Genomic DNA, 111,150 nt, shown 5'->3' with positions numbered 1-111,150 from the left:
AGCCACCGCATCAAGAAATGCGCTTGGAATGACGACTACCTCATCCAGGCAATCACTCATATGCGATAGCCCTGCCCACGAGCCGGGGAGCAGGAACCGGACACATCCATAGACCGCGTCGGTCGGCGAATTGCGAGCCGTCGCTTGGAATAGTTTAGGCACACGGTCAGTATACGGGCCATGAAGGCGAACTTCGACGTCATTCCGCACTTGGAGGATCTGTGGCGCTACAGCAGGGTGCTCACGAAAAACGACGCGGACGCCGATGACCTCGTTCAGGAGGCGCTTGCCCGGGCCCTCGCTCTGGCTCGCACCTATGATTCCTCGCGCCCACTCATGCCCTGGCTGGTCACTATCGTGCGGAACACATTTCTGACCAGTGCCGTGCGCGCGGATGCGGAGCGGCGCCGCCTGGCTGCCTATGCTGAACAATGCGACCCATTGCTGATGCCCTCGCAGGAATACAGCGCCGAGCTTTCCAATGTCCGGAAGGCCATGGCGGAATTACCTTCCGAACAGGCCGAAGTGCTGCATCTGGTCGCCGTCCTGGGCTTTACCTATTCCGATGCCGCAGCCGTGCTGGGCGTGCCGGTGGGAACTGTTATGTCTCGCCTGAGCCGTGCCCGGTTCGCCCTGAAACACAATATGGAAAAAATGAACGACGTCGCACCAGCTCAATTGAAAATAGTGGGAGGCCGTGATGTTGCCAAGTGACCGCGTTTCCGAAGAGGAGATCAACCGGTTCCTTGACGGCGAACTGTTGCCGTCCCAGAGATCAGACCTACAGGCCCGCCTCGCCCGCGAGCCGGAACTGGCCGCTGAGGTGTTTGCACAGGCCCAGCGCATGGAAGCTTTGCGCGATATACAGCCCCAGCGGCTGTTTCCACCCCGAGCGAGCCTGGACAGGGCAAAGCAACTCGAGGGCGTGTTTCGACGCCGAAAGGTGTTTGCCGCGCTTAAATTGCAATTGGCCGCGGCCTTTCTGGTCTTCCTGGGTTGGTCGGCCAACTCCTTGACCGTGCCGCTTCGCCAGGGCGGTCAAAAGGCGGATGAAACTTTCATTCTCGCCGCGCGGGACGCTTTGCGCGTCGCTCAGCTCAATGCCGGTCCGGAAAAGGGAAGCGAGCCGAAGCAGGACAAGATCGAACGACTGATTGGCGCTGTCGACATAAGCATGCCTACCTTGCCGGCGGTGTGGTCGGTGAAAGATGTTCAGGTCCAGCCCTGGAACGGAAAGCAGAGCCTGGTGGTAACGGCGGATACGCCGAGCGTTGGCCGTATCACGCTGGTGGCAGCGCCGATGACCGGCGAGGACGCCGTACCCCCGACCACGGCCACGGACGGACGCGTGCCGACTGTCTACTGGCAGTCCGGCGGCACGGCCTATGCCCTGATGGGTTCAGCCGCGCCCGACCGGCTTGAGAAGGAAGCGAAGGAAATAGAGGTCGCAACGCGCAGGAACGTCGCGCCCAAGATAAGGGGTTGACTGATACGCGTCTCCCCGCGGCGGTTCCTTGCCCGTCTGGGTGACGACGATGCACGACCGATTTCGTCTGCTGGAAAGCGGGAGGCTCGACTGATGAATCATTTGTCGTTTGACTTGAGAAAAAGGTACTATCCGTCGGTTTGTCCGGTTTGCTCCGGAGATGCGCTTGAAGTCGACGTCACGCCTCGGAAGGCCGAATTCCAGTGCCCCGGTTGCGGCGCATACGAGATCACCCTGGCCGCCCGGTCAGCGATCAAGGGAATGTCACAGAAGCATCGTGCGCTATGGCTTTTGCAAGCTCGGAAACACGTTTCCAGCTGACCACGATTTGCGCTCGTGGCTTGCGCTGGTGAACCGCGGCTGCGAGGCAACCGATCGAGGAAGTGCGCACGCGCGAGCACTTCCTTGCGGTCCGGCATTTCATGGGGTGATGCCGGACCGCCCCTCATCGCATCCCAACAGGCATCGCTGCGGCGGTTAGGTTCACGGTTCAGCCTCACGGGTGAGCGCGCCAGGAAAAATGAACCTCCGGCGGGAATAATTTCCGGCCGGCCCCGGTACATAGGGCAGGAATGACATTTCGACGTGGCCGGCAGCCGTCGGATGGTGGGAGCGCCGGTGCGGGTAATTGACGACCAGCAACGTCGTCAAAGCTTGCGCGGGAGGAGCGCGCTCCCTTCAGGCCCAGCGGTTACTCCCCTGTCCGTAACCGCTGGGCCAATCCATCCTGTCAGCTTCCCATCCAGCCTCGACGATGCTTCAACCCGCGCCACACCAATGGCGCATGGGCAGACCGCAGCTGCCGGCGCCTTTGGCTGGCCACCCCTTATCCGGAATTCTCCGCATATCGTAGGGGCACACTTGGCGCGGAACCTATACGCGTTAAGTGGAGTCTGTGTCCTACGGCGGCGTCTCTAAATCAAAGGGATAGAGCATGATTTCATCCGAAAACCGCTTCACACTTTCCGGCATCATGCTCTAGCGAGACAGGATCGATGCCCAAAACAGAGCTCGGAAAAAGCGCAAGGCAGAGCGGCCAGGAAAGCGAGACCGCTCTCCCGGAGCACGCGGCGCGGTCGTCGCATGGTCAGGAAAAGGCGCGACAGACCCCGCAGGCGAAACGGGAGCGGAAACGACGCGTCCTCACCCAAGGTCATTCGGCAATCGTCCGCAGCATCGCCGACGCCGTTACCACAAAGAACGTCAATCTGTACTATGTCGTGGCTCCGGATGCGCAGATACCGCTGAACGACGAGCATGGGTTTGGACTTTATTTTCATGATTGCCGTTTCCTCGGCGGCTATGAAATGGAGCTTGATGGTGTCGCCCCCCTCGTGCTGGCCTCGACCGCGGACAAAGGCGACATGGCGCTTTTCGAACTCACCAATCCGGACCTGCACACCGAGGAAGGGAAACTGATCCCCAAGGAGGAGCTCGGCATCCGCTGGGAGCGGGTTCTCGACGCCGATCAAACCCAGGTGCGGGAGACCATCTCATTCCGGAATTTTGGGCGCGAGGCGCATTCCTTCTCGCTCACCCTGCGCTTTCACGCTGGTTTCGAAGATATATTCAACGTGCGCGGTTTGGTGCGCGAAACCCGTGGCAGCCCTGAGCCGCCAGGCTGGCGCAGCGGCGATCTCCGTTGCGTGTATTACGGTGCCGATCGTTTGCGAAGAACGACAACGATCGCCTTTTCGCCACCGCCACACGACAGACTTCATACCGCGGCGCGGTTCCGCATCCGTGTCTCTCCAAACGACACGCAGACCATTTCGATTGCCATCAAGCTGACGGAGGATGCCGAGGAAAAAGATCCCGTTCAGGCATCAATGGCAACGATCCAAAAGCCCGATGACAATCTCCCGAATGGCTCGGAGCAAAGGCTGGGCCAAGACACTAAGTTCAGCAGTGACAGCCTGCTCCTGAACAACATCATCGAGCGCTCGCTGCGCGATCTCGGGATCCTGCGATCGCGTCTGGGTAACAACGACTACTTTGCCGCCGGAGTGCCGTGGTTCGTAGCCTTGTTTGGCCGCGACAGCCTGATCGTGGCCCTTGAAATGCTCGCCTTCCAGCCGCGTATCGCCGCCCAGACATTGCGCCTCCTTGCCAGCTATCAAGGGCAGTGCGTGGACGACTGGCGCGATGAGCAGCCCGGCAAGATCCTCCACGAACTCCGTGTCGGCGAATTGGCCCGGGCGGGTGACATCCCGCACGCCCGCTTCTATGGAACGGTAGACGCGACCCCGCTCTTCCTCCTGCTGCTGGGCCGGTATGCGGCATGGACAGGTGACCTGGAATTGTTCCGGGAACTGCGGCAGCCCGTGGAGCACGCGTTGGCCTGGATCGCCGCGGCGTCGGATGGCAACGGTTATCTGGCGTATCAGAGCACCTCGGAGAAAGGCCTCGTGAACCAGGGCTGGAAGGATTCGGGCGATGCAATCGTCAGGGCCGACGGCAGCATTGCCGACCCGCCGATAGCGCTGGTCGAGGTGCAGGGCTACGTCTTTGCCGCAAAACGCGCGATAGCCGATCTTTACGAGCGTGAAGGCGAGATCGATCGCGCAAATCATCTTCGGCAGGAAGCCGAAACGTTGCGGACCGACTTCAACCGCGACTACTGGCGCGAGGATCTTGGCATCTTCGTGCTCGCGCTTGAGAAAGGAGGGGATCAAGTTGCGGTGGTGTCCTCGAACCCCGGACATGCGCTGTGGACCGGCATCGCGGACCAGGACAAGGCCCGGAGATCGGTCGCACGACTGATGCAGGACGATATGTTCGGCGGCTGGGGCGTACGCACCCTCTCAACCGCGGAACTGCGCTACAATCCGGTCGGGTATCATCTCGGAACCGTTTGGCCGCACGACAATGCCTTGCTGGCGGCCGGATGCCGGCAGTATGGCGAGGACACGGCGGCACTGCGGGTCCTTACCGCCATTGCGGAGGCGGCCATGCATTTTCGGCATCAGAGGCTCCCGGAAGCGATTGCGGGCTTTGGACGGGAGGATTTTCAGGTGCCCGTTCACTATCCGGTCGCCTGCCATCCTCAGGCCTGGGCGGCGGGAGCTCTGCCGTTCCTGGTGACCACGTGTCTTGGACTGGAGCCCGACGCCTTCTCCCGCAGGCTGCGGATCGTGCGGCCGCGCCTTCCTGACTTCGTGAACCGGATCGAGCTTCGTGGGCTGCGCGTCGGTGGAGAAAGCGTCGACCTGGAGTTCACGAGGGCCGCTGACACGGTTACGGCAAAAGTCCTCCAGGCAAGTGGTCACCTGGCGGTGGAAGTCGAAGAATAGAGCTGTGGAACCGCCCGGCTGGTGACGGGTATATCCATCCGCCACCCTGGCTCGCTGCCGGCACCGGCCCGACAGTTCGAGGAGCTTTCCGCTAAGGTCGAAGCGCGCTGACAGCCAGTTGTCAGCTTCGGCATGGCATATTGCGCTTGAAACAGCCTGCAGCGGCTTCACGCTCGCGGGCTTCAACGCGGAAATGCAGACACTGATGAAAAAGATTGCCTTATCGCTTTTCGTGGTCGCGGCCTCGGGCGCCTATGTCTGGGATCAGGCCGGCAAGGCCCCAAGCATCGACGCCCCAAGCCTTGACGCCATCGACACGGCGGGTCCCGCCAATGCCGCCAAGGAAAGCCCGCAACAGCCGGTCGGACCGGCGCAGCCCCCGGCCCCTGTCATCGCGGCGCCTGTCATCGCATCACCTGGTACGCACCCCTTAGCGGCGATCGGACAGGTGGAGCCTCCGGCGACCCCTCCGGCCAGGGTTAGCATCGAAACGACGGCTGCGATCGCCGCGCCCAGTTCGACGCAGCCGACCGTCGCAAAACCGACAGGAGCCGAAAAGTCTCCTCCGCCTGAAGCCGTCCAGCCGCAGGTTTCCGAGGCGCCTGCCCAACCGGCGAAACAGGCACCGGTTGAACTCGCCGCTGATGCCGCGCCGCTGACGGCGGTGTTCCCGGCCACCCCCGCGATCTACATCCCCATTCCCCAGCCGAGGCCGGATTATCCGCAAGCGAAAGTCCGCGTCATCAAGGCCGGCATGAAGCTGTCCTCGAATTCAGGCATGAAGAAGGTCGGCCACGGCTTTGCCGACGGCACCTATGCTGGCCCTGTCACCGACGCCTATTATGGACTCCTCCAGATCCAGGCCTCGATTCAGGGCGGCCGCCTCACATCGCTGAAAGTGCTGAAATACCCCAATGACCGCCGCACGTCGGTCAACATCAACCGGCAGGCTTTGCCCATGCTGCGTGACGAAGCAATCAGCGCGCAGAGCGCCGATGTCGACATCATTTCGGGCGCAACCTTGACCAGCAGGGCCTTCAGGCAGTCGCTCGCCGGCGCGTTGAAGCAAGCATCGTCCTCCTAGGTCCATGCGCGACACCAAACTATTGATGGGCATGCCCATCACGGTCGATATCGCCGGTGCGTCGGGCGCCGAGTTGGTCGACGCGGTCTTCGACTATTTCGGGCAAGTCGACCGCCGGTTCAGCACCTACAGGACCGACAGCGAGATTTCGGCCATCAACCGTGGCGACCTTCCGGTCCGCGATTGGAGCGGCGAGATGATGGAAGTAATGGCTCTCGCCGAACGCACCAGAAGCCAGACGGACGGATTTTTCGACATCCGCAAGCCAGACGGTTCGCTGGACCCGTCGGGCATCGTCAAGGGCTGGGCCATCCGCAATGCGGCGGGGATTGTCGGCAGGGCAGGCGTTGCCGATTTCTTCATCGAGGCGGGCGGCGACATCCAGTCCTGCGGCAGGAATGCTTCGGGCCTCGACTGGAGCGTTGGCATCCGCAATCCCTTCAACGCCGACGAAATCATCAAGGTCGTCTATCCACGCGGGCACGGTGTCGCGACGTCAGGCACCTATGTCCGCGGACAACACATCTACAATCCGCGTGGGCTTGACGGGCCGATCACCGAGATCGTCAGCCTGACGGTCATCGGATCCGACGTGTTCGAGGCCGACCGCTTCGCCACCGCCGCCTTCGCCATGGGCCGGGATGGCATTCTTTTTCTCGAACAGACGCCGGGCCTCGAGGGCTACGTCGTGGCGGACAACGGCCGTGCCACGCCGACAACCGGCTTCGGAGCCTTTTGCCAATCATGATCAAGGCCATCGACCGGTTTCTCGACCACCAGACCATGTACCGGCTGGTTCTCTACTATCTGATCGCCTTGCTGGGCACGGCCTTTGTGCTCGGCATATTCAAGCTCGTGCCGCACGATCCGGTCGCGCTGGCCTTCACGACAGGACTGATGCTGGCCGCCTGCTGGATCACCAACCGTGTTTTCGCGGCTGTCTTCCAGGTTCCGGCCAACAACGAGTCTGTCTACATAACCGCCCTCATCCTGGCGCTTATCCTCGATCCGGTGGCAGCCACCGACGTCAACGGGATCGGCGCGGTTGTGTTCGCCTGCATCTGGGCGATCTCATCCAAGTTCATTCTCGCCATCGGCAGGAAGCACCTGTTCAATCCGGCAGCACTGGGCGTCGCGCTGACCGCGTTGCTTCTTGACCACCCGGCAACCTGGTGGGTCGGAGGCAATTTGCCCTTGCTTCCCGTGGTTCTTTGCGGCGGCCTGCTTATCGTGCGCAAGCTGCGCCGGGTCGATATCGTCGTCACCTTCATCGCCGTGACGCTGGCAACGATCCTCTCGACGACCGAGCCGTCGCAATATGCGACAGCACTGACGGAGACGCTTGGCTCGTCGCCCCTGCTGTTCTTTGCCTTCGTGATGCTGACCGAGCCGCTGACGGCGCCGACGATGCGCCTGCCACGGATCGCCTTCGCCGCGATCGTCGGCTTCCTGTTCGCGCCCAACATCCATGTCGGTTCGTTCTACTTTACGCCGGAGTTGGCGCTTCTGACGGGCAATCTCTTTGCCTACGCCGTAAGCCCCAAGGGACGCCTGGTGCTGACGCTCGAACGCATCGAACGATCGGCGGTCGACAGCTACGACTTCATCTTCAACTCACCGAGGAAGCTCGCCTTCGAAGCAGGCCAGTATCTTGAATGGACACTTGGCCTCGACCGTTCGGACAGTCGCGGCAACCGTCGCTATTTCACGGTCGCATCGGCGCCCACGGAGCGAACTGTCCGACTTGGCGTCAAGTTCTATCCGCGGTCGAGCGCCTTCAAGCAGGCGTTGGGCGCGATGAAGCCGGGCAGCACGATCCACGCCTCTCAGCTTGGCGGCGACTTCACCTTGCCGGCCGATCCGGAAACCAAGATCGCCTTCCTGGCCGGCGGCATCGGCATCACGCCGTTCCGCTCGATGCTGCGGTATCTCATCGACCGCGACGAAAAGCGCCCGATCGTCATCCTCTACGGAGCCGAGACCCAGCAGGACATCGCCTATCGCGACGTCCTCGACACGGCAAAGAGAGAACTGGGCGTAAAGACGGTGCTCGCCATCGCCAATGGCGCCGAGCGCGGCCAATATCCCGGCTACATCGACGCGCGCCTCGTGCGCCTCGCCATTCCCGACTATCTGGAGCGGATATTCTACATTTCCGGCCCGCAAGGCATGGTCAAGGCACTGCGCAAGAAGCTGCTGGCCATGGGCGTTCGTCGCTCCAGGATAAAGGTAGATTACTTCCCTGGCTTCGCCTGAGCGCTGGCCGAATTAGAGCAATCCAGGAAAAGTGCGTAGCGGTTTTCCGTCCGGAATTGCGTGAAAAAAACACTCTAGCCGTGCCGGGGCAAGGCGACGGTAACGACCAGACCGGGATCGGCATTGGTCATTGTCAGGCTTCCGCCATAGGCTTCGACAATATCTGAAACGATGGAGAGGCCGAGGCCGCTGCTGCCGCCCTTGCTGTCCAGTTGCACGCCGCGCGACAACGCGGCTTGCCGGTCCGCATCGGGAATGCCCGGACCATCATCGGCAACGGCGATGGACACCTCGCCATCGGTTGCCCATGCATTGACCCGAACCGAGGATCTTGCGAAGCGCGCGGCGTTCTCCACCAGATTGCCCAGGATCTCCGACAGATCGCCTTCATCGACCGGCGCCATGAGTTCTTCCGCGACGTCGATCAGGAAAGCGAGCTGCTTGCCGGCCGGGGTGCGCTTGACGACGGCGACGACGCCAGCTGCGGCCTCCCGGATTAGGCACGATGCCTTGCTGGATACCCCGGGAGCCAGACGCGCCCGGGCCAGTTCGCGTTCGACATGGCGGCGGATAGCCCCCGCGCTCTTCTCGATGTCGTCGGCGAGTTGGGTCTCGCCCTTCTTGCGCAAGGCCCTGATGTCGGCAGACAGCACCTGCAGCGGCGTCTTCAGTCCGTGAGCCAGGTCGGTGGCTCGGCCCCGGGCTCGTGCGAGAGCCTTCTCCTGTGCATCGAGCAGGCGGTTGATTTCGTCGGCGAGCGGCTGCACCTCGCTCGGGGCCGCCACGTCAAGCCGTGCCGTGCGCTGCGCGATCACGTTTCGAACGGCGACCCTGAGGTTTTCCAGCGGCGCAAGGCCGACGGTGATCTGGATGAAGAATGCCGCCATCAGGCCCGCTGCGAGCACGATGAGCGCGGGCACGAGATCGCGGACATATCCATCCACCGACACTTCGACGCTGTGGTGGTCTTCCGCCACGGTGGCGCGAAAGGATCGACCGTCGGCATCGGTGATGGTTCGCTCGACGGCAATGGTGAGTTCGCCGCCCGGACCTTTCAGCTCCTGGATCTTTCTCAGTTCGCCATTATCGACCAGTTCAGGCAATATCAGCGTTGCGTCCCATAACGAACGCGAACGGGTCAGACTGTGACTGGCCAGATCTTCCACCTGCCAATAATGGCCGGACAGCGGGTTGGCGAAGCGCGGGTCGGTCAGGTCCGATGTGACCGAGAGCCGGCCGTCGGCCGCGAAGCTGGTCGAGCCGATCAGTTCGTTGAGATCGACGGTCAGCTCACTGACAACGCGCCGTTCCACATTCAGTTCGAACAGATATCGCAGGCCGAGCCCCGCGACGGCAAGGGCGATGAGGATCGAGATGGTTGCCGCCGACCAGAGCCTGAAGCGGATCGAGTTGCCCATCAGGCCTGCTCGTCGGGCATGAAGTATCCGAACCCGCGCCGTGTCTCGATGACATCGTTGCCGAGCTTGCGGCGCAGGCGCCCGACGATGACCTCGACTGCATTGGGATCGCGATCGTTGCCGGAGTCGTACAGATGTTCGGCGAGTTCCGTCGTTGCCACCACGCGCCCGGCATGGTGCATCAGGAATGCCATCAGCCGGTATTCGAGCGGCGACAAGGCGACAGGAGCGCCGCGCAGCGAAATTCGCATCTGGCGGGTATCCAGCAGCAATGGTCCGGATTTCAAGACCGGTGCCGCCTGGCCGGCCGAGCGACGCAGGATCGCGCGCAACCGCGCCAGCAGCTCTTCCATTTCAAACGGCTTGGGCAAGTAGTCGTCGGCGCCGGCGTTGATGCCCTCGACGCGCTCGGTCCACAGCCCCCTCGCCGTCAGGATCAGCACGGGAAAGCGGCGTGCATTGGCCCGCCAGCGCTTCAGCACAACCAGGCCATCGAGTTTTGGCAAGCCGAGATCCAGGATCGCCGCGTCATAATTCTCGACGTCACCCGCGAACCAGGCAGCCTCCCCATCGCGCACGATGTCGACGGCCATTCCAGCAGCCTTGAGGGCAGCCGCGATATCGCCGGCGATACGCGGTTCATCCTCGGCGAGCAGGATCTTCATCGGTCGCCACCTTCGCCGCGCATGAGGACCCCGGCGCCGGCATCCACATCGACGATCCTGCGGTGACCGTCGGCGCCAACGACCTGGAACCGGTAGACCCACCTGTCAGCGATATGGATGAAATCCACGGCTACAATGTCGCCGGGGACGGCGGCGTGAACCACGCCCAGGATGGTCGACAGGCCCTCTATTTCGCCACGTTCGTAGAGATCGCGCGCCCGATCATGATCGCCGTCATCGTCGACATCCGCGCGTGCGGTGGACGGACAGGCAAGCAGGAGCCCGCACAGACCCGCCATCGCCATGAATTTCAGTGAGGACTTCATCCTGGAACCATGTGTCCCAGTACACAACCATTGCAAGCGGCAAGGCGCCGCCTGCATCCGGCCGGAGTGGTCCGGATTTCGGTCAGGCGCCACTTTTCCCCGGCAGCATTCGGTTGAGCACATCGTCCTTCCAGACATAATGATGCCAAAGCGCGGCAACGGCATGCAATCCAGCGAGAATAAGGATCAGATTGGCGCAAAGGCTGTGCAGTTCTTTGATGAAACCGGCCGTGGCGCGGTCCGCGGAAACCGGAGCCGGGATCGTAAAGAGACCGAAGAAACTCAAGGCATCGCCCCGGTACCAGGTCAGCAGGATGCCGAGAACGGGTATGGCGACAAGCAGCGCGTAGAGCAGAACATGCGCGATCTTGGCCAGCAACCGTTCCAGATGTGACATTTCCAGCGGCAGACCCGGCGTTCCAAGCGCCAGCCGCAAGCCGACGCGCAGGACAACCAGCATGAAAAGCAGCAGCCCGAATGAAATATGAAGCCACCAGACGACGGCGCGGCCGGGATCACCGCGCGGGAAGACATCGGCGACGTAAGTCAGGCCGTAAAGGCCAATGACGAGCAGAAAGACGGCCCAGTGAATGGCCTTCTGGGAGTTGGCATAGGCAGGATTCATGCGAGGGTTCCAGTTTGAGTTTTTCAGCAGCGATCCGGTCGAAGCTGTGTTGAGCTGACGGGCATCTGTCAGAATCATGCCTGCAAGACGACATCATGTCAGCGGCATGGAAAAATTCCCGTCACTCCGGCAGCGCCAGTTTTCACGTGATGGCGGACATTGGTTCATCGAACCTGTCAGGACGCTGACAGTTGTGCCCCCTACGCTGCCCTGGAATCGGCCGGAGGCGAACGCGATTGCAATCAGCCGATCCACGCAGGGACTTTGCGCCAGCGCAAAGAGCTGACGGTCAACCGGCACTATTTTCCGCGCCAACATTCTTCCAGCGATGCGATCAAGGCAAATGGAGATCTGTCATGGCAGGCCCTCTCAAAAGGGAAACCATCGAGGCCTGGCGGTTCGCGATTTCCTTTCTGGTGGACCGCGACCGCAGCAAGGCGGCGAGAAAAGCATTCTGGGCGCAAGGCCTGGATCGATGCGCAAGGATTTTGAACGACATCGGTCTGTCGCGAAGCGAGTTCGATGACGGTGTGCGGCTGCCCTACGCGTCGGAGGACCTGCTCACCTCCGCCATGCGATCGACAGGCATCGATCCGGACACCTTTCGGTCGCTGCAGGCGGCGCGCGGCGGCATGTCACGCATCTGCATCACCTGCTCGCATCGGCGGCAATGTCGTGGTCATCTGGACGCCTTCGATTTCGAAGATCACTATCAGGATTTCTGTCCCAACAGCCTGAGTTTTGCAAAGCTACTCGAAGACGCACGTCCCTAGCTCGGCCGACTGGACGAGATGCGTGGAAGGGCTGCCCCAGACCGGATCCGAAATTGCCGGTGATCTTTCGCCGCCCATTCCCGTTCATCGCCGTGTTGAGGCAGTGCCGACACCGCGACGCACCTCGATCGTTGCTTCCTCTTTGTGCCATCGCAACGAACGGACGCAAGACAAGCGCAGTATATCCGCCTGAAAGCGCGGACAAGAAGCATGAAACGCAAATTCAGCGACGATGCGACGATGGACGAAATCATGAGGATGTCGCCGGCGGCGATCCGGATCGTGCTCCAGCACGGCATGCTTTGCGTCGGTTGTCCGATTGCATCGTTCCACACGATTGCCGACGCGGCACGCGAGCACCATCTCGACGAGGAACAACTAAGCTGCGATTTGCAGGCCGCGGCCGGCAGTTCGGACTAGCTCTTCTGTGCCCTGCCTTCCGCGATCAAAAGGAGTTGGTGAGGCGCGACCACGGTCACTTTCTGGCGGCCACCTTTGACCAGGTCAAGGTCCTCCCAAGCCGACAAGAGCCGGCTTACCGTGAAAAGCGTCGTTCCCGTCATCTCGGCTATGTTCTGACGGGTAATTGGAAAGTCGATCAGAATTCCCTCGTCTGTCTTTCTGCCTGCCTGCTTGACCAGTTTGAGCAATGCATGGGCGACACGCTGCTCGACCTGTTCGGTGGCCATCTCGATGACGCGCGTGTGGGCGTCCTGCAGTCTGCTGCCGACGGCCTTGTAAGTGCTGGCCCCAAAACTGGGATAATCGGAGGCGAAAGCCGTCCACAATCGACTTGGCCAGGCGAGAGCCACGCAATCGACGGCAGCGATAGCATTTGCCGGATAGGTGGCGCGGCCCAACGCGTGGGCGATGCCCATCAATTCACCAGGACTTATATACCGCACGGTCACCTCCTGACCGTCCGGGGTCGATTTCACGACGCGGACATGTCCGTCGAGCAACAGGAAAAACGAATGGGCTTCCTGCTCCTGCTCAAACACCGGCTGATCCTTGGCGATCCGGAGCGACCTCGCCTGGCCGACGATGCGTTCGAGATCCATGGCTGCCAAGCCCTCAAAAACAGCAAGCCCGGAAATCAACGAGGGATCGAGCCTACCCAAGTGCTCCTCCTTTCGACCCAAATGGCATTCAAAGCATCAATCGCCATCTGATCGACAACTGTCTCATGGGGAGCCGACGAGCGGCAAGAGGCGCGTACATTCGCTTGCAGGTGCGTCGGCCCGAGAACGCCGCCTGAAAGGGCGGCCGTCAACGTCTGCCCTGCTGCCTCTCGTTTCCGGTAGCCAGAGTCTTCGCCGACCAATTTGCGCCAGCGCAAATCGCACAATCATGACGCGGTGTAAAAAGGAGCCGACGGTCGATGCCGTGAACCCATGAAAGGATTTCGAAATGAAACTATCCCTGATCGCTGCAGCGGTCGCGCTTCTCTCCCTTGCCGGTGCGGCAAATGCCGAAGAGCACGTCGTGCAGATGCTGAACAAAGGAGAAAAAGGTTCGATGGTCTTCCAGCCCGCCTTTGTTCGCGCGGCTCCTGGCGACACGATCAAGTTTGTGCCGACCGACAAGACCCACAACGCCGAGACCATCAAGGACATGATCCCGGACGGCGCCGAACCCTTCAAAGGAAAGCCGAGCGAAGAGATCACCGTGACCCTCACCAAGGAGGGCTTCTATGGCGTCAAGTGCGCTCCCCACTACGGCATGGGCATGGTCGCGCTGATCCTGGTCGGCAAGCCCGCCAACCTGGAAGCGGCGCAAGCGGTCAAGCAGATCGGCAAGGCAAAGCCGGTGTTCGCCGAACTGTTCGCTGAAGCGAGCAAGGCGGCTTCCAACTGAACCTCTGTTCATAGATACCCCTCCGTTTCGGCGATGTCCGGAGGGGGAAGGCCGGGCGGACCAGTGAGAGGCCCAAGCCCGGCCTGATGTATTTCAGGGCTCGGCAAATGCCGATAGGCTTCATACCAAGCAAGTATTCCAAGAAGAAAAGCCTCCACCAACCACGTCAAGTTTGCGTTAGCGCAAAGAAAATATCCCGCGATGTGACTAGACAGTAGGCATCAACCGGTCGAACCTAAGGAGATTGAGATGCTTACCAGACGTGAAGCTTTGTTGGGCTCTGTTCTTACGGTCGCTGCCGTAGCCACCATAAGCGCAATGCCGGCAGCCAGTGCGAAGGACGTCTCCAGCCTGCCACGCGAAAAGGTCACGCTGGTGGCGCCGCCTTTCGTCCATGCCCATGACCAGGTCGCCAAAAGCGGCCCGAAGGTCGTCGAATTCACGATGAAGATCGAAGAAAAGCCGATCGTCATCGACGCCGACGGCACGCAGTTGAATGCGATGACCTACAATGGATCAATTCCAGGACCACTGATGGTCGTGCATGAAGGCGACTATCTCGAGCTCACGCTCGTCAATCCGGATACGAACACGCTTGCCCACAACATCGATTTTCACGCGGCAACCGGTGCGCTCGGCGGCGGTGGGCTGACCCTCATCAATCCTGGCGAGCAGGTGACGCTGCGCTTCAAGGCCACCCGGGCCGGCACGTTCGTATACCATTGCGCGCCCGGCGGCGCGATGATCCCGTGGCATGTCGTGTCCGGCATGAGTGGAGCGGTCATGGTACTCCCGCGCGACGGCCTGAAAGACGACAAAGGCAAGCCGATCCATTACGACCGCATCTACTATGTCGGCGAAAACGACTTCTACATCCCGCGCGACGAACAAGGAAAGTTCAAGAAGTATGACTCGGCCGGCGACAATTACGACGACACCGTGAAGGTGATGCGCGGGTTGATCCCCACCCATGTCGTGTTCAACGGCAAGGCGGGATCGCTGACCGGCGAGCACGCGATGAAGGCCAAGGTCGGGGACACGGTCCTGATCGTACATTCCCAGGCCAATCGCGACACACGGCCCCACCTGATCGGTGGTCACGGCGACTTCGTCTGGGAACAGGGCAAATTTGCCAATCCGCCGGCCAAGGACCTTGAAACCTGGTTCATCCGCGGCGGGTCGGCTGGCGCCGCGCTCTACACGTTCCTGCAGCCGGGCATCTACGCCTATGTGAACCACAATCTGATCGAAGCGGTTGAACTCGGAGCGACCGCGCACTTTACGGTCGACGGCGGCAGCTGGAACGACGACCTGATGACCCAGGTCGCGGCACCCAAAGCAATCGCTTCCTAGGTAGGACAGAAGGGAGTGCAGCCCAACAGTCCCGCAGGGTTGCACCCAAGACCGGATAGCGCCATGTCCTTTGATCCCGTCTTTACGTTCGGCGCCATCGCCGCTGCGGCATTGATAGGCCTGGGCGTAGCCAATCAGGTCGTCGGCAGTCCCACTTCGAGGGTAGCCTCGCCGCTATCCACAATCTTGCGGCCTGGGTCATTTGACCACTCCAGGCCCGGAGAATTCCTTCGGGACAATCATCCTGTCGCGGCACCCATCGTTCGAGAGACCATCGATGCACCACTGGAAATCATGAAATACCAGGTCAGTGTATCGGACTATGCACGCTGCGTTGCCGATGGCGCCTGCAAGCCGGCCGAATTGCGAAAGGTGGGCGACGTGCCGGTCACTGGGGTAAGTCACATTGACGCCGAAGCCTATGCAAAGTGGCTGTCACAACGGACCGGCGAAACATGGCGACTGCCAACAGACGTCGAGTGGGCCTTTGCCGCTGGCGAACGCTTTCGGGGCGACGTAGAGGGAAGTGAAAGCGACCCGGACAACCCGGCGCGCCGTTGGCTCGACCAGTATCGCACCGAGACGTCGCTCGGACGCGCGCCCGATCCAGAGCCTAGGACGCAAGGGGCCTTTGGGATCAACGAGAAGGGATTGGCCGACATTGCCGGCAATGTCTGGGAATGGACGTCCACCTGCTACGTCCATACGACAATCTCGGGCGATGGAACAGAAACGGCGAGCTCGATTGAAAACTGCGGCGTGCACGCTGTGGAAGGTTTCCATCGTACGTACATGTCGAACTTCATCCGAGACGGCAAGAGCGGTGGCTGTGCGGTCGGCACGCCACCCGATAATCTCGGCTTTCGCCTCGTCCGCGACCCGTCAGGCGTCCTACGTTCCGCCCTTCGCGAACTGGGCATCTCGTAACAGCAGAGAGTATGAATGACTTTTAGATCAGCACCAATCGAGAGGGCGGCTCCTGCCGCGGAACGGCCGCTCGATCACCCCGGTGTTGACCGGCAATCGATAGCCAAGCTGGTTCGCAAATTCTATGCCAGGGTCAGGAAGGACAAGCGCCTCGGGCCAATATTCGCGCGCGAGATCAGCGGCGATTGGGAGCTTCACCTCGAAAAGATGACGGACTTCTGGTGTTCCGTCATCCTAAAGACCGGCGTCTATCGTGGACGGCCTGTGCCGGCGCATACGAGGCTGCAGGATGTCACGGAAGCCGATTTCGAGATCTGGCAAGCCTTGTTTGCCAAGACGGCTGCGGAGTTGTTCGCTCCCGAGACTGCAGCTGTGTTTGTCGCGCGGGCCAAGCGCATAGCCATGAGCTTGAGGTTGGCGATGTTCTTTCGCCTCGGGTCCCCACCATCGGCAATGCTACCCAAGAGATGACGCATGGTGAGATTAACTGACCTTGCGATCACCGAATGAGCCACCACGCCTCAAAGGCTCTGGATCGCCCTGGACAGCGCCACACGAACATCCATCGCGGAGGGATTCCTGGGCTCGCTTCTGGCTCCTCAATTGGCCAGTGGCGGCGCCAGGCTGGTCGAGCACCGGATTGATCTCGCACAAGGCGAGCTGCCGTTACTACGCTATGGTCGACGCATGTTCTCAAACCTGCTTGTCGGCACTGTCGCCATCAGCCTGACGGTTCTTGTCCACACGTTTGGCCTTATCGCCGTCACCCACGCGATGACCCATATGGTGGCCCGTTTCCGCATGCATGGCCGCCGCAGCCGCATCGTCGCGATGATCAGCGTCGTGATGGGCCTTTTTGCCGTCATGACCGTCGAAGTTTGGTTGTGGGCGGGCTTGTATCGTCTTCTCGGAATCCTGCCGGATTTCGAGACCGCTCTATACTTTTCGACGACCACTTTCTCCACCGTCGGCTATGGCGACATCGTGCCCGCCCATGACTGGCGTGTCCTGGCGGCCCTGGAAGGCGTGAACGGCTTCCTGCTGATCGGCTGGTCCACCGCCTATCTGATTGCGGCCGGGACCCGCATTGGCCCGTTCAGAATTGGCGAACATTTCTAGAGCCGGATGATTTCAGGTCGAGTCGACCTGAAATCTGAATCCGTCTCTAAATCAAAGAGATAGAGCATGATGTCATCCGAAAGCCGCTTCACACTTTTCGGCATCATGCTCTAGGCGGTGGCAACGGCGGCGTGCTCAGACAGCCCGTGAGTGCTTGCCCGCGCCGCTCTGCAAATACCTGTCGAACTTCGATGCCACGATCCTGACGAGCGGGCGGTCGTCGACGGGCACGAGGAAATGATCGCCTTGAAGCTGAAGCAACGCCTCGGCGCCGTTGGCGAGCCCGCTCGCGATGAGCAGCAGTTTCTGGCCTGCGTCGCCGAAGCGTTCGACCAGGTCGATCGCCGAGAACGAAAATTCGCACATCAGGCGCTCTATCATCCAGCCTCTGGCCAGATCGTCGCGGCTGAACGCGATGCCGCGCGCTGTCGCCAGCCGGCCCGAATTGACGACCTTCTCGTATTCGCCTGTCGCAACGATGTTCTGGGCATAACCCTGGCGAAACCGGCTGATCGAGGAAGGACCAAGTCCGATCAGGGTTTCACACTGGTCCTCGGTGTAGCCCTGAAAATTACGCCGGATCTTGCCGGCGCTGGCCGCGATGGCAAGCGTGTCGTCCGGCTTGGCGAAATGATCGAACCCGACTGCCTGATAGCCGCAATCCACGATCAGCTTGGCAGCGAGTTGCGATTGCGCCAGGCGTGCGGCGGAGTCGGGCAGCCACGCCTCGTCGATCATGGTCTGGTGTTTCTTGAACCAGGGAACATGCGCATAGCCGAACAGCGCTATCCGGTCGGGCTGCAAGATCAAGGCCTGGGCGACGGTCGCCGCCAGGCTGTCGAGCGTCTGGTGTGGCAGACCGTAGAGCAGATCGAGGTTCACGGAGTTTACGCCTCGCTCGCGCACCGCATCGACCACACCCCTGGTAGCCTCAAAACTCTGATCGCGGTTGATGGCTTTCTGCACCTTGGCGTCGAAGTCCTGGACCCCAAGGCTTGCCCTTGTCATGCCGATCCTGGCGAAGGCGTCAAGGCGGCCTTCATCCATGTCGTTGGGATCGATTTCGACGCAGAGACTGGCGTCATCGAGAAAATCGAACCGACGCCGCAGGGCCTTTCCAAGTGCCACGATGTCGTCCGGCTTCAGCATGGTCGGCGAGCCGCCGCCCAGGTGCACGGCCCGCACCCTGCCCTTGCCGCGCACGATGTCGCCCACGGTCTCGATTTCCCTGTGCAGGGCGTGCAGGAAGGTCGCCACCGGCGCATAGTGCCGTGTCTGTTTGGTGTGACAGGCACAGAACCAGCATAGCCTGTCGCAGTAGGGAATATGCAGATAGAGCGAGATCTCGTCTTCGCCGCCGAGCGCGTTCACCCAGCCGCGCACCGCCGCGGCGTCGATGCCCGGATGAAAGTGCGGGGCGGTTGGATAGCTCGTGTAGCGTGGCACGTTCTCGGCCAGGCTGGCGATCGGAATCGGGGATGTTTCCTTGACGGTCGTTGATTGCATGGCCGGCTATATGCCCGTGGCGCAAAGGGCAAACCTTGATCTTGGTCAAGGCGCTCCAAGGCACGGACAAACTGCCGCAACAATGCCTCGGGGCGAAGGTGATATCGTTCAACACCTTTAAAGCCAGGCGACGACATGACCATCAGGCAGGACGTTCACAGTTCCGACATCCCGGTGCTTTGCCAGTCCTGCGAAGCGCGGCATCGCGGCGTCTGCGGCGCGCTCGATCCCGACCAGCTTGTCGGGCTTGCCAGGACTTCGTCAAAACAGCGGGTCGGGGCTGGGGTTGAACTGGTCGGCGATGCCGAGATCGTCGGCAGCTATTCGAATGTGCTTTCCGGCGTGGTGAAACTGACGAAGAGCCTCTCGGACGGACGCCAGCAGATTGTTGGCCTGCAGTTCGCGCCTGACTTCCTTGGCAGGCCGTTCAAGACGGAAAGCGAGATCAATGTGGAGACGGCGACAGCCGTTGCGCTTTGTTCATTTCCCAAAACCGTCATTGAACGCATGATCAAGGAGTCGCCCGAGCTTGAGCATCGGCTGCTCAGGCAAGCGCTGAACGAACTCGATGAAGCGCGCGAATGGATGGTGATGCTGGGCCGCAAGACGGCGGCGGAGAAAGTGGCGAGCTTTCTGGTCATGATCGCCAGGAATATCGATCCATGCGCGGATTCCATGGCCTCGTCTGCGAGCTTCGACTTGCCGCTGACGCGTTCCGACATCGGCGATTTTCTCGGACTTACGATCGAGACAGTGAGTCGCCAGCTGACCCGATTGCGAGCCGAGGGCGTGATCAGGATCGAAAACAGCCGGCATATCATCGTGGACGATATGAAGCGGCTGGAGCTGCGCTGCGGCGACTGAAACGCACGACCAAGATCGTTGTCACGGTTCAAGAATGCGCGTCAACAATCGAAATGATCCGGGGCAGGACATGCTCCCTCTCGAACGCGATATGCCGCCGCAAGCTCTCGAAGAATCCGCGCAGCATGAAACCCAGCGCTTCCGCATTCCCGATCGGGCGACCGTGGCCGATCCCTAGCAGCTGCTCGGTAACCTCATCGGCGAAGCATTCGTCCTCTATGTGTTCGGCCCTGAGGCGACTGATGGACTGGAATGAGGCTTCCGCCCCGGTCAACGCAGCCTCATAGACCGGGAAAATCACGGCCTCCTCAAACAGGTGAATGTCGCGCAGCAGCGGAACAATCCTGTTTGCCGTGCCAAGGCAACTGAAGCGATCGACGTTGGGCAATGTGTCGGCAATGCTCTCCAGTGCTTCGCACAGGCGCAGTTTTTCATCGTGCAGTCGCATCATCGCGGCGGCCGACGCCGCCGGGATGCTGACCCCGCTCACCTTTCTTGTTCGTGCGCGACGGGAGCGGAGCGATGGCACGCGCTGCAGTTTCCTCTTCAATCGCTTGCTCCTGATTGGACCGCACGAGACGCTGCCCAAACCAAATCCGCCCGGCTTTGACATGGATCAAGGCGGGCCAAGAGCACCTGCGGAATTCATGCAGCGCGGATTTGAGGTCCGCCGGGATTCGAGATCGGGGACTTGCGATGAAGTTTGGCACAGAGATCGTCTTTCTAAGCCTGTTCGCATTCGCGGCGCTCGTGGCTGCGGGCTTCGGCGTCGACGAACCGTTCCGCCAGCACATGTGGGTGCTGTTCCTGGTGCTGGCCGGCTTCACGATCGTCTTGCTACGCAAGTCGGATTTCAAGCCGGCGGCGCCGATTGATCCTGCGGCGTATATGGATGGGCCGATCCGGTATGGCACGATCGCCACAGTGTTCTGGGGCGTCGTCGGGATGCTGGTTGGGGTGGTCATCGCGCTGCAGCTTGCCTATCCGCAGCTCAACGTCCAGCCATGGTTCAATTTCGGCCGCCTGCGCCCGGTCCACACGTCCGGGGTGGTTTTCGCCTTTGGCGGCAACGCGCTGCTTTGCACATCGCTCTATGTGGTGCAGCGAACCTGCCGCGCGCGCCTTTTCGGCGGCAATCTGGCCTGGTTTGTATTCTGGGGCTACCAGCTCTTCATCGTCATGGCCGCGACCGGCTACCTGCTCGGCATCACCGAAAGCCGTGAGTACGCCGAGCCCGAATGGTATGTCGACATCTGGCTGACCATCGTCTGGGTCGCCTATCTCATCCTGTTCCTCGGCACGATCCTGAAGCGCAAGGAGCCGCATATCTATGTCGCCAACTGGTTCTACCTGTCCTTCATCGTGACCATCGCGATGCTGCATGTGGTCAACAACCTGTCGATGCCGCCCTCCTTCCTCGGTTCCAAAAGCTATTCCGCCTTCTCCGGGGTCCAGGACGCCCTGACGCAATGGTGGTACGGCCACAACGCCGTTGGCTTCTTCCTGACGGCTGGCTTCCTTGGCATGATGTACTACTTCGTGCCCAAGCAGGCCAACCGGCCGATCTATTCCTACCGGCTGTCGATCATCCACTTCTGGGCTCTGATCTTCCTCTACATCTGGGCCGGTCCGCACCACCTCCACTACACCGCCCTGCCCGACTGGGCGCAGACATTGGGCATGGTGTTTTCGATCATGCTCTGGATGCCCTCCTGGGGCGGCATGATCAACGGCCTGATGACGCTCTCGGGCGCCTGGGACAAAATCCGCACCGATCCGATCATCCGCATGATGGTCGCGGCCATCGCCTTCTACGGCATGTCGACATTCGAAGGCCCGATGATGTCGATCAAGACGGTCAATTCGTTGTCGCACTATACGGACTGGACGATCGGCCATGTCCATTCGGGCGCGCTCGGTTGGGTTGGCATGATTTCGTTCGGCGCGATCTACTACATGGTGCCGAAACTGTGGAACCGTGAGCGGCTCTATTCGCTACGCCTGGTCACCTGGCACTTCTGGCTGGCGACCCTCGGAATCGTCGTCTACGCCGCGGTCATGTGGGTGTCGGGCATCATGCAGGGCCTGATGTGGCGCGAGTACGACGAGCAGGGCTTCCTCGTCTATTCCTTCGCGGAAACCGTCGCCGCTATGCACCCCTACTACATCATGCGTGCCGTCGGAGGTGCGATGTATCTCACCGGGACCCTGCTGATGGCGTGGAACGTCACCATGACCATTCGTGGCCGCCAGCGCCAGGAACAGCCGCTGCCAGGTTCCGCGCCCGCCCTCCAGCCTGCCGAATAAGGAGCCAGACATGGGCTTGATTGACAGACATGCGATTATTGAGAAGAACGCCACACTGCTTCTCGTCGGCTCGCTGCTGGTCGTGACGGTTGGCGGCATCGTCGAGATCGCGCCGCTCTTCTATCTCGACAACACGATCGAGAAGGTCGACGGCATGCGGCCCTACTCGCCGCTCGAACTCGCCGGCCGCAACATCTACGTGCGCGAAGGTTGCTATCTCTGCCACAGCCAGATGATCAGGCCGTTCCGCGACGAGGTCGAGCGCTACGGTCATTACAGCCTGGCGGCCGAGTCGATGTACGATCATCCCTTCCAGTGGGGATCCAAGCGCACCGGCCCCGATCTGGCCCGCGTCGGCGACCGTTACTCCAACACGTGGCACGTCCAGCATCTGACCGACCCCCGCTCGGTGGTGCCGGAGTCGATCATGCCGAGCTATGCGTTCCTGAAGGAGACGCCCATCGAGGTGAAGGATTTTTCGACCCACCTCGTCGCCAACAGGCATGTCGGCGTGCCCTATTCCGACGACATGATTGCGCATGCCAATGCCGATCTCATGGCGCAAGCCGATCCCAATGCCGATACCACCGCACTGCTGGCGCGGTATCCGAAGGCCAAGGTTGGTGATCTGGACGGCAATCCGCAGCAAGTCACCGAAATGGATGCTCTCGTCGCCTACCTGCAGATGCTCGGCACGCTTGTCGACTTCAAGAACTACGACGAAGCAGCCGGCTACCGTTGAGGGGACAGATGATGGCTTACAATTTGATGCGGGAATTCGCCGACAGCTGGGGCCTTCTTGCCATGGCGCTGTTCTTCGTCGGCTGCATTGGCTTCGCTCTCCGTCCAGGCGGCAAGAAGCAGGCCGACGAGGCAGCCCAGATACCGCTCAAGGACGACTGATCATGAGCAACGAACATATCGACGAAGTCTCCGGCATCTCGACGACCGGTCATGAGTGGGACGGAATCAGGGAGCTCAACAATCCCTTGCCGCGATGGTGGGTGATAACCTTCTACGTCACCATCGCATGGGCGGCCGCTTACACCATCGCCTATCCGGCCTGGCCGATGTTGAGCGGCGCAACGAAAGGGGTGCTCGGCTATTCCTCCCGCAACGAGGTCAAGCATGAGTTGGCTGCCGCGGAAGCAGCAAAAGTCAAATTTGTCACCGCGATCCAGGACAAGACTGTAGCCGAGATTTCAGCGGACGACGCGTTGCGTGAATTCGCGGTCGCGGCCGGCGCGGCGACGTTCAAGGTCAATTGCGTCCAGTGTCATGGCTCGGGCGCCCAGGGGTCAAAGGGCTTTCCCAACCTCAACGACGACGACTGGCTTTGGGGAGGCAAGGCCGACGAAATCCGGCAGACGATCACGCACGGCATCCGCTTCACATCCGATTCGGACACCAGGCAATCGGAAATGCCTGCCTTCGCCGATGTCATTACGCCCGAACAGATCGCACAGGTGAGCGCCTATGTCGCCAGCCTCTCGGGCAAAGTCAATGATGGGAGCCTGGTCGGCCCCGGCGCCAAGGTCTTCGCGGACAATTGCGCGGCCTGCCATGGCGCCGACGCCAAGGGAAACAGGGAATTCGGCGCGCCCAACCTGACCGATGCGATCTGGCTTTATGGACCCGGCGAAACAGCCATCGCCGAGCAGGTCCGCTCGCCCAAGCATGGCGTCATGCCGGCTTGGCTCGGGCGCCTTGGAGATACCAAGGTCAAGGAACTCGCGGTCTATGTCCATTCGCTTGGAGGTGGAGAATAGGAAGGGGGCCCATTCTCAAGCCCTCGGCCATCCAAGCGACGAGGCCCGGCCATGCCGGGCCTCGATTTGTTTTGCCGCTCCTCGACTTGACCTGCATCAACGCGGCGCGCCGTGACTTTCGGCAAGACCGACGACGAGGCGTTGTCATTGCCGGCATTGGAGAAGGCACGTGTTGGATCAGACGCAGGTGGAACGGCTCGACGCCGAGGCGGTCAACTCCGCCAGGACGCGGCAGCCCCTCTATGCGGCGCGCAAGAAGATTTTCCCGAAGCGAGCCTCCGGTCGCTTCCGCCAGTTCAAATGGCTGGTGATGGCGGTTACGCTCGGCATCTACTATCTGACCCCCTGGCTACGATGGAACCGCGGGCCATTTGCCCCTGACCAGGCTGTGCTGCTCGACCTCGCGAACCGCCGTTTCTATTTCTTCTTCGTCGAGATCTGGCCGCAGGAATTCTATTACGTCGCCGGCCTCCTGATGATGGCAGGCATCGGTCTTTTCCTTGTAACATCCACGGTGGGGCGCGCCTGGTGCGGCTACGCCTGTCCACAGACCGTCTGGGTCGACCTGTTCCTGGTCGTCGAGCGCGCCGTCGAAGGCGATCGCAATGCCCGTATCAAGCTCGAAGCCGCTCCGTGGAACGCCCGCAAGCTCGTGCTGCGCATATCGAAGCACGCCATCTGGCTGCTGATAGCGGTCGCAACCGGCGGCGCCTGGATATTCTATTTCGCCGATGCGCCAACGCTTGCCGCGAACGTGGCAAGCGGCACCGCGGCGCCGGTCGCCTATCTCACGATCCTGGTGCTGACGGCGACCACGTACACGTTTGGCGGCCTCATGCGCGAACAGGTGTGCACCTATATGTGCCCGTGGCCGCGCATTCAGGCGGCGATGCTGGACGAGAGCTCGCTGACGGTGACGTACAACGACTGGCGCGGTGAGCCAAGGTCGCGCCATGCCAAGAAAGCCGTTGCCGCGGGCCAGCTCGCCGGCGACTGCGTCGACTGCAATGCCTGTGTGGCGGTTTGTCCGATGGGGATCGATATCCGCGACGGGCAGCAGCTGGAGTGCATTACCTGCGCGCTTTGCATCGACGCCTGCGATGGCGTCATGGACAAGCTCGGCCGGGAGCGCGGGCTGATCGCCTATGCAACGCTGTCAGACTACAACGCCAACATGTCGCTGGCGACCGCGGGCGGCGCCACACCCGTAAACCCAGCACTGATCAGGACGGCCGAAGGATCGTTCGCCGACGGCCTGGCACACTTCCATCCGCGCAATATCTTCCGGCCGCGCACCTTCATCTATCTCGGGGCGTGGTCGGCGATCGGGCTGGCACTGCTCTATTCGCTGCTGACGCGCGAACGTCTCGAGTTGAACGTCCTGCATGACCGCAACCCGCAATTCGTCACCTTGTCGGATGGCTCGATACGCAACGGCTATACCGTAAAGCTGCTCAACATGATCCCCGAGCCAAGGACGATCGAGGTCAGCCTGCAAGGCTTGCCTGGGGCCGAGATGAATGCGGTCGGTGTCGATCTGCCCCCTTCACGGTCTTTCACGACGGTGGCCGACCCTGACCGGCTGAAGATGCTCAAGGTCTTTGTGCGCCAGCCGCCCGGCCAGATCACGGGTATCGCGCAGACTTTCAAGTTCCGGATCAAGGACCAGGGCGGCGTCGAGTCGGCCGAATACACCGCAACGTTCAACGCACCGGAGATCGCCAAGTGAGCACCCAACCGCAAAAGGCCCGCGAGTTTACCGGCAAGCACATGCTGCTCACCATCGTTGGCTTCTTCGGCGTCGTCATCGGCGTCAACCTCACCATGGCGACGCTTGCAAACACGAGCTGGACCGGCCTTGTTGTTGAGAACACCTATGTCGCCAGCCAGCAATTCAATCAGAAGGCCAAGCAAGGGCGTGCGCAGGCGGCACTCGGCTGGACAGGCAAGTTGACGATCTCGGACGGGCTTGTCGGCTACGCGTTGGCAGATGCGACCGGCAAACCGGTAAGCTTGCGCGCGGTAAAGGTGCTGTTCCGCCATCCGGCCTTTGAAGCCGAGGACAAGGTTGTCGCTCTGGCGGCGGGCACGGGGCAGGCATTCAGTGCCCAGCATACTCCAAAGGACGGTGTCTGGATTGTTGAGATCGACGCCGACGCCGGCCTGACCGAGCCGTATCGCGATGTTCGCCGGATCAGGATTTCCAAGGGGGCAATCCTGTGAGTTGCTGTGCGCCTGGCGCTGAAATGGCGTTGGATCTCACCGCCGCCGTCACGCCCTCGAGCGCCGAGATCAGACTGGCCAGCCGCTCGCTCGGCGGCGACCTCCACCAGACCGACCTGTCAGTGCCATCGGTTCATTGCGCTGCATGCATCCACACCATCGAAACAACGCTCGGCAAGCTCGAGCACGTGGAGAGCGCGCGCGTGAACCTGTCGACAAAGCGGGTATCGGTGCGCTGGCACGGGTACGAAGCGCCACCCTTGTTCGCAACCCTTGACCGTTCGGGGTATCGGGCAAACCTCTTCGAACCCGAAACGTTCGGGAAAGACGACACACTTTCCGGATTGATCCGCGCCGTCGCTGTCGCCGGGTTTGCTGCGGCAAACATCATGCTGCTGTCGGTTTCGGTCTGGTCCGGCGCACAGGGTGCCACGCGGGACCTGTTTCACTGGGTCTCGGCGCTCATTGCGGTCCCTGCGCTCTTCTTTGCCGGCGGAATCTATTTCCGTTCGGCAGCGAACGCCCTGCGCCATGGCCGCATGAACATGGACGTGCCCATCGCGGTCGGTGTTTCCCTCGCTTACGCGATGAGCCTCTACGAGACGATCAACCACGGTGAGCATGCCTACTTCGACGCATCCGTGTCGCTGCTGTTTTTCCTCCTGATCGGTCGCACGCTGGACCATGTCATGCGCGAGCGCGCGCGGACCGCCGTCAACGGCCTCTCGCGGCTGGCGGCGCGGGGAGCGGTTGTTTTGCGCGATGACAGTGCCCGCGACTACCTGCCGATCGGCGAGATCGCTCCGGGAATGCGGCTTCTGATCGCGGCTGGAGAACGGATCCCGGTCGACGGCACGATCCTCAGCGGCGACTCGGATCTCGACTGCTCCCTGGTCTCAGGTGAGAGCACCCCCAGAAGCGTGGGTTTGGGGGCACACATTCAGGCCGGCATGCTCAATCTTACCGGTCCGCTGACGATGGAGGCGACAGCCGCCGCGAAGGATTCCTTCCTGGCCGAAATGGTTCGATTGATGGAAGCCGCCGAGGGCGGCCGCTCGACCTACCGCAGGATCGCCGACCGGGTCTCGGCGTTCTATGCGCCGGTGGTCCATCTTGCCGCCTTGCTGACATTTCTCGGCTGGATGGCCGCGACGGGCGACTGGCACCGGGCCATGACGATAGCGATCGCGGTTCTCATCATCACCTGTCCATGCGCGCTCGGCCTTGCCGTGCCGATCGTTCAGGTGGTGGCGGCGCGGCGCCTGTTTGAAGCCGGTATCATGGTCAAGGATGGTTCGGCCATGGAGCGGCTCGCCATGATCGACACGGCGCTGTTTGACAAGACCGGAACACTCACCCTCGGGCAGCCGAGGCTGATCAACGCCTCGTCCATAGACCCGACCATGCTTGCGATCGCGGCCGACATGGCCGCGCATTCGCATCATCCATTTTCGAAGGCCATAGCCGGTTTTGGCGGTTTCTCCGGCCAACCGAAGCTCGATTCCGTCAGCGAGCACCCAGGCTTCGGCATGGAGGCCCTTACCGAGGGCAACACCTGGCGGCTCGGGCGCCGCGGTTGGGCCGGCTGGAAGGCCAGGACCGGCGGCGAGGGCAAACATGGCGGTTATGGCGGAACGGTCCTGACGAAGAATGGGACGATCGCCGCCACTTTCGCATTCGAGGACGCCGTGCGCGCCGATGCCAGGCTCGCCTTGGCAAAACTGAGACACAGCGGCGTCTCGATCGAGATGCTGTCGGGCGATACCGCCAAGGCCTGCGCGGAGGTCGCGGGGGCTTTGGGCATCGAGCGCTACGTTCCGTCGCTGCTTCCCTCCGGCAAGGTCGAATGGGTCGAGGCGCTGACCCGGGCGGGCCACAAGGTTTTGATGGTGGGCGACGGGCTCAATGACACGCCGGCGCTGGCCGCCGCCCACGTCTCGATGGCGCCGGCTACAGCTGCCGATGTCGGCCGCAACCTCGCTGACTTCGTCTTTCTGCGCGAAAGCCTTCTGGCCGTGCCGCTCGCTCTCGACATTTCGCGCAAGGCCGGGCGGCTGATCCGCCAGAACCTCGCGATCGCCGTTGTCTACAACGCCGTCGCCGTTCCGATCGCCATAGCCGGCCATGTGACGCCGCTCATTGCGGCGATCGCGATGTCCGCCTCCTCGCTGCTGGTGATTGGGAACGCCATGCGGCTTCAACGCTTCGCAAGGGCTCTGTCGCTCGAAAGCGCGTCGCAAGGTGGACCCGCGAGCACCGGCGTGCTGGCCCAATCCTGATGGCCGGCCTCCTTTACCTCATCCCGGCAGCACTGCTTCTTGGCGCGATCGGTCTGGCGGGCTTCCTCTGGGCGTTGCGCAGCGGCCAGTACGAGGATCTCGATGGCGCGGCGGAGCGCATTCTCATCGACAGCGATGACAGCGCGGAGAATGCCCCTCGCAGCAAGTGACGCAGATCAAAGCGTTGCCGATCCGGATGTCCCATTGTCGTCTGAATCAGGAGGTGGGGATGCAAGCCGAAACCATAATGACGAAGCCCGTCATCACGATTGATGCGAGCGCCACGCTGGCCGAAGCAGTCAACCTTATGCTTTCGAGAAAAGTCAGTTGCCTGCCGGTAACGCACAGCGACGGCACCTTGGCCGGTATCGTCAGCGAAGGCGACTTCCTGCGCCGGGAAGAACTTGGCACACAGCGCGTTCGTCCGCGCTGGCTGCAGTTTCTGCTAGGCCCCGGCAAGATCGCCGACGACTACGTGCGCGCCAACGGGCGGTTCATCCACGAGGTGATGACCATGGACGTCGTTTCGGCGTCTCCAGGCGCCACGCTGGCAGAGATTGTCGATCTGATGGTGCAACATGACATCAAGAACGTGCCGATCGTTGATCGTGACAGAATCGTCGGCATCATCACGCGAACGGATTTGCTGCGCGCCCTGATGCGCACCATGAAACCTGCCGCCACGCCACCCGATGACGAGCAGATCCGCAAGGAAATCCTCGCCGAACTTCAGGGCCAGTCATGGAGCGGCGGCGAGCTGATTGGCGTGAGCGTCGACGAGGGCGTCGTCGAGCTGACAGGCGCGATCGTCGACGAGCGGCAACGGCAGGCGGCAATCGTCGCGGCGGAGAACGTTGCAGGCGTCAGGCAAGTCAAGGACAGCCTTTTCTGTGCGGAGCCCTTCTCCGTCATCCTGGTTTCCTAGAGCCGGATAATTTCGGTCGAGCGGACCTGAAATCTGTATCCGTCCCTGAAATCAAAGAGACAGCGCATGATGTCGTCCGAAAACCGCTTCACCATTTTCGGCACCATGCCCTAGCAGCGAGAACGCCGCCGGAGATCCGAGCCATTGGGTCTTGCTTCCACCCAAACGCGCCCCGATCAGCCACCCGCCCGCGACGTCTTTCAAGCCTTCGGGCGGCGGGTACCGGCGCGGCTACCCCTGCCAAACAGCCAGCGCTTGGTGAACTCGGAAGCGACGACATAGAGAGCTGTGATCGCAACCAGCCCTGCCAGCACAGGCAGCGGCAGCGGCACGAACCCGAACCATGGAGCGACTGGGGTATAGGCAAGGGTGACGGCGACGAGGCCAATTCCGAGCGTCAACCCGGCAAGCAGCAGGCTCGGGCGACTTACCCAGAACGCCTTCTGTGTCCGTATGACGAGCAGGATGGAAAGCTCGGTCAACAGGGATTCGACAAACCAGCCGGTCTGGAATGTGGTCACGGTCGCATGCATGACAAACAGAAGAAAGGCGAAGGTCGCGAAGTCGAACAGCGAGCTGACGAGGCCAAAGCCGATCATGAATCTGCGGACGAAATGGATATCCCAGTGGCGCGGACGCCGCAGCTGATCCGCATCGACATTGTCGCTGGCAATGGCGAGGGCCGGAATGTCGGAAAGGAAATTGTTGAGCAGTATCTGTTTTGCCAAAAGCGGCAGGAAGGGCAGGAACAGGGAGGCAGCGGCCATGCTGATCATGTTGCCGAAATTGGCGCTGGTCGTGATCGAGATGTATTTCATCGTGTTGGCGAAGGTCCTGCGACCGTCATCGACGCCGCGCACCACGACCCCAAGATCCTGCTTGAGCAGGATGATGTCAGCGGCCTCCCGCGCGACGTCAACGGCGGTGTCAACGGATATGCCTATGTCGGCCTCGTGAAGCGCGGGCGCGTCGTTGATGCCGTCGCCGAGATAGCCGACGACATGGCCGTTTCTGCGAAACGCTTCGACGATGCGCTCTTTCTGGTTCGGATCGATCTCCACGAACAGATCGATTTTCCCCACACTGGCGAAGAGGCCGTTTTTCGTCGTGTTCGACAGGTCCTCGCCGGTCATGATCCTGTCGGCGCGAAGACCGACCGCTTCCGCCAGATGCGCGGCGATATAGCGGTTATCGCCCGAGATGACTTTTACCGCGATTCCGCGGTGAGCGAGTTCCGCCAGCGTTTCCCTCACACCCATCTTCGGCGGGTCGAGGAAAAGCAGAAAGCCGGCAAAGGCGAGCGCGGCTTCGTCGGCCCTGCTGAATTTCGAATGCCCTTCGAACCGCCGGATCGCAAGGCCGAGCACACGGTATCCCTGCGCACTCCAGCGGCGAAACCTGTCATCGATTGCCAATCGTTGCGGCGCGCCCAATGCGCTTGGGGTGCCGTCGGCGCCTAAAACGCGATCGCAGACCTCAAGGATGTTCTGCACGGCGCCCTTGCTGATCAAAAGCTGCTCGCCGCCGTCGTCGAGCACAACGACCGACAGCCGCTTGCGAATGAAGTCGTAGGGGATCTCGTCGACCTTGGTAAAGCCGGTCAGCACGACATCTCCGAGCGGAGCACCGGCAACAGCCTCGTCCAGCGGGTTTTTCAGCCCGGTCTGCAGGGTTGCGTTGAGATGCGCCCATAGCAGGACCTTGTCTGACGCGTTGCCTTCCACGTCGAGCCAGCCGTCGAGGTGAATGACGCCCTCGGTCAGCGTTCCTGTCTTGTCCGTGCAAAGCAGGTCCATGCTGCCAAGATTCTCGATGGCATCGAGGCGGCGCACGATGACGCCGTTCGCCGCCATGGTCCGGGCGCCTCTCGCCAACGTGACGCTGATGATTGCAGGCAACAGTTCGGGCGTCAGGCCGACCGCCAATGCCAGCGAAAACAGGAGCGATTCGATCAGCGGTCTTGCGAGCATCAGGTTTGCGAAGAAGACCACGATCACGATAGCCAGCATGATCTCGGTCATCAGGTAGCCGAACTGCCTGATGCCGCGAGCAAACCCGGTTTCGGGGATGCGGCGTTCAAGAGCGCTGGCGATCGCCGCGAACTCGGTGCTCGTGGCCGTGGCGACGGCAAGCACTCTTGCCGTGCCGCTGCGGACCGAAGTGCCTGTAAAGACCGCGTTGGCCCGCTGGGCGATTCCAGCACCCGGCGCGGAGCGTCCAGGCGATTTCAAAACCGGAAAAGTCTCGCCTGTCAGCACCGCTTCGCTGACATTGAAGTCTTGCGATTCCAGGATGACGCCATCGACTGGAATGAGATTCCCGGCCGAAAGGCAAACCACGTCGCCGGCAACGATATCCTGAGCGTCTACCGCTCGTTCGACGCCGTCTCTCAACACGTTGGCCTTGCGGGAGATCCGCTGCTGCAGCGCCGCCATCGCGCGAGACGCGCCATATTCCTGCGTGAAGCTCAGGATGCAGCTTGCCAGCACAATGATCCCGATGATCGCGGCTTCGTGGCCTTCGCCGACGAAGCCCGACACGGCGGCGGCAAAAATCAGGATCAGGACCAGCGGGCTGCGGAACTGGCTGGCAAAAATCCTCACGGCTGATTGCCTGGAGCCTGCCGAAAGCGTGTTCCGGCCGAATTTCGCGCACCGGGCCGCCGCTTCCCCGCTCAGGAGCCCGGTTTTGGACGTGTTCAGTTGTCTCAACAGTTGCTCTGTTTCAACCGACCAGTAGGCGTCGAGGGCGCCGGGCGAGCGGCGAGCCGACTCCGTCTCGCTTGCCCGGAGGAGCGCGTGTTGCGCCAAGTCGACTTTGCCGATCGACATGACCACCTCAGTACGACATCAGACGGCTGATGCCGCTCTCCCGCACAAGCGTCCGGGTCATGCCGCCGAACGCCCATTCGCGCAATCGGCTGTGTCCGTAGGCGCCGGAGACGATCAGATCCGCGTGGATCGCGCGCGCGAAAACCAGCAGCCTCTCTGCCTCAGCCTCGCCCGAAAGTATTTCGGTCCTCGCCATGACGCCGTGGCGTCCGAGATAGACCGCTACATCGGCGAGGCCGTTGCGAACACTGTCGTCGGGATTGCCATCCATCGTGGCGACAACGACCTCGTTGGCCTGCGACAGGAAGGGCAAGGCATCGGCGATTGCCCTGCGCGCCTCCCTTGTATCCTTCCAGGCGACGAGGACGGTCTTTGCCAGGACATGCTCGAAATTGCTGGCTGCTACCAGAACTGGCCGGCCGCTGCCGAGCGCCAGGCTTCCGATATCGACGGCGCGGAAGACATTTTCGCCTTCGTCGCCTCCGGTCACGATCAGGTCGCATGCGTTGGCGGCAAGACCGAGCAGGCGGTTTGGACTGCAGACCTGCTGCATCCATTCGCTGCTGACCGTGGATGGAACCAGACGCTCGAATTCGCCGCGCAGTTCGGCAAGGCGCTTTTCGATTTCGGTTCTCTCGATCAGCATCACCTCGCCTTCATAGACCAGGCCCTCGCCGGTTGAGACGAGCGGCGGCACATCCGCCGCCGCCAGGCCGATCAGACGGGCCTCGAAGCGTTCGGCAAGGTCCACCGCGAGTTGCACGATGGGCGCGGGATCCGAGTCCACGGCAAGATTGACGACAATGGACTTGTAAGACATGAGAACTCCTTGGGCTCAAAGACCTTGCACGTCTCGTCAATTGCATCGTCGGCCCTCCGGCGCCTTGATGCGGGTCAAAGGGCGCTGTCTGCTTGTCACGGCGGTGGCTCGTCATGACGTGCGCGGGCCGGTATGCGTGCGCGGCGATGAGTGCTACATCAGCCGGTGTTGCCGGTTGTCAGGTTCAAGGACTGCATGTGAGCAATAAGGCGCCAGTCTCATCGGGCCGCGATACGGCGGCAGTGCCTTCGGCTCGCGCGCCCGGGGGACGGAACGGTGCCGCCGCGGAGCACGAGCTTCTCGCCCTGATGTTCGACCAGGCTCCTGGTTTCATGACCTTGCTGAGCGAACCCGGGCATGTCTTCCAGTTGACCAATGCCGCCTATCAACGCCTGATCGGTCAGCGGCAGGTCATTGGAAAGTCGGTGCGGGAGGCTTTGCCCGAGCTTGAGGGCCAGGGCTTCTTCGAACGGCTCGATCAGGTCAGCGAGACAGGTGAGCCCTATGTCGGACGCGGTGTTCAGGTCGTCCTCCGCAACGCTGAAGATGGAACGACGGAGCAGCGCATCCTCGACTTCGTTTATCAGCCGATCAAGGCCGACGACGGCCGCATGACCGCGATCTTTGTCCAAGGCACAGATGTCAGCGAGCTTTCCTTCGCCAACGCTGCCCTGCAGTTGCGCGAGGACCATCTCCGGTCAATTCTGGCGACCGTACCCGATGCCATGGTGGTCATCGACGAGCAGGGGCGTATTCAATCCTTCAGCGCGGCGGCCGAGGCGCTGTTCGGCTACACGTCCGGTGAAGTGATGGGCGCGAATGTCAGCATTCTCATGCCGTCACCCTACCGCGAGGAGCATGACGGTTACTTGAACCGGTATCTGGGCACCGGGGAGCGCCGGATCATCGGTCTGGGCCGAACCGTGACCGGCATGCGCAAGGATGGGTCGACGTTTCCAATGGAGCTCGCGGTCGGCGAGATGCATCCGGGAACCGGCCGATTCTTCACAGGCTTCTGTCGCGACCTGACCGAACGCCACAGGTCTGAAGCCAGAATTCAGGAGCAGCAGCAGGAACTCCTCCATATGGCCCGCTTCACCGCGCTGGGCGAGATGGCGTCGACGCTGGCGCATGAGATCAACCAGCCGCTGACAGCCATCACGAATTACCTCAAGGGCAGTCGCCGGCTTCTTGAAAGGAGCAAGGATGACAACGCCGTCATGTTGCGCGACGCCGTGGAAAGAGCAGCAGAGCAGGCCTTGAGAGCCGGAGATGTCATCCGCCATCTTCGAGACTTCGTCGCGCGCGGCGAAAGCGAGCGCCAGGTGGAGCGTTTGACGGCAATCATCGAGGAAGCCTCGTCCCTTGCACTGGTGGGCGCTGGGGAAGCCGACGTGCGCGTCAGCTATGAGCTTGATCCTGCGGCTGAACTCGTTTTGACCGACCGTATCCAGGTCCAGCAGGTTCTGCTCAATCTGATGCGCAACGCGGTGGAGGCCATGCATGGAGCGCCACGCCGGGAATTGCGGGTGGTTACCAGGGCACGGGCGGACGGAATGGCGGAGGTCAGTGTGGAAGACACCGGCCCGGGCCTGGCGCCAGAGATTTCGGCGCAACTTTTCCAGCCGTTTGTCACCACCAAGAAACAGGGTATGGGTGTGGGCCTGTCCATTTGCCGCACTATCGTCGAATCGCACGGCGGTCATATCTGGGCTGATGCATTGCCTGGTGGTGGAACCGCCTTTCGGTTCACCCTGCGCAATGTCGAGAAGGACGAGGTCGCGAATGGCAGACAATGATGTCGTGCACGTGGTCGACGACGACGTCGACGTTCGCAAATCGCTGGGCTTTCTCCTCGGAACGGCGGACTTTGCTGTCCGCCTGCACGAGTCGGCAACAGCTTTTTTGGCGACCTCGACGGGGGAAATCGACGGCTGCATCCTTACCGATGTGCGCATGCCGGGCATCGACGGCATCGAGTTTCTGCGGCAGCTCAGGGCCCGCGGACAGACTGTCCCGGTGATTGTCATGACGGGCCACGCGGACGTGGCGTTGGCTGTTCAGGCGATGAAGGAGGGAGCGGCCGATTTCATCGAGAAGCCGTTCGACGACCAGATTCTCATTGATGCAATCCGCCTGGCTCTCGACAATCGCAGCCATGCGGCACTCGCCCATCCACGAGCCTCGGAAATCCACAAGAGCCTATCCGCGCTTTCGGAGCGCGAGCGGCAGGTCCTGGATGGTCTGGTCTCGGGCCTGCCGAACAAGACGATCGCCTATGATCTTGGCATCAGTCCGCGAACGGTCGAAATCCATCGCGCGAACGTCATGAGCAAAATGGGCGCCGGCAGCCTGTCGCATCTGGTGCGTATGGCATTGATCGCCGAGACCAAGCACTAAGGCGAAAAAGGAAGTGAGCCGGCTTGCTTGTCTCCCGGCCTCCAGTCACGCCAATGGGTCGGACGAATGTCGACGCGCAAACCGGTGCTTGCGTCGTTCCAGCCTTCCCGGCCTCTTTCACAAGGAAATACAAGCGTGTGCAGGCCGTCGTCATCGATGACGGCCAGTTCCAGGCTACGGCCATACGGCGCGCTTGCGATCGGATTCCACATCAGGTCATTGTGATGGAAGGGGCCGAGCGGCGCTTTGATTTGAATCACTTTAGCGGCCGCCAGATGCGGTTCGCGACGATCGCGTTCCCAAGCGCCCAACCGGATGCGGATCGGCAAGCTGTCCGCGCGACGAATGCGCCGCCCTCATCTTGATCGTGATCAAAGACCGGGCTCGCTTTCGGATTATCCTTGCAGCTCAGAGCGCCCATCGCGCAATCGCAAGCCGAAGGATTCCTGGACATGGAAACTCAACATGCCGTCGCTTGGCTGGACCATCGCGAGGCAAAACTATTCTTTTTCGATCGCGAGAGCGTCGACAGCGAGAAGCTCTCCACCACGCTCCCGCACCATCAGACGCATAACAAGGCTGGAACGGTGGACGGCAAACGCACCACCGGAAACCAGTCCTACTACCATGACATCGTCATTGCCCTGCAGCCGGCGAAGGAATGGCTGATCCTCGGGCCCGGTTCAGCGAAGGATGAATTGGCAAAATATATTCGGACCCATTGCCCGCAATCCGAACATCGCATCATCGGCGTCGAAACATCCGATCACCCTACGGACGCGCAGATCGTCGCATACGCGCGGATGTTCTCCAGGGCCGCCGACCGCATGTTTTCCGGGCACGGCCTGGATTGAACCGAGGTGTTCAACACTGTCATGATTCAGCTGGACGTCGATGCAACGCCGGTGCCTCGCGTGTCGGTGGCATGGGATCTCGCTCAGCGGCACGGCGCCGATCTCATAGGTGGCGCCGAAGCGCTCGACCGGCGCTGCAGCCGCTCGGCTTTTCAATTTAGGAGACTCGACATGAATTACCAGCGTTTCTTCGAGGAAGCGATCGACCAGCTCCATGCCGAGCGTCGCTACCGCGTCTTCGCCGACCTGGAGCGCATCGCGGGCAAGTTCCCGCGCGCCATCTGGCGTTGCAACGGCCGCGCCGAGGAAATCACCGTCTGGTGCTCCAACGACTATCTCGGCATGGGCCAGCACGCCGACGTCATCGCCGCGTTCCAGGACGCGGCCGGCAGGATGGGCTCCGGCGCCGGCGGCACCCGCAACATCTCCGGCACGTCCAACCCGCTGGTCGAGCTCGAGCATGAGCTCGCCGACCTGCACGGCAAGGAAGCGGCGCTCGTCTTCACCTCCGGTTTCGTCTCCAACGAAGCCTCGATCTCGACCATCGCACGGCTTTTGCCCAATTGCCTGATCATCTCGGACGAACTGAACCATGCCTCCATGATCGAGGGCGTGCGGCGCTCGGGCGCCGAGAAGAAGATCTTCCGCCACAATGATGTCGCGCATCTGGAAAGCCTGCTGCAGGCGGCGGGCCGCGAACGCGCCAAGCTGATCGTCTTCGAGAGCGTCTATTCGATGGACGGCGACATCGCGCCGATCAAGGAGATCGTCGAACTCGCCGAGCGCTACAACGCCATGACCTATATCGACGAGGTCCATGCGGTGGGCATGTACGGGCCGCGCGGCGGCGGCATCACCGAGCGCGAGGGCCTGGCCGGCCGCATCGACATCATCGAAGGCACGCTGGCCAAGGCCTTCGGCACGCTGGGCGGCTACATCACCGGCACCAGCGCCGTCATCGACGCGGTGCGCTCCTACGCGCCGGGCTTCATCTTCACCACCGCGCTGCCGCCGGCGGTCGCGGCCGCGGCCACGACGTCGATCCGCCATCTCAAGCGCTCGCAGGCCGAGCGTGACGCCCAGCAACGGCAGGCGAGCCGGACCAAGCAGATCCTGTCGGCCGCCGGCCTGCCGGTGATGGACTCTGCGACCCACATCGTGCCGGTGCTGGTCGGCGATCCCGAACTGTGCAAGATGGCCAGCGACCGCCTGCTTGGCGTGCACGGCATCTATATCCAGCCGATCAACTACCCGACCGTGCCGCGCGGCACGGAGCGGCTGCGCATCACGCCGACGCCGTTCCACTCCGACGCGCTGATCGCCGAACTGCAGGACGCGCTGGTCGAAACCTGGGACGCGCTCGGCATTCCCTATGGCTCGGCCGGACGCCCTTCGGTGGCGAAAAGCGACCGCATCATTCCGCTTCTGGTGCCAAAGTCGGGCGGCTAGGCGACCCACGCCAAAAGGTTTTACGGGAGAACCATTTGATCCGGCGCAAGGCCCTGGTGCTCCGTTGGCTCCAGTATGACGGCAAATCCCGGAGGAGCCGACCATGAGCCACATGTCCCACACGTCCTTTGGCGACCTGAGCCACGCCGCGCAACAGGCCCAGCAATGGGTCAAGGAACTTGCCAGGGATCTCCGCTGGAGCGAACCAAGTGCTTGCCGGTTGCTGCGATGTGTCCTGCATACGCTGCGGGACTGGCTGAGCGAAGCGGAAATGGCGGATCTCTCGGCACAACTGCCGGTCTTGGTTCGCGGCATGTACTTCGAAGGCTGGAACCCATCGGCCACCAACCATGACCACAAGAAGCGCGATTTTGTTCTCAACGTCCGGAACGGTTTCGGTTGCGATGAGGAAATCGATTTCGATGTCGCGATCGCTGCTGTGTTCAAGCTTCTGGACCGTCATATTTCGCATGGCGAAATCGTTCACGTCAGGAACTCTCTGAAAAAGTCGCTCGGCAGATTGTGGCCGGTGGATTGACCCATGTTCCAGGACTGGGAAGACGCTGGGATGAAGCCCGGCATGGAACTGCAAGGCCTTCAGTTTCAACAGTCCGTTGTGCTGGCGCTACCGCCGGCCGGCCAGCCCTCAAAAACCGAGAAGAACAGGAGATCGCATCGATGCTGATCCGCACGCTTTCCGCTTTGGAATGCACCAAATTGCTGACGGCCAATCGTGTTGGCCGGCTGGCTTGTGCAAAGGACGCGCAGCCCTACGTCGTGCCCTTTTACTACGCGTACTCGGATGCTCATCTCTACGCATTTTCCCTGCCTGGCAAGAAGATCGAATGGATGCGGGCAAATCCGCTGGTGTCCGTCCAGGTCGACGAACATGGCCAGGGGCGGGCATGGAAGAGCGTCGTTGTCGATGGCCGCTATGAAGAACTCACCGACCGGATTGGCCACAAGCTTCAACGGGATCATGCCTGGTCGGTCTTGAGCAAGCATTCCGACTGGTGGGAGCCTGGCGCGCTCAAGCCCGTCCTCCCTCTGACGGCAGACAGTGCACCGCACGTCTTCTTTCGGATTCTGATCGAACAGGTGTCCGGCCGAGAAGCAAGCGAGTAGTCGTGCCTTGATGGACTTGGTGACCCCTCCGAAAATGCGCTCGCGCAACCGGGAATGACCATAGGTGCCCACGACCACCAGATCGGCCCGAACGCGGGAGAGATCGTTACCGAGGAACGGATCCATGAATTGGCGGGTTATGTCCGGACATTGCAGCAATGAGCCCAGGTCGCGGAAACGAATTGCGCAAGACGCACCAAGGAGACCGGCCCTGATTATTGACGACCAGCAAGCCGCTACCGCGTTTCTGTCCGATCCTGTTTCATACGGCGCGACTGGGCCTGTCGAGGCGATCGAGACGCATATCTCGCGTATTTTTCTGACTGGCGACCGCGCCTACAAGATGAAACGCGCGGTCAAGCTGCCCTATGTCGACTTCTCGGCGCCGGCCCTCAGGCTCGCCGCCTGCGAGAAAGAGGTGGAGCTCAACTCAAAGACCGCTCCCGGCCTTTATCTGGGAGTGCGTCGTATCACGCGCGAGGCGTCCGGCAAACTGGCTTTTGACGGCACCGGGCGGATGGTCGACGCGGCGATCGAGATGATCCGCTTCGACCAGTCAAGGCTTCTTGATCGCATGGCCGCCGCGGGAGAATTGACGCCGTCGCTGATGACGGCGGTTGCGCGCATGATCGTCGGCTACCATCGTGCCGCGCCGACGATCCACAATGGCACCGGCTCGTCCAACCTGGCTGGCGTGCTCGACATCAACGAGGCCGGCTTTGCCACCAGCCATGTTTTCACAAAGGCGGAAATCGAGACCTTTGGCGACGCCTTCCGCTTTGCCCTGGCCGGGCATTCAGGATTGCTCGACCGCCGCGAAGCCGCAGGCAGGATCCGCCGCTGCCATGGCGATCTGCATCTGCGCAACATCTGCCTTCTCGACGCAGAGCCCCGCCTCTTCGATTGCATCGAATTCAACGACCAGATCGCCACCATCGACGTTTTGTACGATTTGGCTTTCCTGTTGATGGATCTTTGGCATCGCGGTCTACCGCAGTACGCCAATCTTGTGATGAACCGCTATCTCGATGAAGCCGACGATGAGGACGGTTTCATCCTGCTGCCCTTCTTCATGGCGGTGCGGGCTGCTGTCCGGGCGCATGTCACCGCAACGCAGGTCGCGGAAGGCAGTGCCAATTCCGACAAATTGACCGCCGAGGCCAGGTCCTATTTCGACCTTGCCCGAACATTTCTCCAGGAAACACCGCCGCGGCTCGTTGCCATCGGTGGCCTCAGCGGCTCCGGCAAGACGACCGTCGCGGAGGCGCTCGCCGCCCATATAGGCGCGCCGCCCGGCGCCCGCATTGTCGAAAGCGACCGTATCCGCAAGGCCATGCATGGTGTGCCGGCCGAGACCAGGCTGCCGGACAAAGCCTACCGGCCGGACGTTTCGGACCGCGTCTATCGCGACATGGCCTGGCGCGCCGGCCTGATCCTTTCGGAGGGCGGCTCGGTCGTCGCCGACGCTGTGTTCGACAGACCGGCCGATCGTCAGCGGATCGAGAACGCGGCGCGCAGCCGGGCTGTGGAATTTTACGGATTCTGGTTGGAGGCCGACCCGCTCGTGCTTTGGCGGCGAGTCAGTGAACGCAAGGGCGGTCCTTCAGACGCCACGATAGATATCCTCTCCAGGCAATTGCAGCGCAATACCACCCGTTCCAACTGGCAAGAAGTCGACGCCGATCAAGAACTCGCCGACATTGTCGCGGAGTTGAGACGGGTCTCCCGGAGTGATGCGCCCGACGGCTGCGCATAAGCCTCCGGCGCGGCAAGGCGATGGCCTCAACGGAGTTCGAGAGTTGCCTCGACAAGGCCGGGTTCACTGGGATGACGCCTTGTCGAGAAGCCGAACTCGCGGCACATGGCCAGCATTGTCGTGTTCTCGCCAAGCATTATCCCTTCGATTCGATCGATGCCGTCGGCCTTGGCATAATCGACCAGTTGCCTGAGCAACTCCCAGCCCAGACCATGACCTTGCAGATCCGTACGCACCAGCAAGGCATATTCGGCGACAGCGTGGTCCGGATCGCAAGACAGGCGGCCAATGCCGCTCAGCGCACCGGAGTTCGTCTCCAGGGCGACGAAGGCCATGTCGCGGTCGTAGTCGAGTTGGGTGAGCCGCTTCAGCGACTGGTCGGAGAAGCTCTTGCGCGGCGACAGAAAACGCAGGCGCAGATCGTCTGGTGAAATCCTGGCAAGGAATTCGGGATAGAGCGCGATGTCGGCCGGCTTGATCGGCCGGATGTGATAGTTCGTAGCGCCTCCCAAAAACTCCCTTTCCCAACCCGACGGATAAGGCCTGACGGCAAGCGCCGGGTTCGGCCCCGCCTCCTCGACGCGTTGCGGCTCGATCTCGATGCGGGCGTCAAGCGCAATCGCGCCGTCGGAGTCGGCCAACAGCGGGTTGATGTCCATCGAAACGAGGCAGGGAAAGTCGACGATCATCTGCGACAGCCCGTTCAGCGCCGCGATGATCGCCTGCCGGTGCGCCGGTGCGCGATCGCGGTATCCGGCGAGCAGGCGGCCGATCCGCGTTTGCCCGATCAGGTCGCCGGCAAGGACATCGTCGAGCGGGGGCAACGCGATCGCTGTGTCATCTATCGCCTCGACCGCCACGCCGCCGGCTCCAAACAGGATGGCCGGCCCGAAGATCGGATCCCGGCTCATGCCGAGGATGAGCTCCTGCGCCTGCTTTCGCACCACCATGGGCTGAACGGCATAGCCCTCGATATCGGCTTGCGGCGTCTGCTTGCGCACGCGCGCCTCGATTGCGCGCGCCGCCTCCCCTGCTGCCGCGGCATCGACGATGTTGAGCACAACCCCGCCAACATCCGACTTGTGAGAGATCGTCTTGGATAGGAGCTTGACCACGACCTGTTCGGACGTCTCGAGGAGCCGGCCAGCCGCCGCTTCCGCTTCGGCAGGAGATTTGGCGACGATGGTTTCCGGTACCGCGATGCCGTAGGCGGAAATTGCCGCCTTGGCTTCGGGCTCGGTCAGCATTCGCCGCCCCTCCTTCGCGACCTGCCGGAACAAGGCAAGCACGGCTTCTCGGTGGCTCGCATTGTCAACGCCGCGGTTCGGCGGGGTGCGCATCAATGCCCGCTGGGCACGCGACCACTCACTGAGGTAGGAGACGGCGGTTGCGGCATCCGCCGGCGTTTCGAAGCTGGCAATGCCGGCATTCTGAAGGATCTGTCGCCCGGCGCGCGCCGTGTGTTCACCGAGCCAGCAGGTCAGGACAGGTTTGCCGTCAATCTTGCCGTCTTGCGCGAGCGCCGCCACCGCGCTTGCCGCGGCAAGCGGCAAGCCGAGCGCTGTCGGGCAGTTCATGACCAGGACGACGTCGGTGCCGGCATCGGCCACGACGGCCTCGATCGCGGCCCGATAGCGCTCTGGCGGAGCGTCGCCGATGATGTCGACCGGGTTGGCGCGGGACCATGTGCCCGGCAGGATGCCATCCAGGCGGGCGATCGTTTCCCGCGACAGGTCGGCCAGTTCCCCATTGCCTTCGATGAGCTGATCGACGGCAAGCACGCCGGCGCCGCCGCCATTGGTGACGATGCCGACGCGGGCTCTTTCCAACGGAGCGAAACGAGCGGTCGTTTCAACCGCATCGAACAGCTCGGTCAGGCCTTTGACGCGCAGGATGCCGGCGCGCAGCAATGCCGCGTCGACGACGCGATCGGCCCCCGACAGCGCGCCCGTGTGGGTCGCGGCCGCTTTTGCGGATTGCTCGTGCCGGCCCGACTTGATCGTGATCACCGGCTTGATGCGAGCCGCCGCGCGCGCGGCCGAGATGAACTTGCGCGGATTGGGAATGGTTTCGAGATACATCACGATCGCCCGCGTGTGCCTGTCGCCCGCCAGCATGTCGAGGCAATCCCCCACGTCGACATCCGCCATGTCGCCCAGGGAGACGATCTGTGAGAAACCGACATTGTTGTCGGCCGCCCAGTCGATGAGGGAGGTGGCAATGGCGCCGGATTGCGACAGCAGCGCGATGTTGCCGGGCCCGGCCGCCATATGCGCGAATCCGGCATTGAGCCGTAGCGGCGGGATCATCAGACCGACCGTGTTCGGCCCAATGATGCGGAAAACAGTGGGCCTGGCCGCATCGAGCATCGCCTGGCGCAGGCCGTTCTCGCGCGTAAGCCCGGCGGTGATAACAACTGCCGCCCGCGTGCCCTTGTCAGCAAGGTCGCGCACGATGCCGGGAACTGCCTCGGGTGGCGTGACGATAACACCAAGGTCGGGAACACCCGGAAGATCGGCCGCCTTGCGATAGCATGGCCGACCGGCCACTTGCCGGTATTTCGGGTTGACCGCCCAGATATCACCCTCGAACCCGCCGCTGACGATGTTTTCGAGCACGACGCGGGCGACCGAGCCGTCACGCGGCGATGCGCCGAAAACGGCAACCGACTTCGGGGCGAACGCATGTTCCAGATTTCGGATCGTCACCCCTGCGTCTCCTGTTCGTGGCGATGATCGCCGTTCGATCCGGCCCGTTCGTTGCGTTGGATCAAAGCGTTCGCCAGTTCTTGCGATTAGCTGTCGGTCGAGTTCGGCGCGCGTCAGCGCTGGCGGAAATTGGCGAGCAGCGACCTATCGGAAGGCATCGCATGAACGAGTCCATCCTCCGACGCCTGTTGCTGGTCTTGCCCATCCTGGGCCTTGCCATTGGCTTCGTCGTTCGGCAAACCGGGATCGGCCCGCTTGAGGCCGACACGATCTGGACGATCGCGACCTTGCCTGTGGTCGGAGCTCTCGCCATCTCCATTCTGCGTGATTTCTGGATCGGCCGCTTCGGCGTCGATGCGATTGCGCTTGTATCGATGTCGGCTGCGCTGCTGCTCGGCCAGCCGCTGGCAGCGGTGGTGGTCGCGATCATGTATGCCGGCGGCACCGTGCTCGAGGACTTTGCCCGCGGCCGCGCCGAGCGCAGTCTCAAGGCATTGACCGATCGCTCGCCGCGTGTCGCGCATCGCAGGTCGGCGAATGGAACAGAAATGGTTCGGGTTGAAGAGGTCGCTGTCGGTGACGATCTCCTGGTGCGCGCCGGCGAGCTGCTGCCCGTGGACGGCATCCTGCTCGACCCGTCGGCATCGCTCGACGAGTCTGCGGTGACCGGGGAGCCGCTGCCGCAGCGGCGAAATGCGGGCGACATGCTGCGCAGCGGAACCATCAATGCGGGCGAAACTTTCAACATGCGGGCCTCCGCGCGCGCGGACCAGAGCACTTATGCCGCGATCGTGCGCATGGTCGCGGCAGCGCAGACTGTCAAAGCGCCTTTCATTCGCATGGCCGACCGCTTCGCCCTGTTCCTGCTGCCTGCCACTTTGCTGGTTTCCGGCCTCGCCTGGTACATCTCCGGCGATCCCATCCGGGCGCTCGCCGTGCTGGTCGTCGCGACGCCTTGCCCGCTCATCCTCGCCGCGCCGGTTGCCTTTATCGGCGGCGTATCGCGCGCCGCGCGTGCCGGCATCCTGATGAAGGGCTCGGCGGCCCTGGAGGCCCTCGCCCAAGTCAGGACCGCGATCTTTGACAAGACGGGGACCTTGACCATCGGGGGCGCCGAACTCATCGAGATTGAAGCTGAACCCGGCCTCGATGCCGACCATCTGCTGCAAAAGTTGGCATCCCTGGAGCAGGCCTCGCACCACGTTCTCGCCGACTCGATCATCCGGGCGGCGCGCGCCAGGCATCTGATGCTTTCGCATCCGCATGATGTGCGGGAGCATCGCGGCGCGGGTCTGGCCGGCTGCGTCGAAGACATGCCTGTCACGGCGGGATCCCAGGCTCTCGTGCTCGCCAACAGGCCGTTGCCCCGTTGGGCGAAAAGCGGCGAAGAAAGATACCGGGACGAACCGGTGCTCAGGGTTTTTGTAGCACTCGGCGGACGGCTTGCCGGTGTATTCACATTCGGGGACGCCCTGCGCGTCGATGCGCGGGATGCGATCGGCAAGCTGCGCTCGGCCGGCATTGCACGCATGATCATGCTCACGGGCGACGATGTCGTGGCGGCGAAGCGCATTTCCGCTTCGCTCGACCTCGACGCCGTTGTGGCCGACGCGACCCCCGCCCAAAAAGTCGCGACCGTCGAAGCCGAGAAAGCCCTGGCGCCGACGATGATGGCCGGCGACGGTATCAACGATGCCCCTGCACTGGCGGCCGCGACGGTCGGTGTCGCCATGGGAGCACGTGGCGCGACCGCCTCCTCCGAGGCAGCCGACGTCATCGTGCTGACCGACCGTCTGCAGCCGGTCGCGGATGCGGTGCGGATCGCACGGCGAACGCGGGCGATCGCCCTGCAAAGCATTGTTGCCGGGCTGGCGCTGTCGGGACTGGCAATGGCGGCCGCGGCCATGGGACAGATCACGCCTGTCGCCGGGGCGCTGATCCAGGAGGGGATCGACGTCGCGGTAATCCTGAACGCGTTACGCGCCCTTGGCGATGGACGGCCGCGGCGCGCATAATGGTGTCGAGAACGAGATCGGTGAATGGCCATGGCACAGCACAATCTGGTGGTTTGCAGCAAATGCGGTGGGGTCAATCGCCTGCCGCCGGCCCGCAATGCGATGGAGGCGAAATGCGGCAAGTGCGGAAACGTGCTGTTTTCGGGTCACCCGGAAGACGTCGACAGCCGCATTTTCGATTGTCAGATCGCGCGCGGCAGCCTGCCGGTCGTCGTCGACGTCTGGGCGCCCTGGTGTGGCCCCTGCAAGGCGATGGCTCCCGCATATGAATCCGCGGCCAAGGAGTTGGAGCCGCATGTTCGCCTGATCAAGCTCAATTCCGACAATGAGCAGGCTGTCGCGGCCAGGTTCGGTATCCGTAGCATTCCGACGATGATCCTCTTTCACGGCGGGCGCGAGATCGCGCGCACATCCGGCGCGATGACCGCGGGCCAGATCGTCAGGTGGGTTCGCGACCGCCTGCCGACGGTCGCCGCCTGAATGTCGCCGCGCGAATGGATCCGCTCATCGTGTGGGCGGACCTTTGAGGAAAGGCAGGTTTCTAACCTTCCTTGATGCGGATCAAGCCACATCCTGTTACCGCGAGATAGAACTCCGTCAAAGGAGTTCGCCATGACCACTGCAAAGGATCTCACCCCGAAATTCCGTCACATTCGGTTGCTGCTTGCCCGCGACAAAAGCCATCCGGAAGGTGACCGCCAGGAAGGCTATGATCTCCTGGCCCCATTGACCGGCGAAGGTCGCATCGATGTGCAGGAGTGGAGATCGCACAGGGGCTCTTGCCGTGTTCGCCGGTTCCGCACCGGCGAGGAAGATCTGATCGGCCGGTTGAGGCGCAAGCCGGGCGGCCAGTGGTTCTTCGACTACGCCGATGGCGATCGCGACGACGAGATCGGTTTCCATCTCGGCGACGAGTTGTTCGTGACCGGCGAATATGTGTCGGTCGAGCGCAACGGTGCCATGCATACCTATCAGGTTGCCCGCGTGGAACGGCCGTGACGACTCAGGCCGATCGCGCGATTTGGCCTTTGGATCACTTGGGAAAGCTTTGGAAGGCGACTTTGCCTGCCTGCACGACGGTCTGCCTGCACGACGGCCTCCCGGCATTCCTAGCGTCAGACCGCGAACCGCCGTCCACGTTACGGATCGACGGTGAATTCAGTCCACATGCCGGCCCCGTAGTGACCTGGCACGTTGCAGATGAGCAGGTATTTTCCAGCCTTCAGCTCGACCGTCAATGAACCTGATTTGCCGGGATCGAGCTCCGAGACCTCACCCTTGTCGCCGGCCTTGTCTTCGTCGACCCTGTTCTCGGCTTCAATGTAAGGAAGCGGCTTGCTGGGATCGGCGAGGTACATCACGATCATTTCGTGAACGCCGTCCTTGGAGTCATTTTTCACGTTGAATGTAACCTCCCCGGCCTTCACCGCGCGAGGCAAGGCCTTGATGCCCATGGTGGCCTTGGCCAGATCAAGGCCTGGCGTTGCATAGGCAAGACCCATCGGCATCTCCATGCTCGCGCCTTTGTCCCACAGCGAGACTTGGACAAGCGCGGCGGCTTGGACCGCGCCTCCGGCCATGAGCATGGCGGCAGCGAGCCCGAAAGCTGCAGTCGTCGATGTGGTTTTCATGACGATCCTCCTTCAGGACGGCGGCGGAAGCGCCCTCAATCCCGACCGCCATGCTGCTCGCGCTTGCGGATGCCGTCCTTGCGCCAGATCAAACCACCGGCGCCGACCAATGAGACTGCGACCGGTGAGACTGTCAGCCGATTGTCAGCTTGGATTGGCTATGCCGTACCAATGACGGCCATATCGCCGTCCAACAAAGCCGATCCGAATCCCACCCACAGGCGCAACATCGGCGTCTTCAGAATGGAGCCATCATGTACCGCACACTCATGCTAGCCGCCCTGGCAGGATCAATTGCCGGGCCAGCCCTCGCCGCTGGCGGCAGCTGCAGCACCGCGCCGAAATCGCAGTTCAAGCCCAAGGCAACGCTCGAAACGCAATTGACCGGCGAAGGCCTCACCGTTCGCCAGATCAAGGTCGAGAAGGGCTGCTACGAAGTCTACGCGGTCGACAAGGCCGGCAAGAAAGTGAACCTGGCCTACAATGCCGAGACCCTTGAAAAGCTGGACAATGCCGAAGCCGGCGAGAATTGATCCGGGTGCTTCGGCAATCACGGACGCGCATCCATCCCCGGAGATGGTGCGCGTCTGGGACCGGGTCGTGCGGAGCTTCCACTGGGCGCTGGTGCTCAGCTTCATTACCGCCTGGTTCACCTCTCACTCCTCGGAGGTCCTTCACCATTGGGCCGGCTACGCCGCCGCCGCGCTGGTCGCAATGCGGCTCCTATGGGGTGTCCTGGGCACGCACTACGCGCGGTTCTCGCAATTCGTGCGCCACCCGGCGACGGTGCTGCGCTATCTCGCGGCAATACTGAGCGGCCGCGAAGCCCGTTACATCGGCCACAATCCCGCCGGCGGTGCGATGGTGATCGTGCTGATGGTGGCTATGGGGTCGACCGCGCTGACCGGCTGGCTGATGACGACGGACGCCTATTTCGGCGTATCGTGGGTCGAGGCGGCGCATAGCCTCGCTGCGCACGGCCTGCTGCTGCTTGTCTTGCTGCACATCGGAGGGGTTGCCCTGGCAAGCCTTCGCCACCGCGAAAACCTGGTCCGGGCCATGATCACCGGGCGAAAACGCAAGGCCGCACCGGCCGACATCGCCTGACGATCGGTCAGTGCGCCAAGCCCGATCTCGCCGATCGCCGGGCGTGAGTGCCGGTCAACGCCCTTGAACATTCACGGCACCAGCACGGCGGCGCCGCTCAATCGCCCTTGCCTCAGATCATCCAACGCCTGGTTGGCCTGTTCCAGCGGGTAGACCTGGGTATGCGTGCGAACCCCCGCGCGCGCTTCGCCACGGCAAGAACTCTTCCGCGTCGCGGCGCGTCAGGTTTGCGACTGACACCAGTTCGATGCATCAGGCGATTGTAATATGGTCTTCAACCATCCGCACGCCCGGCACCGCCCAGGCGGCTCGCTCTATGGTGCGACGCCCCGCCCAACTGTCGACCTTGCCCTTCAAGGTGACCTTGCCGTCGGAGACCTCGACCTCGATCGCTTTCGACTCGACTTCGGCACTTCGTTTCAACGCGTCTTCGATGCGCTTCTTCACATCCGACGCAGCTGCCTGCGGTTTCAACTCGATCTCGTTGGAGACGCCAAGCACGCCTGTCAGGTACCGGATGACGGCAGCGGCGATGGCTTTCTGGTATTGCCACTCGACTTTTCCCGTAAGCGTCACCCACCCGCCCTCGACTCTCACCCGCACCGCCCCGTCGGGAACGGCCGTGTTCCAGCTGATCGAGTGCAGGGCTTGCTTTGCAATTTCGTCGTCGGCCGTCACATTGGTGCCGACAGGGCGGACTTCGATTTCTTCCGCGATGCCTCGTACGCCCTTGACGCGACGAACGGCATCTTCGGCCGTGGCCTTCTGCGCGAAGGTCGGAACATGTCCGGTCAAGGTCACGACACCCTTGTCGACCGCGACGCCTATATTGGCCGCATCGATGCTGGGTTCGAAGTCCAGTTCATCGATTACATCCTGTCTCAACGCAATGCTGTTCATGGCCACACCTCTGCTCGAAGCGAGGCGCGCCCGCTCGATTGAAAGTGTGACTATGGAGGGGCGAGCTCGGCTCGGCGTTGATAAGGATCAAATGAATTCCGGTCGCGCGAAATACAGGGATTGTCTCTCGGCCCACAAATAGGAAATCGTTTGCTTTTTGACCGGCGTCAAAGCTGGCAGCCCTGTCTTCCTGTTGATTGCCTTCCATCAGAGCCTTCAAATTGGGGAGAGCATCATGACAACGGCCGATATCAACATTCCCGTTCGGAAAGTCGACACCGCGGCGCCAACGAGACTTCGACTGGGTTCCCTGACCGCACTCGTGATCGGTTCGATGGTCGGCTCCGGCGTGTTCAGCCTGCCGCAGAACATGGCGGCTGGTGCTGCTCCCCTGGCCATCCTGATTGGCTGGGCGATCACCGCCGTCGGCATGCTGGCGCTGGTCTTCGTCTATCAATCGCTTGCAACCCGCAAGCCCGAGCTCGACGCGGGCCCATACGCTTACGCCAAGGCCGGCTTCGGCCCCTTCATCGGCTTCAACAGCGCGTGGGGCTACTGGATCAGCGCCTGGGTCGGCAACGTTTCCTACGCGGTGATCGTGTTCAGCGCCCTGTCCTATTTCTTTCCGGCCTTTGGTGATGGAAATACCTGGCAGGCGGTGCTCGGCGCATCGGTCCTGCTGTGGCTGATCCACTTCCTGATCCTCGCGGGAATCCGGCAAGCCGCCGTCGTGAACCTTATTGTGACCGTGGCAAAAATCGCTCCGATCGTCCTGTTCGTCGGGGTTGTCGCTGTTGCCTTCAAACTGCAGGTCTGGTCGCTGGACTTCACCGGTCTGGGCAGCGCCAGTCTCGGGTCGATCGCCGCACAGGTGAAAAGCACGATGCTGGTGACCCTGTGGGTGTTCATCGGCATTGAAGGCGCCAGCGTCTTTTCCGGCCGGGCCGAGCGCCGCAAGGACATCGCCACGGCGACAGTGCTCGGCTTCTTCACCTGCCTCGCGCTCTACGCCCTGGTGTCGCTGCTGTCGCTCGGCATCTTGAGCCAGCCCGAGCTCGCCGCGCTGAAGAACCCGTCGATGGCCGGCGTGCTGGAAGCGGTTGTCGGCCCCTGGGGTGCTATCCTGATCAACGTCGCGCTTGTGGTGTCGGTGACCGGCGCCTTCCTCAGCTGGACGTTGCTTGCCGCCGAAATTCCGCATGTCGCCGCCAAGGACGGGACGATGCCGAAATTCTTCGGCCTCGAAAACGAACGCGGCGTGCCGTCGACCTCACTTCTGATCACCAACCTGCTCGTCCAGGCATTCCTGGTGATCACGCTCTTCGCCCAGAGCACTTACCAGGGGTTGTTCTACATCGCCTCGGCCGCGATCCTGGTGCCTTACATCTTTTCCGGTGCCTACGCGGCCAAGCTCGCGCTGACCGGCGAGAGCTATAAGAGTGGCGAACAGCGCACCGGTCCGCTCATCGCCGGGTCGCTGGCAACGGTCTACGGCCTGTGGCTCGTCTATGCGGCCGGGCCCGCCTACCTGTTCATGTGCGCGATCCTCTATGCGCCCGGCATCATCTTCTACATCTGGGCGCGCCGCGAAACCAACCAACGCGTGTTCCGCCCTGTCGAAATGGCACTCGCCGTAGCCCTCGTCGCCGTCGCCATTCTCGCCGCCTACGAGATGTGGACCGGCGCCGTCAGCGCCCTGTGAAGGGGTCGGCTCGATGACGAACCTGGGTGTCCACTCCGAAGTCGGCCGTCTGCGCGAGGTGATGGTCCATCGACCGGATCTCAGCCTGCGCAGGCTGACACCGGAAAACTGCAAGGCGCTCCTCTTCGACGACGTGTTGTGGGTCAAGCGAGCCCGCCAGGAGCACGATGTCTTTGTCGATGCCTTGCGCGAACGCGGCGTGCTCGTGCATTCCTTCGGGGAGCTCCTGGCAGCGACGATGAACATTGCCAAGGCCCGCGACTGGCTCCTTGACCGCCGCGTTCATCCGGGCGTGGTGGGGCTCGACATGGTCGGCGAGATGCGTGGATGGCTGAACGAATTGCCGTCGGATCAGCTTGCCGCCCATCTTGTCGGCGGCATCGCCCGCGCCGAGCTTCCATTCGAGCCCAAAGGTCTGACCGGGAGGACGCTGGCCCCGCAGGACTTCGTGCTTCCGCCGCTGCCGAACCAGCTTTTCACCCGCGACAGTTCCTGCTGGATCTATGGATCGGTCTCGGTCAACGCCATGTACTGGCCCGCGAGGCGGCCGGAAGCGGCCAATGTCGAAGCCGTCTATCGCTTTCATCCCCGCTTTCGCGACAGCGGCGTCCCCTTCGTCTCGCCAAATCAGGGGACTGGACTCAGCCTCGAAGGCGGCGATGTCATGCCGATCGGCGGGGGCACGGTTCTTGTCGGCATGGGAGAACGTACCACGCCTCAGGCCGTAGGCGACCTCGCGCGCGGGCTGTTCGCGGCCGGTGAAGCCAAGCGCGTGATTGCGGCCTTGATGCCGCGCGACCGCAGCTTCATGCATCTCGACACGGTCCTTACCTTCTGCGACCGCGACCTTGTCACCATGTACCCGCCGGTGGTCGAGCGTTTGCGGGCCTTCACGCTGCGGCCGGGCGACGGCGAGGCGGCGGTCGAGGTCACGGAGGAAACAAACCCGTTCACCACGGTCATTGCCGAGACGCTCGGGCTGAAATCGCTGCGCATCATCGCCACCGGTGGTGACCGCTATGAGGCCGAGCGCGAGCAATGGGACGACGGCAACAATGTCGTCGCGGTCGAGCCCGGTGTTGTCATCGGCTACGACCGCAACGTCTACACCAACACGCTTCTGCGCCGCGCAGGCATCGAAGTCATCACCGTGGGGGGCGCTGAGCTCAGTCGCGGCCGTGGCGGCGGGCATTGCATGACCTGCCCGATTGTCCGCGACGCGATCTGACCAAAAAGGAACTTCTCGATGTCGATCAACCTCCACGGCCGTTCCGTCCTGACCCTTGACGATCTCACCGCCGATGAGATTCGCTTCCTTCTCAAGCTGGCGACCGATCTCAAGGCGGCCAAGCTTGCCGGACATGAGAAACCGCGTCTTGCCAGAAAGAACATTGCGCTGATCTTCGAAAAAGATTCGACGCGTACCCGGACGGGTTTTGAGGTGGCAGCCCATGACCAAGGCGCCCACGTCACCTATTTCGGCCCGAGCGGCAGCCATATCGGGCACAAGGAATCCATGAAGGATACGGCGCGCGTGCTCGGCCGTATGTACGATGCCATCGAGTATCGCGGCTTTGGCCAACACCAGGCCGAAGTGCTTGCCGCGCACGCCGGCGTGCCGGTCTACAACGGCCTGACCGACGAGGCGCACCCGACGCAGATCCTTGCCGATTTCATGACGATGCGCGAGTTCACCCACAAACATCTTTCGGACGTGACCGTCACCTTCGTCGGCGAGGGACGCGACAATGTCGCTATGTCGCTGGCGCGGGGAGCGGCGAAGGTCGGCATCGACATGCGCATTGCCTCGCCAAGGGAGCTTTGGCCGGACGAGGAATTCTGCAACCACGTCAGGGAGCTGGCGGCGCAAAGCGGCGGCCGTTTCAGGCTTGATGAAGACGTGACGGGTTGCGTGCGGGACACCGACTTCGTCTACACCGATGTTTGGATGTCGATGGGCGAGGACACATCCGGCTGGGCCGAACGCATCCGCCTGTTGACACCTTACCGGGTCACCAGCGAGGTGATGACAGCCACGGGCAACCCCCACGCCAAGTTCATGCACTGCCTGCCGGCATTCCATGATACCGAAACGGAAGTCGGCGCCTTCGTGGCAAAGGAATACGGCATCGACTGCATGGAGGTGACCGACGAGGTGTTCGAGTCGTCCGCCTCGATCGTATTCGACCAGGCGGAAAACCGCATGCACACGATCAAGGCCCTGCTCGTCGCCACGATCGGCAACTGAGGTGCGTATCGTCGTTGCCCTGGGCGGGAACGCGCTGTTGCGGCGCGGTGAGCCGATGACCGCCGACAATCAACGCGACAATGTCAGGCGCGCGGCTTCGGCCCTGGCCTCGCTGATTGGCGAAGGCCATTCGGTCGTGATCACGCATGGCAACGGCCCTCAGGTCGGGCTGCTTGCCCTGCAGTCGGCCGCGATCCCGGACGTTGGTGCCTTTCCGCTCGACGTGCTCGGCGCCGAAAGCGCCGGCATGATCGGCTACATGATCGAACAGGAACTCGGCAACCTCGTCCATCAGAGGCTGTTCGCGACATTGCTCACCCAGGTGAAAGTCGATCCGGGCGATCCGGCCTTTGTCCATCCCACGAAGCCGATAGGTCCTGTCTACGATGAGGAAACCGCGAGACGACTTGCAGCGCAGCGCGGCTGGGCAATCGCACCCGATGGCAAAGGATGGCGTCGGGTCGTGCCCTCTCCACGCCCGCTGGAGATCCTCGAAGCCGCGGTCATCTCCTATCTGGTGGGGCACGATGTCATCGTCATTTGCACCGGCGGCGGCGGCGTCCCGGTGACCGCGCGCGCCGACGGCAGCCTGTCCGGTGTGGAGGCAGTCATCGACAAGGATCTGGCGAGCTCGCTTCTGGCGCGCCAGTTGAGGGCCGACATGCTGCTTATGCTGACTGACGTCGATGCCGTCTATGTGGGATACGGTACGCCGGATGCCCGCGCGCTACGGCGCGTCGGGGCAACGGAGATATCGGGACGAGATTTCTCGGCCGGCTCGATGGGTCCGAAGATCGATGCCGCGGTAGAGTTCGTGCGGGCGACCGGCAATCCCTCCGCGATCGGTCGGCTCGAGGATGCCGTTGCGATCGTGAAAGGCCGGCAAGGCACCTCGTTCGACCCCTAAGCAATTCGGTCTCTTGGGCTCGCACGCCACGAAAGCGGATTGATCGCCCAGCCGATGGATGAGGCACATCAGCGCGATCGCCGCGCCGAGGGTCAATTTGTCAGTGCCGGCCAAGGCTCTCGATATAAGTGAGAATGGCATCGATCTGGTCGGGCTTGGCGACAAACTCCGGCATGTCGGGATGGCCAGTCGAGATACCCTCGGCCAGCGCCTCTTGCAGATCCTCGATTGGATAGCGGCGATGCAAGGACCGGAAGGGTGGCGCATCCGGATGGGTGCTTTTGTCCGCCAGGCCAACAGCATGGCACCGCGAACAGTTTGTCTCGACCAGCGCCTTGCCGGCGGCGATTTGCAAACTGTCGCCAGCCGAAGCCGGGAAAGCCCAAAGGAGTGCAACGCCGAACAGAAAGGATCCAAGGACAATACGGGGTTTCATGGCTCTGCGATGCCTCGACGCCGGTGCCTGGTCCTCGCTTGCCGAGGGCGTGCATGGCGGCCAAAGCCATGGCTGGTCGAAGGCACCCTGCAGCGCTCGGCCGATACCAGTTCGAAATAGACCGCGATGGCGGCGAGGTAGGTAAAGCCAAGCACGGCGCCCCAGAGAACGATATCGGCGGACATGGTCTGATCCCTTCATTGATCCTGACCAAGCATGACAGGGCGGCTGCGCGGAACATTGATCCCGGTCAAGCCGGTCGGCTCCGGTACGATTTGACCTGGGCAAGGCGGCGGATGCCCTCGACGAAGATCCAGCATTGCGCGCCGATTGTTCGCCGACGTGCGAATTTTACAGTCCCGTGCCTCCTTTGATCGCTGTCAAGGCAAGTCCAATCGCGCAAGCTAGTTTCAGCCATCGGGACACGCAAAACAGGCGCTGGCGCATGACCTACAAATCCATCCTCTTGAACGTGGATATCGACGGTCCGATCGAACCGATTGCCAAGGTGGGAATCGATCTCGCCAAGAGGTTCGGCGCCCGGCTGATCGGGTGCTGCGCGGCCGACGCCCCCCTGCCGGTGACAATGGCGCCAGAGGGTGCCGAACTGGCCGCCGAGTTGTGGCAGCAGTCGAAGCAAGAAATCCTCCGGCGCTGCAAGGATCTGCAGGGACAGTTCGACAGCCTTGCCGGCGGTACGGTGGTGACGGAATGGCGAAGAGCGGTGGACAAACCGAATCACGCCGTGGCCCTGAACGCGCGCGCGGCCGATCTTGTCCTGACGACCGCCTCGCAGGGGGTACTGACCGGCGATTCCTACAGAGCCGCGGATCCGGCGACCGTGGTGTTGCGCGCCGGCAGGCCGGTGATTGTCGTCGCTCATGGCTCGGAGCATTTGCCGGCGCGCAAGATCGTGGTGGCATGGAAGGATACGCGTGAAGCGCGCAGGGCACTGGCGGACGCCATGCCGCTCATGCTGACCGCGAACGAGGTGATCCTGGCGACGATCGACCCTCGGCCGACCGATTGGATCGAAGCTGGAATCAAGGATGCGGCAGGCTTCCTGCTCCACCATGGCGTCAAGGCGCGCACCGAAGTGCTGAAGGCCGTCGATGCGCAGGGAACGCTGAGCGACTTCGTATGCTCGGTCAAAGCCGATCTGATCGTATCGGGCGCCTACGGACATAGCCGCGCCCGGGAATGGGTATTCGGCGGCATGACCCGTTCGCTGCTTGACGACGTCTGGCTCAGTCGCTTCATGTCGAGCTGATCGTCCTCGGCGCCGTCGGCGCTAAGCGGCGGCCATGGTGCCGCCCCGGACCCCCCCGCCCTGCTTGCGGCCAGGCCGCGAAATCGCTTGTCATGCGTCCAATCTACATCTGCTCGATTCCGGGCGCCTCGGGGCTACTATCCCGCTTTGGTGCCGTCAGCTGCCATAGGTAGTTGTCCTTAGGGACATAACCGAATTTCGGCGGGCTCGAATTCGCGCGATTGCTGTTGTCACGGATCAACCGGGAACACAGCCATGTCAGCTCAACAGATCGCCAACATCGAACTGCCAACGCAGCACGGCGCGTCTCCGGTTCTGGATGGCGCACATTTACAGCCGGTCAGCTTCTTCCCGGCCGGTACGGAAATCTATGCCCAGGGTGAAAAGGCCGGACCGCTTTACCAGGTCGAATTCGGCGCCGTGCGCGTATATCGCCTGCTGGCTGACGGCCGCCGCCAGATCAGCGCCTTTCATATGGCTGGCGAAACATTCGGCTTCGAGGCTGACGCGATGCATCATTTCTTCGCCGAGGCGATCAACGCGACCGGTGTCCGCGTCTTGCGGATCGCCCCTGCCGCGGACATGTCCCGGCAGTTGTTGCCGCTGGCGCTCAAGGGGATGATCAGGGCTCAGGAACACCTGCTGGTCCTCGGCCGCCAGAATGCCCTGGAGCGCGTGGCTGCGTTCCTCGTCGACATGGCTGAACGCCAGGGCGGTTTGCGCCAGGTCGATCTGCCGATGTCGCGAATGGATATCGGCGATTATCTCGGCCTTACCATCGAGACGGTGTCGCGGGTCTTCACCCGCCTGAAGGACAAGGGCGTCATCCGCCTGCTCGGCCTGCGCAGCCTCGAAATCCTCAAGCGGGACGTCCTGCAGGACATGGGCGAATAGGGCCCTCGCCGCCAGACGATAACGCCAAAAGACCACTCAAGGATCGGACGACGATGAGCAAGACCCTTACCACTCACACCGGATTCTGCTTTGAAGTGCGCGGCGCGCGCCCTGAAGATGAGCCGGCATTGGCCGAGTTCTTCACCCATGTGACGCCTGAAGATCTGCGCTTCCGCTTTCTCGGCGCCGTGCGCGAGGTTTCTCACGAACGGCTGATTGCAATGACCCGCTCCGACGATGCGCACACCCATAATTTCCTGGCGTTCGCTCCGGACGGCATGTTGATCGCGGTAGCGACGCTCGCCAGCGATCCCGCTGACAGTCGTGGTGAAGTCGCGGTGTGCATTCGCGACGACCGCAAGCATTTGGGGGTGAGCTGGGAATTGCTGGCCCACATCGCGCGCCATGCCGATGAGCTCGGTCTGGAATCGATCGAGTCCATCGAAAACCGGGAAAACCGCGCAGCGATCGAACTCGAGCGCGAGATGGGCTTCTCCGTCACCACGGATCCGGATGATTCGACGCTCGTCCTGGTGCGGCGCAAGCAGGGCGCTCGATTGCCGAAATAGACATTGGCACGCGTTGCGGCCGTGGCCAGGCAGCCTAGAATTCGAGCAGTGCCCGTGCCACGGCCTGTTCCTCGTCGGCGGGAATGACGAGAATATCGACCCGTGACGTTGGCGCGCTGACCAGTTCCTTGCCGCTTTGGCTCAAGTCTTCATCAAGCGCCAGGCCGAGCCATTCGGCGGCTTTGCAGATCTTGTGCCGGATCACTGGCGCGTGTTCGCCAATCCCGGCGGTGAACACCAGCGTATCGAGCCCTCCGAGCGCGGCGGCAAGTGACCCGATCTCGCGGCCGACACGATAGATGAAAAGATCGACGGCTTGAATGGCCGCAGGGTCTTTCGCATCGAGCAGCGCTTGCATGTCCCCCGAAATGCCGGACACGCCCAGCAGCCCCGAGCGTTCGTAGAGAAGGGTGGTCAGGTCCTGGCTCGATAGCTTCCGCTCCTGCAGCAAGTGCAGGATCACGCCCGGATCCAGTGCACCGCAGCGGGTGCTCATGACAAGGCCGTCGAGCGTTGAGAACCCCATGGTTGTGGCCACGCTTGTCCCTGCCAGCATGGCGCAAAGGCTTGCTCCGCTGCCGAGATGGGCAACGATGGCGCGACCGCCGGCGCCGGCGCCGTAGCGCGTGCGAAGCTTTTCGGCGATGTGGCTGTATGAAAGTCCGTGAAAGCCGTAGGAAACGATCCCCTGCTCGGACAGTTCACGCGGCAGCCCGTAAATTTTTGCAAGCGGTGGCCGGGCAGTGTGAAACGCCGTATCGAAGCAGCCGACCTGGATGGCTTGCGGCAGCATCCCGGCCGCCAGCGCGACGATCTCGAGATTGATGGCCTGATGGATGGGCGCCAGCGGCTCCAGCTTGTGCAAGGCGGCCAGCGTGCGGGCATCGAGTCGTACCGCTTCGACGAAGTCCCGGCCACCATGAACGATCCGGTGCCCGATCTTGCCGATATGCCCCAGAAGATCGCGTTCAGCCAGTACCGAGGCCACGGCGCAGAAGGCTCCGGCGATATCGATCGGCCCACCGCCGAGGCTCCTGTCGACTTCAGGGGAGGCAGCGGTGGCCTCGGTGCGCAGGCGCGGGTTTCGCCGGATAGAGGAGACGCTGCCGCGCAACAGCAGGGAAAGATCCTCGCGCGCCTCGAAGACGGCGAACTTCAGGCTCGATGAGCCGCCGTTGAGGACCAGGATTGCATCATTCATGGTCGATCGAACGCCCATGCCAACCGCCGACCGGCGTAGATGCGGGCCAACTGGGGTGCCATCGGCTATTGCTCCCACTTCCAGCCGAGAACTTCCGGCATGTCCTGCCCATGGGCACGGATATAGGCGTGATGCTCGATCAGCTTGCCTTCCATCGCGTGTTTCAGCCCGACATGGGCGCCCGTTGGTTCGGGGATACGGTCCAGCACGCTCAGCACGAGATGATACCGGTCAAGGCCATTCAGGACGGTCATGTCGAAGGGCGTGGTGGTCGTGCCTTCTTCATTGTAGCCGCGCACATGAATGTTCTGGTGGTTGGTTCGCCGGTAGGTCAGGCGATGGATGGTCCACGGATAGCCGTGGTAGGCGAAGATCACCGGCTTGTCCCTGCTGAACAGCGCGTCGAAGTCGCGGTCCGACAGGCCGTGTGGATGATGTTCCTTGGGCTGCAGCGTCATCAGGTCGACAATGTTGACCACCCTGATCTTCAGGTCTGGAATGTATTGTTTGAGGATCTGGACGGCGGCGAGCGTCTCAAGCGTGGGCACGTCACCGGCGCAGGCCATCACCAGGTCCGGCTCGGCGCCATGGTCGGTCGACGCCCAGTCCCAGATGCCGATGCCGGCATCGCAATGAACGATCGCATCTTCCATCGCCAGCCACTGCCAGCATGGCGCCTTGCCGGCGACGATGACGTTGATACGGTTCCACGTCCGCAGCACATGGTCGGTCACGCACAGAAGGCTGTTGGCATCCGGCGGCAGGTAGACACGCACGACATCGGCCTTCTTGTTCAGGGCCACGTCGATGAAGCCCGGATCCTGATGGCTGAAGCCATTGTGCTCCTGGTGCCAGACATGGCTCGACAACAGGTAATTCAGCGACGATACCGGCCGGCGCCAGGGCAGCTTGCGGCTGGCATCGAGCCATTTCGCATGCTGGTTGAACATGGAATCGATGATGTGCGTGAAGGCCTCGTAGCAGGAGAAAAAGCCATGCCGACCGGTCAGAAGATAGCCCTCCAGCCACCCCTGGCAGGTATGCTCCGACAGGATCTCGATCACCCTGCCGTCTCGGCCGAGATGGACGTCCTCGGGAAGGATCTCTTCCATCCAGACGCGCTCGGTGACATCGAACACATCCTGAAGCCGGTTTGACGCCGTCTCGTCAGGGCCGACGATGCGGAAATTCCTGGCGCCCTGGTTGAGTGCCATCACGTCACGCAGGAACTGACCCATGACACGTGTCGACTCGGTCTTGACCGCTCCCGGCCGCTCGACCGCGATCGCGTGCTGATGCCGGCCTGGCAGATCGAGCGAGCGGCGCAGCAGGCCGCCATTGGCATGCGGATTGGCGCTCATGCGCCGCAAGCCCTCCGGAGCGGTGGCGCGGATCGCGGCCGCTGGCGCACCCACCGCGTCGAACAACTCCTCGGGCCGATAGCTGCGCATCCACTCCTCCAGCATCTTCAGGTGCGCCGGATTTTCGGCAAGACCGGAAAGCGGAACCTGATGCGACCGCCAGAAGCCCTCGGTCTTAAGCCCATCGACCTCCTTGGGACCGGTCCAGCCCTTTGGGCTGCGCAGCACGATCATCGGCCAGCGTGGCCGCTGCCGCGCCGTCGCGCCGCTGCCGCGGGCTTCCTGCTGGATCGCCTTGATGCGGTCCAGGGCATCGTCGAGCACCACGGCCATCCTTTCGTGCATCAAGGCAGGCTCGTGGCCCTCGACGAACAGCGGCTCATAACCATAACCGACAAACAACGTGCGCAACTCCTCCTCGGGAATGCGCGCGAGAATGGTCGGATTGGCGATCTTGTAGCCATTGAGATGCAAGATCGGCAGCACCGCGCCATCGTGCGCCGGATTGAGGAACTTGTTGGAGTGCCAGGCGGTGGCAAGCGGTCCGGTTTCCGCCTCGCCGTCGCCGACCACGCAGGCGACGATCAGATCCGGGTTGTCGAATGCCGCGCCATAGGCATGGGACAGGGAATAACCCAATTCGCCTCCCTCGTGGATCGAGCCGGGGACATCCGGCGCCGCGTGGCTGGGGATGCCGCCTGGAAAAGAAAACTGGCGAAACAGCTTCTTCATGCCGTTTTCGTCCTGCGAGATATCTGGATTGAGCTCGCCGTAGGTGCCCTCGAGATAGGTGTTGGCCACCATTGCAGGCCCGCCGTGGCCGGGACCGCAGACATAGATGACGTCGATGTCACGCCGCCTGATCGCGCGGTTCAGATGCGCATAGATGAAGCTCAGGCCAGGCGAGGTTCCCCAATGGCCAAGCAGCCGCGGCTTGACGTGATCGAGCCTCAGAGGCTCGCGCAACAGCGGATTGTCGAGCAGATAGATCTGCCCGATCGTCAGATAGTTCGCGGCGCGCCAATAGGCATCGATGTCGCGCAGCTCTTGTTCGGACAAACGCTTGCTATCGGTCGACGGTCTCGAAAGTTCGTCCATTTCCCATTCCTCTGCTTTCGCGAGATTGGCGGACCTGAGGGCCCAAGCTATCGGATCGAAACCGGCAAGGTTCGATTTGGCTCCCGCTTCCGTTGGTCTTGCGACCATCGCACATCGCGCCGACGGCTATGTGACCACGGCGGTCTTGGCCGCCAGGCGGCCCTTCCCGTGTTCAAACCGCCAGCTCGGTTTGCTGGTTCCAATTTTTAACGCCGCGGGCCGCAAGTGGCTTTGATGCAGCGCAAATGGCGCCCGAACGGAATGACAAAGCGTTTCGTCGAAGAGGATCTTCGGCTCCCCGAGGATAACGAGAAGCCGCATCGATTTCCTTGCGTTGCCCACGGGCTTTATCGGCGCCTCCAAACCTCATGCGGATCGCCAAGCCGAGCATTTCCGACCGTCGTGCGGTCAGCCCGCGGGTTGCTTCTGGCTCCGCAACGCCACGTAGATGGCGGGAATGACGAGGACTGTCAGCAGCGTGGACGAGGCAAGGCCGAACAGCAGCGAAATCGCCAGCCCCTGGAAGATAGGATCGGTCAGGATCACCGCGGCGCCGATCATCGCCGCGATCGCGGTGAGCAGGATCGGCTTGAAGCGAATGGCGCCGGCCTCCAGCAGGATATCAACCAGTGGCCGGCCGGTTCCGCTGGAATGGCGGATGAAATCCACCAGCAGGATCGAGTTGCGCACGATGATGCCGGCCAGCGCGATGAAGCCGATCATCGACGTGGCCGAGAACGGCGCGCCGAAGGCCCAGTGGCCGACCATGATGCCGATCAGGGTCAACGGGATCGGCGTCAGGATGACCAATGGCAGGCGAAACGAGCCGAACTGCGCGACGACGAGGATATAGATGCCGAGGATCGCGACCATGAAGGCAGCCCCCATGTCCCGGAACGTCACCCAGGTCACCTCCCATTCGCCGTCCCACAGAAGTGTCGGCCTGGATTCATCGTCGGGCTGGCCGTGCAGGGCGATTGCCGGCTTTGGCAAATTGCCCCAATCGGCCTTTGCGATGGCGTCGTCGACGGCGAGCATGCCGTAAATCGGCGCCTCGAACTCGCCAGCCAGCTCGCCCATGACCATTTCGGCCGGCCGCCCGTTGTGGCGGAAGATTGGGTAGGAGGCCGGCTCGCGGCTGACGCGCACCACGTCGCCGAGCTCGACCACATCGCGGGCGCCGGGCAGCGCGTTGGCGGCGACAGGTGTGGCCAGCGCGCGCTGGTCGACGACGCTGCCGCTCTTCGACAGCGCCACGCGGATCGGGATCGGCTGGCGGCCGCCGCCGCGATGCGAATAGCCGACCGTGCTGCCGCCATAGAGAGAGCTTAGAGTGTCGTATACGTCGGACTGCTCGACCTTGTAGTATTCGAGACTGTCCTGGTCGATCGACAGCCGCACGCGTTGCGGCTGGTTGTGGAAGCTGTCGTCGACATCGACGATGAAGGGGATGTTGGTGAAGGTCTCGCGCACCTTCTGCGCCACGGCGCGACGGGTTTCGGCGTCCGGGCCGTAGATTTCGGCCAGCAGCGTTCCCAGCACCGGCGGGCCAGGCGGCGGCTCGACCACCTTGAGAACTGTCCCGGCCGGCATGGCGATGCCCTTCAGCCGCTCACGCATGTCGAGCGCAATGGCATGGCTTTCGCGGCCGCGTTCGCTCTTGCCCAGCAGATTGACCGCCACGTCGCCCTGCTGCGGATCGGAACGCAGATAGTAGTGGCGCACCAGGCCGTTGAAATTGAACGGCGCCGCCGTGCCCGCATAGGTCTGGAAGGAGACCACCTCGGGCATGCCGGCGAGGCGGTCGACAACGGCCTGAAGCAGCCGGTTGGTGTCCTCGACCGACGCACCCTTTGGCAAATCCGCCACCACTTGCAACTCGTTCTTGTTGTCGAATGGCAGAAGCTTGACCGTGACGTGCTTGGTGTAGATCAGCGCCATCGAGGCGATCGTCGCCACGCCGACCAGCAGGAGAAAAGTCCAGGAACGCGCGCGCGTCTTCAGAATCGGCCGGGCAACGGCGACGTAGGCGCGCCCGAGCGCGCCGCCATGGCCGGCGGCTCCATGCGCGCGCGCGGCGGCATGGCTTTTCTTGCCGAACCTCATCATCAGCCATGGCGTCAGCATCACGGCGACGAAGAAGGAGAACAGCATCGCCGCCGAAGCGTTGGCGGGGATAGGGCTCATATAGGGGCCCATCATGCCCGACACGAACAGCATCGGCAGCAGTGCCGCCACCACGGTCAGCGTTGCCACGATGGTCGGGTTGCCGACCTCGGCGACCGCGTCGATCGCCGCCTGACTGCGCGAGCGGCCATCGTCCATCGCCCAGTGGCGGGCGATGTTCTCTATGACCACGATGGCGTCGTCGACGAGGATGCCGATCGAGAAGATCAGCGCGAACAGGCTGACCCGGTTCAGCGTGTAGCCCATGATGCGCGAGGCGAAAAGCGTGAGCAGTATCGTCGTCGGGATGACCACGGCCACCACCAGCGCCTCGCGCCAGCCGATGGCGATGGCCACGAGCGCGACGATGGAGATCGTCGCCAGACCGAGATGGAAGAGCAACTCGTTGGCCTTCTCGTTCGCCGTCTCGCCATAGTCGCGCGTGACGAGCATCTGGACGTCCTTGGGGAAGATTTCGCCGCGCACCTGCTCCAGCCTCTGGACGACGGCCTCGGCGATGACGACGGCATTGGTGCCCGGCCGCTTGGCGATCGCCAGCGAGACCGCAGCGGCCCTGTCCAGGCCCTTGTCCGACTTGGCGATGTTCATCACCCGGTTCTCGGCCGGTGAGGTCGCAAGCACGATGCGGGCGACGTCGCGCACATAGACCGGTCGGCCGTCGCGGGCTGTCAGCAGGAGATTGCCGATATCGGACAGCGCCTGCAGCGTCTGGCCGGCCACCAGCACGCGCTGCTCGCCGTCGTCGCGCACCGTGCCGATCTGGAACGAGCGGTTGGCGCCGGCGATCTTGGCGGTGAGTTGCTGCAGCGTGATGCCGTAGAGGGAGAGGTTTTCAGGATTCGGCTCGACCTGGATCTCCTCTGGCTGCTCGCCGACGATGTAGGTCAGCCCGATATCCGGCAGCTTGGCGACCTCCACCTGCAACTCCTTGGCGAGGCGTGTCAGGTCAGCGGAGGAATAGCGGCTGACCGCCTTGGGCGTGGGCGTCAGTGTCACGACCACGATGGCGACGTCGTCTATGCCGCGCCCGACGATCAGCGGCTCGGGGATCCCGACCGGTATCTTGTCCATGTTGGCACGCACCTTGGCATGCACCCGCAGGACGGCCGCGTCGGAGCTGGTGCCGACCTTGAAGCGGGCTGTCACCAGGGCACCGTCGTCGCTCGTCTGCGAATAGACGTGTTCGACCCCGTCGATGCTCTTGACCATCGTCTCCAGGGGCTCGGTCACCAGCTTGACGGCGTCCTCCGCCCTCAGCCCGTTGGCCGAGACATGCAAATCGACCATCGGCACCGAAATCTGCGGCTCCTCCTCGCGCGGCAGCGTGACGAGGGCCACGAGACCGAGCGCCAGCGCCGCCAGCAGGAAAAGCGGCGTCAGCGGCGACGCGATGAAGGCGCGGGTCAGTCCGCCGGCGATGCCCAGTTTCATGGCAGGACGATCCTGTCGCCGTCGGCGAGACCGCTCAGCACCTCGATGCGCGGCTGGCCACCATCCGCATACTGTTCGCCAAGCACCACGGCGACGTCGAGCGGTCCGTCGTTTGTGTCGACGGTGACGTAATCGATGCCATGCACCGTCCTGACTGCCTGAGGCGGCACGCCAAGCATGCTGCGTTTGGCGATGGGAATCGAGACGAGCGTGCGTTCGTTGACGAAATAGGTGCCGACGTCGGCAACCTCGACATCGGCGATGACACGGCCGTTTTCGATCTCGGGATACACTTTGGCGATGCGGCCCACCTTTGCCTTGACGAAGCCGCCATCCGCGCCGGTGCCGCGTTCGCCGATATCGACCGCCGCGCCTTCGGCGATTTCCGTCGCGTGTCGTTCGGGCAGCGACAGGCGCAAATAGTATTGCCCCGATGCGATCCGGGCGACCGGCTCGCCCGCCATGATCACCGAACCGGCCGTCACGGGAACCGTCAGCACCCGGCCGTCCGCCGGCGCCAGCGTGTCGCCTTCCCTGGCGCCTTGCTCTATCACCGCCTTGTCGGCGGCGGCGGCGGCAAGCTGATTGGTGACGACGTCGAACTGGAGCCGCGCAGCGTCAACACGGCTTTGAGTCGCGGCCCCTTTGGCGAGCAGATCCTGGGCCCGCTGAAGTTCCGTGCGGGCATTCTCCAATTGTGCGGTGAGAGTGGCGATCTTGGCGTCGGCGGCGTGCAGTTGCAGCACGATCTTGTCGTCGACCACGGTGGCGATCACGTCGCCTTTCCTAACCTCGGCGCCCTCCGTCACCCTTACATCTGAAATGGTCCCGGAAATCCGCGCGCGGGCAGCCACGATCGTACGGCTTTCGACCTGGCCATAGACGGCCTTCATCTCGGTGACTGTGACCGCCTTGACGGTGAAGTCCCCGGCCAGGGCGGCGCCGGCGGCGAGCAGAGTGATGCCGAGCAAAGGCGCGCCGAGCAGGGTGGACCGTTTATATTTCATGGTGATGAGCCGTCCTCGAACGAATTGAAGGAACGGCAGGCGCCCGGCACCTGCCGTATAGCCATCCGTCCTGCCAAGAGCAATTCCAGGAAAGGTGTCCGGAATTGCGTGAAAACAAAGGGTTAGAGCGGTTCAGCGATTTCTATCAAACGCTGAACGCTCCAGGTCGGATGTTACTTGAAGGCGACGCCGCTCTTGCAGCCGGCTTTCTTGAACACGATGGCCGCCGGACACCAGCCGGTGACCGAGGCCTGCACCATATTGACCCCTGCAAAGGCGGCCAGGAGCAACCAATAGGGTGAATAGAAGTAGCCGAGCGCCAGGGAGATCAGCACCATGAACCCCGCGAACATCAGAACTGCTTTGTCGATCGTCATAGTCATGTCTCCTGAAATCCGTGCCGCGCGCTATTCCGCCGGCTCCAAGTGAATGGCCTTGAGCTTCTTGATGCCGAGCAGGTCGAGGGCGAGCCCTTCGTAAAAGGTCTCGCTTTTGCCCTGCCGGACTTTGTGCAGGAAGTATCTCTCGAACCCGACCTTGGCCGCGTGCACCCATTTGCCTTGCGACGACCAATTGACGTTGCGCGGGGGGATCTGCGGCTGGGCCACGAAGGCGATACCTTCATCGCCGAAGTCGGCCAGGCAGACCGCATTCCAGGTCGCCACGGCCCGCGGGTCCTCGCCGCGCAAGAGTGCGCCAATGTTTTCCGCCGTCGCCGTGACCATGGATTCTATCATGAAGCCGGTCTTCGGCACTCCGACGGGCAGCGGGGTCTTGCCGACCGGAGGAATGGCGACGCAGACGCCGATCGAAAAAACGTTCGGATAGGTCTGGTTGCGCTGATGCTTGTCGATGGTGACAAAGCCGCGCGGATTGACCAGGCCCTCTATGTCCTTCACCGCGGGCACGCCGCGGAATGCCGGCAGCATCATCGAGAAGGTGAATGGCAAGTCGTGCCTGGCCTTCACCGAGCCATCCTCGTTCACCTCCTCGACATGCATGACCTGCTCGTCGACCGACGACACCTTGGCGTTGGTGATCCATTTTATGTGCCGCTCGCGCATGGCGCTCTCAAGCAGTCCCTTGGTGTCGCCCACACCGTCGAGGCCGAGATGGCCGATATACGGTTCCGGCGTCACGAACGTCATCGGCACACGATCACGCACCTTGGCTCTTCGCAGCGCGGTGTCGAGGATGAAGGCGAACTCGTAGGCGGGGCCGTAGCAGGAAGCCCCCTGGACGGCGCCGACGATCACCGGACCCGGCTTGAGGATGAGTTCATCGACCTTCGCCTTGGTGGCGGTCGCATGGTCGATATGGCAGATCGACTGCGTGTATCCGGCAGGCCCCAGACCCGGGACCTCATCGAAAGCGAGGTCGGGCCCGGTCGCGATTATCAGATAGTCGTAGTCGACGAACGTGCCGTCGTTGAGTTCGACCCGGTTCTCTTTCGGATACACCTTCCTGGCGCCCTCGGGTTTGAGCGCGATGTCGCGCCGCTTGAAGGTTGCGACGAGATCGACGGTAATGTCGGTGCGGCTGCGCCAGCCGACGGCCACCCACGGATTGGAAGGAACGAAGGAATAGGATGTGCCGAGATTGACTACGGTCAGACTGTCCTCGGGGCGCAGCTTCGCCCGCATCTCATAGGCCATTATGGTCCCGCCCAGACCGGCTCCCAGGACGACGACGTGTGACATAGGTTCCTCCCGATGTTTCTCGATGGAGCAAAACTGACAGGCTAGCCGCAAGCTTGCTTTGATCAGGCTCAATTTCCAGACCGGCCGGCGCGTTGGCGAGGTTGTGCCGTCGCGGGTCGGTGAAGGGCTTGCATCTAACATTCAAATATCATAAATTCAAGAGTATGAATGTAAGAGAGATGATACCGGCTTCGGGAATGGCCGCGGACCTGCTCAGGAGCATGTCGCATCCGCAGCGGCTTCTCGTCCTCTGCGCTTTGGGAAAGGATGAGCGCTCGGTTGCGGAATTGCGCGACCTGCTCGAGATCGAGCAGGTGCCGATGTCGCAGCAGCTCATGCGGTTGCGCGCTGACGGCCTGGTCGAGTCGCGCCGCGACGGCACGACCGTCTACTATCGCATCACCCGGCCGGAAGTGCTCACGGTCGTTGAAGCGCTTCACTCGGCTTTCTGTTCCTGACGACAGGCGCCCGTTATCGCCCGCGCCTCGTCAAACCGGGCATGAGCCTCGAAAATCTCGCAAGCGGCGCGGCATGGCTGGCCCGCGGAAACAGGAGAAATGCAATGTTTGGTTTTGGAGCGAGCTCGGCGAAAAGGACGTTGACGCCGGCAGAGGTGCGCCAGATGGGCGACGCCGTCACGCTTGTCGATGTCAGGGAGGACAGCGAGTGGGCGTCCGGGCACATAGCCGGCGCCATTCATATCCCGTTGGGCCAGCTTCGTGACGAGATGGAGCGCATCCCCCCTGGCAAACCCGTCGTGTTCTATTGCCATGCGGGCGGCCGGTCATCGCAAGCGATTGACATCGCCATGGCTGCCGGCCTGCCCCATGACACGCATATGGGTGGCGGCATCAGCGCCTGGCGTGCGCAAGGTTTGCCGTCGGCAGGCTGATCGCGTTATCGCTTCGCAACCGGGTTCGGTTGCGAAGTCTCACGGGGTTTTGAGGTGCTCCACCTGTCCCGAGGGCTGCGCGCGAACGGCGCGCAACTCGTACCAGAGAGCATTCAGGATGCCGACCGTGGTGGCCAATCCGAGGCCGAGGATCCAGGCAAAGTACCACATCGTCGCAATCTCCAATCTTGTTGTCAGTAGGCCGACGAGCCGGCTTCGCGCACCGAAGCTGCGCTGACCTTGCCCCAAAGCACGCTGTAGACCCAGGCCGTGTAGGCGAGGATGAGCGGCAGGAAGACGACCGTCGCGATCAGCATGTTGCGCAGCGTCGCCCGGCTCGAGGATGCGTCGAACACCGCCAAAGAATGGCTGGGGTTTGTGCTTGACGGCAGGATGAACGGAAACATCGCCAGGCCGACGGTTGCGATAATGCAGATCACGCCGAGCTTCGATGCGAGCAAGGTGAGGCCTTCGCGACGCGCGCTGAAGCCGGCGGCGGCGACCAGGGGGGCGACAATCCCCAAGGCGGGCACCAGGCAGAGAATGGGCGTGGCGTGGAAGTTGCGCAGCCAGGCGCCTGCATTCGCGATCACTGTCTTGGCAAGCGGATTTGACGGTCCGTCCCAGACGATGGCGCTCGTCATCTCATAGCCGCCGAGCAGCCCTAGCCAGACAAACACGCCGCCGCCGGCGAACAGGATAGCGGCGGCAAGCGCCGCCTTGCCGCCAATGATCCTGGCGCGGTCGGCGACCGGCCCTTCCGCCTTGAAGGTCAGCCATGCCGCGCCATGCATGACCAGCATGGAAAACGAGACCAGTCCGCAATAGAGAGCCACCGGATTGAGCAGCCCAAAAAGGGTGCCCTCATAGGTCGGCCGAAGCTCGGTGGAGAAGTGGAACGGCACCCCCCTCAACGCATTCCCCACCGCCACGCCGAAGATGAGCGCCGGCACGGCGCCGCCGATAAACAGGGCCCAGTCCCAGTTCGAACGCCAACGCGGATCTTCGCGCTTGGACCGGTACTTGAAGCCAACCGGGCGCAGGATCAATGCGAACAGCACCAGGAACATGGCGAGATAGAAGCCTGAGAAGCTCACGGCATAGAGCGCCGGCCAGGCGGCGAAGATAGCGCCGCCGCCCAGGACGAACCAGACCTGATTGCCTTCCCAGACTGGTCCGATCGTGTTGATGGCGACACGCCGCTCGATATCAGTTTTGGCGACGAAGGGTAGCAGCGCCCCGACCCCCATGTCGAAGCCGTCGGTTACCGCGAAGCCTATCAGGAGGACACCCAGCAGCACCCACCACGTGATCCGCAGGGTTTCGTAGCTGAAGAGAAAATCGATCATCGTCGTTGTTCCTTGTTATTGGGCGGCTGCCAGGCGAACTCGTGCAACGGGAGGTACTACTTCCGCGCTGAGCACTGGCCCTTTCGCTATGGCCTGGAGCATGAGCCGCACCTCGATCACAGCCAGCACGCCATAGACGACGGTGAAGCCGAAAATGGTGATGAGCAGGTTGGGAATGCCGAGCTCCGACGTCGCCAGGAAGGTCGGCAGCGTGCCTTCGATAATCCAGGGCTGCCTGCCGAATTCAGCGACGAACCAACCGACCTCGGCGGCAACCCACGGCAATGGCATGGCGAACAGCGCCATGCCGAACAGCCAGCGCGGCGCCGGTGTCTCGCGCATCGTATGCCAGAGCGAGATCGTGAAAACGGCGAGCAGCAGGAAGGCGCACAGCACCATCAGGCGGAAGGTGAAGAAGATCGCCGGCACTTCCGGTACGGTCGACCACGCCGCCTGCTTGATCTGGTCGTCACTGGCCAGGCGTGGATCCTCGATGTAGCGCTTGAGCAGCAGGGCATGGCCGAGATCCTTGCTTGTTGCGTCGAAGCTGGCGCGAGCCACCGCGTCGCCATGGTTGACCTTGAGCTTCTCCAGCGCGTCATAGGCAGTCAGGCCGTTGCGGATCCGTCCCTCGGCCTTCTGGACGAGTTCGAAGATGCCGGGAATTTCCTTGTCGATCGAGCGGGTTCCGATGATGCCCATGACCCAAGGAATATGAATGCCGAAATGGGTCGTCCTGTCGTTCATGCTGGGAATGCCGAACGCGGTGAAGGATGCCGGCGCCGGTTCGGTCTCCCACATTGCCTCCATCGCGGCGAGCTTCATCTTCTGGTTGTCGGTGATGGCGTAGCCGCTCTCGTCGCCAAGCACGATGACCGACAGCGACGAGGCGATCCCGAAAGCCGCGGCGATGACGAAGGAACGCTTGGCAAGCTCGATGTGGCGCCCGCGCAGCATGTAGAAGGCCGAAACGCCGAGCACGAAGACGGCGCCGCAGACATAGCCGGCCGAGACCGTGTGGACGAACTTGGCCTGCGCCACCGGGTTGAAGATGACGGCCATGAAGTCGGTTACTTCCATGCGCATCGTGTCTGGATTGAAGGCCGAGCCGACGGGGTTTTGCATCCAGCCATTGGCGACCAGAATCCACAAAGCCGAGAAGTTGGTGCCCAGCGCGGTAAGCCAGGTGACGGCGAGGTGCCCCCGCGCCGACAGCTTGTCCCAGCCGAAGAAGAACAGGCCGACGAAGGTTGCCTCGAGGAAGAACGCCATCAGGCCTTCTATCGCCAGGGGGGCACCGAAGACGTCGCCGACATAATGCGAGTAATAGGCCCAGTTCATGCCGAACTCGAATTCCATGGTGATGCCGGTAGCGACGCCGAGCGCGAAATTGATGCCGAACAGCACGCCCCAGAACTTGACCATGTCGCGCCAGATCGTTCGGCCGGTCATGACGTAAACTGTCTCCATCATGGCAAGCATGACGGAGAGGCCCAGCGTCAGCGGGACGAAGAGGAAGTGGTACATGGCGGTCAGCGCGAATTGCAGCCGCGACAGTTCTACAAGCAAGGGGCTGGTCATTGAAGGCTCCGTTGGATGCCCTTTACTATGGTGTTTCGCGGCCGTGCCCTTGATGTGCATCAATTCGCCGAAGGCCTCGCCATGGGATTGATCTCTCATGTTGAACGCCGCCTTGAATCGCCATGAAAGCCGCCCAATTCGGTCAAAGGCTTCGGAGAAGCCAATTCCGAACGCCGTTTCCCAGCCAACCGCACCAGGCAGCGCGACACTTCGCCTGGCACGCAACCTGGCCGGCCCCAGCTTGCGGGCGGCCTTGGCGTTGCAGATGGCCCGTATTGGATCGCGGATTGCCTTCACCGGCCTCTCGGCGATCTTTGTCGGCGAGATGATCTTCGGCCGGGCCAACTGGATGCTGTTTGGTGCGGCTTTGGGCAGCTTGATCCTTGGATCGGTGACCGGTCTTGCGACAGACCGCGTGCTCGCCAGCACGGAACTGAAAGTCGCCAACGGCCTGCTTGGCGCCGCGCGCCGTGCCCTTGTCGCGGCCTCTCCCGCCGACGTCCAGGCGATGCCGGCCGGAACACTCATCGCCGGGCTCCAACGCTATCCGCAAGCCATCGCCAGCCTGGCAGTCGGGCATCGCCTCGCTTCGATCATGCTTGGACTGGGGCCGTCGGCTGCCGCGGCCGCGATCGCGGCCGTCTCTTGGCAAGCGGCGCTGGCCCTGGTCGTGCTGACGCCGGTGATGATTGTCTTCTTTGTCCTCGTCGGCGGTGCGATCCGTAGCGGCGCCGAGGCGCAGGAGAAGGCCTTCGGTCGCCTCGCAGCGCAATTCGCCGACCGCATCCGCGCCTTGCCGACAATTCTGGGAAACCATGGGCTGGCGCGCGAAAGGCGCAAGCTCGAGACTCGGCTGGACACCTACGCGTCGGGTACCATGAGCGTTCTCAGGATCGCCTTCCTCAACGCTGGCATCATCGACTTCTTCGCCTCCCTTTCGATCGCCGTGCTGGCCGTATTTCTCGGCCTGGGACATCTAAAGCTGATGAGCGTTCCCGGGTTTGCAGGTTTGCAGCTCTGGCAAAGCCTGTTCATACTTATGATTGCGCCCGAGTATTTCGCACCGTTCCGGCGCTACGCCGAGCAGTATCACGCCAAGGCCGGGGGCGTAGCCGCCGCCACAGCGCTCGACACGCTCGTTCTGGCCGCTCGCCCGCGATCCATCGATTTCGAAACCGCGATCCTGACCCCTGACCTGATCCATGCGGCATCGCTCCTGCCCCGAACCGGCCTTGTGGCCATCACCGGGCCGAGCGGGTCGGGCAAGTCCACCTTGCTGCGCCACGTTGCCGGGATCGGGACGGCGCGATCGGATGGATCGGAGCTTGATCGGCCGGAGATCGCCTGGTGTTCCACGGAGATCCACGTGCCTGAAGGAACCCTCGGCGATGCCATCGGCTGGGGAACCGGACAATCCTGTCGGACCCGCCTGCTTCTGGCGGCCGGCAATGTCGGTCTTCTCGACGACGTGCTTCTGCCCGGCGGGCTCGATGCGCTGATCACCGCCGGGGGTGAAAACCTGTCGGGCGGGCAGCGGGTGCGCATCGGTCTTGCGCGGGCTTTGGCCTCGGGCCGAGCCATCTTAGCCGACGAGCCGACCGCCAAGCTCGATCCGGTAAATGCCGCCATGGTGCGCCGGGCGCTTGCCGGCGCTTCGCGCGGCCGGCTCGTTGTCGTGGCGACGCATGACAGAGACCTGGCCATGCTCGCCGGCAAAACCATCGAAGCAGGGCCGGCAAGCCAACAGGTGGAGGAGAACGCCGCATGAACGACCGCGCCCCCTCGCATGTCGCCCTGCCGCGGGAGAAGATCGAGCACACGGCACAATGGCGTCTCGCCCTCCTTTTTGCATTTGCGGCCCTGGCGGGAGCGGTTCTGCTGACCGGGGTGTCGATGTGGTTTCTCGGTGCGGTCGCCCTCGCGGGCCTGACTCCCGCCGCGCTGACGTTCAACTTTCACATGCCGGCCGCATTCATACGCCTGTTCGCGCTGACACGGACGGCGGCCAAGTACGGCGAACGCGTGGTCGGCCACCGCGCCGCGCTCACCGACCAGGTTTTGCGCCGGGCGACGCTGTTTGCCGCCATGGCGGCGGCACCATCCGTGCGCAAGGCAGGCTGGCAACTTGGTAACCCGGATCGGCTTGCCGATTTTCTCGACGACGTCGAGGACGTGGACTATGCACGCCTGCGGGTCGGGCTGCCGTCGACGACCCTTGGCGTCGCCATTGTTTTGCTTCTCGCGGCGACCCTATGGAGTGCGCCGCTGGCAATGGTGATGATCCTGCTCCTTTTTGCGGCGAATACCGGCGGGGCCTATTACCTGACTGGAAGGGGTGACGCCGATCTGGCAGGAATGCGGGAAAGCCGGCAGGAGGCATCCCGCCTGCTTGGCGCCGCGATGCAGGCCGTGGTGCCTTTGCAGGCCGAACGCCGCTGGAATTCCATGCTCGGCGCGCCCTTTGACGGTTACGCCAGTGCCGAGGCGCGCGCGCTGATGCTGCGGCGCCGGCAGGCCGTCGTCGACATGCTGGCCGGTTGTCTGGCGCCATGCGCCATGCTGAGTGTGCTGATATGCGCCTGGTTGACGGGTCTGCGCGGGGCGGCCCTGCTGCCGCCGGCCCTGCTTGCATTCGCTTGGCTTGCCATCGGTGAATCCGTGCAGGGCGTCTCAAGGATCCTGATCGCATCCGTACGCGAGAAGGCAGCCCGCGTGGCCCTGGCGAAATGGTCCATTGGTCCGGACGGAACCGCGCACAAGCACACACCGGAACAAATCCGTTCGCTCACGCTGGAACGGCTGGTTCGCCGAACGCCGGACGGACGGCTGCTCGGCAGGCCCTTCGGCGCAACATTCACGGCCGGCAGACCGAGGATCCTGCATGGGGCTAGTGGCTGCGGCAAGACCTCCCTGTTGAAGCAGATCGCCGGCTGGCTGGATGCCGCCGACGGATGCGTTCTGGCCGATGGCGTTGCGCTCGATACGGACAAGCGCCGCGCGATGAGTTCTTTCTGTCCTCACGACGCCGCGGTTCTTGCCGACACCGTACGAGAAAACCTGTTTGCCCCAAACGCCAGCGACGAGGATTTGTGGACTGCGCTTAGTGCCGTGGAACTCGATGGCCGGATCAGGGAAGCGGGCGGCCTGGACGGCTGGATTACGCAGGCCGTGCTGTCGCTCGGCGAGGCGCAAAGGCTGAACCTCGCCCGCGCGTGGCTTTCCGAGAAGCCTATCGTGCTGCTGGACGAGCCGGTCGAGCATCTTGATGCCGACCAGGGCAAGCGCATCCTGGCCGCGCTGCTTTTCCGGCTCCGGCAACGCATCGTTGTCCTGTCGAGCCACGAGACCGGGCTGATGCTCGCGGAATGCCGGCCGCTATTGGTGACGCAATGACCCGATCCAGGCGACACATCCACGGCGGTCTGTTCGAGCATCAGTTCGCGGGCGCTTCGTGCCGCATGAGAAAGCGTTCAACGACGCGGATAATCGCGATCAGCAACAGGTTGATTACCAGGTAGAGCACCCCGGCAATGGCGAATATCTCGAAGATCGCGAAGGTCTGGCTCATCAGCCGCTTGGCATAGCCGGTGATTTCCAGCACCGTGATCGTCGAGGCGAGGCTGGTGCCTTTGACGACAAGGATCAGCTCGTTGCCATATGCCGGCAGTGCCTGGCGGATGGCGAGCGGGAACTCGATGCGGCGGAACCGCAGCATGCGCGACATGCCGCACGCCTGGGCCGCTTCGACGAGACCGACCGGAACCGACATCAATCCGCCGCGCAGGATTTCCGACGTGTAGGCCGCCGTATTCAATGCAAGCGCCAGCACGGCGCAGCGCGCGCCGTCGCTGATCACCCACCACAGAGCCGCATTGTCCTTGATGAGGGGAAGCTGGCCAAGCCCGTAGTAGAATAGGAATATCTGCACCAGCAGCGGAGTCCCGCGAAAGACATTGCTGTAATATTTGGCGAAACCTGACAGGAGCCGGTTCGGCGACAGCCGCATCAATGCCAGCCCAAGGCCGAGATTGAAGCCGATCAGCACCGAAACAAAAGTCAGTGCCGCCGTGACCCACAGGCCCTTGAGCAGAACGGGGATCGCAAGCTGGATGAGGTCTATCATACTGCTTTTCTCGTCCGCAGCCTGAGCAGGCGTTCGATCCCGTCGAAGCCGGCCTGGCTTACAAGGGTGATGAGGAGATAAACCACCGCCGCGATCAGGTAGAAAATAAACGGATGGCGCGTGGAATTCGCGCCGATGAAGGAAATGCGCATCAACTCCTGAAGGCCGACCACGGAAACCAGGGCCGTATCCTTGATCGTCGTCTGCCAGACATTGTTGATGCCGGGAACCGCGATGCGCAGCATCTGCGGAGCGATGATGCGGCGAAAGATCCGGCCGCCTGGCAGCCCGAGCGCGCGAGCGGCCTCGATATGGCCATTGGGGATGGCGCCAAGCGCTCCGCGCACGACCTCGGTCGAATAGGCGCCGGAGATGGCACCGATGGCGATGACCGCGATGACGAACGCATAGCCGCTCTCGGCGACACCGGCATAGCCGAAAGCGGTCACGACCTTGGTCACGAATTCAACCGAACTGAAGAACAGCAGATAGATGATGAGCAATTCGGGCATGCCACGCACCAGCGAGGTATAGGCATCGACAAGCAGCGAAAGCGGAAAAATCCGGGCCCATTTGATGAGGCCGCAGACGATGCCGATCACCAGACCGGCCGCCATGCTGACGAGACCGACGAGGATCGTTATCGACGCGCCGCGCAGGATCGCGGTGACCCAACCCGCTTCCCAAACCTGCCAGAGACCGAATTCCATCCGAGTTGCCCTAAATGTGCCGCGTGAACGAGACGCATGCGTCCGGCAGCCCGGACGCATGCGAGAGCTTTTCAGCGGTTATTTGCAGGGCCGCGAAATGTCGGTCTTGAACCATTTCTGGCTGGCCTTGCCGACCGAGCCGTCGGCGATCAACTCGCAAAGCGCCTTGTCGATCTTGGCCTTGAGTTCGGTGTTGTCCTGCGCGATGCCGACACCGATGCCTTCGCCGAGAGTCGGATCGAAGGTGCTCTTGATCTCGACGCCGACCAGCTGAAAGTTCTTGCCGTCGGGCTTGTCCAGGAAGTCCTGCAAGGCGGATTGATCGGCGAAAGCGGTATCGATGCGGCCGCTCGCCAGGTCGATCTGCATCTGGTCGAGCGTGTCGTAGGTCTTGAGATCGGCATTCGGTGCGCGCTTCTCGAGGAAATGCGCGTGCGTCGTGCCGGCCTGCACGCCGACCTTCTTGCCGTCGAGCGATTTCAGCAGCGTGTCGACATCGGTGATGGCGGCGAGATCGGAGCCCTTGGCCGCCACGAACATATTGGCCAGTTCGGCGTATCCGACGCTGAAATTGATCTCCTTCTTGCGGTCGGCGGTGATCGACATGCCCGAGATGATGACGTCGAAGCGCTTGGCCTTCAGTGCCGGGATCAACCCGTCGAACGCCTGCACGACGAAATGGCACTTCACTTCAAGCTTGGTGCAGAGCAAGGCGCCGACATCGGCGTCGAAGCCGGTGACGTTGCCGTTGGCGTCGGACATGCTCCATGGCGGGTAGGCGCCTTCCGTGCCGATGGACAACTCGCCTTCGGCCGCCAATGCGCTGCCCATGCTTCCCGCGAGAAAAGCGAGCAGCGTCAAGACTTTCAGTTTCATATCAGTTCCCCTTGTCGTTGGTTTTCATTGCAGTTGTCCGAACCGGACGCTTCGAGGATGCGGCTTCCTCATAGTGTCCGTGCCAGGAACTGGCGCAGACGCTCCGAGCGCGGACTGCCGAACAGCTCCGCTGGCGCACCCTCTTCCTCCACCTTTCCCTGGTGGAGAAACAGAACCTTGTGGGAGACCTCGCGCGCGAACTGCATCTCGTGCGTCACGAGGATCATGGTGTTGCCTTCCTCCGCCAGCTGACGGATCACCCGCAGCACCTCGCCAACCAGTTCGGGATCGAGCGCCGAAGTCGGCTCGTCGAAGAGGATGACCTTGGGCCGCATCGCCAGCGTGCGGGCGATCGCCGCCCGCTGCTGTTGGCCGCCGGACAACTGGCCGGGATAGTGGGCATGCTTGTCGGCAAGCCCGACCTTCTTCAACAGGGCGTGTGCCCGCTCGATGGCCTTCTCGCGGGGCTCCTTCAGCACGTGCCGGGGCGCCTCGATAATGTTCTCGACCACCGTCATGTGCGGCCAGAGATTGAAGTTCTGGAAGACCATCCCGACGCGGGCGCGGATCCGTTCGACCTGCGCCATGTCGGCCGGCCCGACACGGCCGTTCGACAACGGCTTCATCTTGATGACCTCGCCGTCGATGGCGACCTTGCCGCCGTCCGGCTGCTCCAGAAGGTTGATGCAGCGCAGGAACGTGCTCTTGCCGGACCCCGACGAGCCGATCATCGAAATCACCTCTCCGGCATGCGCCGTGAGATTGACGCCCTTCAACACCAGAAGCGAGCCGAAGCTCTTGTGAAGCTCGTCGATCTGCACGGCTGGCGTGCTGGTCTTCGGTTCGAGGGTGAGAGCCTGGGCGACCACCGCGGCGCGAAGCATTGGCGACGTCTGTTCTTTCGCGACGACCTCGTCCTGGCCAATCTCGACAGCCTGCAGGTCCGCCAGCGCACGATCGAAATAGCGCAGGCTGCTGGAAAGGCAGGTCCGCTGCCAATCCGCATCGTCGGGAATGAAGGCCGAGCGCAGCGTTTCCCGTATCCGCTTGCCGAGCGGCGAATCGAGCTTGCCGAACAGATGCAGCCAGTTGTCGGCCTGCACCGCTTCCATCACGGTCGGGCCGTCCAGCGTGCCGCATTCGATGACAAGCGGCAGCACGCGCGCCTTCGGCATCGCCTTGCGGACGGCGTCCGAGACATAACCGGTCGCCGTTGCGGCGATGCCAGTGCCTGTCTTGGCGCCCGGACCTGTCAGGACTGTCGCAAGCGCCGGCCCGAAGATGGATTTGCCCCAGGCAAGGCCGGCATGCTCGGAACTCGCCACCGAAAGCAGGGCCGGATAGCCATAGGGCCCGGCGCCGGTATGCAGATCGAAGACGATGACCTGGCGCGCCTCGCCGGCAAAACTCTTCAGGATTTCGTTCAAGGTTCGGTTCGACCAGACGGGGCCGTCGCCGCCGTAAAACATGCCGTCGGCGAATTCATACTGGCCGGCCTCGACGACCGCCGCCAGCCCGGCATGCCCGAGTTTCCTGCGCGCCGCGGCGAGCTTCTCGTCGGCCGCCATCCGGTCCGGCCCTTCCCACTCATGATAGGCAAGCGCGGCGTGCAGGCCGGCATAGCCGTTGTTGACGGGAGCGGCGGCCGACCAGTCGATGAAGTTGCGGTTGAGATCGACATTGTCTTCGTTGACGCGCCGCGACCACGCCGTACCCCAGGGATTGATGAGGTGGATGGCGAGGATCGCCGTGTCGTCGGGCAAGCGCCGCAGGTTCTTCTGGGCGAGCCACGCGGTCTGGCAGGTCGAGCCGAACGGCCCCTCGACCCCATGCGTTCCGGAGATGAGCACGATCTGTTTCGGCGCATCACGGCGGCCAAGCAGCGCCACATCGGTCGCCAGGGCCTCCCCATTCGGCCCGTTCAGCGGATGAGGGTATTCGAACAATTCCGCGCCCGCCCGCTCGGCCGCCTCGCGAAATCCCCGACGCAGGGCCGCAAAATCCGAGGCATAGGGCGACGCCTTCTCATCTTGGCGCGCCATCGGTCCCGCCGGGCGACTGGTAGCTGCGGTCAATCCGTTCATTCCCTGTCGTTCCGCCGGGTGGCTATTCATCGTTGAGATCGCTCGCGTTCTTAAGAGGCAATCGGCGCTCGTTGCCGGAAGGGAGCGGACTGCAGGACCGGACGAACCAGGCATCGCAGGGAAGCACCTTTTCGGGGTTCATGATCGACTGGTCGTCCAGCGCTCGTTTCACCCGCTCCATCGCGGCGAGCTTCGTCGGATCGGCTGTCGCCAGCAGGGAATGGATGCGCTTCGACCCAACGCCATGCTCGGCGGAAAAGGAACCGCCAATCTGCCTGAGCTGTTGATACAGGACGTCCTCGACCGCCTTCGCGATGGGAGGAGCCAGCGGACCCCGGCGATTGAGCACGATGTGCAGGTTCCCATCGGCCAGATGCCCGAAGACATAGGGCGCGAGACCTGATTCGATCGCGGCAAGACCGGGTATGATCCTTTCGAGATAGGCTGAAATCTCCGACAATGGCACGGACACGTCGAAGGAAGGCGCATCGGGATGAGCGCGATAGAGCACGCCGGTATCCTCGCGCAGCCGCCACAAATCGTCCTCCTGCCGCCGTGAGGCGGCGATGATGCCGGTCGCATCGGGATACTGCTGCACCGTCTCCAAATAGATCCGCTCGAAATCCTCGCGCATCGCCTCTTCGCGTGCGCCGCCTAGCGACAGCAGCAGGAACAGCGGCTGATCGAGCGGCACGCTGGGTTCGGACCACTCATGGGCGGCGGCGGCCAGGCTGAAATAAGAGGTCCACATCGCCTCCGCCGCGCGCAGATGCCCGGCATCCGATTCAAGCGCCAGCCGAATTATCCGCAGGGCCGCCTCGACCGAGGGCAGGCCGAACAGCGCGGTCGCCGTGGCGCGCGGCGAAGGATCGAGCTTGACCACCACCCGTGTGACGATGCCGAGCGTGCCCTCGGCACCGATGAAGAGATGCTTCAGGTCGTAGCCGGCGGAGTTCTTCACCACCCGGGTCAGGTCGCAATAGAGCGATCCGTCGGCCAGCACGGCCTCGAGGCCAAGCACGCGATGGCGCATGACGCCGTTGCGAAACGCCATTACCCCACCGGCATTGGTGGACACCATGCCGCCGATCGTCGCCGAGCCGCGCGCGGCAAGGTCGATACCCGGTTCCAGCCGGTGTTCGAGCGCGGCCTCCTGCAGGGTTTCCAGAGTGACGCCGGCGCCAACCAACGCCACGCGCTCAAGCGGATCGAGCCGCTCGATGCGGTTCATGCGCGCCGTCGACAGCACGATCTCGCCCGGCCGCGAAATGCTGCCCCCGACCAGGCCCGTTCGTCCGCCTTGCGGCACGACAGGAACCTCGTTGCGGCGGCAGATGCGCACCACTGCCGCGACCTCCTCCGTCGACAAAGGCGCGACAACAATGCCGGCGCCACAATCGGCGAGATCGTCGCCGGTCCGCACGTTCGAGGCGCCGACGACATCACGGATATCGTCGACGACCGCCAATGGCACCGCCTGGGCGATCCAGCTTGTTTGCCCTGGAGAAGCGAGGCCGCTCATTGTCCCACCAGTCCCCGGAGAGCACCGAGCAGCCGGTCGTTGTCCGCCGGGGAGCCGATGGTGACGCGCAGAAAGTGCTCATAGCCGGCCTCGCGCCACGCCTTGACGATAATCCCCTGCTCCAGGAGACCCGTGGCAAGGCTCGAACCGTCGCCATTGCAGTCGAAGAACAGGAAGTTCGTCTGTGATGGCGCAACCTGGAAGCCAAAACCCGCCAGCGCGGCGGCGACACGGGCACGTTCGCCTCTGATGCGCCCCACCGACGCCTTCATCCAACCCTCGTCGGCAAGGGCAGCGACAGCGGCGGTCTGCGCCGCCACGTTGACGTTGAACGGGGTCTTGGCTGCCGCGATCACTCTTGCCAGTTCGAGGCCCGAACAGACGGCATAACCCACGCGCAGCCCGGCAAGGCCATAAGCCTTAGAAAAGGTCCGCAGCACGACATGGTCGATAGAGCTGTCGCGCAACACCTCGATGCCGTCCGGCGCACCGGCATCGGCGAATTCGAAATAAGCCTCGTCGAGGACGAGAACCGTGCCGGGCCGAACGGCTGCGATAAGCCGTCGCAAGCTGGAAAGATCGAGACCCGGGCCGACCGGGTTCCAGGGCGAGGATATGAAAGCGATCCGCGGCCCGGCGGCGATCGCCGTTTCGAGCGCGGCAAGGTCGAAGCCCATCTCCGGCGTCATGGCAATCTTGACGACTTTCGCACCGGCCGCCAGCGGCTCGATCTCATGCAGCCCGAAGCTCGGCACTGTCGTCACCACCGAGGCGCCCGGCACCAGGACGGCGCGCGAGATGGCGGCGATCATCTCCTCGGAACCGTTGCCCGCGACGATCAGGCCGGGATCGACACTCAGTCTTTCGCCAAGTGCTGCTCGCAACGTCGTGCAGGCCGGATCGGCATAACGCCATGGTTCGAACGATGAGGAGGACAATGCGGCCAGGACGGCTGGAGAGCAGCCATCCGGGTTCTCGTTGCTGGCCAGCCGGGCAATGTCGTGGCGGCCACTGAGCGCCCGCGCCATCGCGATGTTCATGCCGGCATTATAGGGCGGCAATGCCGCGACATGCGGATTGAGTGGCAGGCTCGACGCTGGCTTGACCGACAGTTGCAAATCCCGACTTCCGTTTCCCCTGGCCACGCGTGGCACGACGATCTTGTCAAATGTCCAGAACGACTGATCCGAGTGGCCTGGAGCAGCACAGCAGCACTTCGCCTGGTCCCAACTCGTCCAACGGTTCTGCGAAATAGGCGACTTCACCCGAGACCAGCCGAGACTTGCATGTGCCGCAGATGCCGGACCGGCAGCTGAATTCCGGCTCCAGGCCCTGGTCCTCGGCAAAGTCGAGCAGCGATGCCGCCTTGCCATCCCAGATCGCTGTCAGGCCCGATTTTCGGAACTGCACAGTGGCCACCTCGCCCGCGGGCTCGATCCGTGCCGGCTGCGCCTGCGCGGCAGGGGCTCGCGCGGCATCAGGCTCAAGCACTGTTGCCGGGCCGAAGAATTCGTAGGCGATGCGATGCCTCGGCACGCCAAGTTCGCGCAGCATGGCGTAGATCGCCTGCATGAACGGCGGCGGGCCGCAAAGGTAGAAATCATAGTCGTCGATCGGCAGCAGGCGTTGCAGCACATCCTTTGAAATCATGCCTTCGCTGTGGAAATGCCCGTCGGCCCTGTCGCGCTCCGACGGGGACCGGTAGCAGTAATGGGCGACCAGCCCAGGCCGCGTGGCGACAAGGTTCGCGACCTCGGCGCGCAAGGCATGCACGTCGCCGTTCTCGCAGGCGTGAACGAAGACGGCACGGCGATCCGGCATGGCAGCCACCGCATGCAGCATCGAGACCATGGGCGTCAGCCCGACACCGCCGCTGAGCAACACCACCGGACGGCTGCTGGCCTTGTCGAGCAAGAAATCGCCGCGGGGCCCTTCGGCCTGGAGTACATCGCCAACATCGATCCGGTCATGCAGGAAGCACGAGCTTGCTCCGTCGGGCAGACCCGGCGCGGGTGCAGCTTCACGCTTGACGCTGATCCGGTAGCGGCCCTCGCTGGCCGGCGAACAGGAGACGCTGTAATTGCGCAGCACGTACCCCCTTTCGCCAGCGGCATTCCCGGGCACCGGAACGCGAAACACCAGGAACTGGCCCGGCTCGAAGTCGCGCCAGTCGCGTGGATTGACCGGCTCGAAATGGAACGACGTGATGACAGCGCTTTCCCTCACCTTCGCAACCACCTTCAGGTCGCGAAACCCGCTGCTTGCAATAGTGTCGCGGGCGGTGAATGCGTTCATTCGGCGGCCGCCAATTCCTGGCTCTCGCTGGCGATCAGCTTGGCGAGGTTGCGGCGGAAGCGCAGCGGACCGACATCGATCTTGAGATCGAGATTGGGCGTGCGCTTGCCGGCCATGCCCTTGTGCACGGCATTGAGCACGACGCGATCCTCGTCGAAGGCGCCACGCACGGAGGTGGCGAACTGGCGCGAAACCTCCAGATCGTCGGGAGCGAAATTGCGCATCTGGAACCAGTAGTATTTCGTCTGGTTCTCATCGACCGGCGTCATGAAGTTGTAGCTGTCCATGAGGAACACGTCCTCATGCAGCGGCTTGCCTTCCCCACCGGTGCGCGCCGGCACGAAGATCGCCTTGATGATCGCGTTGGAGGGGTAACGCACTTCATAATGCTGCTTGCGATCGCAATTGCCGGAGAATTTGAGGAAAGGCGCATAGAACGGCGCCGGTACGGCATCGACCACCCAGCGCCATACCGTCACGCCGTCCGCTCCCACCGTGGTTTCAAGCGGCGCGTCCTCCATGGCCTGGACACCGCCGAAGGACGATTGGTGGACCCAGGACACGTGCGAAGGGTCGAGCAGGTTGTCGGTCATGTAGAGGTAATTGCAATCGAGCGCCATGGATTCGCCGGGGTTGACGCCCCATGCCGGATCGCCCCAGTGGTCGACTTCGAAGATCAGCGCGGGATCGGCCTTTGCCGGCTCGCCCATCCAAATCCAGAGCAGTCCGTAGCGTTCGGCGATCGGATAGGAGCGGACGCAGGCGACATGCGGTATCTTTTCCGCGCCCGGCACACGCGTGCAGGTTCCTGTGCTGTCGAAGGTCAGGCCGTGATAGCCGCATTCGACCGTGTCGCCCTTGATGCGGCCCATCGACAGCGGCAGCTTGCGATGCGGACAAGCGTCTTCGAGCGCAGCCACCACGCCATCGGTCCGTCGGTAGAGAACGATATCCTCGCCAAGGATCCGGGTGGGCACCAGCCGGTCGGCGACCTCATGATCCCATGCGGCAACGTACCAGCAGTTTCGAAGAAACATGGCGTCCTCCCCAGCTTGTGAACGCCCAAACGAATATCTCGCGGGCTTGGAACGACATAGGGCTTGCATCTGCGTTCTATTTTAGAAAAACTAAATCAAGCTGACCCCAGGATCTGCCCAGGTGAACAAGACGCCCCCGCTGCGTGCGATACAGGCCTTCGAGGCTTTCGGCAGGCGTGGCAGCGTGACGGCTGCTGCAAACGAACTTGGAGTCTCGGTCGGCGCCGTCAGCCAGCAGATCCGCAAGGCTGAAGAGGCCCTGGAGGCGAGGCTGCTGGAACGCCGCGGCAGGAGCGTGGCTCTCACGGCATTGGGCCGGGTCTATCACGCAGCGGTTTCCGTCGGATTCGAACAGATTCGCGAGGCTCAGGACGTCATCGAACGGGCCCGTTCGGCGGACACTTTGACGATCTCCTGCCTGCCATCTCTGGCCAGCAAATGGATCGGCCCGCAATTGCTGGATTGGCAGATTGGGCACCCTGGCGCGAACGTGCGGCTGGTCGGCGCCGAGACAGAGCCCCGACTGGATACCGAAGAGGTCGACTTCCGTATTTCGTACGGTGACAAGTATCGTGATTTCAATCACTACACCGAACTGTTCACGGATTGGGTGGTGCCGGCATGCTCGCCGGCGCTGCTCGCCAGGCACCCGGTGCTCAAACCCGCCGACATTCTCGACCTGCCGCTTCTCAGCATAGAATGGGCCCGCGACCACCGTTCGCCGCCGGGTTGGGCGGAATGGGCCGCAAGCATCGGTGCGTCCTACCGGAAAGCGTCAGGTGAGGTCGCCTTCTCCTTGTCGAGCGCCGCGATCGATGCTGCGGCCAACGGCAGGGGCTTCGTGCTGGCACAACTGTCCATGGCCGCCGACGACATCGCCTCGGGCAGGCTTGTGGCGCCGTTCGACAAGCGCATCAGGCTGCCGGAGCCCTATTTCCTGGCCTGGGACCGGGCGATGCTGGAAAAACCTTTTGGGCCGGAGCTGCGAACCTGGATTGTTTCAATTTCCAAGCGGCTTGGCGCAACCTTGGCAGGTTAGCCGACCGCTACGTTTTTCGTGGGCCAAAATTCAGAATTCTTCCCGTATCGTTCCGCATGATTCCGCAAGCATGGTACAATTCAATTTAGCCATCCCCCTATGCCTCTTCGCACCAACCCCACCGCCATCTAAGCAAAGTCACCGCGCGTGAGCAGACATCGCCGTGGCGAAAAGGCAGAACATCGTGGATGGCAATATCATGGCCATTTTTTCCAGGCGTTCTCTTGGTCCGACCGCGATGCGCCGAGGGCGCGAAGTGCCGACTCGACGGTCTGTTGTGTCAGGTCGGGTCTAGCGCCACGATCAAGAATGCCCCTCGTCACCTGGAGCCATATACCCATCACGATGTCTACTGCCAGGTCTACGTCCCGTATGCTCAGCCGATCCTGGACTATCGCCTGCGCGATATCGGCCTTGAGGTTCGTCCGGACCCCTCGCGCATACTCGCCGCGCGATTGAGAACTCTGAACGACCAGACGTGCCCAGTTCGGGTCCGAGATCGCCTTTTCCAAGAACTTCGTGAAAGCGAACGAAAGACGTTTGACCGGATCTTCCAATGCGAGGCGTGCATCACGAAGTACCCCGTCGAAGCTCTCGCCTAGTTTCTCACCTATTGCCGCGGCCAGTTCGTCGATGCTCTGAAAGTGGTAGTAGAAGGTGCCCTTCGCGACGCCGGCTGCCTCCACTACTGCATCGACTGTAACCGCCTCGCGAGACCGTTCTGCCATTAGCATCGTCCCGGCATCCAGGATCAGGGTACGCGTTCTTTCTCGCTTCTCCCGTCCGATCTCTGCCCTGCGCGCCAAATCAACCTTCGCCATCTGTCCTGCCTTTTTTGCATTGCACCGTTACGCAAATGTCATATTGACCAAATAGTCGATTTGACGTAGTTGTGCAATATGAAATTTGCTCAGCCAACCGGCGTACAAATCTCCGCTCCGGTTCTCGCAGCCCAAGCGTATCCGAACAAGACCAGTAAGGAATGCATCCATGAATGTTCAGTCCCAGCACTTCAAATCAGGGGGCCAGCATCTGCCCTTCGAATGCATTGCCCTGGTGCTGCAAGGTGGAGGCGCGCTCGGGGCCTACCAGGCGGGAGTCTATGAGGCTCTTGCGGAAGCCGACATTCATCCGGGCTGGGTTGCCGGCGTGTCCATCGGTTCCATCAATGCCGCAATCATAGCCGGTAACGAACCTTCCGAAAGGGTCTCAAAGCTGAGGGCGTTCTGGCGCGAGATTACGGCCAACCCCCTGCTCGACTGGGCTGCCGCTGCCGGTGTCCTCGCCCCCAAAGGCGACCTGCCCCGCGCGCTCTTCAACCAGTTCAGCGCAGCTTGCGCGGCCATTGCCGGCGCACCGGGCTTTTTCAACCTCCGGCAACCCGCTCCCTGGCTCCGCCCGGGTGGTGCAATCGAGGGCACAAGCTTTTACGAAACCACGCACCTGAAGAGCACGCTTGAACGACTTGTCGACTTCGACCGGATCAACGCAGGCGGCATGCGTTTCAGCGCAGGCGCCGTAAACGTGTGCACGGGCAATTTCGTCTACTTCGACAATCAAACCCACAAGATCCGCCCAGAGCACGTGATGGCGAGCGGCTCGCTGCCGCCAGGCTTTCCGGCAGTTGAGATCGAGGGTGAATTCTACTGGGACGGTGGCCTTATCTCGAACACTCCATTGCAATGGGTGGCCGAGCACGGACCTCGACAGGACACGCTCGCCTTCCAGGTGGACCTCTGGAGCGCCCGGGGTGATTTTCCTCGCAATCTTGCCGACGTTGCGACAAGGCAGAAAGAAATCCAGTATTCCAGCCGCACGCGCGCCAACACCGACCAGTTCAAGCAACACCAGCGGTCCCGGCACGCACTTGCCGGCTTGCTTGCAAAGCTCCCCCCCGACCTGCTCGGCAGCGATGAAGCCACCATGCTGAGCAAGCTTGCAGACCACAAGGTCTACAAGCTGGTCCACCTGATCTACAGGTCGAGGCAGTACGAGACTCACTCGAAGGACTACGAATTTTCGCGGCTGTCGATGGAGGACCACTGGCAAGCCGGCTACTTCGACGCGGCGCGCACGCTGCGTCACCCAGAGGCATTGAGCAGGCCGAACAATCTGGACGGAGTCAGCACCTACGATCTCACCGAGCACGGGCAGCAATAGCGGCCGCAACGCAAACGCGACTGAGACTGCGATCCAAACCCCAAGGTTCAAACCGGCCTTTTCTGAGCCCAGCAGACCGCTCCACCAAGGAATTCCACCATGAAGCAAGACAGCGTCCGGGAAACGGCCTTCGCCATGCCTCTGACCAACCCCGCCTATCCAGTCGGTCCTTATCGCTTCCGAAATCGCGAGTATCTGATCATCACCTATCGGACGGATCCGAGGAAGTTGCGCGAGCTTGTGCCGGAACCGCTTGATGTGCCCGACCCGTTGGTGAAATTCGAGTTCATCCGCATGCCCGACTCTTCGGGCTTCGGCGACTACACGGAAAGTGGACAGGTCATTCCTGTCTCCTTTCGCGGCCGCCATGGCAGCTACACTCATTGCATGTTTCTTGACGATCATCCGCCGATCGCAGGTGGCCGCGAACTGTGGGGTTTCCCAAAGAAACTAGCCAGTCCCACGCTCCGCGTGGACACCGATACTGTTGTGGGCACGCTCGACTATGGTCCGGTCCGGGTCGCCACCGCAACGATGGGCTACAAACACCGGGCTGCCGAACTCGCATCCGTAAGGACCTCACTCAGCGGACCCAATTTCCTGCTTAAGATCATCCCCCATGTCGATGGCAAGCCGCGTATCTGTGAACTCGTCGAATACCGTTTGGAAGACATCGATCTTAAGGAAGCGTGGCACGGCCCGGCGTCGCTCGATCTCTGGTCGCACGCGCTGGCCCCGGTTGCCGAACTGCCCGTCTTGGAGGTGATGTCGGCGATGCACATCATTGCGGATCTGACCCTGCCGCTCGGGACGGTGGTCCATGACTATCTTGCTGAGACGAAGCCCTCATACGGCAAAGGAAAAACCCATGCAGTCGCGGATTGAAACGCTGTCGGCCAAGCAGGCCGCGAATCCCGACGGCCGGCTCGTGGACAAAGTGGCTATGATCACTGGAGCGGCCAGCGGCATCGGCAGGGAAATTGCACTCGCCTTTGCCAGTGAGGGGGCAAAAGTGGTCATCGCAGATCTCGATCAGGGATCGGCCCAGCGAACCGCGACCGAGATCGATCCGACGGGCAAACGTGCGCTCGGAGTCGCTATGGATGTCGGCGATGAGGAGCAGGTCGACATTGGCATGGATCAAGCGATCCGTGCCTTTGGCCGGTTGGACGTTCTGGTCAGCAACGCCGGTGTCCAGATCGTCGGCCCTCTCGTCGAATTCGAATTCGAAAACTGGAAGAAACTCCTTTCCATCCACCTCGATGGCGCCTTCCTGACCACCCGCGCCGCCCTGCGGCAGATGTACAAGCAGAACAGCGGCAGCATCATCTACATGGGGTCGGTGCATTCCAAGGAAGCATCGCCGCTCAAAGCGTCCTATGTGACAGCCAAGCATGGCTTGATCGGCCTGGCTAAGGTCGTAGCGAAGGAGGGTGCCGCCCACGGCGTCCGTGCCAATGTGATTTGCCCCGGGTTCGTTCGCACGCCGCTGGTGGAAAAGCAGATACCGGAACAGGCCCGCGAGTTCGGGATATCTGAAGCGGAAGTCGTCAAAAACATCATGCTGAAGGAAACCGTCGACGGCGAATTCACGACTGTGCAGGACGTGGCGGAGGCGGCGTTGTTTCTCGCGGCCTTCCCGTCCAGCGCGCTGACCGGCCAGTCGCTCGTGGTCAGCCATGGATGGTCTATGCAGTAGTGCCTCGCAGGCCGTAGCGATGGGCAAATGGCGCTTCAAGGACGCTCAATGCCCACGTCGCGGCTCTCGCGGCATGACACGTGGGCGATTTAAGCCAACAATCCCGAGCTTAGCCGACCGCCCCCTAAGACAACCTTAGCGTCTGGGGGGCTTTGCGAGCCCGGCAGAATCTGCAACCGGCGCGGAAGTCACAGCAAGAACGCGCACCGACCGCATGGTAGAATTGCGGTCCTATCGCATTGGTCGTTTTTGAACGATCGAAGTCTACTCTTACAGTTCCTGAAATAAATATTCTTGCATCACCGGGTGAAACCATCGCTATGACTTGCATAATGTGCGAACAGAAATTTCTGGCGCGTCCTTTTCGCTATTATTTCTGCTCCAAGGTGTGCTGGGATGCCGCGAGGGCAAACACTGCTTGGAAGATCCTATCGGAGAAAGACTTCGGCCCTCTAACGCCTGTCAGGCTTACCACTCACACCCGCTATCCTCGGCCACACTGACCCGGCCAGACAACGCGGCCAGGGTAAGCACCCCGTGGCCGCGAATGCTGATCAAGCGTTTCAAAGCTACACAGCTCCCATGCCTACCACGCGGCCATGAAGCACTGCGGAACTCGGCCTCTTGGTTATGCGGCTGCGGAACCAGCGTCTTGCCGTCGGAACGGACGAAGTTCAGGTCCTTGATCGCATCGGCCAGATCCCAGCCGTCATAGAGCGTCTCCCACTCGCGCTTGCCGCTGAAGCGGCCCATGGCGGGCGTCGGACGGCCCTGATACTCGTCGGCGAACGCCACCGTCGCAGTCCACTTGTCGAGTTCGTGGGCGAAGGTGTGCAACTGGCCGTCGATCTCGCCGACCACCATGTCCTCGCGGATCAGGCAGGGAACGAGGCAGGACCAGCAGCGGTGCGGATAGACGTAGCCGACGTCGCTGTTGAACAGCAGCACCTTCTCGCCCTTGTGGCTGAGCTTGGCGTACCATTTCCAGAAGTCGCCGAACTCGGCGTACCAGCCCGGATACTTGTGCTCGAACCACTCGAAGTCCTTGTCGGTCTGGGCTTCGATGCGCCAGAAATTGACTGGCCAGCCGACCGCGAAGAACTGCCCGACCTTGTGGACGTAGTTCTTCTTGGTGATGCGTTCCCAGGCAGCCTGGACGTCGTCATGATGGACCTTGATGCCGTATTTCTCGAGCGGCAGCATGTAGGTGCGGTAGTAGTCCTCATAGATCCAGCGGTGCCACATTTCCGCGTAGGACTCCTTGTTCTTGTCGCGGTTGGTGGTGCCGTATTCGATGAAGGTGCCGATGGCTGCATCGACGATCGCGTGGTTCTGCCAGAAGGCGTAACGCAAGTCGCGCTCGAGCAGGAGGTGGTTTTCCGGCTCCTTGAGCGCCGCCATCAGCAGCGAGTGGCCATTGCCGATGTGCCGGCTTTCGTCCGACTGCACCGACAGGAAGACCGTCGGCAGCGCATAGTCGCCGTTGCGGGCGGCTTCCGACGGCATGGCAACGAACAGCGTGTTGGTGAAGGCAGTCTCGGCCACCACGGTCAAATACATGCAGGCGGCGGTCATCGTGTCGCCGGTGATGAAACCTTCGGCAAACTGACGGCCGATGGTGGTGGCGTAGCACTTTCCGAAGGCTTCCTCCGTGATGTCGAAGCCGGCCGGATCGATGTAGTTCTCCATGTACCATTTCTTCAAATTCATCTGAATCGTCGAGTGACGGAACTCGTCGATCATCTGCATGGTGAAACCGGTTCTGAGTTCCTCGCCGGGTGCAATGCGGGCGACCATCGCCATCGAGCGGGCGGCCGAGATTTCCGGGAAGGGAATGATGGCGAGGAAGAGTTTCATCCACTCGACCCAACGCGGCTCGACATTGCGGAACATGTCGCCGCGCAGCGCCGCATCGAGCGCGCCGTAGACGCGGTTGTCCTTCTCTTCCTGCATCGGGAAATAGGACCGCAGGACCTGCTTCATCGGGTCGCGCGGCGTCTTGTTGATCTTGTAGTCGGTCGGAAAGGTCATCGCTTCCTGGACGTAGGAAGGATTCCAGCCGAGGTCGGCAATCTTCTTGGTCGCCTCGCCCACGGAGATGCCGCGTTGCGAGGTGATCTTGTTGAGCGTCAGAGACGTCATGGTCATAAGCCTCCACCAGGTTTGAGCCGCGGGTCCCTTGACCCCGGCATGAAGCGGCACACAGCACCGCCAGTGAGAGTGCGAACGGCATGACAAAGGGTTGCGCATTCAGGCGCGACTCGTGGTCCGGCCATTCAAGTGGATCGCGGCAAAGGTTTTCGAGGCGTCTGGCAGGGAGCGATCGAGACGCCTACCGCATTTGCGATGGTGTCTCGAAGCTGATGTACCCTGTTCCTGCTTCCTCCGGTCCTTCGTTCTTTTGGCACCGCGTCAAGCGCGATGGGCTTCTTATACAAACAGGTAAAGCAATCGCCGTGCCAGTTTGAAAACAGGGCTCGTGAGCCGCGCTCTGAGCGAAATCTCAGTCTGTCCCGCCTGCAAACGCACATGCAACTGTAACAATATTTTACACATGTATATTACGCTTGTAACATTCATTCACGTTTGCGCTGCAATATATTTGGTTCGCAAACGCAATATAATCAATTTTTTGCAACATCTATTCATTAGGTTTCCTTTCTCTACTATCTAAGGGCAAACCTTGGACGGGGCGCAGTCCCGGAGAAAATGATGTCAAACGACAAAGACAACCGCGGGCCGGCCCGGCCAATGTTCAACCAGGCCGACGGGGTGACCGGCGATCTGGTCAGGCTGATGCCGCGCGACCTGGTTTTCGTTATGCGTTTCATGGGCGAAAGCCAGTACCGGCTGCAAAGCCATTTCCAGGACTTCATCCGGGCCGAACTCGCCGCCGGCGGCGTCACGACACAGACCCATCCGATGATCCATCTGTTCATCGAGAGCCATGCGATCCTGCTGCGCGACTTCGTGTTTTCCGGTGTTTCGCTGACGCGCCAGTTCCGTGTCGATGAGATCGAGCGCCTCACCGGCGACACCACATCGATGATCCGCGTCGACATCTGGGACCAGCTCAAGAGCCACATCGAAACGGCCGAGAAGCAATTCCAGTCGCAGGCCCACACGCTGCCCAAGCTGCTCTCGGCCTTCGAAAACCCGACCGGGCCGACAGCCCAGGAGGGAAAATGATGGCGACTTCAGTGAAAGCCGCTACGCGGGAGGTGCTGCTCGACCGCCGGCTGGCACTTGTCGGCAATGTCTCGGCACTCACCGCCGAGGCATTGCGGCTCAATCAGAAGCTCGCCGGCCTCGAGATGGACGTGCTGCGCGTGGAACTCGAGATCGGCAGGAGCGGCTCCAGCACGCAACTGGTGCAGGACTTGCATGAGACGGAAGAGGGCGCCGAGGCGATCATGAACGCGCGCACGGCGTGCGAGGAGCGTATCGCATTTGCCGAAGGCGAAATCGCGGATGTCGATCGCGAGCTCGCTTCGACAGCGAACCAGGATCGATGGGAGACATAGAGTGAACCAACAAACAGTACAAAGCCTGAGCCTGTTCGACCTGCTGGCACGTAGCTGGCGGCGCCCGTCGGCGGTCGCCGACCTCTGCTTCAACGCCGACGGCTCGACCGTTGCCTTCACGTCCGTCGACGGAACCGTCGCCATTGCCGCGGTCGTCGACCAAGAACCGCCGGAATCGCGGATCCGGGTGAGCGGCGATCTCGGACAGACGACGATTCGCCCGCGCGAGAAGCCGCCGGTGCCATTGATCGCGTCCGCATCATTTGGTGATGACGATGTCCCAATCGCCGCCTACCTGAATTCCGGCTTCCTCATCGGTACGGCGGCCGGCGAAGTAGTGCATCTGACGGCTAAAGGCGAAGCGGCGGAGGCGCTGATCAAGATCGAAGGGCCTATCGTCGCCATCGATCATAGTGCACGGACAGCCTTGACGGCGGTCAGCGACGGGCACGACGTTTTTCTGTCGCGCGACCGTGGCGATTTGACGAGGCTGGAACACGACGGGACATCGTCGACTGACGCACTGGCATTCTCTCCCGACGGACGCCGCCTCGCCTCTGGCTTGGGCAACGGACTGTCGATCTGGGCCATCGAAGGGTCCGCCAGTCTAATACGAGACTTCTCCTTCCCGGCGCGCCCGACATCGATACGGTGGAGCGACGATTGCGCATGGTTGGCCTGCGGCCTCGAAACAGGCGGCTTTGCCCTGGTCAGTATCGCCGACGGTTTGAGCGGTGTCGTTGCGGGATTTCCGTCGCAGGTCCGCGCAGTGTCCTGGAGCAGGCTTGAGAATGCGCTGCTTGCTTCGGGGGCTTTCCGGATTGCCGGCTGGTCGATGACCGCGCCGCCGCTTGACGGCGAAACCGCGGGAGCGCTGGAAACCGGTCGCGCCGGTCTTGTTCTGGTCGAGACGGTGGCAGCGCATCCGCAGAAGAAACTTGTCGCAGCAGGCTTCGCCAACGGCAGGATCACCGTCGCCCTGATCGGCGGACGCGACGAACTTCTTGTGCGGCCCTTGGGCAGCGGGGTAACCGCGCTTGCCTGGTCCAGCGACGGGCAGCACTTGGCTGTAGGCACGGTCGACGGCACCGCAGCGATCATCACCTTCCCAGCGCAGATGTTTAAATAGCGGGCGCAGCCCGTTTAAAAAAGGAGGACATAATGCAGACCGAACTCACAACCGAGCAAGAGAGCAAGGATGAGTTCTTCGACAGGCTGGCTAAGCTGTCCGAAGAAATGGTGGCAAAGCATGGGAAGGATTTCAGCATGGGCGCATTGGTACTAGCCGCGCGTTGGATCGCCGAAAACCGGGTTGGACGCTTGAAGACCAATTAGGTGAATGACGAGATGTTTCAGGGCATTCTGGTGATGGAAGAACGGTTTAGTTGAACTGCCATGATCATCGATCTGAAAGAATAGCCAGAACATTTACATTTTTTTGGTACGTGGCGTTTAGCCGTCGCGGCTTTCTTCTTCCAACTGGTGGGTGGTGAGGAGCTTTGCGGCGCGGAATTGACCCCAATCAAGGACCGCGACGACGTCTATTTCTAAGCCACAGACCGGCTACCGCCTCCCCCGCGCTGAATAGCGGCCACGGGCAACGTCTGCTAGCACCGCACCAAACAGCGCGCGCCGTCACTTTGGAGCAAGTTGAGGAACGATGATTTCAAGCCTGGGGGAATTGGCTCCTTGGCGTAGAGCTTCTCGAGATCCTTCGCGTTATTGGTGACCACGGTAAAATCCTCCTCCACGATGCGCGGCGTCAAACCCTAATCGGTTTCACCGCTGAGCCCTAGCTAAGGCCGTAGCGGTCAGCCTGCATCGGCATGGTGAGAGGCATCGAACTCGATGCACCAACTTTCATCGCCAACATGGCCACTGCAAAGATCCGCGCTTTCCCTTCGACCGCCGGGATGGCGGTAACCCGAAGGGGACACTCCGTCGATCACTCTATTTGCCAGCCGCCTTTGTCACGAGCCTATGTTTCGGGGGGACCAGAGCTCACGACCTTGTGCGTCACTACGGGTTGGGACAGCCGCACACCGGAGGTGACAAAGGCAAACGATGTCGGTGGCGCAGTCTTCATGCGGTCTGTTGACATTGCTGGATTGCCTGAACCTGTTCTGACCTTCTAGCCGCGCGATGGCCTGTGCGGATGGGTCAACGGACCGGCTGCTTCCGGGAGACACAAAGTCGCCATGGTAGCAATCGCCCGATGGACGATCGCGTTGACATCCCGCCTTTCCCTGCCGGTCACGCGCTACTGGCCGAGAGCACTCAAATCGGCCGTGACCTCAAGGAACCTGTCGATGTCAATTGCGCTATGGCAATGGATGGGCGAAATGCGCACTGCCCCGGTGAGCCCGAAGGATTCAAGCATCCGTTTTGAAAACACACTTTTCGTGGTCCGCTCATATACAATCACGCCCCGCTTTTCATATTCCTGCACTGCGCTGGTCGAGTCGAGATGGTCGAAGCCTATCGCCACGATGAGATCCCGCTTTGTAAGATCTTCATAGTCCAGATGGACCTTCACGCGAGGCAGCTTTCGGAGTCCGCATCTCTCGTTTGTGCCATCCAGCATTCGTTGCAAAAGCGCCCTTTCATGCAGTTCGATGCCTTCCATACCGGCCACAAACTGCGCACGCCGCTCGCCAATATTTCCGAGACTTGCCCCGAGCCAACACACATAGTTGACGATCTCGGTTAGGACGGCAAACTGCCATGGAGCGGAGCTTCCGAGATCCCAATAGTTCGCTGCCAGTCCTTCAATCTGAGGATGCGGAAGCACCGCCAAGCGCTCCGACAGCCAGGTGAAACCGGAGCCACGAACGCCGAAGAACTTGTAGGGGGCGATGTTAATACCGTCGACCGGAGCCCGTTGCAGGTCGATAATGCCGTGCGGTGCATGTTGGACGGCATCCACAAGGATGAAGAGGTCGGGTTTGACAGTTCTTGCCCGCCGCACAATCTGTTCGATGTCAAATTTCGCACCAGAAACGTTTGAAGCCTGCATGACGTTAAGCAGGCACGTATCCTCATCGAGGAGGCCAATGATTTGGTCTACGTCCACACCGCCGGTCACAGGGTTGCTGGGGGCAATTCGCAGTTCCTTCTGGAACTTCGCCGCGTAGATCGACATGGGATCAAATGAGGCCGGGTGTTCCAGTATGGTTGTCACCATGTTGCCGCCAGGGACGTTTTCGGCAATCGCCCGGACCATTTCAAACATCGCGGCCGACGCAGTAAGCGTCGCGTAGACCGTGCCGCCTTCCACATTGAAAAGCAGCCGGGCGTCGTCCTCGCCCCGGCGCAGAATTTGCCTCAGGACAGCCGCCGTCTCATGTATCCGGCCGCTTGCGTCGGGCATCCGGTCGACCCGAACAAGGGCATCGAGCGCCGCCTTCAACCTGAGCGATCCCCCGGCATTCTCGAAATAAAGCCGCGCATCACCCTGCGCGTCGTTGTCGACAAGCAGGAAGCGTTTTCTGATTTCACTCTGCAGGTCTGCTGGGAACAAGCGACCGTAAGCGTCATTCATGACAGCTGGTGCTCCATGCAACGGGGGTGAAGGGCGGGTTTAGTGCCGGAAAGGCAAATGGCATTGGTCTTGGTATTCCATCTGCCATTCATCCAACCTAGACGCGCGAGATCACGGCTATCGTGGAATTTAGGTTGTTATTTTGCCGATCAAGCCACGGAATAATAAGCGCAATTTCGTAGGCGCTAACACGCTAAACCCGGTGCGCGCACCTCCGCAACAAAGTTATTGTTTGGTCTGAACACAGTCTTTTCTGTTTGGTGGGAGCGACATCGATTCATAGCATTCGAAACGCTGCACATGGGATTTGACTTGCTTCGCATTCCAGGACAGCAGCCACAAAGCGAACAAGAAAAAGGGGAACTGCTAAATGTCGATCGGCTCAATCATAGGCAACGTCGCGCACAAACTGTCCGCCTCGGTGCTGCCGGACGTGCGCCACCGTAGCCGAGCGCCGAGGCAATCGAAATTTATGCTCCATTCGCGTGGTCAGCCATATTGGCTGCGGCTCGTCGCTGTTTCTGCACTGACGGTCTTGGCAGCCGGAACCGCATCGGCGGGACAATATGGCAATTGTCAGGTGACCGGGACAAAAGGGGCGTATCACATCGATCCGGTTACCCCTGGCCAACTGACGGTCGAGGTAAGCCTTCCGGCGCCAGGTTGGTTTAACGGAGACACGCCCGATACGATTGCCGACGGTTACGAGTTCTGCATGGCCGCAGAGATCGCGGCTCGCGCCGGCCTTGCGAAGGTGGTTCTGGTGAACGCATCCTGGGCGCAGTTGATTGGCGGAAATACCCACAACTTCGACATCGCGCTCGCCGAAGCGACCATCACGGAACCGCGCAAACAGGTGGTGGACTTCTCCAGCCCCTATTTCGACTCGGACATCGGCATCCTGGCAAAGGCCGGGACGAAAGTTGACAGCGCTGCGGTGAAGCAGATGCGTATCGGCGTAAAGCAGGGGACTGCAGGCGCCGAATTCATCATGGATACTTTGAAACCAAGTCAAGAGGTAAAGGTCTACACGACCTCTCCGGCCTTGGTTGCGGGCCTTCAGGCTGGACAGGTCGATGCGGTGGCTGCTGATACTGCCTACCTTTTGGGCTTCGCGGCAAAATCGCAGGGTGCGTTCACCGTCGTTGGCCAATATCATACAGGAGCGGCCTACGGCGGTGTCTTTCCGAAGGGCTCGCAGAATGTCGCGGCTGTCAATGCCATCATCGATGACATGAAACGGGATGGTACTATGAGCGCCCTAGGCGCGAAGTACCTCGGAGCCGCCTGGGGCGTGGATCCCTCCAAGATCGAATACTTCCAGCCGTGACGACCAGCGGAGACAAAACACACCCGTCGGCTATAGGAGCGTCGGGCGACGTAGCGCTGCATGGAGCCGTCGCTCTAACACGCACGTTTCACGCGGGCACCCCGCCGCGCAATCCCCTCCCCTTGGGACTTGTGGCACTCTTGGTGACGGGCCTCGTCGTGGTGGCTTCCTGGGCCACATTATATGAGGTCGGCATGGCGCTGGAGGCCGTGCAGGCGGCCACTCCGCTGGCCGAAGCCGTGCTAGCTGCTTTGGGGCTATCTGCGGTGGCTTTGATGGTGCCCGCCGCCAGAGCCGTCCGTCTGGCGCGGGCAGCGATCACGGCTCAGGCCGTAAATGACCTCATTCAAGCGCGTGTGAAAGGCGCAGAATCGCGCAACTCAAGCCTGGTCGCCATGGGATTTGCAGGAGCGCTGGTGGTTGTCCTGCTGACGGTTCTCCTGTTCGTCGTCAATAATTTGGCCGTTAGCCGTGTCTTCTTCTACATACCACTCATCAGCAGTTCGTTCTGGCTGATGGTGAAGGCGTTCTGGATCAACATCTACATCTTCATGGTAGCCGAGATCCTGGTCCTGATATGGGGCCTGGTCATTGCCATCGCGCGCATGGCACCGGGCTCTGCAGGGAGGCCGGTAAGGATGCTTGCGACGTTCTATGTCGACATCTTTCGCAGTTTGCCTGGCATCATTACCATCTATCTCATCGGCTTTGGTCTGCCGCTGACGCACCTACCGGTCCTGAAGGATCTATCGCAAGAATCCCTAGCAATCATCGCCCTGACGCTGACCAATGGCGCCTATACCGCCGAAATCTATCGCGCGGGAATCGAAAGCATCCATTGGAGCCAGACTGCCGCAGCGCGCTCGCTCGGCCTGTCGTACATGCAGACACTGCGTTACGTGGTTGTGCCACAAGGGGTACGCAACATCATTCCGCCCATGCTGAATTCGTTCATCAGCCTGCAAAAGGATACAGCCCTAGTCAATGTGATCGGCACTATCGACGCATTCAATCAGTCGATCATCGTAGCGAGCAACAACTTCAATCTATCGCCGGTGACGACCGTGGCGCTGTTGTTCATTGCCATCACAATTCCGCAGACACGCTTGGTTGACCGAATGATCGCACGTGATCGGCGGCGCATGCGAATTGGAGGCAGCTAAACCGTCATGGCATTCCTGGAAATCAGCGGAGTCAAAAAGCACTTTGGGCCGCACCCTGTGCTGGCTGGATTGAATCTAAACGTGGATGAACATCAGGTTGTCTGCCTTATCGGCCCCTCGGGGTGCGGCAAGTCCACGCTATTGCGCTGCATCAACGGACTGGAAGAGATCGATGGTGGCGAGATTCGTGTCCATGGCGATCGCATCACCGGTCCAGGGGTGAATGTTGATGCATTGAGGCGTGATATCGGAATCGTGTTTCAGAGCTTCAACCTATTCCCTCATATGACTATTCTGGAGAATGTGGTGCTCGCACCGGTGCGTGTGCTCGGTCAAAGCCGTCTTGAGGCCCAGGATCGCGCCATGGCGCTGTTGAAGCGGATTGGGCTGGAACACAAAGCAAAGGAATATCCCGACCGCTTGTCCGGCGGTCAGCAACAGCGGGCGGCAATCATCCGCGCACTGTCGATGGACCCGCAAGTGTTGTTGCTGGACGAAATTACGTCGGCTCTGGACCCGGAGCTGGTATCCGAGGTTCTGAACATTGTTCGCGACCTCGCGGCCGACGGCATGACCATGCTTCTTGCCACCCACGAGATGGGATTTGCCCGTGAAGTCGCGTCGAAAATTTGCTTTCTTTGCGATGGGGTCGTGCACGAAGAAGGGCCCCCGCAGGAAATCCTTGGTGATCCGAAGAAGGAGAGAACACGCGGATTCCTGCGCAGGATTATTGAAGCTAAGCGGCTATAGGAGGGGGTTAAACACCCCTGGGAAACGGCGTCGACTTGTACGCCAATCTCTTCGACATCATCATCCGCATCGTTGCCGGCTACACGCAAACCAGATCGATGTCCTGCTTCCCTGGGCTTGTGCCCCCTCGCCTCTTCAGGCCGTGGCCTGAGAACAGCGGTTACAATCCATCTAGATAACAGCGCTCCGATCGTGCCCGGACAATCGCTCCAGCAGGAAATCTATCTCTGCGATCGCCTCAGAACCGAGTGAGGATCCAGGTGCGCGCAACGTGCCGTGCGCGATTGCACCTCGTTTCTGGAGAATGTACTTACGCACGGCCAGTCCGACGGCTGGCTGCTGCTCATACCGCAGCAGCGGCAGGTGGGCCTCGAAGATATCCTGCGCGGCCTGACGATTGCCGACACTGTGATGTGCAACCACATCGACCAACATCTCGGGGAAGGCGTATCCGGTCATAGCTCCGTCGGCCCCGCGCGCCATCTCGCAGTCGAGAAATAGACCACCGTTCCCACACAAAATGGCCAGGTCACGCATCTCTCCAACGCTTTGCCAGCGACGAAGCAGGCTGATCTTCTCGAGACCCGGCCAGTCTTCATGTTTCAACATCACGCAGGAAGGGGTCTCCTGAACGATGCGTCGTATCAACTGCGAGGACATGACGACGCCGGTTACGGTGGGGTGATCCTGTAAAACGAATGGAACATCCGCACCAATGGCCTCGACAGCCTGGCGAACATAGGTGGCGATTTGCTCGTCTGTGCGCATCCCCGAGGGGGGCGTAAACATGACTCCTGCCGCACCCAAATCCATGGCTTCTCGTGCCAACCGGCGCATCGACTGCAGCCCCGGCGAGGACACGCCCACGATTACTGGACGTCCTTTGAAACCATCGATAGAAGCTTTCACTACGCTGACCGCCTCCTCAGGCACGAGCTTGTTCGCCTCGCCCAAGAGGCCCAGGACGGTGAGACCATCGACGCCTTTGGCTATGTAGAATTCCGCCATCCGCGAAATCGAGGCTTCGTCGAGCGTGCCGTCCGGAAGGAAGGGGGTCGGAGCTATGGCATAAACCCCCTTTGATTGGCTTGTAAGCAATGTCGAGCATCCTCTTTTACGCGAAGGCGCAGCCCTGGCGCCCTGCCCAGCTTCCGAAGGATTCTATCCGGTTCGCTCCCACCTTCGTGTGAGGCAAGCCCATAAAGCGATCGGTGATCGTCAGATGTTTGCGATGTAACCGCCATCGACACGAATGCAACTGCCCGTGATGTAGGAAGCGCGTGTGCTGGCCAGGAAGGCGACAGTGTCCCCATATTCGCAGGGATCGCCGTAACGGCCGAGTGGTATCGAAGCGATGCTTTCACGTGATACGTCATCGACATTGCGCCCCTCGCGGGCCGCCTTCTTCTCATCAAGGAAAGCAATCCGCTTTGTCGCAATACGCCCCGGCATGACGATGTTTGCCGTGATCCCGTGGGGCCCCAACTCGCCAGCGAGCGTCTTGGACCAGCCGACGAGCGAGCTTCTCAGAGCGTTGGAGAGGCCGAGATTCGGGATAGGCGCAACCACGCCTGACGAGGTCGATGTGATTACCCTGCCCCAACCACGCTCCTTCATCCCCGGCACGACACGGTCGGTTATGGCCATTACTGACAGAACCATGCTGTCGAAGAATTTGCGCCAGGTCTCCAGAGACTGGCCGACGATGGCACCCGGCGGAGGACCGCCGGTGACGGAGACCAGCACATCGACGGAGCCCAGCATCTCCTCTATGGCCGCCACATTGTCATCCACGACAGAGAGATCGCCCAAGTCCCATGTCAAAGGCATCGATCGGCCGCCGCCCTGGTTGATGGCGTTGCTCACGTTTTCGGCGGCAGCGCGGTCAATGTCAGCTACGGCTATCGCCGCGCCTTCCGCTCCAAGCGAGCGTGCGATTGCACCACCCAATCCGCCACCCGCGCCCAGCACCAGCGCGGTTTTCCCTTTCAGGCCAAGATCCACATTCGCCTCCACGTTTCGGCACGACAATGGTTTCGGGGAACCATGTCGAAGCATCCTCTTCGGTTCGAGCCGAGGTTTCCCCGCGTTGGTGGCGTCACGAACCGTCGACCGATTTCGCCGGATTATTCGGTTCTCGCAACCAAATGCACCTATCTTCTGAAAGCGGTTTTTGCTCGTTGACCGCTGGCCACGGCGGGTGAACCTTGCAGGCGAGTTGGGCAAGAAGCCCCTGGTTCCGGGGAAAATGCCCCCATGTGCCTGGGCATTCGAAGCAAGCAAGGAGCATTCCGCGGGCCAGTCCCGGGTGTACCTCTGCGCCGACAGATGAAGGACTAGGATGTGACGCTGCAGGATCCTTCAATTCTTTCCGAAGTCCTCTGAATACATTCAAGGCGCGAGGCGCTTCCGCTGATAAGCCGGATTGAAGGGCATCGGGTTAAAGGCCTTCGCTACCCCACCTTTTGGAAAACCCAGAGCGATTGTGGAGAGAGAAATGTACGACACAGAGCTTGTTGAGCTGTCAACGCCGTTTGGGAAATTGCGTGGGGCGAAACGCGAAGGCGTCGTTGCGTTTCACGGAGTTCCTTATGCAGAGGCTCCTGTTGGCCCACGGCGTTTCAAGATGCCCGTCGCACCTGTTCGATGGCCAGGTGTGCGCGATGCCATCACGGCAGGTCCGATTCCACCCCAGCTGCCTTCCCGCCTCGACGATGTGATGGGCGCGTATGCAGCCGATCAAAGTGAGGACTGCCTTCACCTCGATATCTGGACCACTCATACCGAAGGCAATGGCGCTCCCGTCCTCGTCTTCATCCACGGCGGCGGGTTCATGACGGGAGGCGGATCGCTGCCCTGCTATGATGGAAGCGTCCTGGCCAGGGAAAATGGCCTCGTCGTTGTCACTATCAGCTACCGCCTTGGCATCCTCGGCCTATGGCCCCAACTGGATTTCGGCGGCCTGAACCTGGCACTTCACGATCAGCTGGCAGCTCTTCGTTGGATTAAAGCCGCGATCGGCACTTTCGGCGGCGATCCTGCCCGCATCACAGTCGCGGGGCAATCTGCCGGCGCCTTCAGTATTGCGACGCATCTCGGAGCCACCGACAATTCTGAGTTGTTTGCCCGGGCCATAATGATGAGCGCGCCCGTGGGCATCAAGTTGCGAACAGCCGACCAGTCCCGCCCTGCGGCCAACGCCATCCTTGAAGCGTTTGGCCTCCGCCCGGAGGAAGCGAACAAGCTGCAGACCATGCCGATCGTCCAGGTGCTCGACGGCTTGCGAAGCCTTGCCAAGCGACCGCCAGCGGTCAAAGGCGACATCACGCCGCCTTTCATGCCCACCCTGGACGACGGACTCCTTCCCCGTCAGCCGCTCGAAACCATCAGATCTGGCACTGCCAATTGGTGCGATGTCATGATCGGCGTGACGCGGGAAGAATTCTCAGCATTCAGTGCCGGAAATCCTGCGCTTGATAAGCTGTCGGAGGATGAGCTCAAGGCGCTGTTTGAGGCAGAACTGGGAGACGAGGCCAGCGCAACGATCGTAAAGATTTGTTCGGAGCGCGTCCCGGCAACGCCTCGTACGATTTTGGGTGATTTTCACACCGACGCGATATTCGGCAAAAGCCTTGAGATCGCGAGCGTGCAATCCAGGCTAGGGCGCAAGGCGTATGGCTATTCCTTTGATTGGCAATCACCCAAATCTGCTTTTGGAGCTTGTCATTGCATCGATCTGCCTTTTCTGTTCGGGAACATCGACACCTGGAAAGCTGCACCGATGCTAGCCGGGGCAGATGAGCAGGAGGTCGCTGACTTAAGCCAACGGTTTCGAGGCGCAATCGCAGCCTTCGCCGCGAACGGCGATCCGAATGGTCCGGGCCTGCCGAGATGGCCCGCTTTTGGCCCCAATCGGGCAGCGCTTCACTTCGATCGCCATATTTCGGCTTTCGCAGCCGCCTGATCACGAGCAGAGGCGTGCCAGCAGCCATGTGGACCAGCGCTCACGCCGAGCCCACGGCCGCAGATCATCAGTCGTCTAGCAGAAACCGAACGAGCGTGCCTGGACGGCGGCGCCGATGAAATCGGGCACGCAACGCGCAGGAGGGATCCCATAGAACGGGTCTCGCACCATTGCCGGTCCGACCCATCTGGACAACATCCTCATCTGCGCGCTGCCGTGTCGTTGCCGCTGGCACGTGGCGAGGATAGGTGCCAGCCTGGCGGAACTAGTGCTGAAGAACCTGGCTCAAGAACGCCTTGGTCCGCTCCGAACGCGGGTTGTTGAAGAACTCGATCGGATTGTTCTGCTCGACGATTTCGCCGCGATCCATGAAGATGACGCGGTTGGCGACCGTGCGCGCAAAGCCCATCTCGTGGGTCACGCAGATCATGGTCATTCCTTCCTGCGCCAAAGAGACCATGACGTCCAGAACCTCTTTGATCATCTCCGGATCAAGTGCTGAGGTCGGTTCATCGAACAGCATTATCCGAGGCGTCATGCAAAGCGAGCGGGCGATCGCCACGCGCTGCTGCTGACCCCCAGAAAGCTGACCGGGATATTTGTGAGCCTGGTCCGGAATGCGGACACGTTCCAAATACTTCATCGCCGTCGCCTCAGCTTCCCTGCGCGGGATCTTTCGAACCCAGATTGGCGCCAGCGTACAGTTCTCCAGGACTGTCAGATGAGGGAAGAGGTTGAATGCCTGGAAGACCATGCCCACTTCGCTACGGACCTTGTCGATCTGCTTCAGATTCCCTGTAAGCTCATTGCCATCGACAATGATCTGGCCCTGCTGATGTTCCTCAAGTCGGTTGATGCACCGGATCAGGGTCGACTTACCGGAACCCGAAGGACCGCATATCACAATGCGCTCCCCGCGGCTGACGGTCATGTTGATCCCTTTTAGGACATGGAACTCACCATACCATTTGTGCATGTCGATGAGCTGCACCATGTCAGCCGAGCCCTCGGCCGATCCGGCAATTGATTCCGTGACAATGGACATCCTCTATCCTCCCTTAACTGAGACTCAGCGGCGCTGGCCGCGATGTAGGTGACGCTCCAACCAAAGGCTGTAACGGGACATAAAGAAGCAAAATCCAAAATATATGACTGCAATAAACAGATATGCTTCCTTGTAGAACCCGAGCCAGGCAGGATCAGACAATGCCGTTTTCGCTGTCATCATCAGGTCGAAGATACCGATGATGATAACAAGCGACGTATCTTTGAACTGACCGATAAAATTGTTGACCATCGGCGCGATCACCAGCTTTAGAGCTTGGGGAAGGATGATTTTGGATGTCTTTTGCCAGTAGGTAAGACCCAAGCTGTCCGCTGCTTCGTATTGACCCCTCGGAATCGCTTGCAGCCCGCCGCGGATCGCTTCTGCCAGGTAAGCGGAGAAAAACAGGGCGTAGCCGACTTCCGCGCGAAGCAGCTTGTCGATGGTCACATCCCGCGGCAGGAAAAGCGGGATCATCACAGAAGCCATGAATAGGACGCTGATAAGCGGCACACCACGCACGAGTTCGATAAACCCGATGCAGAGCGCACGCACCACAGGCAATTCGGAGCGCCGGCCTAACGCCAACGCTACGGCTATCGGGAAACCCAGAACCATGCCGACCACTGAAATGATCAGTGTCAGGGGCAGACCGCCCCAGCGAGTGTCATCGACGTAGGGCAAGCCGAAGATTCCGCCTGCCATGAGCAGGAACACCACCGCGAGACCCGTCAACCAAATCGCAGCAAGCGCCCAGCCCCAAAGACGTCTATCGCAGCTCACGATCAGCATCGTGACGATCAGGAGCACCACGAGCGCCGGGCGCCAGTGCTGATCTGGCGGATAGAGGCCGAAGAGTATGAAACGCCATTTCTCGGAGAGAAACGACCAGCAAGCGCCAGCACCGGGAGCCCGGCAGGCCGCTGCGGACTGTTGTCCGGTAACCGCATCCAGGATTGCCCAATTGAAGACTGGCGGCACGACCCGGACGATCAGCCAGACCGCAAGCAAGGTCAGGATCGTATTCGGCCAGGAGTTGAACAGGTTGGCTCGCAGCCAACCAAGTGGGCCCAACGACGCGACCGGCGGCCGTAGTGTCACGTTGGCGGGTGCTTGAAATTCGCTAGGCATCTCATCGCTCCTTCAACGCAACGCGCTTGTTGAACCAGTTCATGAACGCCGAGACCAAGAGGCTTATGGTCAGGTACACCGCCATGATGATGGATATGCCCTCGATCGCCTGCCCTGTCTGGTTGATCGTGGTGTTGGCGATCGACACCAAGTCTGGATAACCCACGGCCACCGCCAGCGAGCTGTTCTTGGTGAGATTCAAGAATTCGCTCGTCAGTTGGGGCACGATGACGCGAAACGCCTGGGGCACAACAATGAGCCGCAGGATTTGGCCACGTCTCAAACCCAGCGCCAATGCCGCTTCGCTCTGGCCCCAGCTAACCGCCAGGATGCCCGCGCGCACCACCTCGGCGATGAAGGCCGCTGTATAGAAGACCAAACCAAGCAAGATCGTTACGAATTCCGGTGACATCGTAATGCCGCCCTGAAATCCGAAACCCACCAGACTCGGCATGTCCATCGCGGTCGGCGCACCGATGGCAAGCCAAGCCAATATCGGAATGCCTGCGATGAGAACGGTCGCCGCCCAGGCAACGGGGAATTGTTGACCAGTCGCGTATTGGCGGCGCCTTGCCCAGATGTCGACACCAACCGACAGCGCCACGGCTACAAGAAAGGCAACAGCGACGGCAAGCAAAGCCGGCCCGTCTGCAGGTACTGGCAGCATGAAGCCGCGGTTGCTGAGAAACACTCCAGGCAGCGGCGACAACGCCTCGCGCGGGCCAGGCAAAGTTACGGTGATGACGTCGTACCAGAAGAACAGTTGCAGCAGCAGTGGAAGGTTGCGTGTCACCTCGACATAGATGGCTGCCAGACGCGAGACCAGCCAGTTTCCGGACAATCGAAGAATGCCCACCGCCGTTCCGAGCACGGTTGCAAGAACGATGCCCACCGCCGCTACCAGCAGCGTGTTCAGCAAGCCGACTTCATAGGCGCGCAAATAGCTCGATGCCGACGAATACGAAATCAGGTGCTGCGCGATGTCGAAGGAGGCCGCGCGACTAAGGAAATCAAATCCTGTTGCGATAGACTGGCGCGCCAGATTAGCAAGCGCGTTCGAAATCAAGTACCAGGCGCCTCCGACTATGAGGCAAATCACCAGAACCTGATAGGCCAAGCCCCGTACTCTCGGATCATATAGGGAGAACCCCGAGGTTTGGGCGGTCGCTATTGCTCGTGATTGGGAATTCGTCAATGCACGGTTCTCCCCTGACGATTTCATAGCTTGGCCTTCGCGAGGCCAAGCAAAGTCACAGGTCGGCCCGTGTCCATCCGGGCCGTACCGTAAGTGCCATGCAACGCAGCTTAGGGCGACGAATAGGATCGGCGGATCATCGGGCCGGCGGGGCGTACATCAGCCCACCTTTATTCCACAGAGCGTTCAGGCCGCGATCGAGCTTCAAAGGCGTCTTGGCGCCGAGGTTGCGCTCGTAGATCTCACTGTAGTTGCCGACCTGCTTGACGATGTTGACCGCCCATTTGTCATCGAGATGTAGCGGCTTTCCGATGCCCGCCGTCACGCCCAGGAACCGCTGAATGTCCGGATTCTTCGTATCCTTGAACGTGTCTACATTCTGGGAGGTGATCCCCCATTCCTCAGCCTGGAGGGTGGCGAAAATGCTCCACCGGACGATGTCGAACCATTCATCGTCACCCTGGCGCACCGCCGGCGCTAACGGCTCTTTCGAGATGCGCTCGGGTAGAATTTCATAGTCGGCCGAATTGGGCGCGGCAGCGCGAACCGCTGTCAGCGCGGAAGCATCATCGGTGTAGACGTCGCAACGACCGGAGAAGAAGGCCGCGTTGACCTGCGCCAGGCTGTCGATGACCACAGGCGTGAACTGCATGTTGTTGCCGTGGAAGTAGTCGGACAAGTTCAGCTCGGTGGTTGTGCCCGGCTGGACGCAGATGGTGGCTCCATTCAGCTCCTTGGCGCTTTTCACGCCAAGCTTCTTGTTCACCATGAAGCCCTGGCCATCGTAGTAGGTCACGGGGCCGAACAGCGCGCCCAGTTCGCCTTCTCGTGTGATGGTCCAAGTGGTGTTGCGGGACAGGACATCGATCTCGCCCGACTGCAGCGCGGTGAATCGCTGCTCCGAGCTGAGCGGTACAAATTTTACCTTGTTGGCGTCGCCAAGCGCTGCTGCGGCGAACGCTCGGCACATGTCCACGTCGAGGCCAACCCACTGGCCGCCGCTATTCGGAATGCTGAAACCGCCAAGGCCAGTGTTGACACCGCAGCGGACGTAGTCGTTTTTCTTGATCGTATCGAGCGTAGGGCCAGCGTGTGCGGCGCTGGCCATTAAGCTCATACCGATCACCGTGCCGGCGATCGTCAGGATCGTCTTCATAAGCTTCCCCTTCGTTTTTTTTTCTGGTGTGCGGTCGAACAACCCCCGGCGTTACCAAAGGGGCTATCCACCTTGTTCTTAAGCGAAATTTGCGCGCCCTGAATCTAACTTTTCCAAGATTCGGACATCGGCTTTCCTAGGTTCCAAGACGCTATTGAGGTGGCGAAATGCGCGTGAAGCTGAGCTTGCGAATTCTTGAGAAGCCGGCCCAACAGTTGGGCAGGCAGTCGCTTCTTTCGCTGCCACTCGCGATTACATCCGAGCAATGGAAGAGCCAAGAATTCATATTCTGCGCTGGTTGAAGAAACAAATAGCGATGTTTCCTTCTGAACCGGGGACTCATAGGTTCGCGAGCGGCTCGACCCCCAGGGCGAGCCCCGGAAGACGCACATAATGGATTTTCAACTACAATGTACCGGCTAATAAATAGCGCCGACCAACCTTCGCACTGAAGGAAGCAATCGACTTTCTAAAGCGAATGTTTCGAGCGGCTCGTGAGCAGGCGCTCCGTCTTTCTCTATTTTATCAGCAGGACGAGAAGGAACCCTGATGACATCCTCGAATATATATTCGGGCAGTCCCGTATTTGGTATGGCGCGACAGCAATTCGAGCAGGTCGCAGACCATCTTGGGATACGCAGCGACGAGCGCGAACGCGTGTTCATGCCAAAGCGCGTCCTGGCGGTTTCCTGTCCGATCCATCGAGATGACGGCACGGTCGCGGTATTCCAGGGCTACCGAGTACAGCACCACCTCACCCTCGGGCCGACGAAGGGCGGCACGCGTTTTGCCGCCTCTCTGAACGTCGGAGAGGTCGCCGCGCTGGCGGTATGGATGAGCTGGAAGTGCGGTCTGGTGGGCTTGCCTTATGGCGGCGCGAAGGGCGGGATCGCGGTAGATCCAAGGCTGCTTTCGCCCAGAGAGCTGGAGGCTTTGTCGCGGCGCTATATGCAGGAGATGATCCCTTTTATTGGTCCGCATGTTGACGTCATGGCGCCTGATATCGGCACCAATGAGAAAGTCATGGCTTGGTTCATGGATACCTATTCTATGTATCTTGGGAGGACCGTTAGCGAAGTCGTGACAGGAAAACCCGTGTCCGCTGGAGGAACGGCCGGCCGCCGCGAGGCAACGGGTCGCGGTGTGAGTTATCTCATCGGACGGGCCTGCGAGATGATTGGACTCCCCATTGCCGGGGCAACCGCGATCATCCAGGGTTTCGGCAACGTTGGTTCCGTCGCAGCAGCGTCACTGGCCGATCGCGGCGTGAGGATCATAGGCGTTAGCGATGACAGCGCGGCGTTCTTCGATGAGCGCGGCTTGGATATCGATGACATTGTCTCGCACCAGGCACGACACGGCAGGCTCTCCGACTACAAGAACGCGACAGCGATCGCCCCCGAGCAACTGCTTGTTCAGCAATGCGACATCCTCGTCCCCGCCGCGGTCGAAAGGGTTGTCGACAGCCATAACGCATCACACCTGAAATGCAGGATCCTTGCCGAAGGAGCAAATGGGCCCACGACGCCGGAAGCCGACCGCATCCTGATGGAACGTGGCGACGAGATTTTCGTCATCCCTGATATTCTGTGCAACTCGGGAGGGGTGATCGTTAGCTACTTTGAGTGGGTCCAGGGAATACAGCAATTGCTTTGGGACGAAGCCGAGGTGATGGACCGGCTGTACCGAACCCTTGAACGGTCATTCCAGGCGGTCCTGGCTAAAGCCAAGGCCGAAAGGCTCACACATCGGGACGCTGCGCTAGCAATCGGTGTCGCAAGAGTGCTTGAAGCCAAGCGAACAAGGGGGTTGTTCCCCTAAGCCAGCCTCCCCTGAGGAAATGACGGCGAGAAAACGTGATCCTGATTGCGTTCGCGACATTCCCCACATTGAGGTCTGCACCTCCAATACCGAAACGAGCGGCTCTGCCAGCGGCTCCAACGCCAAAACCTGAGGCCTTCCTTATGACCTACGTCTTAGCGCCACCCGCTATTGTGAGCCTTCCTGTAGCGGGCTCTGACCTGCGTTTTCCGGTGAGGCGCATCTTCTGTGTCGGGCGCAACTATGCCGAACATGCTCGGGAAATGGGCTACGACCCGGAGCGCGAACCGCCCTTTTTCTTCGACAAACCCGCCGGCGCCTTGATCGAGGGCAACGGAGACGTTCCCTACCCGAGCCAGACGAGCCGGTTGGAGCACGAGGCTGAACTGGTGGCCGCTCTGGCGCAAGGCGGGCGGGATGTAGATCCGTCCAGTGCGCTGGACCTTGTTTGGGGATACGCCATCGGCAATGATCTGACGCGTCGCGACCTGCAAGCCGAAGCGAAAAAGCTCGGGCGACCGTGGACCATGGCGAAGGGCTTCGACGGGTCCGCGGTTTGCGGCCCCATCCATCCCGTGGCACACGTCGGCCACGTCACGAGCGGGCCAATTTCATTGAGTGTGAACGAACTGGTGCGACAGAGTGGCGCCATATCCGATATGATCTGGACGGTTTCCGAAGTCATCGCCGCTCTTTCGAAGCTGGTCGAGCTGAAATCCGGCGACTTGATCTACACGGGAACACCGTCCGGCGTCGGGCCCCTGGTGCCCGGTGATATCGTGGAGATTAGCATCGGAGTGCTGGGGTCCATTTCGAACCGGGTGCGGCATCGGTAGATGCTCTCTGCCACCATGGTCGTTGACAATCCGCAATAGGTCGGCAGGGCAGCCAAGGACGCGATGAGTGGGGTTGGCCGGCCGACCGTCATCATAGGCGCTTGATACCTACACTGAACGCCATCGGCCGCAGCCAGCGTTCAGCCTATTCCTGTCGCCGGCCGTGCAGCATCTCGCGTCAGTGGGCATTCGGGCGCACTTAACGATCAGGCGCGTTTTCATCCCTGCAATTTCATATACATTTGATTGAGACGATCTTGCCGACACGGCTTTGCGCCAGGGAGAGGCTATGGATACGCGCTTCATCGAAAGCTTTTTGGCCGTGGTTGAGACCGGATCAATAGCGGCCGCCTCGCGGCGATTGAATCTGACTCAGGCGGCATTGGCGCAACGGCTGAAGGCCTTGGAGCGGGACATCGGCGTCCCGCTCGTTTCTCGGGTTGGTCAAACCGTTAAGCCCACCTCGGCCGGCCTTTCGGTAATCGAACGGTCGCAAGAACTGCTGTCGACGGTGCGGCAGATACGCTCCATTGCCATGGAAGATGCAAACATCGGCGAGTTACGGCTCGGAGCGATCTCGGCTGCTATGATAGGAATCATCCCGACCGCTCTGGGGGATTTTTGCAAATCCCTGCCAAACGTGACGGTGCATCTTACTCCGGGTGTTTCGGAAGCGCTCTACCAGCAGGTTCTTGACGATGCGCTCGATGCCGCAATCATCATACGACCTCATCACTTCGCCATACCTAAAACGTGTAGCTGGCAACTCCTTCTAGAAGAGGAGTTCATCGTGTTGAAGTCAGCGGCCATCGCGGCCGACGACGGAATCGAACTGCTTCGGGAACACCCTCTGATCCGCTACGATCGCCGCCATTGGGATGGGCAGATCGCCGATCGTTACATGACAGAATTGGGCATTCAGCCTCAGGAGCGTTTTGAGATGGATGGCATAGATGCCATCGCCGCTCTGGTTGAGAAAGGGCTCGGTGTTTCGCTCGTGCCGAATTCGTATCCTTTAAGAAATATAGGCAGCAAAATTGTCAAAGTTCCGCTGGGAGGCGGACAGCCCTTTCGTGAGATCATATTCATATCGAACCGTTCCTCGCCGAATTCCCGCTTCCTGGAGATCTTCTTCCAGTGCGCAAAAGCCAGCGTCGCAGCCTCTCGCTGCGATAGCCAAGGGTCGATGGAGATCGCTTACACAAAGGACGGTAAGCAAGGTTCGTAGTCGACCGACGGCGTCAGCGCAAATACGCGTCATCGGCGCTGGTGCGCATGATCGAGGATAGCTGCTGCAGCAGTGCCGCGAGAAGGAACCGCCGCCCGATCCGAAACGTCACGCCTCCGTTTACAGCTCCGGCCGCTCGAAATCGCCGGTGTCCTTGTTCATCACCCAGAGCTCGCCGGTCGAAATGTCGAACCAGGCGCCATGCAGCGAGAGCCGCCCCTTGCCTTCAAGGATCGAGACGCTAGGGAAGGTCCTGATGTTGGCGATGGAATAGCGGATCGAGATACGTTCCAGCGCGGTCTGGCGCTCGGTTGCCGTCATCATGGTGCTGGACGACACGGTCTCGGCCGCCGGCGCGATCAGGCTCATCCACTTGCCGATGAAGTCGCCGGGCGACAGAGGCGCGGAATTGGTGTCGAGCACGGCGCGAATGCCGC

The 111,150-nt window shown here is 61.7% G+C and carries 104 protein-coding genes and 2 pseudogenes (1 of these 106 cut by a window edge); 61 read left to right on the top strand and 45 right to left on the bottom strand.

Annotated elements, in window-relative coordinates:
* Window positions 1-180: 180 nt before the first annotated feature.
* From LB556_RS23050 to LB556_RS23025, 6 genes are all read left to right on the top strand, one after another.
* The gene (locus LB556_RS23050) at window positions 181-714 is read left to right on the top strand and encodes a sigma-70 family RNA polymerase sigma factor (protein WP_224570013.1); all 534 of its coding nucleotides are present in this window, start codon (window positions 181-183) and stop codon (window positions 712-714) included.
* On the top strand, window positions 701-1,486 hold the full coding sequence (locus LB556_RS23045; protein ID WP_224570012.1) for an anti-sigma factor family protein: 786 nt from the start codon (window positions 701-703) through the stop codon (window positions 1,484-1,486). Before LB556_RS23050 ends, LB556_RS23045 begins: the two co-directional genes overlap by 14 nt.
* A 995-nt stretch (window positions 1,487-2,481) precedes the next feature.
* Complete coding sequence (locus LB556_RS23040; protein WP_224570011.1) at window positions 2,482-4,779, top strand: glycogen debranching N-terminal domain-containing protein; 2,298 nt, start codon at window positions 2,482-2,484, stop codon at window positions 4,777-4,779.
* A gap of 205 nt (window positions 4,780-4,984) precedes the next feature.
* Window positions 4,985-5,863 carry an FMN-binding protein gene (locus LB556_RS23035; protein WP_224570010.1) on the top strand — a complete coding sequence of 293 codons (879 nt, stop codon included), beginning with the start codon at window positions 4,985-4,987 and terminating at the stop codon, window positions 5,861-5,863.
* 25 nt (window positions 5,864-5,888) lie between these two features.
* Window positions 5,889-6,611 (top strand): FAD:protein FMN transferase, encoded by a 723-nt coding sequence (locus tag LB556_RS23030; RefSeq protein ID WP_224570009.1) that lies wholly within the window; start codon window positions 5,889-5,891, stop codon window positions 6,609-6,611.
* The gene (locus LB556_RS23025) at window positions 6,608-8,119 is read left to right on the top strand and encodes an RnfABCDGE type electron transport complex subunit D (RefSeq protein WP_224570008.1); all 1,512 of its coding nucleotides are present in this window, start codon (window positions 6,608-6,610) and stop codon (window positions 8,117-8,119) included. The genes LB556_RS23030 and LB556_RS23025 overlap by 4 nt, the downstream gene beginning before the upstream one ends.
* Before the next feature lie 74 nt (window positions 8,120-8,193).
* Here LB556_RS23025 and LB556_RS23020 read toward each other — a convergent pair whose 3' ends face one another.
* The 4 genes from LB556_RS23020 to LB556_RS23005 form a co-directional block, all read right to left on the bottom strand.
* Window positions 8,194-9,537 carry a sensor histidine kinase gene (locus LB556_RS23020; protein WP_224570007.1) on the bottom strand — a complete coding sequence of 448 codons (1,344 nt, stop codon included), beginning with the start codon at window positions 9,535-9,537 and terminating at the stop codon, window positions 8,194-8,196.
* The gene (locus tag LB556_RS23015; protein WP_224570006.1) at window positions 9,537-10,202 is read right to left on the bottom strand and encodes a response regulator transcription factor; all 666 of its coding nucleotides are present in this window, start codon (window positions 10,200-10,202) and stop codon (window positions 9,537-9,539) included. Before LB556_RS23015 ends, LB556_RS23020 begins: the two co-directional genes overlap by 1 nt.
* On the bottom strand, window positions 10,199-10,528 hold the full coding sequence (locus LB556_RS23010; RefSeq protein ID WP_224570005.1) for a PepSY domain-containing protein: 330 nt from the start codon (window positions 10,526-10,528) through the stop codon (window positions 10,199-10,201). Before LB556_RS23010 ends, LB556_RS23015 begins: the two co-directional genes overlap by 4 nt.
* Window positions 10,529-10,610: 82 nt before the next feature.
* Window positions 10,611-11,153 carry a cytochrome b gene (locus tag LB556_RS23005; RefSeq protein ID WP_224570004.1) on the bottom strand — a complete coding sequence of 181 codons (543 nt, stop codon included), beginning with the start codon at window positions 11,151-11,153 and terminating at the stop codon, window positions 10,611-10,613.
* Window positions 11,154-11,389: 236 nt separating this feature from the next.
* On the opposite strand from LB556_RS23005, the gene LB556_RS23000 reads away from it, so the two are divergent.
* Window positions 11,390-11,926 (top strand): hypothetical protein, encoded by a 537-nt coding sequence (locus tag LB556_RS23000; protein ID WP_224570003.1) that lies wholly within the window; start codon window positions 11,390-11,392, stop codon window positions 11,924-11,926.
* Between the two features lie 210 nt (window positions 11,927-12,136).
* On the top strand, window positions 12,137-12,346 hold the full coding sequence (locus LB556_RS22995) for a DUF1858 domain-containing protein (protein ID WP_224570002.1): 210 nt from the start codon (window positions 12,137-12,139) through the stop codon (window positions 12,344-12,346).
* Here the strand turns inward: LB556_RS22995 and LB556_RS22990 are convergent.
* Window positions 12,343-13,047 carry a Crp/Fnr family transcriptional regulator gene (locus LB556_RS22990; RefSeq protein WP_224570001.1) on the bottom strand — a complete coding sequence of 235 codons (705 nt, stop codon included), beginning with the start codon at window positions 13,045-13,047 and terminating at the stop codon, window positions 12,343-12,345. The two genes, LB556_RS22995 and LB556_RS22990, sit on opposite strands and share 4 nt — an antisense overlap.
* Window positions 13,048-13,336: 289 nt before the next feature.
* Here LB556_RS22990 and LB556_RS22985 point away from each other — a divergent pair, with 289 nt between their 5' ends.
* From LB556_RS22985 to LB556_RS22965, 5 genes are all read left to right on the top strand, one after another.
* Window positions 13,337-13,783 carry a pseudoazurin gene (locus tag LB556_RS22985; protein WP_224570000.1) on the top strand — a complete coding sequence of 149 codons (447 nt, stop codon included), beginning with the start codon at window positions 13,337-13,339 and terminating at the stop codon, window positions 13,781-13,783.
* A 249-nt stretch (window positions 13,784-14,032) separates the two neighbouring features.
* Window positions 14,033-15,136 (top strand): copper-containing nitrite reductase, encoded by a 1,104-nt coding sequence (gene nirK, locus LB556_RS22980; protein ID WP_224569999.1) that lies wholly within the window; start codon window positions 14,033-14,035, stop codon window positions 15,134-15,136.
* A gap of 63 nt (window positions 15,137-15,199) precedes the next feature.
* Window positions 15,200-16,063 (top strand): SUMF1/EgtB/PvdO family nonheme iron enzyme, encoded by an 864-nt coding sequence (locus tag LB556_RS22975; protein ID WP_224569998.1) that lies wholly within the window; start codon window positions 15,200-15,202, stop codon window positions 16,061-16,063.
* 15 nt (window positions 16,064-16,078) lie between these two features.
* Window positions 16,079-16,534 (top strand): group III truncated hemoglobin, encoded by a 456-nt coding sequence (locus tag LB556_RS22970; protein ID WP_224569997.1) that lies wholly within the window; start codon window positions 16,079-16,081, stop codon window positions 16,532-16,534.
* A gap of 132 nt (window positions 16,535-16,666) precedes the next feature.
* Entirely contained in the window at window positions 16,667-17,182 is a 516-nt protein-coding gene (locus LB556_RS22965; RefSeq protein ID WP_224569996.1) for a potassium channel family protein, read from the top strand.
* Window positions 17,183-17,317: 135 nt separating this feature from the next.
* Here the strand turns inward: LB556_RS22965 and hemN are convergent, their stop codons facing one another.
* Window positions 17,318-18,688 carry an oxygen-independent coproporphyrinogen III oxidase gene (hemN, locus tag LB556_RS22960; RefSeq protein WP_224569995.1) on the bottom strand — a complete coding sequence of 457 codons (1,371 nt, stop codon included), beginning with the start codon at window positions 18,686-18,688 and terminating at the stop codon, window positions 17,318-17,320.
* A 135-nt stretch (window positions 18,689-18,823) separates the two neighbouring features.
* Here hemN and LB556_RS22955 point away from each other — a divergent pair, with 135 nt between their 5' ends.
* Window positions 18,824-19,552: a Crp/Fnr family transcriptional regulator gene (locus LB556_RS22955; protein ID WP_224569994.1), complete on the top strand. Its 729-nt coding sequence runs from the start codon at window positions 18,824-18,826 to the stop codon at window positions 19,550-19,552.
* A gap of 28 nt (window positions 19,553-19,580) precedes the next feature.
* On the opposite strand, the gene LB556_RS22950 is transcribed toward LB556_RS22955, so the two are convergent.
* Entirely contained in the window at window positions 19,581-20,003 is a 423-nt protein-coding gene (locus LB556_RS22950) for a hemerythrin domain-containing protein (protein ID WP_224570029.1), read from the bottom strand.
* Window positions 20,004-20,248: 245 nt separating this feature from the next.
* Here LB556_RS22950 and ccoN point away from each other — a divergent pair, with 245 nt between their 5' ends.
* The 9 genes from ccoN (at window position 20,249) to LB556_RS22905 (ending at window position 29,055) form a co-directional block, all read left to right on the top strand.
* Complete coding sequence (gene ccoN, locus LB556_RS22945; protein ID WP_224569993.1) at window positions 20,249-21,859, top strand: cytochrome-c oxidase, cbb3-type subunit I; 1,611 nt, start codon at window positions 20,249-20,251, stop codon at window positions 21,857-21,859.
* A gap of 10 nt (window positions 21,860-21,869) precedes the next feature.
* A complete protein-coding gene (ccoO, locus tag LB556_RS22940) occupies window positions 21,870-22,601 on the top strand; it encodes a cytochrome-c oxidase, cbb3-type subunit II (RefSeq protein ID WP_224569992.1) in 732 nt (243 codons plus the stop codon).
* 11 nt (window positions 22,602-22,612) lie between these two features.
* Window positions 22,613-22,762, top strand: a complete 150-nt coding sequence (locus tag LB556_RS22935) for a cbb3-type cytochrome c oxidase subunit 3 (RefSeq protein WP_224570028.1) — start codon at window positions 22,613-22,615, stop codon at window positions 22,760-22,762.
* A gap of 2 nt (window positions 22,763-22,764) precedes the next feature.
* Window positions 22,765-23,628, top strand: a complete 864-nt coding sequence (gene ccoP / locus LB556_RS22930) for a cytochrome-c oxidase, cbb3-type subunit III (protein WP_224569991.1) — start codon at window positions 22,765-22,767, stop codon at window positions 23,626-23,628.
* 169 nt (window positions 23,629-23,797) lie between these two features.
* The gene (gene ccoG / locus LB556_RS22925) at window positions 23,798-25,357 is read left to right on the top strand and encodes a cytochrome c oxidase accessory protein CcoG (RefSeq protein ID WP_224569990.1); all 1,560 of its coding nucleotides are present in this window, start codon (window positions 23,798-23,800) and stop codon (window positions 25,355-25,357) included.
* Window positions 25,354-25,851, top strand: a complete 498-nt coding sequence (locus tag LB556_RS22920; protein WP_224569989.1) for a FixH family protein — start codon at window positions 25,354-25,356, stop codon at window positions 25,849-25,851. The genes ccoG and LB556_RS22920 overlap by 4 nt, the downstream gene beginning before the upstream one ends.
* The gene (locus LB556_RS22915; RefSeq protein WP_224569988.1) at window positions 25,848-28,130 is read left to right on the top strand and encodes a cation-translocating P-type ATPase; all 2,283 of its coding nucleotides are present in this window, start codon (window positions 25,848-25,850) and stop codon (window positions 28,128-28,130) included. The genes LB556_RS22920 and LB556_RS22915 overlap by 4 nt, the downstream gene beginning before the upstream one ends.
* Window positions 28,130-28,300: a cbb3-type cytochrome oxidase assembly protein CcoS gene (gene ccoS / locus LB556_RS22910; protein WP_224569987.1), complete on the top strand. Its 171-nt coding sequence runs from the start codon at window positions 28,130-28,132 to the stop codon at window positions 28,298-28,300. The genes LB556_RS22915 and ccoS overlap by 1 nt, the downstream gene beginning before the upstream one ends.
* Window positions 28,297-29,055 carry a CBS domain-containing protein gene (locus LB556_RS22905; RefSeq protein WP_318011306.1) on the top strand — a complete coding sequence of 253 codons (759 nt, stop codon included), beginning with the start codon at window positions 28,297-28,299 and terminating at the stop codon, window positions 29,053-29,055. The genes ccoS and LB556_RS22905 overlap by 4 nt, the downstream gene beginning before the upstream one ends.
* 200 nt (window positions 29,056-29,255) lie before the next feature.
* On the opposite strand, the gene mgtA is transcribed toward LB556_RS22905, so the two are convergent.
* Together mgtA and LB556_RS22895 are read right to left on the bottom strand one after the other, a co-directional pair.
* Window positions 29,256-31,865, bottom strand: coding sequence for a magnesium-translocating P-type ATPase (mgtA, locus tag LB556_RS22900; RefSeq protein WP_411908606.1), 2,610 nt, complete (start codon window positions 31,863-31,865; stop codon window positions 29,256-29,258).
* Between the two features lie 28 nt (window positions 31,866-31,893).
* On the bottom strand, window positions 31,894-32,706 hold the full coding sequence (locus LB556_RS22895) for a universal stress protein (protein WP_224569985.1): 813 nt from the start codon (window positions 32,704-32,706) through the stop codon (window positions 31,894-31,896).
* Window positions 32,707-33,014: 308 nt separating this feature from the next.
* Here LB556_RS22895 and LB556_RS22890 point away from each other — a divergent pair, with 308 nt between their 5' ends.
* Complete coding sequence (locus LB556_RS22890; protein ID WP_224569984.1) at window positions 33,015-34,505, top strand: PAS domain S-box protein; 1,491 nt, start codon at window positions 33,015-33,017, stop codon at window positions 34,503-34,505.
* Window positions 34,492-35,106, top strand: coding sequence for a response regulator FixJ (gene fixJ, locus LB556_RS22885; RefSeq protein WP_224569983.1), 615 nt, complete (start codon window positions 34,492-34,494; stop codon window positions 35,104-35,106). The genes LB556_RS22890 and fixJ overlap by 14 nt, the downstream gene beginning before the upstream one ends.
* Here the strand turns inward: fixJ and LB556_RS31885 are convergent.
* Window positions 35,103-35,435: a hypothetical protein gene (locus tag LB556_RS31885; protein ID WP_318011305.1), complete on the bottom strand. Its 333-nt coding sequence runs from the start codon at window positions 35,433-35,435 to the stop codon at window positions 35,103-35,105. The genes fixJ and LB556_RS31885 overlap by 4 nt on opposite strands.
* A 123-nt stretch (window positions 35,436-35,558) precedes the next feature.
* Here LB556_RS31885 and LB556_RS22875 point away from each other — a divergent pair, with 123 nt between their 5' ends.
* The 4 genes from LB556_RS22875 (at window position 35,559) to LB556_RS22860 (ending at window position 38,534) form a co-directional block, all read left to right on the top strand.
* Window positions 35,559-35,960 carry a translational machinery protein gene (locus LB556_RS22875; RefSeq protein WP_224569982.1) on the top strand — a complete coding sequence of 134 codons (402 nt, stop codon included), beginning with the start codon at window positions 35,559-35,561 and terminating at the stop codon, window positions 35,958-35,960.
* Window positions 35,961-36,131: 171 nt separating this feature from the next.
* The gene (gene hemA, locus LB556_RS22870) at window positions 36,132-37,409 is read left to right on the top strand and encodes a 5-aminolevulinate synthase (protein ID WP_224569981.1); all 1,278 of its coding nucleotides are present in this window, start codon (window positions 36,132-36,134) and stop codon (window positions 37,407-37,409) included.
* Between the two features lie 103 nt (window positions 37,410-37,512).
* Window positions 37,513-37,947, top strand: coding sequence for a DUF2267 domain-containing protein (locus tag LB556_RS22865; RefSeq protein WP_224569980.1), 435 nt, complete (start codon window positions 37,513-37,515; stop codon window positions 37,945-37,947).
* A gap of 140 nt (window positions 37,948-38,087) precedes the next feature.
* The gene (locus tag LB556_RS22860; RefSeq protein ID WP_224569979.1) at window positions 38,088-38,534 is read left to right on the top strand and encodes a pyridoxamine 5'-phosphate oxidase family protein; all 447 of its coding nucleotides are present in this window, start codon (window positions 38,088-38,090) and stop codon (window positions 38,532-38,534) included.
* A 9-nt stretch (window positions 38,535-38,543) separates the two neighbouring features.
* On the opposite strand, the pseudogene LB556_RS22855 reads toward LB556_RS22860, so the two are convergent.
* Window positions 38,544-38,624: pseudogene (locus tag LB556_RS22855) on the bottom strand (universal stress protein); the annotation flags it as partial.
* Between the two features lie 121 nt (window positions 38,625-38,745).
* On the opposite strand from LB556_RS22855, the gene LB556_RS22850 reads away from it, so the two are divergent.
* Window positions 38,746-40,290, top strand: coding sequence for an AAA family ATPase (locus tag LB556_RS22850; protein ID WP_224570025.1), 1,545 nt, complete (start codon window positions 38,746-38,748; stop codon window positions 40,288-40,290).
* Window positions 40,291-40,316: 26 nt separating this feature from the next.
* On the opposite strand, the gene LB556_RS22845 is transcribed toward LB556_RS22850, so the two are convergent.
* The gene (locus LB556_RS22845; protein ID WP_224569978.1) at window positions 40,317-42,998 is read right to left on the bottom strand and encodes a GNAT family N-acetyltransferase; all 2,682 of its coding nucleotides are present in this window, start codon (window positions 42,996-42,998) and stop codon (window positions 40,317-40,319) included.
* 161 nt (window positions 42,999-43,159) lie between these two features.
* Here LB556_RS22845 and LB556_RS22840 point away from each other — a divergent pair, with 161 nt between their 5' ends.
* The 3 genes from LB556_RS22840 (at window position 43,160) to LB556_RS22830 (ending at window position 46,012) form a co-directional block, all read left to right on the top strand.
* Window positions 43,160-45,013 (top strand): heavy metal translocating P-type ATPase, encoded by a 1,854-nt coding sequence (locus tag LB556_RS22840; protein WP_224570024.1) that lies wholly within the window; start codon window positions 43,160-43,162, stop codon window positions 45,011-45,013.
* Between the two features lie 30 nt (window positions 45,014-45,043).
* Window positions 45,044-45,493: a thioredoxin TrxC gene (gene trxC / locus LB556_RS22835; RefSeq protein ID WP_224570023.1), complete on the top strand. Its 450-nt coding sequence runs from the start codon at window positions 45,044-45,046 to the stop codon at window positions 45,491-45,493.
* Between the two features lie 132 nt (window positions 45,494-45,625).
* Entirely contained in the window at window positions 45,626-46,012 is a 387-nt protein-coding gene (locus LB556_RS22830) for a hypothetical protein (protein WP_224569977.1), read from the top strand.
* 140 nt (window positions 46,013-46,152) lie between these two features.
* On the opposite strand, the gene LB556_RS22825 is transcribed toward LB556_RS22830, so the two are convergent.
* Window positions 46,153-46,644, bottom strand: coding sequence for a plastocyanin/azurin family copper-binding protein (locus tag LB556_RS22825; protein WP_224569976.1), 492 nt, complete (start codon window positions 46,642-46,644; stop codon window positions 46,153-46,155).
* 254 nt (window positions 46,645-46,898) lie between these two features.
* Between LB556_RS22825 and LB556_RS22820 the strand changes: the two genes are divergently transcribed.
* Both LB556_RS22820 and LB556_RS22815 read left to right on the top strand, forming a co-directional pair.
* Window positions 46,899-47,177, top strand: coding sequence for a PepSY domain-containing protein (locus LB556_RS22820; protein WP_224569975.1), 279 nt, complete (start codon window positions 46,899-46,901; stop codon window positions 47,175-47,177).
* A 43-nt stretch (window positions 47,178-47,220) separates the two neighbouring features.
* Entirely contained in the window at window positions 47,221-47,751 is a 531-nt protein-coding gene (locus LB556_RS22815; protein WP_224570022.1) for a cytochrome b/b6 domain-containing protein, read from the top strand.
* A gap of 71 nt (window positions 47,752-47,822) precedes the next feature.
* On the opposite strand, the pseudogene LB556_RS22810 reads toward LB556_RS22815, so the two are convergent.
* A pseudogene (locus tag LB556_RS22810) lies at window positions 47,823-47,994 on the bottom strand (alcohol dehydrogenase); the annotation flags it as partial.
* 9 nt (window positions 47,995-48,003) lie between these two features.
* A complete protein-coding gene (locus LB556_RS22805) occupies window positions 48,004-48,651 on the bottom strand; it encodes a BON domain-containing protein (RefSeq protein WP_224569974.1) in 648 nt (215 codons plus the stop codon).
* 235 nt (window positions 48,652-48,886) lie between these two features.
* On the opposite strand from LB556_RS22805, the gene arcD reads away from it, so the two are divergent.
* From arcD to arcC, 4 genes are read left to right on the top strand one after another with little or no spacing between them, the layout of a single operon-like run.
* The gene (gene arcD, locus LB556_RS22800; RefSeq protein WP_224569973.1) at window positions 48,887-50,353 is read left to right on the top strand and encodes an arginine-ornithine antiporter; all 1,467 of its coding nucleotides are present in this window, start codon (window positions 48,887-48,889) and stop codon (window positions 50,351-50,353) included.
* A 13-nt stretch (window positions 50,354-50,366) separates the two neighbouring features.
* Window positions 50,367-51,581 carry an arginine deiminase gene (locus tag LB556_RS22795; protein WP_224569972.1) on the top strand — a complete coding sequence of 405 codons (1,215 nt, stop codon included), beginning with the start codon at window positions 50,367-50,369 and terminating at the stop codon, window positions 51,579-51,581.
* 18 nt (window positions 51,582-51,599) lie between these two features.
* Complete coding sequence (gene argF / locus LB556_RS22790; RefSeq protein ID WP_224569971.1) at window positions 51,600-52,601, top strand: ornithine carbamoyltransferase; 1,002 nt, start codon at window positions 51,600-51,602, stop codon at window positions 52,599-52,601.
* A gap of 1 nt (window position 52,602) precedes the next feature.
* Window positions 52,603-53,508, top strand: coding sequence for a carbamate kinase (arcC, locus tag LB556_RS22785; protein ID WP_224569970.1), 906 nt, complete (start codon window positions 52,603-52,605; stop codon window positions 53,506-53,508).
* Between the two features lie 100 nt (window positions 53,509-53,608).
* Here arcC and LB556_RS22780 read toward each other — a convergent pair whose 3' ends face one another.
* Window positions 53,609-53,944, bottom strand: a complete 336-nt coding sequence (locus tag LB556_RS22780) for a c-type cytochrome (protein ID WP_224569969.1) — start codon at window positions 53,942-53,944, stop codon at window positions 53,609-53,611.
* Window positions 53,941-54,129, bottom strand: a complete 189-nt coding sequence (locus LB556_RS22775; protein WP_224569968.1) for a hypothetical protein — start codon at window positions 54,127-54,129, stop codon at window positions 53,941-53,943. The genes LB556_RS22780 and LB556_RS22775 overlap by 4 nt, the downstream gene beginning before the upstream one ends.
* Before the next feature lie 260 nt (window positions 54,130-54,389).
* On the opposite strand from LB556_RS22775, the gene LB556_RS22770 reads away from it, so the two are divergent.
* The 3 genes from LB556_RS22770 (at window position 54,390) to LB556_RS22760 (ending at window position 56,677) form a co-directional block, all read left to right on the top strand.
* Window positions 54,390-55,214 (top strand): universal stress protein, encoded by an 825-nt coding sequence (locus tag LB556_RS22770; protein WP_224569967.1) that lies wholly within the window; start codon window positions 54,390-54,392, stop codon window positions 55,212-55,214.
* Window positions 55,215-55,469: 255 nt separating this feature from the next.
* Complete coding sequence (locus LB556_RS22765; RefSeq protein WP_224569966.1) at window positions 55,470-56,108, top strand: helix-turn-helix domain-containing protein; 639 nt, start codon at window positions 55,470-55,472, stop codon at window positions 56,106-56,108.
* Window positions 56,109-56,161: 53 nt separating this feature from the next.
* Window positions 56,162-56,677, top strand: coding sequence for a GNAT family N-acetyltransferase (locus LB556_RS22760; RefSeq protein WP_224569965.1), 516 nt, complete (start codon window positions 56,162-56,164; stop codon window positions 56,675-56,677).
* Between the two features lie 34 nt (window positions 56,678-56,711).
* On the opposite strand, the gene LB556_RS22755 is transcribed toward LB556_RS22760, so the two are convergent.
* The 7 genes from LB556_RS22755 to LB556_RS22725 all read right to left on the bottom strand — a co-directional run bounded on the left by LB556_RS22755 (window position 56,712) and on the right by LB556_RS22725 (window position 66,662).
* The gene (locus LB556_RS22755; RefSeq protein ID WP_224569964.1) at window positions 56,712-57,878 is read right to left on the bottom strand and encodes an acetate/propionate family kinase; all 1,167 of its coding nucleotides are present in this window, start codon (window positions 57,876-57,878) and stop codon (window positions 56,712-56,714) included.
* A gap of 65 nt (window positions 57,879-57,943) precedes the next feature.
* Window positions 57,944-60,337: a phosphoketolase gene (locus LB556_RS22750; protein WP_224569963.1), complete on the bottom strand. Its 2,394-nt coding sequence runs from the start codon at window positions 60,335-60,337 to the stop codon at window positions 57,944-57,946.
* Window positions 60,338-60,463: 126 nt separating this feature from the next.
* On the bottom strand, window positions 60,464-60,658 hold the full coding sequence (locus LB556_RS22745) for a hypothetical protein (RefSeq protein WP_224569962.1): 195 nt from the start codon (window positions 60,656-60,658) through the stop codon (window positions 60,464-60,466).
* 87 nt (window positions 60,659-60,745) lie between these two features.
* The gene (locus tag LB556_RS22740) at window positions 60,746-63,955 is read right to left on the bottom strand and encodes an efflux RND transporter permease subunit (RefSeq protein WP_224569961.1); all 3,210 of its coding nucleotides are present in this window, start codon (window positions 63,953-63,955) and stop codon (window positions 60,746-60,748) included.
* Window positions 63,952-64,962 carry an efflux RND transporter periplasmic adaptor subunit gene (locus tag LB556_RS22735; protein ID WP_224569960.1) on the bottom strand — a complete coding sequence of 337 codons (1,011 nt, stop codon included), beginning with the start codon at window positions 64,960-64,962 and terminating at the stop codon, window positions 63,952-63,954. The genes LB556_RS22740 and LB556_RS22735 overlap by 4 nt, the downstream gene beginning before the upstream one ends.
* 173 nt (window positions 64,963-65,135) lie before the next feature.
* Window positions 65,136-65,339, bottom strand: a complete 204-nt coding sequence (locus LB556_RS22730) for a DUF2892 domain-containing protein (protein ID WP_224569959.1) — start codon at window positions 65,337-65,339, stop codon at window positions 65,136-65,138.
* 30 nt (window positions 65,340-65,369) lie between these two features.
* A complete protein-coding gene (locus LB556_RS22725) occupies window positions 65,370-66,662 on the bottom strand; it encodes an NAD(P)/FAD-dependent oxidoreductase (protein WP_224569958.1) in 1,293 nt (430 codons plus the stop codon).
* Window positions 66,663-66,859: 197 nt separating this feature from the next.
* On the opposite strand from LB556_RS22725, the gene LB556_RS22720 reads away from it, so the two are divergent.
* Together LB556_RS22720 and LB556_RS22715 are read left to right on the top strand one after the other, a co-directional pair.
* A complete protein-coding gene (locus tag LB556_RS22720; RefSeq protein WP_224569957.1) occupies window positions 66,860-67,120 on the top strand; it encodes an ArsR/SmtB family transcription factor in 261 nt (86 codons plus the stop codon).
* Window positions 67,121-67,224: 104 nt separating this feature from the next.
* Window positions 67,225-67,554, top strand: a complete 330-nt coding sequence (locus LB556_RS22715; RefSeq protein ID WP_224569956.1) for a rhodanese-like domain-containing protein — start codon at window positions 67,225-67,227, stop codon at window positions 67,552-67,554.
* A 39-nt stretch (window positions 67,555-67,593) separates the two neighbouring features.
* Here LB556_RS22715 and cydX read toward each other — a convergent pair whose 3' ends face one another.
* Genes cydX through LB556_RS22700 form a run of 3 tightly spaced genes read right to left on the bottom strand, consistent with a single transcriptional unit; the run spans window position 67,594 to window position 70,484 of the window.
* Window positions 67,594-67,725 carry a cytochrome bd-I oxidase subunit CydX gene (cydX, locus tag LB556_RS22710; RefSeq protein ID WP_224569955.1) on the bottom strand — a complete coding sequence of 44 codons (132 nt, stop codon included), beginning with the start codon at window positions 67,723-67,725 and terminating at the stop codon, window positions 67,594-67,596.
* Between the two features lie 23 nt (window positions 67,726-67,748).
* The gene (gene cydB / locus LB556_RS22705) at window positions 67,749-68,903 is read right to left on the bottom strand and encodes a cytochrome d ubiquinol oxidase subunit II (RefSeq protein ID WP_224569954.1); all 1,155 of its coding nucleotides are present in this window, start codon (window positions 68,901-68,903) and stop codon (window positions 67,749-67,751) included.
* Between the two features lie 15 nt (window positions 68,904-68,918).
* On the bottom strand, window positions 68,919-70,484 hold the full coding sequence (locus LB556_RS22700) for a cytochrome ubiquinol oxidase subunit I (protein WP_224569953.1): 1,566 nt from the start codon (window positions 70,482-70,484) through the stop codon (window positions 68,919-68,921).
* Between the two features lie 265 nt (window positions 70,485-70,749).
* On the opposite strand from LB556_RS22700, the gene LB556_RS22695 reads away from it, so the two are divergent.
* Both LB556_RS22695 and LB556_RS22690 read left to right on the top strand, forming a co-directional pair.
* The gene (locus LB556_RS22695) at window positions 70,750-72,252 is read left to right on the top strand and encodes an ATP-binding cassette domain-containing protein (protein ID WP_224569952.1); all 1,503 of its coding nucleotides are present in this window, start codon (window positions 70,750-70,752) and stop codon (window positions 72,250-72,252) included.
* Entirely contained in the window at window positions 72,249-73,877 is a 1,629-nt protein-coding gene (locus tag LB556_RS22690) for an ATP-binding cassette domain-containing protein (RefSeq protein ID WP_224569951.1), read from the top strand. Before LB556_RS22695 ends, LB556_RS22690 begins: the two co-directional genes overlap by 4 nt.
* 40 nt (window positions 73,878-73,917) lie before the next feature.
* Here LB556_RS22690 and LB556_RS22685 read toward each other — a convergent pair whose 3' ends face one another.
* From LB556_RS22685 to LB556_RS22645, 8 genes are all read right to left on the bottom strand, one after another.
* Window positions 73,918-74,607 carry an ABC transporter permease gene (locus LB556_RS22685; protein ID WP_224569950.1) on the bottom strand — a complete coding sequence of 230 codons (690 nt, stop codon included), beginning with the start codon at window positions 74,605-74,607 and terminating at the stop codon, window positions 73,918-73,920.
* On the bottom strand, window positions 74,604-75,317 hold the full coding sequence (locus tag LB556_RS22680; protein ID WP_224569949.1) for an ABC transporter permease: 714 nt from the start codon (window positions 75,315-75,317) through the stop codon (window positions 74,604-74,606). Before LB556_RS22680 ends, LB556_RS22685 begins: the two co-directional genes overlap by 4 nt.
* Window positions 75,318-75,395: 78 nt before the next feature.
* Complete coding sequence (locus LB556_RS22675; RefSeq protein ID WP_224569948.1) at window positions 75,396-76,193, bottom strand: transporter substrate-binding domain-containing protein; 798 nt, start codon at window positions 76,191-76,193, stop codon at window positions 75,396-75,398.
* Window positions 76,194-76,261: 68 nt separating this feature from the next.
* Complete coding sequence (locus LB556_RS31880) at window positions 76,262-78,235, bottom strand: DUF2817 domain-containing protein (protein WP_318011303.1); 1,974 nt, start codon at window positions 78,233-78,235, stop codon at window positions 76,262-76,264.
* A 64-nt stretch (window positions 78,236-78,299) separates the two neighbouring features.
* Window positions 78,300-79,799 carry an FAD-binding oxidoreductase gene (locus LB556_RS22660; RefSeq protein WP_224569947.1) on the bottom strand — a complete coding sequence of 500 codons (1,500 nt, stop codon included), beginning with the start codon at window positions 79,797-79,799 and terminating at the stop codon, window positions 78,300-78,302.
* Window positions 79,796-80,917, bottom strand: coding sequence for a histidinol-phosphate transaminase (gene hisC / locus LB556_RS22655; RefSeq protein WP_224569946.1), 1,122 nt, complete (start codon window positions 80,915-80,917; stop codon window positions 79,796-79,798). Before hisC ends, LB556_RS22660 begins: the two co-directional genes overlap by 4 nt.
* Window positions 80,918-80,963: 46 nt before the next feature.
* The gene (locus tag LB556_RS22650) at window positions 80,964-82,094 is read right to left on the bottom strand and encodes a 2Fe-2S iron-sulfur cluster-binding protein (protein ID WP_224569945.1); all 1,131 of its coding nucleotides are present in this window, start codon (window positions 82,092-82,094) and stop codon (window positions 80,964-80,966) included.
* Complete coding sequence (locus LB556_RS22645) at window positions 82,091-83,131, bottom strand: aromatic ring-hydroxylating dioxygenase subunit alpha (RefSeq protein ID WP_224569944.1); 1,041 nt, start codon at window positions 83,129-83,131, stop codon at window positions 82,091-82,093. Before LB556_RS22645 ends, LB556_RS22650 begins: the two co-directional genes overlap by 4 nt.
* A 121-nt stretch (window positions 83,132-83,252) precedes the next feature.
* Between LB556_RS22645 and LB556_RS22640 the strand changes: the two genes are divergently transcribed.
* Window positions 83,253-84,170, top strand: coding sequence for a LysR substrate-binding domain-containing protein (locus tag LB556_RS22640; protein WP_224569943.1), 918 nt, complete (start codon window positions 83,253-83,255; stop codon window positions 84,168-84,170).
* A 197-nt stretch (window positions 84,171-84,367) separates the two neighbouring features.
* Here the strand turns inward: LB556_RS22640 and LB556_RS22635 are convergent, their stop codons facing one another.
* Entirely contained in the window at window positions 84,368-84,991 is a 624-nt protein-coding gene (locus tag LB556_RS22635) for a TetR/AcrR family transcriptional regulator (protein WP_224569942.1), read from the bottom strand.
* A gap of 169 nt (window positions 84,992-85,160) precedes the next feature.
* Between LB556_RS22635 and LB556_RS22630 the strand changes: the two genes are divergently transcribed.
* From LB556_RS22630 to LB556_RS22620, 3 genes are all read left to right on the top strand, one after another.
* Window positions 85,161-86,330, top strand: coding sequence for a patatin-like phospholipase family protein (locus LB556_RS22630; RefSeq protein ID WP_224569941.1), 1,170 nt, complete (start codon window positions 85,161-85,163; stop codon window positions 86,328-86,330).
* Window positions 86,331-86,429: 99 nt separating this feature from the next.
* Window positions 86,430-87,215, top strand: coding sequence for an acetoacetate decarboxylase (locus LB556_RS22625; protein ID WP_224569940.1), 786 nt, complete (start codon window positions 86,430-86,432; stop codon window positions 87,213-87,215).
* The gene (locus tag LB556_RS22620; protein WP_224569939.1) at window positions 87,199-88,029 is read left to right on the top strand and encodes a 3-hydroxybutyrate dehydrogenase; all 831 of its coding nucleotides are present in this window, start codon (window positions 87,199-87,201) and stop codon (window positions 88,027-88,029) included. The genes LB556_RS22625 and LB556_RS22620 overlap by 17 nt, the downstream gene beginning before the upstream one ends.
* 468 nt (window positions 88,030-88,497) lie before the next feature.
* On the opposite strand, the gene LB556_RS22615 is transcribed toward LB556_RS22620, so the two are convergent.
* The gene (locus LB556_RS22615; RefSeq protein WP_224569938.1) at window positions 88,498-90,177 is read right to left on the bottom strand and encodes an aromatic/alkene/methane monooxygenase hydroxylase/oxygenase subunit alpha; all 1,680 of its coding nucleotides are present in this window, start codon (window positions 90,175-90,177) and stop codon (window positions 88,498-88,500) included.
* Between the two features lie 561 nt (window positions 90,178-90,738).
* On the opposite strand from LB556_RS22615, the gene LB556_RS22610 reads away from it, so the two are divergent.
* From LB556_RS22610 to LB556_RS22595, 4 genes are read left to right on the top strand one after another with little or no spacing between them, the layout of a single operon-like run.
* Window positions 90,739-91,218 carry a hypothetical protein gene (locus tag LB556_RS22610; protein WP_224569937.1) on the top strand — a complete coding sequence of 160 codons (480 nt, stop codon included), beginning with the start codon at window positions 90,739-90,741 and terminating at the stop codon, window positions 91,216-91,218.
* Entirely contained in the window at window positions 91,215-91,553 is a 339-nt protein-coding gene (locus LB556_RS22605) for a hypothetical protein (RefSeq protein ID WP_224569936.1), read from the top strand. The genes LB556_RS22610 and LB556_RS22605 overlap by 4 nt, the downstream gene beginning before the upstream one ends.
* A gap of 1 nt (window position 91,554) precedes the next feature.
* Entirely contained in the window at window positions 91,555-92,682 is a 1,128-nt protein-coding gene (locus LB556_RS22600; protein WP_224569935.1) for a WD40 repeat domain-containing protein, read from the top strand.
* Window positions 92,683-92,714: 32 nt separating this feature from the next.
* A complete protein-coding gene (locus LB556_RS22595; RefSeq protein WP_224569934.1) occupies window positions 92,715-92,888 on the top strand; it encodes a hypothetical protein in 174 nt (57 codons plus the stop codon).
* Window positions 92,889-93,813: 925 nt separating this feature from the next.
* On the opposite strand, the gene LB556_RS22590 is transcribed toward LB556_RS22595, so the two are convergent.
* Window positions 93,814-95,094: an aminotransferase class V-fold PLP-dependent enzyme gene (locus tag LB556_RS22590; RefSeq protein ID WP_224569933.1), complete on the bottom strand. Its 1,281-nt coding sequence runs from the start codon at window positions 95,092-95,094 to the stop codon at window positions 93,814-93,816.
* A gap of 370 nt (window positions 95,095-95,464) precedes the next feature.
* Between LB556_RS22590 and LB556_RS22585 the strand changes: the two genes are divergently transcribed.
* The 3 genes from LB556_RS22585 (at window position 95,465) to LB556_RS22575 (ending at window position 98,337) form a co-directional block, all read left to right on the top strand.
* Entirely contained in the window at window positions 95,465-96,424 is a 960-nt protein-coding gene (locus LB556_RS22585) for an ABC transporter substrate-binding protein (RefSeq protein WP_224569932.1), read from the top strand.
* A gap of 194 nt (window positions 96,425-96,618) precedes the next feature.
* Window positions 96,619-97,587 (top strand): amino acid ABC transporter permease, encoded by a 969-nt coding sequence (locus LB556_RS22580; protein WP_224569931.1) that lies wholly within the window; start codon window positions 96,619-96,621, stop codon window positions 97,585-97,587.
* A gap of 6 nt (window positions 97,588-97,593) precedes the next feature.
* Entirely contained in the window at window positions 97,594-98,337 is a 744-nt protein-coding gene (locus tag LB556_RS22575; protein ID WP_224569930.1) for an amino acid ABC transporter ATP-binding protein, read from the top strand.
* A gap of 171 nt (window positions 98,338-98,508) precedes the next feature.
* Here the strand turns inward: LB556_RS22575 and LB556_RS22570 are convergent, their stop codons facing one another.
* Window positions 98,509-99,435 (bottom strand): dihydrodipicolinate synthase family protein, encoded by a 927-nt coding sequence (locus LB556_RS22570; protein WP_224569929.1) that lies wholly within the window; start codon window positions 99,433-99,435, stop codon window positions 98,509-98,511.
* A gap of 120 nt (window positions 99,436-99,555) precedes the next feature.
* Window positions 99,556-100,341 (bottom strand): SDR family oxidoreductase, encoded by a 786-nt coding sequence (locus LB556_RS22565; RefSeq protein ID WP_224569928.1) that lies wholly within the window; start codon window positions 100,339-100,341, stop codon window positions 99,556-99,558.
* Between the two features lie 493 nt (window positions 100,342-100,834).
* Here LB556_RS22565 and LB556_RS22560 point away from each other — a divergent pair, with 493 nt between their 5' ends.
* Window positions 100,835-102,301, top strand: a complete 1,467-nt coding sequence (locus LB556_RS22560; RefSeq protein WP_224569927.1) for a carboxylesterase/lipase family protein — start codon at window positions 100,835-100,837, stop codon at window positions 102,299-102,301.
* Between the two features lie 265 nt (window positions 102,302-102,566).
* Here the strand turns inward: LB556_RS22560 and LB556_RS22555 are convergent, their stop codons facing one another.
* The 4 genes from LB556_RS22555 to LB556_RS22540 form a co-directional block, all read right to left on the bottom strand.
* On the bottom strand, window positions 102,567-103,295 hold the full coding sequence (locus LB556_RS22555; RefSeq protein WP_224570020.1) for an amino acid ABC transporter ATP-binding protein: 729 nt from the start codon (window positions 103,293-103,295) through the stop codon (window positions 102,567-102,569).
* A 75-nt stretch (window positions 103,296-103,370) separates the two neighbouring features.
* Window positions 103,371-104,477 carry an amino acid ABC transporter permease gene (locus LB556_RS22550; protein ID WP_224569926.1) on the bottom strand — a complete coding sequence of 369 codons (1,107 nt, stop codon included), beginning with the start codon at window positions 104,475-104,477 and terminating at the stop codon, window positions 103,371-103,373.
* 1 nt (window position 104,478) lies between these two features.
* Entirely contained in the window at window positions 104,479-105,594 is a 1,116-nt protein-coding gene (locus LB556_RS22545) for an amino acid ABC transporter permease (RefSeq protein WP_224569925.1), read from the bottom strand.
* A gap of 214 nt (window positions 105,595-105,808) precedes the next feature.
* The gene (locus LB556_RS22540; protein WP_224569924.1) at window positions 105,809-106,828 is read right to left on the bottom strand and encodes an amino acid ABC transporter substrate-binding protein; all 1,020 of its coding nucleotides are present in this window, start codon (window positions 106,826-106,828) and stop codon (window positions 105,809-105,811) included.
* 549 nt (window positions 106,829-107,377) lie between these two features.
* Between LB556_RS22540 and LB556_RS22535 the strand changes: the two genes are divergently transcribed.
* The 3 genes from LB556_RS22535 (at window position 107,378) to LB556_RS22525 (ending at window position 110,713) form a co-directional block, all read left to right on the top strand.
* Window positions 107,378-108,649 (top strand): Glu/Leu/Phe/Val family dehydrogenase, encoded by a 1,272-nt coding sequence (locus LB556_RS22535; protein ID WP_224569923.1) that lies wholly within the window; start codon window positions 107,378-107,380, stop codon window positions 108,647-108,649.
* Between the two features lie 143 nt (window positions 108,650-108,792).
* A complete protein-coding gene (locus LB556_RS22530; protein WP_224569922.1) occupies window positions 108,793-109,485 on the top strand; it encodes a fumarylacetoacetate hydrolase family protein in 693 nt (230 codons plus the stop codon).
* A 289-nt stretch (window positions 109,486-109,774) separates the two neighbouring features.
* Window positions 109,775-110,713 carry a LysR family transcriptional regulator gene (locus LB556_RS22525; protein ID WP_224569921.1) on the top strand — a complete coding sequence of 313 codons (939 nt, stop codon included), beginning with the start codon at window positions 109,775-109,777 and terminating at the stop codon, window positions 110,711-110,713.
* 120 nt (window positions 110,714-110,833) lie between these two features.
* Here the strand turns inward: LB556_RS22525 and LB556_RS22520 are convergent, their stop codons facing one another.
* Window positions 110,834-111,150, bottom strand: partial view of a carbonic anhydrase gene (locus tag LB556_RS22520; protein ID WP_224569920.1) — the 3' portion only. It continues 325 nt past the right edge of the window; only the last 317 of its 642 coding nucleotides appear in the window; its start codon lies beyond the right edge, outside the window; it ends in the stop codon at window positions 110,834-110,836.

Source organism: Mesorhizobium sp. ES1-4 (genome assembly GCF_020164745.1).
GTDB lineage: Bacteria > Pseudomonadota > Alphaproteobacteria > Rhizobiales > Rhizobiaceae > Mesorhizobium.
Note: the sequence above shows the minus strand (reverse complement) of the source record. Positions and strands in the feature narration are given on the sequence as shown.

Coding starts and splice junctions, on each gene's coding strand:
- LB556_RS23050 (WP_224570013.1), top strand. CDS start 181: ATGAAGGCGAACTTCGACGTCATTCCGCACTTGGAGGATCTGTGGCGC.
- LB556_RS23045 (WP_224570012.1), top strand. CDS start 701: ATGTTGCCAAGTGACCGCGTTTCCGAAGAGGAGATCAACCGGTTCCTT.
- LB556_RS23040 (WP_224570011.1), top strand. CDS start 2,482: ATGCCCAAAACAGAGCTCGGAAAAAGCGCAAGGCAGAGCGGCCAGGAA.
- LB556_RS23035 (WP_224570010.1), top strand. CDS start 4,985: ATGAAAAAGATTGCCTTATCGCTTTTCGTGGTCGCGGCCTCGGGCGCC.
- LB556_RS23030 (WP_224570009.1), top strand. CDS start 5,889: ATGGGCATGCCCATCACGGTCGATATCGCCGGTGCGTCGGGCGCCGAG.
- LB556_RS23025 (WP_224570008.1), top strand. CDS start 6,608: ATGATCAAGGCCATCGACCGGTTTCTCGACCACCAGACCATGTACCGG.
- LB556_RS23020 (WP_224570007.1), bottom strand. CDS start 9,537: ATGGGCAACTCGATCCGCTTCAGGCTCTGGTCGGCGGCAACCATCTCG.
- LB556_RS23015 (WP_224570006.1), bottom strand. CDS start 10,202: ATGAAGATCCTGCTCGCCGAGGATGAACCGCGTATCGCCGGCGATATC.
- LB556_RS23010 (WP_224570005.1), bottom strand. CDS start 10,528: ATGAAGTCCTCACTGAAATTCATGGCGATGGCGGGTCTGTGCGGGCTC.
- LB556_RS23005 (WP_224570004.1), bottom strand. CDS start 11,153: ATGAATCCTGCCTATGCCAACTCCCAGAAGGCCATTCACTGGGCCGTC.
- LB556_RS22995 (WP_224570002.1), top strand. CDS start 12,137: ATGAAACGCAAATTCAGCGACGATGCGACGATGGACGAAATCATGAGG.
- LB556_RS22985 (WP_224570000.1), top strand. CDS start 13,337: ATGAAACTATCCCTGATCGCTGCAGCGGTCGCGCTTCTCTCCCTTGCC.
- nirK (WP_224569999.1), top strand. CDS start 14,033: ATGCTTACCAGACGTGAAGCTTTGTTGGGCTCTGTTCTTACGGTCGCT.
- LB556_RS22975 (WP_224569998.1), top strand. CDS start 15,200: ATGTCCTTTGATCCCGTCTTTACGTTCGGCGCCATCGCCGCTGCGGCA.
- LB556_RS22970 (WP_224569997.1), top strand. CDS start 16,079: ATGACTTTTAGATCAGCACCAATCGAGAGGGCGGCTCCTGCCGCGGAA.
- hemN (WP_224569995.1), bottom strand. CDS start 18,688: ATGCAATCAACGACCGTCAAGGAAACATCCCCGATTCCGATCGCCAGC.
- LB556_RS22955 (WP_224569994.1), top strand. CDS start 18,824: ATGACCATCAGGCAGGACGTTCACAGTTCCGACATCCCGGTGCTTTGC.
- LB556_RS22950 (WP_224570029.1), bottom strand. CDS start 20,003: ATGATGCGACTGCACGATGAAAAACTGCGCCTGTGCGAAGCACTGGAG.
- ccoN (WP_224569993.1), top strand. CDS start 20,249: ATGAAGTTTGGCACAGAGATCGTCTTTCTAAGCCTGTTCGCATTCGCG.
- ccoO (WP_224569992.1), top strand. CDS start 21,870: ATGGGCTTGATTGACAGACATGCGATTATTGAGAAGAACGCCACACTG.
- LB556_RS22935 (WP_224570028.1), top strand. CDS start 22,613: ATGGCTTACAATTTGATGCGGGAATTCGCCGACAGCTGGGGCCTTCTT.
- ccoP (WP_224569991.1), top strand. CDS start 22,765: ATGAGCAACGAACATATCGACGAAGTCTCCGGCATCTCGACGACCGGT.
- ccoS (WP_224569987.1), top strand. CDS start 28,130: ATGGCCGGCCTCCTTTACCTCATCCCGGCAGCACTGCTTCTTGGCGCG.
- LB556_RS22895 (WP_224569985.1), bottom strand. CDS start 32,706: ATGTCTTACAAGTCCATTGTCGTCAATCTTGCCGTGGACTCGGATCCC.
- LB556_RS22890 (WP_224569984.1), top strand. CDS start 33,015: ATGTTCGACCAGGCTCCTGGTTTCATGACCTTGCTGAGCGAACCCGGG.
- fixJ (WP_224569983.1), top strand. CDS start 34,492: ATGGCAGACAATGATGTCGTGCACGTGGTCGACGACGACGTCGACGTT.
- LB556_RS22875 (WP_224569982.1), top strand. CDS start 35,559: ATGGAAACTCAACATGCCGTCGCTTGGCTGGACCATCGCGAGGCAAAA.
- hemA (WP_224569981.1), top strand. CDS start 36,132: ATGAATTACCAGCGTTTCTTCGAGGAAGCGATCGACCAGCTCCATGCC.
- LB556_RS22865 (WP_224569980.1), top strand. CDS start 37,513: ATGAGCCACATGTCCCACACGTCCTTTGGCGACCTGAGCCACGCCGCG.
- LB556_RS22860 (WP_224569979.1), top strand. CDS start 38,088: ATGCTGATCCGCACGCTTTCCGCTTTGGAATGCACCAAATTGCTGACG.
- LB556_RS22840 (WP_224570024.1), top strand. CDS start 43,160: ATGAACGAGTCCATCCTCCGACGCCTGTTGCTGGTCTTGCCCATCCTG.
- trxC (WP_224570023.1), top strand. CDS start 45,044: ATGGCACAGCACAATCTGGTGGTTTGCAGCAAATGCGGTGGGGTCAAT.
- LB556_RS22830 (WP_224569977.1), top strand. CDS start 45,626: ATGACCACTGCAAAGGATCTCACCCCGAAATTCCGTCACATTCGGTTG.
- LB556_RS22825 (WP_224569976.1), bottom strand. CDS start 46,644: ATGAAAACCACATCGACGACTGCAGCTTTCGGGCTCGCTGCCGCCATG.
- LB556_RS22820 (WP_224569975.1), top strand. CDS start 46,899: ATGTACCGCACACTCATGCTAGCCGCCCTGGCAGGATCAATTGCCGGG.
- LB556_RS22815 (WP_224570022.1), top strand. CDS start 47,221: ATGGTGCGCGTCTGGGACCGGGTCGTGCGGAGCTTCCACTGGGCGCTG.
- LB556_RS22805 (WP_224569974.1), bottom strand. CDS start 48,651: ATGAACAGCATTGCGTTGAGACAGGATGTAATCGATGAACTGGACTTC.
- arcD (WP_224569973.1), top strand. CDS start 48,887: ATGACAACGGCCGATATCAACATTCCCGTTCGGAAAGTCGACACCGCG.
- LB556_RS22795 (WP_224569972.1), top strand. CDS start 50,367: ATGACGAACCTGGGTGTCCACTCCGAAGTCGGCCGTCTGCGCGAGGTG.
- argF (WP_224569971.1), top strand. CDS start 51,600: ATGTCGATCAACCTCCACGGCCGTTCCGTCCTGACCCTTGACGATCTC.
- LB556_RS22780 (WP_224569969.1), bottom strand. CDS start 53,944: ATGAAACCCCGTATTGTCCTTGGATCCTTTCTGTTCGGCGTTGCACTC.
- LB556_RS22775 (WP_224569968.1), bottom strand. CDS start 54,129: ATGTCCGCCGATATCGTTCTCTGGGGCGCCGTGCTTGGCTTTACCTAC.
- LB556_RS22770 (WP_224569967.1), top strand. CDS start 54,390: ATGACCTACAAATCCATCCTCTTGAACGTGGATATCGACGGTCCGATC.
- LB556_RS22765 (WP_224569966.1), top strand. CDS start 55,470: ATGTCAGCTCAACAGATCGCCAACATCGAACTGCCAACGCAGCACGGC.
- LB556_RS22760 (WP_224569965.1), top strand. CDS start 56,162: ATGAGCAAGACCCTTACCACTCACACCGGATTCTGCTTTGAAGTGCGC.
- LB556_RS22755 (WP_224569964.1), bottom strand. CDS start 57,878: ATGAATGATGCAATCCTGGTCCTCAACGGCGGCTCATCGAGCCTGAAG.
- LB556_RS22750 (WP_224569963.1), bottom strand. CDS start 60,337: ATGGACGAACTTTCGAGACCGTCGACCGATAGCAAGCGTTTGTCCGAA.
- LB556_RS22745 (WP_224569962.1), bottom strand. CDS start 60,658: ATGCGGCTTCTCGTTATCCTCGGGGAGCCGAAGATCCTCTTCGACGAA.
- LB556_RS22740 (WP_224569961.1), bottom strand. CDS start 63,955: ATGAAACTGGGCATCGCCGGCGGACTGACCCGCGCCTTCATCGCGTCG.
- LB556_RS22735 (WP_224569960.1), bottom strand. CDS start 64,962: ATGAAATATAAACGGTCCACCCTGCTCGGCGCGCCTTTGCTCGGCATC.
- LB556_RS22730 (WP_224569959.1), bottom strand. CDS start 65,339: ATGACGATCGACAAAGCAGTTCTGATGTTCGCGGGGTTCATGGTGCTG.
- LB556_RS22725 (WP_224569958.1), bottom strand. CDS start 66,662: ATGTCACACGTCGTCGTCCTGGGAGCCGGTCTGGGCGGGACCATAATG.
- LB556_RS22720 (WP_224569957.1), top strand. CDS start 66,860: ATGGCCGCGGACCTGCTCAGGAGCATGTCGCATCCGCAGCGGCTTCTC.
- LB556_RS22715 (WP_224569956.1), top strand. CDS start 67,225: ATGTTTGGTTTTGGAGCGAGCTCGGCGAAAAGGACGTTGACGCCGGCA.
- cydX (WP_224569955.1), bottom strand. CDS start 67,725: ATGTGGTACTTTGCCTGGATCCTCGGCCTCGGATTGGCCACCACGGTC.
- cydB (WP_224569954.1), bottom strand. CDS start 68,903: ATGATCGATTTTCTCTTCAGCTACGAAACCCTGCGGATCACGTGGTGG.
- LB556_RS22700 (WP_224569953.1), bottom strand. CDS start 70,484: ATGACCAGCCCCTTGCTTGTAGAACTGTCGCGGCTGCAATTCGCGCTG.
- LB556_RS22695 (WP_224569952.1), top strand. CDS start 70,750: ATGGCCCGTATTGGATCGCGGATTGCCTTCACCGGCCTCTCGGCGATC.
- LB556_RS22690 (WP_224569951.1), top strand. CDS start 72,249: ATGAACGACCGCGCCCCCTCGCATGTCGCCCTGCCGCGGGAGAAGATC.
- LB556_RS22685 (WP_224569950.1), bottom strand. CDS start 74,607: ATGATAGACCTCATCCAGCTTGCGATCCCCGTTCTGCTCAAGGGCCTG.
- LB556_RS22680 (WP_224569949.1), bottom strand. CDS start 75,317: ATGGAATTCGGTCTCTGGCAGGTTTGGGAAGCGGGTTGGGTCACCGCG.
- LB556_RS22675 (WP_224569948.1), bottom strand. CDS start 76,193: ATGAAACTGAAAGTCTTGACGCTGCTCGCTTTTCTCGCGGGAAGCATG.
- LB556_RS31880 (WP_318011303.1), bottom strand. CDS start 78,235: ATGGCGCGCCAAGATGAGAAGGCGTCGCCCTATGCCTCGGATTTTGCG.
- LB556_RS22660 (WP_224569947.1), bottom strand. CDS start 79,799: ATGAGCGGCCTCGCTTCTCCAGGGCAAACAAGCTGGATCGCCCAGGCG.
- LB556_RS22650 (WP_224569945.1), bottom strand. CDS start 82,094: ATGAACGCATTCACCGCCCGCGACACTATTGCAAGCAGCGGGTTTCGC.
- LB556_RS22645 (WP_224569944.1), bottom strand. CDS start 83,131: ATGTTTCTTCGAAACTGCTGGTACGTTGCCGCATGGGATCATGAGGTC.
- LB556_RS22635 (WP_224569942.1), bottom strand. CDS start 84,991: ATGGCGAAGGTTGATTTGGCGCGCAGGGCAGAGATCGGACGGGAGAAG.
- LB556_RS22630 (WP_224569941.1), top strand. CDS start 85,161: ATGAATGTTCAGTCCCAGCACTTCAAATCAGGGGGCCAGCATCTGCCC.
- LB556_RS22625 (WP_224569940.1), top strand. CDS start 86,430: ATGAAGCAAGACAGCGTCCGGGAAACGGCCTTCGCCATGCCTCTGACC.
- LB556_RS22620 (WP_224569939.1), top strand. CDS start 87,199: ATGCAGTCGCGGATTGAAACGCTGTCGGCCAAGCAGGCCGCGAATCCC.
- LB556_RS22615 (WP_224569938.1), bottom strand. CDS start 90,177: ATGACCATGACGTCTCTGACGCTCAACAAGATCACCTCGCAACGCGGC.
- LB556_RS22610 (WP_224569937.1), top strand. CDS start 90,739: ATGATGTCAAACGACAAAGACAACCGCGGGCCGGCCCGGCCAATGTTC.
- LB556_RS22605 (WP_224569936.1), top strand. CDS start 91,215: ATGATGGCGACTTCAGTGAAAGCCGCTACGCGGGAGGTGCTGCTCGAC.
- LB556_RS22595 (WP_224569934.1), top strand. CDS start 92,715: ATGCAGACCGAACTCACAACCGAGCAAGAGAGCAAGGATGAGTTCTTC.
- LB556_RS22590 (WP_224569933.1), bottom strand. CDS start 95,094: ATGAATGACGCTTACGGTCGCTTGTTCCCAGCAGACCTGCAGAGTGAA.
- LB556_RS22585 (WP_224569932.1), top strand. CDS start 95,465: ATGTCGATCGGCTCAATCATAGGCAACGTCGCGCACAAACTGTCCGCC.
- LB556_RS22580 (WP_224569931.1), top strand. CDS start 96,619: ATGGCGCTGGAGGCCGTGCAGGCGGCCACTCCGCTGGCCGAAGCCGTG.
- LB556_RS22575 (WP_224569930.1), top strand. CDS start 97,594: ATGGCATTCCTGGAAATCAGCGGAGTCAAAAAGCACTTTGGGCCGCAC.
- LB556_RS22560 (WP_224569927.1), top strand. CDS start 100,835: ATGTACGACACAGAGCTTGTTGAGCTGTCAACGCCGTTTGGGAAATTG.
- LB556_RS22555 (WP_224570020.1), bottom strand. CDS start 103,295: ATGGTGCAGCTCATCGACATGCACAAATGGTATGGTGAGTTCCATGTC.
- LB556_RS22550 (WP_224569926.1), bottom strand. CDS start 104,477: ATGCCTAGCGAATTTCAAGCACCCGCCAACGTGACACTACGGCCGCCG.
- LB556_RS22540 (WP_224569924.1), bottom strand. CDS start 106,828: ATGAAGACGATCCTGACGATCGCCGGCACGGTGATCGGTATGAGCTTA.
- LB556_RS22535 (WP_224569923.1), top strand. CDS start 107,378: ATGACATCCTCGAATATATATTCGGGCAGTCCCGTATTTGGTATGGCG.
- LB556_RS22530 (WP_224569922.1), top strand. CDS start 108,793: ATGACCTACGTCTTAGCGCCACCCGCTATTGTGAGCCTTCCTGTAGCG.
- LB556_RS22525 (WP_224569921.1), top strand. CDS start 109,775: ATGGATACGCGCTTCATCGAAAGCTTTTTGGCCGTGGTTGAGACCGGA.